The 115,343-nt window shown below is 64.0% G+C and carries 100 protein-coding genes and 2 tRNA genes (1 of these 102 running past the window's edge); 54 read left to right on the forward strand and 48 right to left on the reverse strand.

Features of this window, described 5'->3' with window-relative positions:
- Positions 1–259: 259 nt before the first annotated feature.
- The 6 genes from guaB to groES all read right to left on the reverse strand — a co-directional run bounded on the left by guaB (position 260) and on the right by groES (position 6,197).
- A complete protein-coding gene (gene guaB / locus NBW56_RS09170) occupies positions 260–1,756 on the reverse strand; it encodes an IMP dehydrogenase (protein ID WP_250258922.1) in 1,497 nt (498 codons plus the stop codon).
- A 9-nt stretch (positions 1,757–1,765) separates the two neighbouring features.
- A complete protein-coding gene (locus tag NBW56_RS09175) occupies positions 1,766–2,407 on the reverse strand; it encodes a hypothetical protein (RefSeq protein WP_250258923.1) in 642 nt (213 codons plus the stop codon).
- Positions 2,400–3,377 carry a pseudouridine synthase gene (locus NBW56_RS09180; protein ID WP_250258924.1) on the reverse strand — a complete coding sequence of 326 codons (978 nt, stop codon included), beginning with the start codon at positions 3,375–3,377 and terminating at the stop codon, positions 2,400–2,402. Before NBW56_RS09180 ends, NBW56_RS09175 begins: the two co-directional genes overlap by 8 nt.
- Positions 3,378–3,406: 29 nt before the next feature.
- Complete coding sequence (locus NBW56_RS09185; RefSeq protein ID WP_250258925.1) at positions 3,407–4,084, reverse strand: hypothetical protein; 678 nt, start codon at positions 4,082–4,084, stop codon at positions 3,407–3,409.
- Between the two features lie 219 nt (positions 4,085–4,303).
- Entirely contained in the window at positions 4,304–5,890 is a 1,587-nt protein-coding gene (groL, locus tag NBW56_RS09190) for a chaperonin GroEL (protein WP_250258926.1), read from the reverse strand.
- A gap of 10 nt (positions 5,891–5,900) precedes the next feature.
- Positions 5,901–6,197: a co-chaperone GroES gene (gene groES / locus NBW56_RS09195; protein WP_016663894.1), complete on the reverse strand. Its 297-nt coding sequence runs from the start codon at positions 6,195–6,197 to the stop codon at positions 5,901–5,903.
- Positions 6,198–6,658: 461 nt separating this feature from the next.
- Here groES and NBW56_RS09200 point away from each other — a divergent pair, with 461 nt between their 5' ends.
- On the forward strand, positions 6,659–6,832 hold the full coding sequence (locus tag NBW56_RS09200) for a hypothetical protein (RefSeq protein WP_153246517.1): 174 nt from the start codon (positions 6,659–6,661) through the stop codon (positions 6,830–6,832).
- A gap of 101 nt (positions 6,833–6,933) precedes the next feature.
- Here the strand turns inward: NBW56_RS09200 and NBW56_RS09205 are convergent, their stop codons facing one another.
- From NBW56_RS09205 to NBW56_RS09220, 4 genes are read right to left on the reverse strand one after another with little or no spacing between them, the layout of a single operon-like run.
- On the reverse strand, positions 6,934–7,416 hold the full coding sequence (locus NBW56_RS09205) for a molybdenum cofactor biosynthesis protein MoaE (protein WP_284346108.1): 483 nt from the start codon (positions 7,414–7,416) through the stop codon (positions 6,934–6,936).
- On the reverse strand, positions 7,413–7,907 hold the full coding sequence (locus tag NBW56_RS09210) for a MogA/MoaB family molybdenum cofactor biosynthesis protein (protein WP_250258927.1): 495 nt from the start codon (positions 7,905–7,907) through the stop codon (positions 7,413–7,415). The genes NBW56_RS09205 and NBW56_RS09210 overlap by 4 nt, the downstream gene beginning before the upstream one ends.
- Positions 7,904–8,431, reverse strand: a complete 528-nt coding sequence (gene moaC, locus NBW56_RS09215) for a cyclic pyranopterin monophosphate synthase MoaC (RefSeq protein WP_250258928.1) — start codon at positions 8,429–8,431, stop codon at positions 7,904–7,906. Before moaC ends, NBW56_RS09210 begins: the two co-directional genes overlap by 4 nt.
- A complete protein-coding gene (locus NBW56_RS09220) occupies positions 8,428–9,750 on the reverse strand; it encodes a molybdopterin molybdotransferase MoeA (RefSeq protein ID WP_250258929.1) in 1,323 nt (440 codons plus the stop codon). The genes moaC and NBW56_RS09220 overlap by 4 nt, the downstream gene beginning before the upstream one ends.
- A gap of 98 nt (positions 9,751–9,848) precedes the next feature.
- On the opposite strand from NBW56_RS09220, the gene NBW56_RS09225 reads away from it, so the two are divergent.
- Both NBW56_RS09225 and NBW56_RS09230 read left to right on the forward strand, forming a co-directional pair.
- Complete coding sequence (locus NBW56_RS09225) at positions 9,849–11,078, forward strand: GTP 3',8-cyclase MoaA (protein ID WP_065247253.1); 1,230 nt, start codon at positions 9,849–9,851, stop codon at positions 11,076–11,078.
- 4 nt (positions 11,079–11,082) lie between these two features.
- Complete coding sequence (locus NBW56_RS09230) at positions 11,083–11,379, forward strand: MoaD/ThiS family protein (protein WP_250258930.1); 297 nt, start codon at positions 11,083–11,085, stop codon at positions 11,377–11,379.
- On the opposite strand, the gene moeB is transcribed toward NBW56_RS09230, so the two are convergent.
- Positions 11,376–12,548, reverse strand: a complete 1,173-nt coding sequence (gene moeB / locus NBW56_RS09235; RefSeq protein WP_250258931.1) for a molybdopterin-synthase adenylyltransferase MoeB — start codon at positions 12,546–12,548, stop codon at positions 11,376–11,378. The two genes, NBW56_RS09230 and moeB, sit on opposite strands and share 4 nt — an antisense overlap.
- Before the next feature lie 367 nt (positions 12,549–12,915).
- On the opposite strand from moeB, the gene NBW56_RS09240 reads away from it, so the two are divergent.
- The 5 genes from NBW56_RS09240 to NBW56_RS09260 all read left to right on the forward strand — a co-directional run bounded on the left by NBW56_RS09240 (position 12,916) and on the right by NBW56_RS09260 (position 20,711).
- Positions 12,916–13,911 carry an ABC transporter permease gene (locus tag NBW56_RS09240; protein ID WP_250258932.1) on the forward strand — a complete coding sequence of 332 codons (996 nt, stop codon included), beginning with the start codon at positions 12,916–12,918 and terminating at the stop codon, positions 13,909–13,911.
- A gap of 4 nt (positions 13,912–13,915) precedes the next feature.
- Positions 13,916–14,914 carry an ABC transporter permease gene (locus tag NBW56_RS09245; RefSeq protein ID WP_250258933.1) on the forward strand — a complete coding sequence of 333 codons (999 nt, stop codon included), beginning with the start codon at positions 13,916–13,918 and terminating at the stop codon, positions 14,912–14,914.
- On the forward strand, positions 14,907–16,982 hold the full coding sequence (locus NBW56_RS09250; RefSeq protein WP_250258934.1) for a dipeptide ABC transporter ATP-binding protein: 2,076 nt from the start codon (positions 14,907–14,909) through the stop codon (positions 16,980–16,982). Before NBW56_RS09245 ends, NBW56_RS09250 begins: the two co-directional genes overlap by 8 nt.
- A 77-nt stretch (positions 16,983–17,059) precedes the next feature.
- Positions 17,060–18,787: an ABC transporter family substrate-binding protein gene (locus tag NBW56_RS09255; RefSeq protein WP_250258935.1), complete on the forward strand. Its 1,728-nt coding sequence runs from the start codon at positions 17,060–17,062 to the stop codon at positions 18,785–18,787.
- Positions 18,788–19,004: 217 nt separating this feature from the next.
- Positions 19,005–20,711, forward strand: a complete 1,707-nt coding sequence (locus NBW56_RS09260; protein WP_250258936.1) for an ABC transporter family substrate-binding protein — start codon at positions 19,005–19,007, stop codon at positions 20,709–20,711.
- A 98-nt stretch (positions 20,712–20,809) separates the two neighbouring features.
- On the opposite strand, the gene NBW56_RS09265 is transcribed toward NBW56_RS09260, so the two are convergent.
- Genes NBW56_RS09265 through NBW56_RS09275 form a run of 3 tightly spaced genes read right to left on the reverse strand, consistent with a single transcriptional unit; the run spans position 20,810 to position 23,074 of the window.
- Positions 20,810–21,457, reverse strand: coding sequence for a hypothetical protein (locus tag NBW56_RS09265; protein WP_250258937.1), 648 nt, complete (start codon positions 21,455–21,457; stop codon positions 20,810–20,812).
- Entirely contained in the window at positions 21,454–21,747 is a 294-nt protein-coding gene (locus tag NBW56_RS09270) for a DUF6457 domain-containing protein (RefSeq protein WP_065247245.1), read from the reverse strand. The genes NBW56_RS09265 and NBW56_RS09270 overlap by 4 nt, the downstream gene beginning before the upstream one ends.
- A gap of 40 nt (positions 21,748–21,787) precedes the next feature.
- Positions 21,788–23,074, reverse strand: a complete 1,287-nt coding sequence (locus NBW56_RS09275) for a molybdopterin molybdotransferase MoeA (protein ID WP_250258938.1) — start codon at positions 23,072–23,074, stop codon at positions 21,788–21,790.
- Between the two features lie 182 nt (positions 23,075–23,256).
- Between NBW56_RS09275 and NBW56_RS09280 the strand changes: the two genes are divergently transcribed.
- The 4 genes from NBW56_RS09280 to NBW56_RS09295 all read left to right on the forward strand — a co-directional run bounded on the left by NBW56_RS09280 (position 23,257) and on the right by NBW56_RS09295 (position 27,888).
- Positions 23,257–24,564, forward strand: coding sequence for an ABC transporter substrate-binding protein (locus NBW56_RS09280; protein WP_250258939.1), 1,308 nt, complete (start codon positions 23,257–23,259; stop codon positions 24,562–24,564).
- Between the two features lie 87 nt (positions 24,565–24,651).
- Positions 24,652–25,635 carry a carbohydrate ABC transporter permease gene (locus NBW56_RS09285; protein ID WP_250258941.1) on the forward strand — a complete coding sequence of 328 codons (984 nt, stop codon included), beginning with the start codon at positions 24,652–24,654 and terminating at the stop codon, positions 25,633–25,635.
- Entirely contained in the window at positions 25,632–26,555 is a 924-nt protein-coding gene (locus NBW56_RS09290; RefSeq protein WP_250258943.1) for a carbohydrate ABC transporter permease, read from the forward strand. Before NBW56_RS09285 ends, NBW56_RS09290 begins: the two co-directional genes overlap by 4 nt.
- Positions 26,556–26,577: 22 nt before the next feature.
- Positions 26,578–27,888, forward strand: coding sequence for a THUMP-like domain-containing protein (locus tag NBW56_RS09295; RefSeq protein ID WP_250258946.1), 1,311 nt, complete (start codon positions 26,578–26,580; stop codon positions 27,886–27,888).
- A gap of 25 nt (positions 27,889–27,913) precedes the next feature.
- Here the strand turns inward: NBW56_RS09295 and NBW56_RS09300 are convergent, their stop codons facing one another.
- Genes NBW56_RS09300 through NBW56_RS09310 form a run of 3 tightly spaced genes read right to left on the reverse strand, consistent with a single transcriptional unit; the run spans position 27,914 to position 31,793 of the window.
- The gene (locus tag NBW56_RS09300) at positions 27,914–29,317 is read right to left on the reverse strand and encodes a mannitol dehydrogenase family protein (protein ID WP_250258948.1); all 1,404 of its coding nucleotides are present in this window, start codon (positions 29,315–29,317) and stop codon (positions 27,914–27,916) included.
- A complete protein-coding gene (gene uxaC, locus NBW56_RS09305; protein WP_250259202.1) occupies positions 29,317–30,753 on the reverse strand; it encodes a glucuronate isomerase in 1,437 nt (478 codons plus the stop codon). The genes NBW56_RS09300 and uxaC overlap by 1 nt, the downstream gene beginning before the upstream one ends.
- Positions 30,754–30,755: 2 nt before the next feature.
- A complete protein-coding gene (locus NBW56_RS09310; protein WP_250258950.1) occupies positions 30,756–31,793 on the reverse strand; it encodes a LacI family DNA-binding transcriptional regulator in 1,038 nt (345 codons plus the stop codon).
- A gap of 152 nt (positions 31,794–31,945) precedes the next feature.
- On the opposite strand from NBW56_RS09310, the gene NBW56_RS09315 reads away from it, so the two are divergent.
- From NBW56_RS09315 to NBW56_RS09345, 7 genes are read left to right on the forward strand one after another with little or no spacing between them, the layout of a single operon-like run.
- Entirely contained in the window at positions 31,946–34,459 is a 2,514-nt protein-coding gene (locus tag NBW56_RS09315; protein ID WP_250258952.1) for a glycoside hydrolase family 31 protein, read from the forward strand.
- A 34-nt stretch (positions 34,460–34,493) separates the two neighbouring features.
- A complete protein-coding gene (locus NBW56_RS09320) occupies positions 34,494–35,519 on the forward strand; it encodes a TRAP transporter substrate-binding protein (protein ID WP_250258953.1) in 1,026 nt (341 codons plus the stop codon).
- A gap of 4 nt (positions 35,520–35,523) precedes the next feature.
- The gene (locus NBW56_RS09325; RefSeq protein ID WP_250258955.1) at positions 35,524–36,105 is read left to right on the forward strand and encodes a TRAP transporter small permease; all 582 of its coding nucleotides are present in this window, start codon (positions 35,524–35,526) and stop codon (positions 36,103–36,105) included.
- A complete protein-coding gene (locus tag NBW56_RS09330) occupies positions 36,102–37,403 on the forward strand; it encodes a TRAP transporter large permease (protein WP_250258957.1) in 1,302 nt (433 codons plus the stop codon). Before NBW56_RS09325 ends, NBW56_RS09330 begins: the two co-directional genes overlap by 4 nt.
- Positions 37,404–37,450: 47 nt before the next feature.
- A complete protein-coding gene (gene dctP / locus NBW56_RS09335; protein ID WP_250258959.1) occupies positions 37,451–38,533 on the forward strand; it encodes a TRAP transporter substrate-binding protein DctP in 1,083 nt (360 codons plus the stop codon).
- A complete protein-coding gene (locus NBW56_RS09340) occupies positions 38,530–39,165 on the forward strand; it encodes a TRAP transporter small permease (RefSeq protein WP_250258960.1) in 636 nt (211 codons plus the stop codon). Before dctP ends, NBW56_RS09340 begins: the two co-directional genes overlap by 4 nt.
- Positions 39,166–39,168: 3 nt before the next feature.
- Positions 39,169–40,479, forward strand: coding sequence for a TRAP transporter large permease (locus NBW56_RS09345; protein WP_250258961.1), 1,311 nt, complete (start codon positions 39,169–39,171; stop codon positions 40,477–40,479).
- A gap of 17 nt (positions 40,480–40,496) precedes the next feature.
- Here NBW56_RS09345 and larB read toward each other — a convergent pair whose 3' ends face one another.
- Genes larB through NBW56_RS09360 form a run of 3 tightly spaced genes read right to left on the reverse strand, consistent with a single transcriptional unit; the run spans position 40,497 to position 43,413 of the window.
- Positions 40,497–41,216 (reverse strand): nickel pincer cofactor biosynthesis protein LarB, encoded by a 720-nt coding sequence (larB, locus tag NBW56_RS09350; protein ID WP_250258962.1) that lies wholly within the window; start codon positions 41,214–41,216, stop codon positions 40,497–40,499.
- Positions 41,213–42,082, reverse strand: a complete 870-nt coding sequence (larE, locus tag NBW56_RS09355; RefSeq protein WP_250258963.1) for an ATP-dependent sacrificial sulfur transferase LarE — start codon at positions 42,080–42,082, stop codon at positions 41,213–41,215. The genes larB and larE overlap by 4 nt, the downstream gene beginning before the upstream one ends.
- Positions 42,079–43,413, reverse strand: a complete 1,335-nt coding sequence (locus NBW56_RS09360) for a lactate racemase domain-containing protein (protein ID WP_502799334.1) — start codon at positions 43,411–43,413, stop codon at positions 42,079–42,081. The genes larE and NBW56_RS09360 overlap by 4 nt, the downstream gene beginning before the upstream one ends.
- Positions 43,414–43,439: 26 nt before the next feature.
- On the opposite strand from NBW56_RS09360, the gene larC reads away from it, so the two are divergent.
- Both larC and larC2 read left to right on the forward strand, forming a co-directional pair.
- The gene (gene larC, locus NBW56_RS10155; protein ID WP_284346109.1) at positions 43,440–44,393 is read left to right on the forward strand and encodes a nickel pincer cofactor biosynthesis protein LarC; all 954 of its coding nucleotides are present in this window, start codon (positions 43,440–43,442) and stop codon (positions 44,391–44,393) included.
- Complete coding sequence (larC2, locus tag NBW56_RS10160; RefSeq protein WP_284346110.1) at positions 44,386–44,844, forward strand: nickel pincer cofactor biosynthesis protein LarC2; 459 nt, start codon at positions 44,386–44,388, stop codon at positions 44,842–44,844. Before larC ends, larC2 begins: the two co-directional genes overlap by 8 nt.
- On the opposite strand, the gene msrA is transcribed toward larC2, so the two are convergent.
- The 3 genes from msrA to NBW56_RS09380 all read right to left on the reverse strand — a co-directional run bounded on the left by msrA (position 44,841) and on the right by NBW56_RS09380 (position 48,047).
- On the reverse strand, positions 44,841–45,521 hold the full coding sequence (gene msrA / locus NBW56_RS09370; RefSeq protein WP_250258965.1) for a peptide-methionine (S)-S-oxide reductase MsrA: 681 nt from the start codon (positions 45,519–45,521) through the stop codon (positions 44,841–44,843). The two genes, larC2 and msrA, sit on opposite strands and share 4 nt — an antisense overlap.
- A 65-nt stretch (positions 45,522–45,586) precedes the next feature.
- Positions 45,587–47,158 (reverse strand): aspartate:alanine exchanger family transporter, encoded by a 1,572-nt coding sequence (locus NBW56_RS09375; protein WP_250258966.1) that lies wholly within the window; start codon positions 47,156–47,158, stop codon positions 45,587–45,589.
- Between the two features lie 310 nt (positions 47,159–47,468).
- Complete coding sequence (locus NBW56_RS09380; RefSeq protein WP_250258968.1) at positions 47,469–48,047, reverse strand: CueP family metal-binding protein; 579 nt, start codon at positions 48,045–48,047, stop codon at positions 47,469–47,471.
- A 404-nt stretch (positions 48,048–48,451) separates the two neighbouring features.
- On the opposite strand from NBW56_RS09380, the gene copR reads away from it, so the two are divergent.
- The 3 genes from copR to NBW56_RS09395 all read left to right on the forward strand — a co-directional run bounded on the left by copR (position 48,452) and on the right by NBW56_RS09395 (position 50,742).
- On the forward strand, positions 48,452–49,174 hold the full coding sequence (gene copR / locus NBW56_RS09385; RefSeq protein ID WP_250258969.1) for a two-component system response regulator CopR: 723 nt from the start codon (positions 48,452–48,454) through the stop codon (positions 49,172–49,174).
- Positions 49,171–50,301, forward strand: a complete 1,131-nt coding sequence (gene copS / locus NBW56_RS09390; RefSeq protein WP_250258971.1) for a two-component system sensor histidine kinase CopS — start codon at positions 49,171–49,173, stop codon at positions 50,299–50,301. Before copR ends, copS begins: the two co-directional genes overlap by 4 nt.
- A 114-nt stretch (positions 50,302–50,415) precedes the next feature.
- Entirely contained in the window at positions 50,416–50,742 is a 327-nt protein-coding gene (locus NBW56_RS09395) for a heavy-metal-associated domain-containing protein (RefSeq protein ID WP_250258973.1), read from the forward strand.
- Here NBW56_RS09395 and NBW56_RS09400 read toward each other — a convergent pair.
- The gene (locus tag NBW56_RS09400) at positions 50,724–50,993 is read right to left on the reverse strand and encodes a hypothetical protein (RefSeq protein WP_250258975.1); all 270 of its coding nucleotides are present in this window, start codon (positions 50,991–50,993) and stop codon (positions 50,724–50,726) included. The two genes, NBW56_RS09395 and NBW56_RS09400, sit on opposite strands and share 19 nt — an antisense overlap.
- A 9-nt stretch (positions 50,994–51,002) precedes the next feature.
- Here NBW56_RS09400 and NBW56_RS09405 point away from each other — a divergent pair, with 9 nt between their 5' ends.
- The gene (locus tag NBW56_RS09405) at positions 51,003–53,027 is read left to right on the forward strand and encodes a copper-translocating P-type ATPase (RefSeq protein WP_250258977.1); all 2,025 of its coding nucleotides are present in this window, start codon (positions 51,003–51,005) and stop codon (positions 53,025–53,027) included.
- A 418-nt stretch (positions 53,028–53,445) separates the two neighbouring features.
- On the forward strand, positions 53,446–55,125 hold the full coding sequence (locus NBW56_RS09410) for a DUF2079 domain-containing protein (RefSeq protein WP_250258978.1): 1,680 nt from the start codon (positions 53,446–53,448) through the stop codon (positions 55,123–55,125).
- Here the strand turns inward: NBW56_RS09410 and NBW56_RS09415 are convergent.
- The 6 genes from NBW56_RS09415 to thiM are packed head-to-tail and all read right to left on the reverse strand — an operon-like array spanning position 55,112 to position 61,747.
- On the reverse strand, positions 55,112–56,449 hold the full coding sequence (locus NBW56_RS09415) for an alpha/beta fold hydrolase (RefSeq protein ID WP_250258979.1): 1,338 nt from the start codon (positions 56,447–56,449) through the stop codon (positions 55,112–55,114). The two genes, NBW56_RS09410 and NBW56_RS09415, sit on opposite strands and share 14 nt — an antisense overlap.
- A gap of 9 nt (positions 56,450–56,458) precedes the next feature.
- A complete protein-coding gene (locus NBW56_RS09420) occupies positions 56,459–58,528 on the reverse strand; it encodes a prolyl oligopeptidase family serine peptidase (RefSeq protein WP_250258982.1) in 2,070 nt (689 codons plus the stop codon).
- Positions 58,529–58,586: 58 nt separating this feature from the next.
- Positions 58,587–59,285, reverse strand: a complete 699-nt coding sequence (locus tag NBW56_RS09425; RefSeq protein ID WP_250258984.1) for a TenA family protein — start codon at positions 59,283–59,285, stop codon at positions 58,587–58,589.
- 2 nt (positions 59,286–59,287) lie between these two features.
- Complete coding sequence (gene thiD, locus NBW56_RS09430; protein ID WP_250258986.1) at positions 59,288–60,130, reverse strand: bifunctional hydroxymethylpyrimidine kinase/phosphomethylpyrimidine kinase; 843 nt, start codon at positions 60,128–60,130, stop codon at positions 59,288–59,290.
- A 46-nt stretch (positions 60,131–60,176) separates the two neighbouring features.
- On the reverse strand, positions 60,177–60,872 hold the full coding sequence (thiE, locus tag NBW56_RS09435; RefSeq protein ID WP_250258988.1) for a thiamine phosphate synthase: 696 nt from the start codon (positions 60,870–60,872) through the stop codon (positions 60,177–60,179).
- On the reverse strand, positions 60,869–61,747 hold the full coding sequence (gene thiM, locus NBW56_RS09440; protein ID WP_502799335.1) for a hydroxyethylthiazole kinase: 879 nt from the start codon (positions 61,745–61,747) through the stop codon (positions 60,869–60,871). The genes thiE and thiM overlap by 4 nt, the downstream gene beginning before the upstream one ends.
- A 202-nt stretch (positions 61,748–61,949) precedes the next feature.
- Here thiM and NBW56_RS09445 point away from each other — a divergent pair, with 202 nt between their 5' ends.
- Entirely contained in the window at positions 61,950–62,945 is a 996-nt protein-coding gene (locus NBW56_RS09445; RefSeq protein ID WP_250258992.1) for a hypothetical protein, read from the forward strand.
- Positions 62,946–63,024: 79 nt separating this feature from the next.
- On the opposite strand, the gene NBW56_RS09450 is transcribed toward NBW56_RS09445, so the two are convergent.
- The 4 genes from NBW56_RS09450 to NBW56_RS09465 form a co-directional block, all read right to left on the reverse strand.
- Positions 63,025–63,948 (reverse strand): Bax inhibitor-1/YccA family protein, encoded by a 924-nt coding sequence (locus tag NBW56_RS09450; protein ID WP_250258994.1) that lies wholly within the window; start codon positions 63,946–63,948, stop codon positions 63,025–63,027.
- Positions 63,949–64,025: 77 nt separating this feature from the next.
- Positions 64,026–65,405 (reverse strand): MFS transporter, encoded by a 1,380-nt coding sequence (locus NBW56_RS09455; protein ID WP_250258996.1) that lies wholly within the window; start codon positions 65,403–65,405, stop codon positions 64,026–64,028.
- 63 nt (positions 65,406–65,468) lie between these two features.
- Positions 65,469–66,176 (reverse strand): YggS family pyridoxal phosphate-dependent enzyme, encoded by a 708-nt coding sequence (locus tag NBW56_RS09460; RefSeq protein ID WP_250258998.1) that lies wholly within the window; start codon positions 66,174–66,176, stop codon positions 65,469–65,471.
- 110 nt (positions 66,177–66,286) lie between these two features.
- Positions 66,287–66,362 (reverse strand) — tRNA-Leu (locus tag NBW56_RS09465).
- Positions 66,363–66,404: 42 nt separating this feature from the next.
- Between NBW56_RS09465 and NBW56_RS09470 the strand changes: the two genes are divergently transcribed.
- A complete protein-coding gene (locus NBW56_RS09470) occupies positions 66,405–68,627 on the forward strand; it encodes a helicase-associated domain-containing protein (protein ID WP_250259000.1) in 2,223 nt (740 codons plus the stop codon).
- A gap of 99 nt (positions 68,628–68,726) precedes the next feature.
- On the opposite strand, the gene gnd is transcribed toward NBW56_RS09470, so the two are convergent.
- The gene (gene gnd, locus NBW56_RS09475; RefSeq protein ID WP_250259002.1) at positions 68,727–70,187 is read right to left on the reverse strand and encodes an NADP-dependent phosphogluconate dehydrogenase; all 1,461 of its coding nucleotides are present in this window, start codon (positions 70,185–70,187) and stop codon (positions 68,727–68,729) included.
- Between the two features lie 147 nt (positions 70,188–70,334).
- Here gnd and NBW56_RS09480 point away from each other — a divergent pair, with 147 nt between their 5' ends.
- The 5 genes from NBW56_RS09480 (at position 70,335) to NBW56_RS09500 (ending at position 75,862) form a co-directional block, all read left to right on the forward strand.
- Positions 70,335–71,183, forward strand: a complete 849-nt coding sequence (locus NBW56_RS09480) for a hypothetical protein (RefSeq protein ID WP_250259004.1) — start codon at positions 70,335–70,337, stop codon at positions 71,181–71,183.
- Positions 71,176–72,849 carry a DNA repair helicase XPB gene (locus NBW56_RS09485; protein ID WP_250259005.1) on the forward strand — a complete coding sequence of 558 codons (1,674 nt, stop codon included), beginning with the start codon at positions 71,176–71,178 and terminating at the stop codon, positions 72,847–72,849. The genes NBW56_RS09480 and NBW56_RS09485 overlap by 8 nt, the downstream gene beginning before the upstream one ends.
- A gap of 119 nt (positions 72,850–72,968) precedes the next feature.
- The gene (locus NBW56_RS09490; protein WP_349815710.1) at positions 72,969–73,550 is read left to right on the forward strand and encodes a LapA family protein; all 582 of its coding nucleotides are present in this window, start codon (positions 72,969–72,971) and stop codon (positions 73,548–73,550) included.
- Between the two features lie 75 nt (positions 73,551–73,625).
- On the forward strand, positions 73,626–74,345 hold the full coding sequence (locus NBW56_RS09495) for a response regulator transcription factor (RefSeq protein WP_016663830.1): 720 nt from the start codon (positions 73,626–73,628) through the stop codon (positions 74,343–74,345).
- A gap of 2 nt (positions 74,346–74,347) precedes the next feature.
- Positions 74,348–75,862, forward strand: coding sequence for a HAMP domain-containing sensor histidine kinase (locus NBW56_RS09500; RefSeq protein ID WP_250259006.1), 1,515 nt, complete (start codon positions 74,348–74,350; stop codon positions 75,860–75,862).
- Here the strand turns inward: NBW56_RS09500 and NBW56_RS09505 are convergent.
- Positions 75,855–76,670 carry an RNase H family protein gene (locus NBW56_RS09505; RefSeq protein ID WP_250259007.1) on the reverse strand — a complete coding sequence of 272 codons (816 nt, stop codon included), beginning with the start codon at positions 76,668–76,670 and terminating at the stop codon, positions 75,855–75,857. The genes NBW56_RS09500 and NBW56_RS09505 overlap by 8 nt on opposite strands.
- A gap of 128 nt (positions 76,671–76,798) precedes the next feature.
- Here NBW56_RS09505 and NBW56_RS09510 point away from each other — a divergent pair, with 128 nt between their 5' ends.
- The 4 genes from NBW56_RS09510 (at position 76,799) to NBW56_RS09525 (ending at position 82,223) form a co-directional block, all read left to right on the forward strand.
- The gene (locus NBW56_RS09510; RefSeq protein WP_250259008.1) at positions 76,799–77,800 is read left to right on the forward strand and encodes an LLM class flavin-dependent oxidoreductase; all 1,002 of its coding nucleotides are present in this window, start codon (positions 76,799–76,801) and stop codon (positions 77,798–77,800) included.
- Between the two features lie 743 nt (positions 77,801–78,543).
- Positions 78,544–81,285, forward strand: a complete 2,742-nt coding sequence (locus NBW56_RS09515; protein WP_250259009.1) for a Rib/alpha-like domain-containing protein — start codon at positions 78,544–78,546, stop codon at positions 81,283–81,285.
- A gap of 88 nt (positions 81,286–81,373) precedes the next feature.
- Complete coding sequence (locus NBW56_RS09520) at positions 81,374–81,862, forward strand: GNAT family N-acetyltransferase (protein WP_250259011.1); 489 nt, start codon at positions 81,374–81,376, stop codon at positions 81,860–81,862.
- Between the two features lie 4 nt (positions 81,863–81,866).
- A complete protein-coding gene (locus NBW56_RS09525) occupies positions 81,867–82,223 on the forward strand; it encodes a DUF4298 domain-containing protein (protein ID WP_250259013.1) in 357 nt (118 codons plus the stop codon).
- Positions 82,224–82,294: 71 nt separating this feature from the next.
- Here NBW56_RS09525 and groL (NBW56_RS09530) read toward each other — a convergent pair whose 3' ends face one another.
- The 3 genes from groL (NBW56_RS09530) to NBW56_RS09540 form a co-directional block, all read right to left on the reverse strand.
- On the reverse strand, positions 82,295–83,929 hold the full coding sequence (groL, locus tag NBW56_RS09530) for a chaperonin GroEL (protein WP_250259015.1): 1,635 nt from the start codon (positions 83,927–83,929) through the stop codon (positions 82,295–82,297).
- Between the two features lie 297 nt (positions 83,930–84,226).
- A complete protein-coding gene (locus tag NBW56_RS09535; RefSeq protein WP_250259017.1) occupies positions 84,227–84,886 on the reverse strand; it encodes a LytR C-terminal domain-containing protein in 660 nt (219 codons plus the stop codon).
- 70 nt (positions 84,887–84,956) lie between these two features.
- Positions 84,957–85,178: a DUF3263 domain-containing protein gene (locus tag NBW56_RS09540; protein ID WP_250259019.1), complete on the reverse strand. Its 222-nt coding sequence runs from the start codon at positions 85,176–85,178 to the stop codon at positions 84,957–84,959.
- Between the two features lie 36 nt (positions 85,179–85,214).
- Here NBW56_RS09540 and NBW56_RS09545 point away from each other — a divergent pair, with 36 nt between their 5' ends.
- Together NBW56_RS09545 and NBW56_RS09550 are read left to right on the forward strand one after the other, a co-directional pair.
- Positions 85,215–85,907, forward strand: a complete 693-nt coding sequence (locus tag NBW56_RS09545) for a uracil-DNA glycosylase (protein ID WP_250259021.1) — start codon at positions 85,215–85,217, stop codon at positions 85,905–85,907.
- 254 nt (positions 85,908–86,161) lie between these two features.
- On the forward strand, positions 86,162–86,881 hold the full coding sequence (locus NBW56_RS09550; protein WP_250259023.1) for a TetR/AcrR family transcriptional regulator: 720 nt from the start codon (positions 86,162–86,164) through the stop codon (positions 86,879–86,881).
- Between the two features lie 227 nt (positions 86,882–87,108).
- On the opposite strand, the gene NBW56_RS09555 is transcribed toward NBW56_RS09550, so the two are convergent.
- The 4 genes from NBW56_RS09555 to NBW56_RS09570 form a co-directional block, all read right to left on the reverse strand.
- On the reverse strand, positions 87,109–89,073 hold the full coding sequence (locus NBW56_RS09555) for an NAD(P)/FAD-dependent oxidoreductase (protein ID WP_250259025.1): 1,965 nt from the start codon (positions 89,071–89,073) through the stop codon (positions 87,109–87,111).
- A 198-nt stretch (positions 89,074–89,271) separates the two neighbouring features.
- Positions 89,272–89,347: transfer RNA gene (locus tag NBW56_RS09560), tRNA-Thr, on the reverse strand.
- Between the two features lie 38 nt (positions 89,348–89,385).
- A complete protein-coding gene (locus NBW56_RS09565; RefSeq protein ID WP_250259027.1) occupies positions 89,386–90,216 on the reverse strand; it encodes a DsbA family protein in 831 nt (276 codons plus the stop codon).
- 81 nt (positions 90,217–90,297) lie between these two features.
- A complete protein-coding gene (locus tag NBW56_RS09570; RefSeq protein ID WP_250259029.1) occupies positions 90,298–92,391 on the reverse strand; it encodes a protein kinase domain-containing protein in 2,094 nt (697 codons plus the stop codon).
- Between the two features lie 146 nt (positions 92,392–92,537).
- Here NBW56_RS09570 and NBW56_RS09575 point away from each other — a divergent pair, with 146 nt between their 5' ends.
- The 4 genes from NBW56_RS09575 to NBW56_RS09590 all read left to right on the forward strand — a co-directional run bounded on the left by NBW56_RS09575 (position 92,538) and on the right by NBW56_RS09590 (position 97,575).
- Complete coding sequence (locus NBW56_RS09575; RefSeq protein ID WP_016663815.1) at positions 92,538–92,759, forward strand: heavy-metal-associated domain-containing protein; 222 nt, start codon at positions 92,538–92,540, stop codon at positions 92,757–92,759.
- A gap of 47 nt (positions 92,760–92,806) precedes the next feature.
- Complete coding sequence (locus tag NBW56_RS09580) at positions 92,807–95,140, forward strand: heavy metal translocating P-type ATPase (RefSeq protein ID WP_250259031.1); 2,334 nt, start codon at positions 92,807–92,809, stop codon at positions 95,138–95,140.
- 61 nt (positions 95,141–95,201) lie between these two features.
- Entirely contained in the window at positions 95,202–95,867 is a 666-nt protein-coding gene (locus NBW56_RS09585) for an AIM24 family protein (RefSeq protein WP_126848216.1), read from the forward strand.
- Positions 95,868–96,123: 256 nt separating this feature from the next.
- The gene (locus NBW56_RS09590; protein WP_250259033.1) at positions 96,124–97,575 is read left to right on the forward strand and encodes an FAD-dependent oxidoreductase; all 1,452 of its coding nucleotides are present in this window, start codon (positions 96,124–96,126) and stop codon (positions 97,573–97,575) included.
- Between the two features lie 26 nt (positions 97,576–97,601).
- Here NBW56_RS09590 and NBW56_RS09595 read toward each other — a convergent pair whose 3' ends face one another.
- Positions 97,602–98,813, reverse strand: coding sequence for a pyridoxal phosphate-dependent aminotransferase (locus NBW56_RS09595; RefSeq protein WP_250259036.1), 1,212 nt, complete (start codon positions 98,811–98,813; stop codon positions 97,602–97,604).
- Between the two features lie 211 nt (positions 98,814–99,024).
- Between NBW56_RS09595 and NBW56_RS09600 the strand changes: the two genes are divergently transcribed.
- Both NBW56_RS09600 and NBW56_RS09605 read left to right on the forward strand, forming a co-directional pair.
- Positions 99,025–101,343 carry an alpha-galactosidase gene (locus tag NBW56_RS09600; protein WP_250259038.1) on the forward strand — a complete coding sequence of 773 codons (2,319 nt, stop codon included), beginning with the start codon at positions 99,025–99,027 and terminating at the stop codon, positions 101,341–101,343.
- Positions 101,344–101,464: 121 nt separating this feature from the next.
- A complete protein-coding gene (locus NBW56_RS09605; RefSeq protein ID WP_250259040.1) occupies positions 101,465–103,510 on the forward strand; it encodes a M3 family metallopeptidase in 2,046 nt (681 codons plus the stop codon).
- A 3-nt stretch (positions 103,511–103,513) separates the two neighbouring features.
- Here NBW56_RS09605 and NBW56_RS09610 read toward each other — a convergent pair whose 3' ends face one another.
- Positions 103,514–104,122, reverse strand: a complete 609-nt coding sequence (locus NBW56_RS09610; RefSeq protein WP_239379305.1) for a DUF4126 domain-containing protein — start codon at positions 104,120–104,122, stop codon at positions 103,514–103,516.
- A gap of 112 nt (positions 104,123–104,234) precedes the next feature.
- Here NBW56_RS09610 and NBW56_RS09615 point away from each other — a divergent pair, with 112 nt between their 5' ends.
- The 6 genes from NBW56_RS09615 (at position 104,235) to NBW56_RS09640 (ending at position 110,964) form a co-directional block, all read left to right on the forward strand.
- Complete coding sequence (locus tag NBW56_RS09615) at positions 104,235–104,882, forward strand: hypothetical protein (RefSeq protein ID WP_074298878.1); 648 nt, start codon at positions 104,235–104,237, stop codon at positions 104,880–104,882.
- A 247-nt stretch (positions 104,883–105,129) separates the two neighbouring features.
- On the forward strand, positions 105,130–105,759 hold the full coding sequence (locus NBW56_RS09620; RefSeq protein WP_074298880.1) for a DUF47 domain-containing protein: 630 nt from the start codon (positions 105,130–105,132) through the stop codon (positions 105,757–105,759).
- Positions 105,759–106,826, forward strand: a complete 1,068-nt coding sequence (locus tag NBW56_RS09625; RefSeq protein ID WP_065247185.1) for an inorganic phosphate transporter — start codon at positions 105,759–105,761, stop codon at positions 106,824–106,826. Before NBW56_RS09620 ends, NBW56_RS09625 begins: the two co-directional genes overlap by 1 nt.
- 118 nt (positions 106,827–106,944) lie before the next feature.
- Positions 106,945–107,790 carry a hypothetical protein gene (locus NBW56_RS09630; RefSeq protein ID WP_250259042.1) on the forward strand — a complete coding sequence of 282 codons (846 nt, stop codon included), beginning with the start codon at positions 106,945–106,947 and terminating at the stop codon, positions 107,788–107,790.
- A 38-nt stretch (positions 107,791–107,828) separates the two neighbouring features.
- Positions 107,829–109,469 carry a phosphoglucomutase (alpha-D-glucose-1,6-bisphosphate-dependent) gene (gene pgm / locus NBW56_RS09635; RefSeq protein ID WP_250259044.1) on the forward strand — a complete coding sequence of 547 codons (1,641 nt, stop codon included), beginning with the start codon at positions 107,829–107,831 and terminating at the stop codon, positions 109,467–109,469.
- A gap of 229 nt (positions 109,470–109,698) precedes the next feature.
- Positions 109,699–110,964: a hypothetical protein gene (locus NBW56_RS09640; RefSeq protein WP_250259046.1), complete on the forward strand. Its 1,266-nt coding sequence runs from the start codon at positions 109,699–109,701 to the stop codon at positions 110,962–110,964.
- A 17-nt stretch (positions 110,965–110,981) separates the two neighbouring features.
- Here the strand turns inward: NBW56_RS09640 and NBW56_RS09645 are convergent, their stop codons facing one another.
- A complete protein-coding gene (locus NBW56_RS09645) occupies positions 110,982–111,509 on the reverse strand; it encodes an arsenate reductase/protein-tyrosine-phosphatase family protein (RefSeq protein WP_223845720.1) in 528 nt (175 codons plus the stop codon).
- Positions 111,510–111,628: 119 nt separating this feature from the next.
- Here NBW56_RS09645 and NBW56_RS09650 point away from each other — a divergent pair, with 119 nt between their 5' ends.
- From NBW56_RS09650 to NBW56_RS09660, 3 genes are all read left to right on the forward strand, one after another.
- Positions 111,629–112,900, forward strand: a complete 1,272-nt coding sequence (locus tag NBW56_RS09650) for an App1 family protein phosphatidate phosphatase (RefSeq protein WP_250259048.1) — start codon at positions 111,629–111,631, stop codon at positions 112,898–112,900.
- A 119-nt stretch (positions 112,901–113,019) separates the two neighbouring features.
- Positions 113,020–113,619 carry a hypothetical protein gene (locus NBW56_RS09655; protein ID WP_250259050.1) on the forward strand — a complete coding sequence of 200 codons (600 nt, stop codon included), beginning with the start codon at positions 113,020–113,022 and terminating at the stop codon, positions 113,617–113,619.
- Positions 113,620–113,714: 95 nt separating this feature from the next.
- On the forward strand, positions 113,715–114,500 hold the full coding sequence (locus NBW56_RS09660; protein WP_250259052.1) for a hypothetical protein: 786 nt from the start codon (positions 113,715–113,717) through the stop codon (positions 114,498–114,500).
- Here NBW56_RS09660 and NBW56_RS09665 read toward each other — a convergent pair.
- Together NBW56_RS09665 and NBW56_RS09670 are read right to left on the reverse strand one after the other, a co-directional pair.
- Positions 114,497–115,279, reverse strand: coding sequence for an amino acid ABC transporter ATP-binding protein (locus NBW56_RS09665; RefSeq protein WP_284346114.1), 783 nt, complete (start codon positions 115,277–115,279; stop codon positions 114,497–114,499). The genes NBW56_RS09660 and NBW56_RS09665 overlap by 4 nt on opposite strands.
- 50 nt (positions 115,280–115,329) lie before the next feature.
- Positions 115,330–115,343, reverse strand: the final stretch of a protein-coding gene (locus tag NBW56_RS09670; protein ID WP_250259054.1) for an amino acid ABC transporter permease. 940 nt of this gene lie beyond the right edge of the window; the window shows 14 of its 954 coding nt (coding positions 941–954); its start codon lies beyond the right edge, outside the window; its stop codon occupies positions 115,330–115,332.

The following is a 115,343-nucleotide window of genomic DNA, read 5'->3' on the forward strand; positions in this document are numbered from 1 at the left end:
CGGCAGCGTCAGATGTGTAAAAGAGCACGGCTTCGACCTGCCATCCCCCGCCTTCAACCTGCCATCCCCCCGGTATCCACCTGTCACCCCAGCCGATCCTGGAAGTGGTGAAAAACGGCGTTAGACCCTGGAATTTCTCCGTGTGGCGGCGATCTTTCACCACTTCAGAGAAACAGCTTCACCACTTTAGGGTCGCAGCGGGAGAAAAATCAGAAGGGGCGAAGGCACCACAAGCCTTCGCCCCCGCAACACCGAAGCCCTAGCGGGCGCGGTAGTTCGGCGCCTCCACGATCTGCGCCATATCGTGCGGGTGCGACTCCTTGAGGCCCGCCGCCGTGATGCGCACAAACTTGCCGCGCTCCTTGAGCTCCGGAATCGTGTGCGCACCCACGTAGAACATCGACTGCGCGAGGCCGCCCGTCAGCTGGTGCACGACGGTGCCGAGCGCGCCCTTGTAGGCGACCGTGCCTTCGATGCCCTCGGGCACGATCTTGTCGTCGGTCTCCACATCGGCCTGGAAGTAGCGGTCCTTCGAGAAGGACTTCTTGCCGCGCGAGGCCATCGCCCCGAGTGAGCCCATTCCGCGGTAGCTCTTGAACTGCTTGCCGTTCATAAGGATCACTTCGCCGGGCGACTCGGCGGTGCCCGCGAGGAGCGAGCCGAGCATCACGGTATCGGCGCCAGCCACAAGGGCCTTCGCGATGTCGCCCGAGTACTGCAGGCCACCATCGCCAATGAGGGGAACACCCGCGCTCTTGCATGCCTTCGAGGCTTCAGAAATGGCCGTGACCTGCGGAACGCCCACGCCGGCCACGACGCGCGTTGTGCAGATCGAGCCGGGGCCCACGCCCACCTTGACGGCGTCAACGCCGGCATCGATGAGCGCCTGGGCGCCCTCGCGCGTCGCCACGTTGCCGCCGATGATCTGCACGCCGTCGAAGGCCTTATCAGCCTTGAGCCGGCGAATCATGTCAAGGGCGAGGCGCGCGTGGCCGTTCGCGGTGTCCACCACGAGCACGTCCACACCCGCATCGCGCAGTGCACCCGCACGTTCGTAGGAATCTCCAAAGAAGCCCACGCCCGCACCGATCAGGAGGCGCCCCTCGGCGTCCTTCGAGGCGTTCGGGAACTGCTCGCTCTTGACGAAGTCCTTCACGGTGATGAGGCCCGTGAGCTTGCCGTTTTCGTCCACGAGGGGCAAGCGCTCACGCTTGTGCTTGCGCAGCAGCGCCGTTGCGTCTTCACGGCTCACGTCGGTAGGCGCGGTGTACACCTCGCGCGTCATGACGTCCGAAACCTTCGTGCTGGCCCACTCGGCAACGGGGATGAAGCGCAGGTCGCGGTTTGTGCAGATGCCGAGAAGCGTACCGGCCTCATCCACAACGGGCAGGCCCGAAACGCGGTAGTTGCCGCACGTCGCATCGAAGTCCTCGAGCGTCGCGTCCGGCCCGATCGTCACGGGGTTCGGCACGCGACCCGTCTGGGTGCGCTTGACGAGGTCGACCTGGTGGGCCTGATCCTCGATCGAAAGGTTGCGGTGAAGAATGCCAATGCCGCCGAGGCGCGCCATGGCGATCGCCATGCGAGCTTCGGTCACGGTGTCCATCGCAGCGGAAGCGAGGGGCACCCTCAAGTTGATCTCGCGCGTCAGCCGCGCGGTCGTGTCTACGTCGCTCGGGATGACGTCCGTCTCCCCGGGAAGAAGCAGCACGTCGTCATAGGTCAGGCCAACAAAACCGAAGGGATCATTCGTCATGCTCCAACTTTAGCGCCGTCGCCTTGCCAGTTCCTTCCTGCGCGCATCAAATGCTTCAAGAAACACGTGCGGATCCTCAAACTCTTCGCGCCACGTCATCGCGTACCGTTTCGCGAGGGCGCGATTTTGCCAAGACTTTCGGGCGGCACGATCGCGTGCAAGTAACTCCCGCCGCGAGGGGCTCGCCGCACCGCACACATGCCGCTCAAACTCGGCGATCCCCTCGTAACTGCGATCGTCCCAGCCGCTATAGGGGATAAGCAGGCGTCGGCCTTCCTCCCCCGCTTCGAGCACCGTGACACCTTGGGGGCGAAAATCCGGGACCACAGCCCGCACGTGCGCGGCGTCACACCACTGCCGCCCCCTGTGCACGCGCCCCGACTCCCTATTCCACCAGGTCGTGCGGTGCGTGAGAAGAAGCACCGCAAGCATGAGAAGCGCGAGCAGCACCCACCCCGCGGCCCACGCCGCAGGCAGAGCAGTCCACCACGGCCACCACAACTGGCGATGCACATACAGCCCCGTGACCGGCAAGAACACCGCGGAAAGCAGCGGCGCGCCCCACCTGAGCCACGGTACGAGGCGCGCGGCAAAAGTGGGCCCAAGCGCCACGTCAGTACCCCTCACACGCGCGGTGATCTGCTCACTCATCACTCTCCGCCTCCCGCGGCCACCACTCGAAGCGCCGCTCCGCCCCCGTCACCGGATCCTGAAACGCCATGAGCACACTCCACAGCGCGAGCGGCTCACTCACCTCCCTGCGGTAACGCTCCCCCGTGAGCGGATCGGGTGCAGGTGCGGGATACAGCTCATCCCCCACGATGGGCAGGCCCACGTGGGCGAGGTGCACACGCAACTGGTGGGTGCGGCCCGTGTGCGGAGTCAGGCTCAGCAAAGTCCGACGGCTGCCAGCCTCCCGCCGCAGCATTCGCACGCTCGTCCACGCCTCTTTCCCCTCCGGATCGATGTGCGCCCAAAGATCACCGTGCCTCTTCAGGATGGGCTCACGAATCTCAAGCGGGCCGCGCTCGAGGCTGGCAGGCGTCGGAAAATCCCCCTCCACCCACGCCACGTAACGCTTTTGGACCTCCCCGCGCGCAAAAAGCTGCTGGTAGGCGCCACGCTCCTCGGGAATCTTCGACAGCACAAGGATCCCGCCAGTCTGTTTATCGAGCCGGTGAATCGGCGATAGATCAGGGAGAGCATGCGCCACCCTCAGCCGCACAAGGGCACTGCGGCGCACATGCTCGCCGCGCGGAATACTCGCCATGTCGCGCGGCTTCGCGACCACAAGCAGATGATCATCTTCGAACACCACGGGAATCTCGCGCGGCTCAACCTCCTCGGGGGCAAGCTCCCTGTGGAAGAACACCTCGCGCGCACGCGTCACCGCCTCGGTCTCGCCCCACGGCTCACCGAGCTGATCCACGAACTCCCCCGCGGCGAAACGCTCACCCAGGTCACGCGCCTCCACCGAACCGAGCGCCGGGAATCGCTCGAGCAAAACCTCCCCCACGGGCCGACCTACTTCACGCGGCGTTGCCACCACCCGCACGGCATCAAGCCCACCCCGTTGCGGCAGGGGCGGGCGAGTAAAACGCTTGGTACGGCGGGCAGGCATGGTTCCATTGTGCCAAGGAACCGGTGGCCTCAGATCCCCCAGATCATGAACGTCAAAACATTGTGTACCGCATAAAACGCGACGATCGCGAGCACAGAAAGGTTCGGGTGGCGATCGATGAATGAGAGCGAGCCCGGCATCATACGCGCGAGTTCCCCCGGCCGTGCGTGGTCGATGTTTTCGACCTTCACGCCGCGCTCCTCCGCTTCCCGCACGAGAATCGACTGCGCGCGCGTGCCATAGAACGCGCCTGAAAGGTTCGCCACGCGGCTCGTGTGTGAACGCATGATGAGGGCGGCATCGAAAGCATCAACCTCGGTTTCCACGGGGTCGCGAGGTTCTTTCCCACGGTAGATATCTCGCACGAGCCAAATCCCGGAAAGCGCACTCCACTTCGCCGAACGAGGAATGCGGAAAAGACCGCGCACCTTAAGGCGATCCTCGTAGAGCACAACGCATTGCGTGAGGATCCGGAGCAGGGCAACGATGGCAAGAGCCACGACCGCGAACCACCCGTACAGCGGAAGGGTGAACCAGTGGTCGTGGAAGAGGCGCGGATCGCTCCACAAGCTCTGCCCGATGAAACTAATGCCCACGAGGAACTCGAGCAGCACCGTAAACACGACCGCTGCGAGGAGGGCGGCACTCATGGCCGCGGGGCTCGGCCGCATCACGATTTTGTGGGGCTTCCCACCTTTGCGAGTCATCGGCTCCTCGGCCGATGGCACGCGATTCGACGTGCTTCGCGAGGGTGATTGAGACACGGCGCTCATGCAGTCCCCTCTCCCTCTCGCAAGTATCGGCAGGTCAGGCTTTGGCGTGCGCGGGCGCGCTCGGCACACTTCGAGTGCGCTTCGCCAAGAATACGCCCCGCTCCTCGAAAAAGCTCAAGAAGCGGGGCGAGTGAGATGAGGTCCGACGGTTGCTTACTCCTCGTCGTCCTCACGCTTGTCAACGACAAGGGTCTCGGTCGTGAGAACGAGGCCAGCAATCGAGGCGGCGTGGCGCAGGGCGCTGCGCGTCACCTTGACCGGGTCGATGATGCCTGCGTCAACGAGGTCGACGTATTCGCCGGTTGCGGCGTTGAGGCCGGTGCCCACCGGGGACTCCTTGACCTTCTCGACCACAACGTAGCCTTCTTCGCCGGCGTTCTCGGCGATCCAGCGCAGCGGCTCGGCAACGGCCTTGGCGACGGCGCGAACACCGACTGCCTCGTCGCCCTCGAGCCCGAGATCATCGGCGAGAACGGTCGCAGCCTGGACGATGGCCGAGCCACCGCCAGCAACGATGCCCTCGTCGATCGCGGCGCGCGTTGCGGCGACCGCGTCCTCGATACGCATCTTCTTTTCCTTGAGCTCAACCTCGGTGTGAGCGCCAACCTTGATCACGGACACGCCACCCGAGAGCTTCGCGAGGCGCTCCTGGAGCTTCTCGCGATCCCACTCGGAATCGGTGTTCTCGATCTCGGCCTTGATCTGCTGAACGCGATCGGAGACGGCTTCCACGTCACCGGCGCCGCCCACGATGGTCGTGTTGTCCTTCGTGATGACGACGCGCTGAGCGGTGCCGAGCTGGCTGAGCTCGGTCGTCTTGAGGTCGAGGCCCAGATCGGGCGTAATGACCTCGGCGCCCGTGAGGATCGCGATGTCCTGCATCATGGCCTTGCGGCGGTCGCCGAAGGCGGGAGCCTTGACGGCGGCACCCTTGAAGGAACCGCGCAGCTTCGAGACCACGAGCGTCGCGAGGGCCTCGCCCTCGACGTCCTCAGCGATCACGAAGAGGGGCTTACCCGATTCGACAACCTTCTCGAGCACGGGCAGGAACTCCTGCACGTTCGAGATCTTGCCCTGGTTAATGAGCACGTAGGCGTCTTCGAGAACGACTTCCTGGCGGTCAGCGTCGGTCACGAAGTGCGGGGAAATGAAGCCCTTATCGAACTGCATACCCTCGGTGAAGTCGAGCTCGAGCGCCGTGGTCGAGGACTCCTCGACCGTGATGACGCCATCCTTGCCGACCTTGCCGAAAGCCTCCGCGAGGAGTTCGCCGATCTCTGCATCCTGCGAGGAAACGGTCGCGACAGACGCGGTCTGTTCCTTCGAGTCAATGTCGATTGCGATCTCGCCGAGCTTTTCGCTGAGTGCCTCGACGGCCTTCTCCATACCGCGCTTGAGCGCTGCGGGAGCCGCGCCCGAGGCGACGTTGCGCAGGCCCTCGTGCACGAGGGCCTGAGCGAGAACCGTCGCGGTGGTCGTGCCGTCGCCGGCAACGTCGTTGGTCTTGGTCGCCACTTCCTTCGCGAGCTGGGCACCGAGATCCTCGTACGGATCCTCGAGCTCAACCTCGCGGGCGATTGTCACGCCGTCGTTGGTGATGGTGGGGGCGCCCCATTTCTTGTCGAGGACGACATTGCGGCCCTTGGGGCCAAGCGTCACCTTGACGGTGTCCGCGAGCTTGTCGACGCCGCGCTCAAGGGCGCGGCGCGCATCCTCGTCGTAAATAATTTCTTTAGCCACGATGAGCCTTTCAGCCTTCGATGATTGCGAGAACGTCGCGCTGGCTCAGAACGAGGTACTCCTCGGAGCCGTACTTGAGTTCGGTGCCGCCGTACTTCGAGAAGACGACCTTGTCACCGACCTTGACGTCCATGGGGATACGTGCACCCTTGTCGTCGAAACGGCCTTCGCCCACGGCGACGACCTCGCCCTCCTGGGGCTTTTCTTTAGCGGTATCGGGGATGATCAGGCCCGAAGCAGTCACCTGCTCGGCTTCGAGCGGGCGGACGACGACACGGTCCTCGAGGGGCTTAATGGAGACCGACATGCGACCTCACTCCTTCTTTTATCAATGTGAAGTTGACGGGTGTGCCACGGTGGGGTGTTCGTCGTCGCGGTGCCGAACAACCCGGCGCACCATTTGGCACTCTCACGCTGAGACTGCCAACGAATTCCACACTAGTGTGCCGGTTAGCACTCGTCAAAGCTGAGTGCCAGCTTGATGCGCGCCCAAACCCCCATAACCCCTATGCAATCGAGGAGGGGGCGCAACCCAAACCCCCACAACCCCTATGCAATCCAGGAGGGGCGTTGGTCCCGAACGTCTGTGTCCCGCGCGTCACATATCCGGCATATCGGAATCGACGTTCCATATCACACGTATCGCCCTAGCGCGAGCGCGCGTCCACTTCATAAGATTGAAGCACGTGAGAAAGCAGCGGTGGAGCGCCCTCTACCGCCACTTTTCGCGCCTAATTCCAAACAAACGGTAGTGAGGAACACACAAAAATGACCATCATCCGCTCGATCTTCAAGACCTTCGAAAACCTCGCTGATCACATGGTGGGGCAAGACGTCGAACGTCACAACACTGTGGACAAGAACCGACTCGGTGGCGACTTCGCCGCCATCGCCCAGGCCCGAAGCGCCCAAGGCCTCACCACTCTCGGCCTCGGTCGCTAAAAACTTCAGCCTCATCTACCGAACGCCCCGCGCGCCGCTCACCCGAGCGATGCAGCGCAGGGCGTTTTTTCATACCCCGAAGCAGGCGTCAAGCACGGTGCTCAGCCAATCGCGGCAACCCACTCGTGGGAACCGTCGGAAAAGTACTGATCCTTCCAGATCGGCACGCGCGCCTTCACCTCATCCACGAGATCCGCACACGCCTCGAAGGCACGGGCTCGATGCGGGGCCGCAACCGCCGCCACAAGCGCGGAATCGCCCACCTCGAGAGCGCCGTGGCGGTGGCTCGCGGCGACGAGAACATCGGGGTAGCGCTCACCGATCGTGCGCACGACGTCCATCATGACGTCGCCTGCACTCGGGTGCGCCTCATAGGCGAGGCGCTCCACCCCACGCCCCTCGTCATGGTCACGCACGAGACCGTCGAAAGTCACGAGGGCACCGCAGCGCCTGTCCTCCACAAGCCGAACCATCTCGGCGACCGCAATCGGCTCGCCGCTCACACTCGCGTGACGCACGCGTTCCTCGACACCACCGAGGTGCGGATCGCGCTCATCCTGCGCGGGCTTCGCACCTTCACTCATTCATGCCCTCCTCCATCGCGCTGGCGAAGCACATGCTCGAGAATTGGCTCGAGCACAGCCATGCCATCTTTCACGCCGCCGCGTGAGCCCGGAAGATTCACCACGAGCGTGCGACCAGCAAAACCGGCAAGCCCCCTACTGACAACCGCGTACGGCGTCGATTCACAGCCCTTAAGGCGCAGCGCCTCAGCAATTCCGGGGATCTCCCGCGTGAGATGCGGGCGAGTTTCTTCCGGCGTGACGTCGCTCGGCGTGAGGCCCGTGCCGCCCGTCGTGATCGCAAGATCCACCCCGGACGAAATAGCCTCGCCGAGGGCACGGCCAACGTCGGAACCATCCGGGACCACCGTGACACCGCACCCGCGAAACCCGCACCGCTCAAGCCAAGCCGAAAGCTCTGGCCCCGTGAGGTCCTCGTATTCGCCGCGGGCCGCGCGCGTTGAAGCAACGATCACGCATGCCGACCATCCATGCTCCCCCACGAGGCTCACGCCGCGCCGCCTTTCTCGCCGCTCGCGACCTCGCGGTCCCAATCGCCGCTCTTCCCGCCCGACTTCGCAAGCACCTTGACATCGCCGATGACCGCGAGGTGGTCAACAGCCTTAATCATGTCGTAGACCGTAAGTGCGGCGACGCTCGCAGCCGTGAGTGCCTCCATCTCGACCCCCGTTTTGCCTTCGGTTTTCACACGCGTGTTCACCTCGAGAATCTCGGGCGCGCGGCGCGAAAAATCGATCGTCACCTTCGTGATCGGCAGCGGGTGGCACAGCGGGATGAGCTCGTGCGTGCGCTTTGCCGCCATGATGCCCGCGACGCGCGCGACGCTGAGTGCCTCCCCCTTCGGAAGGTCGCCCGTGAGGATGCGATCGATCACGTCGCTGCGGCTCGTGAGAGTCGCGCTCGCGCTCGCCTCTCGGGTCGTCACGGCCTTGCCGGAAACATCGACCATGTGGCTCGAACCGTCGGTGCGCACGTGCGTGAGATCCGCATTGGCGTCGGTGTTGTTGTGTGTCATCGAAGAATCATCACCTCGTGAATATCGCCGTCGGCCACGTGCGTGACCTCCGCAGGAATGAGCACGAGCGCGTCGCTCAGGGCAAGCGCGCCCAGAAGATGCGAGCTCGCTCCGCCCACGAGCTTCACGGTTGAATCGGTGTTGAGGCGCGCTCGGCGCACTTGCACGAGGCCCTCGGGGGACGGCTCCGTCTCGCCGGTTTGCGTGCGCACGGGCAGCGACATGCGAGGGCGGGCCGGGGCACCGAGAGCATCGCGCACGAACATCTCAAGGCTCACGAACGCCGAAACGGGATTGCCGGGAAGCGCGATCCATGCCACCTCACCACGCTCCGCCGCGAGAATACCGAGTCCCTGAGGGCCGCCCGGCTGCATCGCCACTTTGTCGAAGGCGAGGCGCAGCGGCGAACGGGGCGTCTCGGCGGCCTGCCTGATCGGCTCGAGAGCGCCGGCACTCACGCCACCGGTCGACACAACGAGGTGCGCCTTCGCGGCCTCACACGCCGCGCGTACCTCGTCGAGAAGCGCTCGCGGATCATCCGGTACGCGCAGCCTGGCGCACACCTCGATTCCGGCTTCCTCGAGCGCAGCGCCGATGAGCGGCGAATTCGCATCGAAAATACGCCACTGATCGGCAGCGTCATCGCCTCGATCGCGCAGTTCACTCCCGGTTGACACAACGACGGCGCGCAGGGGCTCGCGCACCTCCACTTCGGCCACACCCACCGATGCCAGGTGACCGATGAGACGCGGCGTGAGGAGCTGACCTGCGCGCGCCACCACATCACCGCACTCGGTATCACTTCCAGCGTGCCGCACGAAACGCCCCTCGGTGCGGTGCTCGGGAGCAAGGCGGAAAATGAGGTCCGACGGTAGCCGGCAAGCGTCGGACCCCTCGCGTGTGAGCTGTGAAAAACGCCGAACATCCGTGGCCTCAACCGGGATCACGGCGTTCGCGCCCGCGGGGATCGGGGCGCCCGTCATGATGGGGCGCGCCGTGCCTGGCTCGAGGCGTGAGGGCGCTTCGCCCGCCGCGATGAGCGGACCGAGCGGAAGACTGATCGAGGCCCCATCCGGGGCGTTCGCGAGGCTCGCAACGTGCAGCGCGAAGCCATCCATCTGCGAATTCGCCACGGGTGGGACGTTCACGGGCGAGGTCACGTCGCGCGCGAGGACTCGGTCGCGGGCGCTCTCGATTCCGACGGTTGCCACGCCCGGCGCATTCGGGGAATCCAGCACCGCGCCCACGAGCTCACGAAGGCTCCGCCGATGTTCGGCGAGCGGGATGCGACCAGGCGCGAGGCGCGACTCGTGCTCCACTGTGCTGTTCCTTCCTCGTGTGGCCAGGGCCTCTAGGGTAGCGTGCGAAAGTCCCCTAAGCTGGTGTGACACCTCTTTCGCGAGACCCAAAGGAGAGCATGTCGATCGACCTCGGGATGCCGAAGCCCCGCGCCATGGACCCCGTCGAGGAAGTCCCCTCGACCGAGGGCCGCCCCGCGACGGGCGCGCTCATCGACACCTACGGCCGCACGGCGAGCGACCTTCGCATCTCGCTGACCGATTTTTGCAACCTCCGCTGCACGTACTGCATGCCCGAGGCCGGTCTGCAGTTCCTAAAGAAACCACAGCTCATGAGCGTTGACGAGGTCGCACGGTTTGTGCGCATCGGCGTGGAGAAGCTCGGCATCCGCGAGGTACGTTTCACGGGCGGCGAGCCGCTCACGCGCGCCGATCTCCCCGACATCATCGAGTCGGTGGCAGGGCTTTCGCCACGACCAGACATCTCCCTTACAACAAACGCCATTGGTCTCGAGAAGCGAGCCGAAACACTCGTGGCCGCCGGCTTGGACCGCCTCAACATTTCCCTCGATTCGGCGCACTCCGAAACGTTTGAAGCAATGACCCGCCGCCCGTTCCTCCACCGCGTTTTGCAGGGCATCGATGCCGCACGCGACGCAGGGCTGAGCCCCATCAAGATCAACGCGGTTCTCCAGCCCGGTGCCAATGAACACGAAGCCGCCGAGCTCCTCGCGTGGTGCCTCGAGCGGGGACTCGAGCTTCGATTCATCGAATACATGCCTCTCGATGGCGCGGGTCGCTGGACCCGCGAACGCATGGTCACGGCGAGCGATGTGTGGCAGCTTCTCAGCCCCTACTACGTGATGCACCCCGTGCGCGAAGCACGCGGCGGCGCCCCCGCCGAGAAATTCGACGTGTGGCCTAGGCCCGCCGTTGCGGCCCCCGGTGCTCCGGGCACGATCGCGGGAGAGCTCAAGGCACGCGGCATCGATCCTGCGAACACGGATGCGGTGCGCAGCATTCTGCCCCCTGCCCCAGGTAAACCATTTGCGGAAGCCGGCGAAAGGCCGCACGAGCAGGCGCTGGGAACCGTCGGAATCATTGCCTCCGTGACGAGGCCCTTCTGTGCGGATTGCACCCGCACCCGCCTCACCGCTGAGGGTCGCGTGCGCACGTGCCTGTTCTCGCACAGCGAGACCGACCTGCTTGGCCTCATGCGCCAAGGCGCGAGCGACGAGGCCATCGCCGAGCGGTGGCGCGCCGCCCAATGGGGCAAACAGGCAGGCCACGGTATGGATCGCAGCGATTTCGTGCAGCCCGAGCGGCCCATGAGCGCCATCGGAGGATAGAAACATGAGTGAAAGGAGCGGCGCGATGACGAGTGCCAACGTTCGCTTTTTTGCCGGCGCGGCCCACGCTTTTGGCACGAGCCAGCACACGGTCGAATTCGAGGGGACAACTCTCGGAGACTTGCTCGAGGCCTTGAGCGCGGGAGCCGTCGAATCGGCAGGGCCCGATTCCGCTACGGTGCTCAGGCGATGCAGTTTCCTCGTGAACACGGTGAGCGAGAACGACCCCTCGGCAGTGCTTGCGCCTGGAGAGGACGGCACGCTGCGCGTCGACGTGCTGCCGCCCTTCGCGGGAGGCTAAGGGCGAAGCGTTACCGAAGCCGCCATGTAACCGCCCGCCATATTCGCCACGCTAATTCCAAGGGCCGCGAGCTCTGCCTGCGCCGCCGCCGATCGGGCCCCACCCGCGCAGTGCACGATCGCGCCACGCAACTCGTTCACGGAGCTGAGGGGCCCGACGGTTGCCCGCTCCCCTCTCGCAAACTCCATGAGCTGACCCTTCGGGACATTAACGGCGTGAGGCAGCATGCCCTCCGCAGCCTCCGACTCTTCGCGGATGTCAATGAGGAGTCGGCCGGCCGCTGCCTCTCGTCTTGCCTCCGCTGGCGAAAGAACCTCCGCCCGCACCGGCGCGGCCCCGGAGGCTTCTACTGCGGGGAAGCCGCACGTCTCAACGAGGTCCTCGATTTCGGTGACGGGCGCACGGCCCGCGCGCCGAGAGACATCAAGCCGCGTCCAGTCACCGGTCAGGGCACTATAGAGCTGGATTCGCCCATAGAGCGGGGACCCGAGTCCCGTAAGCACCTTGAGGGCTTCCATCGCCATCGTCGAGCCAATCACGCCCACGAGCGGGCCGAGCACCCCGGCCTCACTGCAACTTGGAACCTCGCCGGGCTCCGGCGGTCGCGGGTGCACGTCACGGTAGGTCACGCCGCGACCTTCGTCGCCAAAGAACACGGCGACCTGCCCGTCAAAGGCAAGGATGGAACCCCAGATCAGGGGCACATTAAGGATCTCGCACGCGTCGGACACAAGGTAACGCGTAGGGAAATTATCGGTGCCATCAAGCACGAGATCATGCCCGGCAAGGGTCGCGAGTGCATTGGCCGGTGTGAGCACCTCGGGCACCTCGCGCACGTGGACGGCCTGATTGAGTGCGTGCACAGCTCTGGCGGCGGAGGCGACTTTTGGGGTTCCGACGGCCGCTTCGGAATGAATAACTTGCCGCTGAAGGTTGGAACTATCCACTAAATCGGCATCGATAACCGTGAGGGTTCCAACGCCGGCAGCGGCAAGATATTGGAGGATTGGCGAACCAAGCCCACCTGCGCCCACGACAGCAACCTTGGCTGACCTGAGCTTTTGCTGACTTTCGGGCGTAAAGCCGGGCAGGAGAAGATGTCGCGAGTAGCGCTGATACTCGACTCCGCTCAGCCCTCTCTCCATCTCACCTGATGCATAATTAACCATAGTTTGTAGTCTCACAGTTTGACCTGAACCCAGGCGCCGTAGAAAAATTCTTCACAATAGGGCGGTGAACCACCTCACATGGGGTACAGTTCAACCGTTCCATGAATAGTTCATGACCTTTCCGTGACGCCACTGTTCACGATACGTTCAGCGGCCCAACGAATTGCGGATTGGACTACCCTGGGGCATCACGCGTCCAACCGGGCGCACCCGACCCCGCCGCCTTCGGGCGCCGAACCACTATAAGGACAGCGCACGTGACCCTTATGACCACTCCCCTTAGCGATCCTCGCGCCGCCTACGCGTGCCGCGTTCAGGATCCTTGGGATGTCAACGAGCGTTTCACCGCTCTGATCGGAGCACTCTCGTGACAAAGTATCTTCTTCGCCGCTTCGCGAACTACGCGATCCTCACCGTCGTGGCGACCGTCTTCGCCTACATTGCGGCTGGCAGCTTCTTCTATCCGCGCCGCCGTTGGCTCGGGCAGAACCCTCCGATCCCCGAGGCCTCGATCGACGCGGCCCTCAACGAACTCAACATGAACGACAAGGTGCCGATCCTCCAGCGCACCTGGACGTGGCTCTCCAACATCGTCGTCAAGCCGTGGAGCCAGAAGCTTGGCAAGGATATTTCTGGCCAGTGGGTCATCGATCAGATGACGATGCGTGCCGGGGTGTCGCTGCGGCTGCTCATTGCCGGTGCGCTCCTCGGCGCACTCATCGGCGTCGCTCTTGGCGTGTGGGGTGCGGTTCGCCAGTACAAGCTTTCGGATCAGGTCGTCTCTTACGCTTCGTACATTCTTATTTCGACCCCGACCTTCGTGGGTGGCCTCCTTCTGATGGTTGTCGCCACGAAACTCAACCAGGCCCTCGGAACGCAGCTCATTCGCTTCAGCGGCTCGTATTCGCCGACCTATCACGCTCAAGGCGGCATGACGGCCTTCCTCGATAGCGTCAATCACTTGATTTTGCCGACCATCGTTCTCGCGGCTTTCGGTGCGGCGAGCTACTCGCGCTACCAGCGCTCGATCATGCTCGATGTTCTTGGCAGCGACTTCATTCGCACCGCTCGCGCGAAGGGCGCCACCCGTAACCACGCTCTCGTAAAGCACGGTGTGCGCGTCGCGCTCATCCCCATGTCCACATACTTCGCGTACTCCTTCGGCACGCTCGTCGCTGGCGCGGCGTTCCTCGAGATGATCTTCTCGTGGGCCGGCATGGGTGAGTACGGCATTAGGGCGGTTCAGCAATCCGACGTCAACGCCCTCGCAGGCAACGTGTGCTTCACGTCGATCGTGATTCTGTTCTCCTCGATGCTTTCCGAAGTTCTTTACGCGGCGCTTGATCCGCGAGTGAGGGTGTGACGCCATGAGCTCCAGTAACCCGATTCCCCCGACCAACGACGCCACGGAGCTGCCGGAGGCTGTGCCCGCAACCGAAGAGCTCGCGGAAACCACCTCGAGCGCCCCGAATGGTAAGCGACAGCGCAAGGCCGAAAAGAAGCGCAAGAAGCCTCTGTCCCGTTGGGCGCTCGTGTGGCGCCGCCTCAAGCGCAAGCCGAACTTCTGGATCGGCGCGATCGTTCTTGGCGCCATCGTGCTCTTCGCGATTTTTGGCAACATTCCGAACGTGTATCAGCTCGGCGAGACCGACTCGTACAGCTACAACTCGCCCCCGAGCGGCCAGCACTGGTTTGGTACCGATGCGATCGGCGTGGATCTCTACGCTTCGATGGTCGAGGCCCTTCGAAAGTCGCTTCTCATTGGCCTTCTGGCCGCGCCCGCGGCAACGCTTATTGCAGCCTTCGTGGGTTCGCTCGCCGGCTACATCGGTGGCAAGCTCGAGACCTTCGTGAACTGGGTCATCAACCTTTTGCTCGTGCTGCCCGTGTTCTACGTGCTCATGATCATTTCGCCGCTTCTGTCCAACGTGAGCTGGATCGTCATCGTCGTGGCGATCGCAGGTTTCGGCTGGATGGTCATGGCGCAGATCGTGAAGAACCAGACCAAGTCCCTCAAAGACCGCGAATACGTGAAGGCCGCGCGCTACATGGGCGTGGGCACGACCACGATCCTCGCGCGCCACATCATCCCGAACGTGGCGTCGCTGCTCATCATCGACGCGGCGCTCGGCGTGAGCGGTGCGATCCTGGCCGAAACCTCGTTGAGCTTCTTCGGTCTCGGTATTCAGCCGCCCGACGTCTCGCTGGGAACTCTCATCGCGAACGGCCAGAACGCGGTTCTTACCCGCTGGTGGCTCTTTGTGATTCCCGCAGCCTTCCTTGTCGCCCTGCTTACCGCCGTGAACCTTCTTGGCGACGCTCTTCGCGACGCAATCGATCCCACGAGCGAGGTCAACCGTGCCTGAACCACTTCTTTCCGTCAAAGACCTCACGGTCACCTTCCCGAACGCCGCCGGCGATGTTCGCGCCGTGCGTGGCGTGAACTATGACGTCAACGAGGGCGAGTTCCTCGGTATCGTTGGTGAATCCGGCTCGGGTAAGTCCGTGAGCTCGATGGCCGTCATGGGCCTTTTGCCCTCCTCGGCGAAAATTACGGGCGAGATCACCTATCGCGGTGAGTCGCTCCTGCGTAAGTCCGATCGCCAGCTCTCCGACCTTCGCGGTCGCGAGATTTCGATGATCTTCCAGGACCCGTTGAGTGCCCTCACGCCCGTGTACACGATCGGGCAGCAAATCGAGGAAGCACTCACGCTTCACCACTCGAATATGAGTTCGCAGGCACTGCGTGCGCGCTCGATCGAGCTTCTGAAGATCGTGGGTATCCCCGCCGCCGAGCGACGCGTCAAGGCGTTCCCCCATGAGTTCTCGGGCGGTATGCGCCAGCGCGCCATGATCGCGATCGCGATGGCGAACGACCCGAAGCTCATCATCGCCGACGAGCCGACGACCGCTCTCGACGTGACCATCCAGGCGCAGATTCTCGAGGTTCTTCAAAAGGCCAAGGAAGTCACGGGTGCTGCCGTCGTGCTCATTACGCACGACCTTGGCGTTGTGGCGGGCAATGTTGATCGCGTCGCGGTCATGTACGCCGGCAAGCTCGTGGAAAAAGGCGGCGTCGACGAGATCTTCGCCGAGCCCCACATGCCCTACACGATGGGCTTGCTCCGCTCGGTTCCGAACATGCTCACGGCCGGCAAGGATCGCCTTGTGCCGCTCGAAGGCCGCCCGCCGAGCCTCGCCAACCTCAAGCCTGGCTGCCCGTTCGCGGATCGCTGCCCCGCGGCCATCGACATCTGCCGCACCGAAGAGCCCGAACTTACGACCCACGTGGGCGACGCCCAGCGTGAGGTCGCCTGCCACCGCGCGAAGGAAATCGCAGCGGGCACCTTGAAGCCGTCGGACATTTTCCCCCGCCCCCCGCACGTCGAGCGTGCGATCAAGGATCACTCGGCCGAAAAGCCGATTGTCAAGGCGACCGAGATCCAGCGCCACTTCCCCCTCTTCAAGGGTTCGGTGTTCCGCCGCCAGGTGGGCGTCGTGAAGGCCGTGGACAACGTGTCCTTCGAGATCAAGCCGGGCCAGACCCTCGGCCTCGTGGGCGAATCCGGTTCGGGCAAGTCCACCACGAGCCTCGAAATCCTCGAGCTCGTTGCGCCGCAGCACGGCACGCTTGAGGTAAGCGGCGTCGACGTGTCGACCCTCAAGAACAAGAAGGAACGCCTCGCCCTGCGTAAGGACGTCCAGATCGTCTTCCAGGATCCGATGGCCGCGGTCGACCCGCGCATGCCCGTGGGCGACATCATCGCCGAGCCCCTCACCGTTCACAAGGTGCCGAAGGATGAACGCTACAAGCGCGTCTACGAGCTCCTTGAGCGCGTTGGGCTCGACCCGGAGATGGCTGACCGCTATCCCCACGAATTTTCCGGTGGCCAGCGCCAGCGCATTGGTATTGCGCGTGCGCTCATCACCGAACCTAAGCTTCTCGTGCTCGATGAGCCCGTCTCGGCGCTGGACGTGTCCGTCCAGGCCGGCGTGATCAACCTGCTCGAGGATCTCCGCGATGAACTCGGTTTGAGCTATCTGTTTGTGGCTCACGACCTCGCGATTGTGCGCGAGATCGCCGACCAGATCGCGGTCATGTATTTGGGTCGCATCGTTGAATACGGCCCCGTCCAGGATGTCTTTGAGAACCCGAAGCATCCCTACACGCGTGCTCTCATGTCCGCGGTTCCCGTTCCGGATCCGAAGCTTGAGCGCGCCCGTACGCGAGTTCTTCTTGAAGGGGACCAACCAAGCCCCACTGAAGAGATCATCGGCTGCAATTTTGCTTCGCGCTGCCCCCTGATCGGGATGCTGAGCGAAGAGCAGCAGAACCTGTGCCGAACTGCGGACCCCGAGGGCACGCAGCTCGGAACCTCCCGCGTGGAATGCCATCATGCCGAGGAGACCTGGCGTCTGGTGGACGACCAGTAAAAAACCCTTTGCCGCGAGCCTCAAACCCCCTTTTCCCTTAAAACGGGCCGCGGCTTCCCACAGGAAGTGAGAGAACCATGAAGATCACGAGTACTCGCCGACTTTTCCTCCAAGGCACGGCTATCACCGGTGTGGCCGCGGCCGTGGCCGGTTGCTCGCAGAAGAGCGCCGAGGAGCAGAAGGACGCCAACAAGAAAAAGAATGACGCCGCTGCGAAGGAAGCAGAGAAGCTTCCCTCGACGGCATGGGAGGCTGTTGACTACGACCAGGTCGAAGACGGCGGCACGCTCATGATCGGGATCGCTCAGATGCCCGCGAACTGGAACCCCAGCCACATCGACGGCAACGAAGTTTCGTTGACCCAGATCTCCAACTGGAAGGGCTACAGCATCGCTACGAAGTCGGATGAAACGGGTGAGATTTCCCCGAACCCCGATTACGTGGAATCGGCTGAAATCACGAGCGAGGATCCTCAGGTCGTTACCGTGAAATTCAATAAGAAGGCCGTGTGGGACAACGACGGCTCCCCCGTGACCGTCAACGACCTCATTGCCGAATGGAAGGCCTGCAACGGCGAGAACGAAGAGTTCGCTACTGTGACGACCCAGGGCTGGGATTCGATTAAGGAGATCCGCGCGAAGGACGACTTCACGGCGGAAATCGAATACAAAAATGCGTTCCCTGACTGGATCGGCTTCGTGTACCCAAGCTCCCCGAAGGCCGTATTCGAGTCGCCGGCCTCATTCAACGCTGGCTACGTGAGCGAGCCCATCCCGGGCTGCGGTCCGTTCAAGATCGCCAGTGTTGATCAAAACGGCGGCGTTGTGACGCTCGAACGTAACGACAAGTGGTGGGGCCGCGCCCCGAAGCTCGAGAAGATCATCTTCAAGGTCACGACCCAGCAGAATATGCCGCAGGCCTTTGCCAACGGCGAAATCGACATGATCGACATCGGCGATGGCGACACGCTCGGTCAGGCGAAGGGCCGCAAGGGTGCCCAGATCCAGCGTTCGAATGGTCTCACCTGGACCCACCTCACGATGAACGTCAACGGTGGTGACGGCGTGCTTCAGGACGTCGAGGTGCGCAAGGCAATCTTCGCCGCCGTGGACCGCAACGCCGTGGGCCGTTCAGTTGTGGAGCCTCTCGAGGCACCCGTTGTTCTCAAGAGCAACTACGTCTACATGCCCGGCCAGGAAGGCTACGAGGATTCGTTCGACGGCGACCTTTCGGGCGATGCTGAGATCGACAAGGCGAAGAAGATCCTCGAGGACGCCGGTTACGAGCTCAAGGGCGACGTATACGAGAAGGACGGCAAGCAGCTTAAGTTCTCGGTCGTCATTCCCGCAGAGACGAAGTCGAACGAGGATCGCGCACGCCAGGTCATGACGAACCTCAACCAGGCCGGCTTTAAGGTTGATCTCAAGACGGTTCCGAGCGATAAGTACTTCACGGACTACGTTCTCAAGCAGAACTTCGACTTCGTGACGTTCAGCTGGCAGGGCACCCTCCTCGCGGAGCTTTCGAGCTCGAACACTTACCTGCCGGATTCGCAGCAGAACTACACGGGCTTCAAGGATGAGAAGCTCACGGAGATCAACCAGCGCCTCCAGTCGGAGCTCGATCCCGAGAAGCGCCGCGAGATCGCGAACGAGTTCTCGAAGAAGGTGGCGGAGAGCTACACGGTTCTGCCGTTCTATGCGACGCCGAACATCATGGGCCTCAAGGGCGGCCTCGTGAACATTGGTGCTTCGCAGTTCGAGTCGGTGGATTACACCGCCGTTGGCTACAAGAAGGGCGCCTAACCCTCTTTGCGATGCTTAAGCCGTTGCGCGTGAGCGCTCGCGCGTAATCCACATCAGACCCCGTTTTCCCGCCTCGCGCGGGAGGGCGGGGTCATTTTTGTTCACAACGGGTGTTCGTTGCCCCACAAAAACCCGTCTCAACAGGCATTATGTCCGAAATACCGATGAAACGCGGATAACATTAACGCGAAATTACCCCCTCTCGAGAAAGGCCATCATGGCTTTCACTAGCACCCGTCGTCTCTTCCTCCAGGGCACCGCGCTCACCGGCGCTGCCGCAGCCCTCACGGCGTGCTCGCAAAAGAGCGTGGAGGAACAGGCGCAGCAGGCCAACGCCGCTAACGACAAGGCTGTCGAGGAGCAGATGAAGCTGCCCTCGACCGCGTGGGAGCGCGTTGACTACGATCAGGTCGCCGATGGCGGCACCTTCACGATCGCCATCTCGCAGGTTCCCGCGAACTGGAACCAAAGCCACATCGACGGCAACGAGGTTTCTCTCTCCGCGATCATGGAGACCGTCTGCCCGGAAACCCCGCTCAAGGCTTCGGAAAACGGCGAAGCCAAGCCTGATCCCGACTACATTAAGTCGGCTGAGCTCACGAGTGAGGATCCGCAGATCATCACCGTGAAGTTCAATGAGAAGGCCGTGTGGAGCGACGGCACGCCCGTGACGGTCGATGACCTGATTTCTCAGCAGAAGGCCCAGAACGGGGAAAACGACAAGTACCAGACCGCTTCGACGACCGGCTGGAGCTCGATCAAGGAGATCCGCAAGATCAGCGATTTCGAGGCGGAGATCGAGTACGCGGAGACGTTCCCGTTCTGGAACATCTACCTCTACCCGAGCCTGCCGAAGGCAATCACAGCAACGCCCGAGGCGTTTAACGGCCTGTCGACCGAACCGACTCTCACGCGCGGCCCGTTCGCGATTGACAACATCGACGCGACCGGCGGCGTGATCACCGTCAAGCGCAATGACAAGTGGTGGGGCCGCGCACCGAAGCTCGAGTCGATCGTCTTTAAGGTGACGACCCAGCAGAACCAGGCGCAGGCGTTCGTGAACGGCGAGCTCGACTACATCGATATTTCCGATGGCGATACCTACGGTCAGGCGAAGGGCCGTAAGGATGCCGTGATTCAGAAGTCGAACGGCCTTGCGTGGTCGCACCTCACGCTCAACGTGGGTGGCGCTGAAGGCGCGCTCGGTGACGCGAAGGTTCGCGAGGCGATTTTCCGCGGCATCGACCGCAACGCCGTGGCTCGTGCGGTCATGGAGCCGCTCGAGTCGCCCGTGATTCTCGTGAACAACTTCATCTACATGCCGGGCCAGGAGGGTTACGAAGATTCCTTCGGCGACCTGAAGTTTGATCCGGAGGCGTCCGCGAAGCTCCTCGAGGAAGCCGGCTACAAGAAGAACGGCGATGTGTTCGAGAAGGACGGCAAGCCGCTCGCGTTCTCGATCATCATTCCGGCGGAGACGAAGTCGAGCGAGGACCGTGCACGCCAGATCATGACGAACCTCAACGCCGTAGGCTTCAAGGTTGACCTTCAGACCGTTCCGGCGGACAAGTACTTTGACGACTACGTGATCCCGGGCCGCTTCGCTGCGGTCTCGTTCGGGTGGCGCGGCACGCTCTTTGCAGAGCAGTCGGGAACGAACGTGTTCCTCAAGGATTCGGGGCAGAACTTCACGGGCTTCGCGCCGGAGAGCCTCGAGGAGCTCAACAAGGAGCTTCACTCGGAGCTTGACCCGAGCAAGCGCGTGGAGATCGCCAACAAGTTCTCGAAGGAGCAGTTTGGCGCGTTTACGGTGCTTCCGTTCTACGCAACTCCGACGATCATCGGCCTCACCGAGGGCTTCGTGAACGTTGGCGCTGCGCAGTTCGAGACGACTGACTGGACTGCCGTGGGCAAGAAGGCCTGATCGGTTTTCCGGCTTCGGGCCGGGCTCCGCTCTCCCCCGAGTGTTGGGGTGGGGTGGGGCCCGGCCCGTTTTGTGTGTGCGGGGTTTGGGGTCCGACGCTAGAGGGCCGCCGTCAGTATCCCGAGAATGAGGAACGCGGCTGGGATGGCGAGGGCGGTGATCCTCGGTTTGGTGTGGAGCACGCCGGTTCCCGGGCCGGCGTCGGAATCTTTTTCGTGCTGAGCCTGCCACGCCCCCCACGCGTGGACGAGCACGCGTGACGGCGAGCGTTCTCGGTCATTGCGGAGGCGTTCGGCGGGGCCTACGTGTCCGCGGTCGGCATAGCGGTCGCGGCCCGAGATGCGTACGTGCGCGTCAGCGGGTTTGTCGCGGCCAATGCCCGGGGCGTTCCATGCGGTGACCGTGCGGGTGGTGCCGCTTTCGGTGCGCGCGCGAATCGAGACCATGGCGCCGAGGCCGATGTGCTCGATCGCGGCGTAGGGGGCGCTGTATTCGTGAAAAACGTTGCGCACGACCACGCCGGCCGGGTACACGAGGGTGGCGGGTGAGAAGAGGACGAGCCACACGAGGGAGGCGGCGAGGCCGAGCCACGGACCGAACTGGAGCACGGTGTCCCAGCGGTTCTTGATGATCGCATCGACGAGGAGAAAAGCGATTACTGCCCACGTCACCGTGGGGATCCACAGCGCGCTTGCGGGCCGAAGTGTGAGTGGTTTTTCGCCGTTCGTGTCGAATCCGGGGGTCACTTGTCACCTTCGACGGGATCGCCGATGTACTCGCGCACGAAACGCTTGACCTGATCGTGAGCGTCGGCCCAGCTTTCAGCCTTGCCGGAACCCACGAGGTAGCCCACCACCATCGAGGCGAATGGGCCCGCGGGGCGCACGACGGTGTGGGCGGCGACGCCCGTAAGGGAGAGGATGAGGTCACGGTCAGCTTCGGTAAAGGGCGGTTCGAAGCCCGCGTCGTTCGCGGAGGCGTCAATGAAGCGCTGGAGGGCTTCGATCATTTTCGGGTCATCGGCCTTGGGGCTCATGAGTGTCTCTCCTTTACAACGGTTTTGCGCCCATTATTGCCTATCGGGCGCGGAGGCTCCCGGCGAGCGAAAGGACGCGCACACGGTCTTTTTCGAGGATGAGGAGGGCATTGGCCTCGGCAAAGGGGCGAAGGCGCGATCCCTCGCATTCGGTCGCGATGAGGCTTCCGTTTTCGATGGCGAGGTGGGCGGGTTTCACGGTTGCGCCAGTCTTGAGGGGTTGTGCTTCACGGCGCACGTTCCTCTCCGGGAGAGTGAGGGGACGCGAGGGGGAGCCGAGAAGCGGCGCGATGAACAGGTGGAACGCCGTGAAGGCTCCCACCGGTGTTCCTGGCAGGTGCACCATGGGGGTCGTGTCGCCGCCTTCGGCATGATCGACGGGAAGTCGCCCCACGCCCTGCGGCCCACCGGGGCGCATCGCGAGGTGTTCGAACCGCGAACAGTTGAGGCCCGGCGTATCGCCGAAGCCCTCACCGAAAGCGGCCTTCACGACATCGCGGGCCCCGGAGCCCACCCCTCCCGTCGTCACGATGAGATCGTGGCGAGGGGCGATTGAACGCGCGAGAGCGATGAGTTCTGCGGGATCATCCCCCACGTGGTGGATGCTCGCCTCTGCGCCAAGCCTTGCGCACGAGGCCTGGAGCATGGGCCCGTTCGATTCGAGCACGGCGCCCGGGCGTGCGCCCGCGCCTGTCTGCAGGTCGGTCACGAGTTCATCGCCCGTCATGACAATCGCGACTTTGCGTGGTCTCGTGAGCTTCACGTGCGTCACGCCCACCGAAAGCGCGATGCCGATGATCTGGGGCGTCACAAAATCCCCCTTGCGTGCGAGGAGGTCCCCCGCGGGAATCTCCTCGCCGACCTTGCGCACGTGCCGCCCGGGCGTGAGAGCCTTCGCTTCCTCGACTTCGGGGATCATAAGGGCGATGCGGGCGGGAGCTTCGGCAGCGGTGGGGTCGGCGTCAGTGAACTCGACCGGGATCACGGTGTCGAGATCATCGGGCATAAGCCCGCCCGTCATGATGCGTGCGGCAGTTCCCGGGCGGCGGTTGCCGACGGCTGCTCGGCCCGCAGAAATGTCACACGTGACCTCGAGGTGCGCGGGGCATGCGTCGGAATCCCCCTCCCCGAGACCGAGTTCTCGCGTGCTCACCGCGAAACCATCCATCGCGCTCATGCGGAAGTCCGGCGCGGGGAGGCGGGCGGTGAGAGGCTCGGCGAGCCTTCGGCCTAGAGCCCTCTCGAGTGGGGCTTCTTCCGTGCGGTCGGGGCCAAGCGCGGCGAGGCCAAGAACCGTGGCGCGCCATTCGTCGAGGCTTACATGCATAACCGGGGCTTTCCTCTTGAGGCAGTCATTGGTCACCAACGTACACGCCCGCGACACGCCACGCACTTACCACCCCACGTGTGAGGTGAGCCGCACGTACCCTACAATGAGGGCAACACCCGGAGTAACGAAGCCCGGGCCCGAATGCATCGATGCTTTCGGAACGCAGTGGAAGGATTCCCATGTTTAAACCCACCCGTCGTTCAGTTCTCGCTGCCTCCGCGGTTGGTGCCGCCGCCGCGGGGCTCGCTGCATGTTCCAATGATTCCTCCGGCGGCACCGGTGGCGCGGCGAAGGCCGATTTTGAGGAGCGCGGCCCGATCAGCGTCGTGCGCGGCAAGGACAACACCGGTAAGTTCCAGGAATTCATCAAGCAGTGGAACGACAAGCACCCCGACGAAAAAGTCACGCTCATCGAGCTTCCCGAATCGGCAGACGAGCAGCGCTCGCAGCTCATCAACAACGCCCAGGCGAAGTCGGATGCCTACACGGTTCTGGGCCTCGACGTTGTGTGGACGGCCGAGTTCGCGGCCCAGCAGTGGGTCGTCGAGCTTCCCGAAGATAAGTTCGACCTCGATAAGCTCCTCCCCTCGACCGTCGAGACCGGCAAGTATTTCGATAAGCTCTACGCCGTTCCTTACACGACGAACGCCGAGCTGCTCTACTACCGCAAGGACCTCCTCGAGGCCGCCGGCTCGAACGAGCCGCCCAAGTCCTTCGAAGAGATGTACCAGTTGATCGAGTCGATGCGCGGCACCGAAGAGGGCAAGGACACGCTCGGTTTTGGCTCGCAGTACTCGAAGTACGAAGGTCTCACCGTGCAGCTCACGGGTCTTGCGAAGTCCGCGGGCAAGGACCTATTTGGGGCGAACGGCAAGCCGCAGGCAAACTCCAACGAGGCGAAGGCCGGCCTCCAGGCGGTCAAGGATGGTTTCGACAAGAACTACATCCCGAAGGAAGCCCTCACCTACAAGGAAGAAGAAAGCCGCCAGGCCTTCCAGGATGGCCGCCTCGCCTTCCTTCAGAACTGGCCTTACGTGTGGAACCTGGCGAACGCGGAAGATGGCTCTTCCTCGGTCAACGGCAAGTTCGACGTGTGCCCGGTCCCCGGTGTCGGCGGGAGCGAAGGCGCGACTGCGCTTGGCGGTCTCAACTACGGCATCTCGGCGTTCGCGAAGAACAAGGGCACGGCGATCGACTTCATCGCGTTCCTCGCCAGCGAGGAGCAGCAGAAGGCCCAAGCACTCGCAACCGGCGAAGCGCCCGCGCACTCCGCCGTTTACGACGACCCCGAAGTGCTCGAGATGTACCCGTACTACCAGACCCTCAAGGCGGCCGTCGATGCCGGCACCGCCCGCCCGCAGGTCGTCAAGTACGGTGATGTAACCCAGGCGATCCAGGAAGCAGCCTACGACGTGTTGTCCGGATCCAAGGAGGTCGACGCTTCGCTCGACGCCCTCCAAAAGACCCTCGAGGAACTCCAGGCCTAACGCCTCTCCACGAACCGGGTCCGCAGCGGCCGCCACGCGCTCGCTGCGGACCCGGCATTCTTTTCAGCCACAGGACGGAATATCCGCATGTCACGCTCAAGGACCTCGAAGGGCGAGGGCCGCCTCGCCTATGTGCTTCTGTTACCCACTCTGCTTCTTCTCGCGATCGTCGTCGGCTTTCCGCTCGTGCTGTCCGTGTGGCAGTCGTTCTTCGTCGCAGGCGGCGGCATCGATCCCGAAACGGGCTTCATCAAGCAGGGCGACACATTCGTGGGACTGCAAAATTACATGGATGCCTTCACGTCAGTTGGCGCGGGCGCGGGTTTTTGGAATGCCTTTTGGAACACCACGCTGTTCACGATCATTGGCGTCAGCATCGAGACCGTCCTCGGCGTCGCGATGGCACTCATCATGGCGCGCGCCATGCGCGCGACGGGCCTCATTCGCGCCTCAATTCTCGTGCCGTGGGCAATCCCCACGGTGGTGTCGGCGCTCATGTGGCAGCTCATTTTCGATGCGAACGGTATCGCGAACAAACTCATTCAGCATCAGGTGTTGTGGACGACCGAAGGGTGGCAAGCAAAAGCTGCGGTGCTCATCGCCGATATTTGGAAAACAGCTCCCTACATTGGTCTTTTGACCCTCGCGGGCCTCCAAACGATCGATGAGCAAGTTTACGAGGCAGCGAAAGTCGATGGCGCGAATCGCTGGCAGACCTTCTGGCGGATCACGCTTCCCATGATTCGCCCCGTGCTCGTGGTGGCCGTGCTGTTCCGCATGCTCGATGCGATGCGCATGTTCGACCTCCCCTACGTGCTTCTCGGCAGGCTCGAATCCGGGCAAACTCTCTCGATGCTCGCGCAGGATGCCGCAACGAAAACGAACTACGGTATGGCGTCCTCGTATTCGATCGTGCTGTTCTGCTACATCTGCCTCGTGGCCTTCGTGTTCATCAAGCTCCTCGGCGCGGATGTGCTCGGTGAGAGCGCCGAGAAAAAACCCAAAAAGAAGAAACGAGCGAGCTTGCTCGCCAGTAAGAACGCCACCGTGACCGAGGGGAGCATGCCGTGAGCACTGCCGCCACCCACACTGCATCAACGACCACCGCCGAAACACCGCGCACGCCCGTCACGCCCAAGAAAAAGAAGGGCAATGTGTGGGCGAAGATCACCGTGGGGCTCGGCGTCGCCTTCATCCTCGTGTACTGCCTCGCGCCGTTCTACTGGATGCTCGTGAGCTCGCTGCGCCTTCCCACAATGGGCCGCTCGACCGACCTCATCCCGAACCCGATCTCGTTCGAGAACTTTGCGGCGGTGTTCGACCCGGCGAATAATTTCGGTAGGGCGCTCCTCAACTCCCTCATCGTCGCGGGCGGCACGACTCTGCTCGTGCTCGTGCTCGGCACCGCGGGTGCCTACGCCCTCGCACGCCTCAATTTCTGGGGCAAGGTACTCGTGATGTTCGCGATCGTCTCGACCTCGATGTTCCCGGTGATTACGCTCATCGTGCCGCTCCTGAAGCTGTTCAGCGGCGGCTACGATTGGGCGCCGATCAACTGGATCAACTCGTACCAGGCAATGATCCTCCCAACGATCAGCTTCGCGCTCCCGCTCGCCGTGTGGAACCTCAACGCGTTTTTCCGCCAGCTCCCCGTGGAACTCGAACAGGCCGCAATGGTCGATGGCACGACCCGCCTCGGGGCGTTTACGCGCATCATCCTCCCGCTTGCCGCGCCGGGCATTTTCACAACGGCGATCATCACGTTCATCGCCGCGTGGAACGAGTTCCTCATCGCCCTCACGATGGTGAACGATCCCGCGATGCAAACTGCGAACGTCGCCATTTCGAAGTTCTCGGGCATCTCGCAGTTCGACACCCCGTATGGCACGAAGATGGCAGCGGGCGTGATTGTGACGGTTCCGCTCATCATCATGGTGCTCGTGTTCCAGCGTCGCATCGTGGGCGGCCTCAGCGCGGGTTCGCTCAAGTAGTCCGTCGCGTAGCCTGGAGGGCATGAGTTCTTCCGGTCTTTCGCAGCTCCTCACGCCCGAGGGCATGGCCCTCCTCGATACTCTTCCCGAGTACACCGAGGAGGGCTCTCTTGCGCTCTCCGAGCGCTTGCGCGGCGAGGGACACTCCCCCGACCTTGTCGCAGCGGTCCTCACCCAATCTCGGCTCCGCGCGAAGGCTCGCGACAAGTTTGGCGATTTCGCCTCGCGCATGCTGTTCACGGCGCATGGACTCGAGCAGGCCACGCGTCTCGAGGTTGCCGCGCATCACGCCGCGCGTTTTCGCGACGCGGGCCTCGAGAGCGTGGCGGATCTGGGCTGCGGCCTGGGAGGGGACACGATCGCGAAGGCTGGGCTCGGCCTCACCGTTGTTGGCCTCGAGTGCGACGAAGAAACGGCGGCCCTCGCGACCGTGAATGTGCGCCCCTTCCCGAACGCGCGCATCGACCTCGGTCGCGCCGAGGACTTCGATTTCTCGCGCGTGGATGGCGCGTGGTTCGACCCAGCTCGCCGAGAAACCCGCCGCGGCCGTACGGCCCGAGTCCACGATCCAGAGGAGGCACTGCCGCCACTGTCCTTCATTCGCACCGCCGCCGCGAAGCTCGGCGCGGTGGGCGCGAAACTCGCTCCTGCGATCGATCACGAGCATCTTGTGGAGGGCACCGAGACTCAGTGGGTGAGTTGGCACGGCCAGGTTCTCGAGGCGTGCATGTACTTCGGCCCGCTCGCGCGGCGCGTCGGGAATGGGAAGCTCGCGGTGCCGGGCGAGGCCACCGTCGGACCTTCGGGCGCCCTCCCCGAGGGCGCCGTCATCGCCCGCTCCGCCCTCGTGCTCGGTTCCGACGCTCGCCCGGCCCAACTCGTCCCCGATTCTCTTGACGAGGCCGAGCTGCGCAACCCGCCCGCGGGCGAGATCGGAGAGTACGTGTGGGAGCCCGACGGCGCCGTGATCCGCGCGGGGCTGCTCGGAACTCTCGCGCGGAAGCTCGGCGCGCACACGATCGAGGAGTCGATTGCCTACCTCAGCAGCGATGAGGCTGCCGAGCCGGCACTTGCCTCACCCCTCGCACGCGCGTTTCGAGTGCGCGAGGTCATGCCGTTCACGGTCAAGAAGATCGCGGCGCGACTGCGCGAACTCGAGGTGGGCACTCTCGAGGTGAAAAAGCGCGGCATGGATATCGATCCGGCGCGCCTGAGGAAGGACCTCAAGCTCGACCGACGTGCTCCGGGCTCGGCGACGCTCATCGCCACGCGTGCCGGGGAAAGCCGCGTGGCGATCATCGCCACGCCCTGCTCATCCCCGACAAGAGCCTGAGGCGCGCCACCGGACCGGGCAGACCTTAGACCGCCCGGAGCACCCGTTCCACGAACTCTGCGTCGTTCATGAGCTCGGGTTCGAGGAGCTCGAGAAGGGCGCGCTCCACGCCGGCGTCGCCAGCGTTCGCCACGGCCTCATCGATCGCGCTTTGCTGCGCATCGGGTGAGGCGACACCATCGCGCTGACGGCGAACCCAACCGGCGATCGCAGGCACGGCTCCTTTAGCGTCGCGCCCCGCCTCAAGTTCCTTGAGGGCGATCGGCAGGATGCGGATGCGCAGCTTCGCGAGCGAGTCGTTGCCGATCTGCGAGAGCAAGTGCTTGATGTTGGGGTTCTCAAACCGCTCGAGGAGCGCCTCCCGATACGCGCTCGCCTCCACAAAATCGGGCAGGTAACGCGAGGCCTCGTCCCACAGTGCCTCCACTTCGGCGCGCACCTCACTGTCGCCAATCGCCTCGGCAACGGTCTCATAGCCGCGGTTCACGGCAGCGTTCGCGAGGAGCGTGTGAGCGCCGTTGAGGAGCCACAGCTTGCGATTCTCGTACGGCTCGAGATCGTCCGTGAAGATCGCCCCGGCCTTTTCCCACTCGGGGCGCCCGCTCACGAACTCCCCTTCGATGATCCACGAGGCGAACGGTTCGGTCACCACCGGCGAGGCGTCTTCGAAGCCCGTGAGTTTCTCGGCTGCCTCGCGGTCGTCGTCGGTGGCCTTAGGCGTGATGCGATCGATCGAGGTCGAGGTCACCGACACGTTCTCTTTGATCCACGCCGCGGCCTCACTCCCGAGGCACGCGGCATATTCATCGATCACGCCGCGCGTAAGCGGACCATTGCCGGGGAGGTTGTCACACGGCACGATCGTGATCGCTCCGGCGCCCGCGCGGCGGCGCGCCTCGAGGCCGAATACGAGACGTGCAAGTGCGGTTTCGAGCTGGGGAAGGCAAGCGTCGGACTCCCCCTCCCCCGCACCCGAGGCCTCGCCCACCTGCGCGAGTGCCTTCACATCTGCCTGCACGGCGCTGTTCGAGCGGTCGAGCGATCCTTTCGCATCCGTGCCGTAGCCGGCCTCGGTGACGGTGAGCGTCACGAGCGACACGTCGGGGGAACGAAGATCATTGCACAGTGCTTCGAGGTCGCCGGCTGCATGCGCCTCGGAGATCACCGACATAACCTCGGCGTCATCCCCCTCGGCACCGCGCACGACGAGCGTGTACAGGCAGTCCTGGGCCGAGAGTTCCTCTGCGGCGCGGGGGCTGCGGCCCGTATAGGCGGAGATCCCCCACGCCCCTTCGGGATCCACTTCGCTCGTGTACCACGCCTGGTGGGCGCGGAAGAACGCGCCAAGGCCCAGGTGGACGATGCGCACGGGGCGCGGATCAAGACCACCCTTCGCACAGATGTCAGCGTCGCGGCTGAGAACAGTCATCACTTCTCTCCCTTCGAAAGCACGCTCTCGAGCTTGAACACGCGCGTCGGCTGATCGATCGTGAGTTCCCGAATGATCCGAAGCGCGCTCGCCTTCGAAAGCCGCCCCTCCATGATGTATCGGGCAAGGAACGCCGAGTCGCAGCGGCGCGCCATATCGTGGCGCGTGGGAATCGAGAGGAACGCGCGCGTATCGTCAATGAAGCCCGAGCCGCGCGTGAAGCCTGCGGTCTCGGTGATCGCCGAGCGGAAACGCATGATCGCGTCGGGCGCGTCGATGAACCACCACGGCGCACCGATGAACACGCTCGGGTAGAAACCGGCGAGCGGGGCAACCTCGCGCGAGTACATCGTCTCGTCAATCCCGAAAAGCACGAGGTGGAAGCCCTCCTCAAGCCCCACCTTTTCGAGAAGCGGGCGAATGTTGCGCGTGTATTCGATTCCTTCGGGAATGTCGTGGCCCGTATCGGGACCGAAGCGGTCGAACGTCGCCGATGAGTGGTTACGGAACACACTCGGGTGGAGGGTCATCACCAGTCCATCCTCGGCGCTCATTTCGGCGCAGCGCACGAGCATCGCGCCCGTAAAATCGCGCTTTTCGGCATCGGTCGCGGTGCCATCAACAGTCTTGACGAGGAGCGCCTCGAGCGCGTCGTCGTCGAGGTCGATCGTGTAGGGAGTGGGCACGCCGTGATCGGCGGAAATCGCGCCCGCGTTGATGAAGCGCTCGCGCGAAGCTTTGAGGGCGCGCAGGTAATCCGCGAGGGAGCGTGGATCGCCACCCACGCTGTCCGCGAGCGCGGTCGCGGCCTCGGTGAAGCCGGGTTTGTTCGGGTCGAGGAAGCGGTCGGGGCGCCACGTGGGAACGACACGCCCGTACAGCTCGCCCGCTTCGTGGAGCCGCGCGAGTTCGGCGTGGGCCTCGAGGTCGTCGAGCGGGTCGTCGGTCGTCGCGAGGAAGCTGATCTTGAAGCGCTCGAAAAGGGCGCGCGGGCGGAATTCTTCGGTCGCGAGCTTCGCGGCGATCTGGTCGTAGAGCCGATCGGCGCTTTCCTCGCTCGGTTCCTCGCTGATGCCAAAGAGGGACACGAATTCGTCGGTGAGCCAGTACCCGCTCGCGGTGCCCTCGAGCACGTGCCAGTTGGCGCAGAGGATTCGCCAGGCCTCGCGCGGGTCAACGGGCTCGGCGGTGCCCACGCCCACGGTCGCAAGGTCCACGCCGTTCGCGTGAAGCATGCGAAACACGTAGTGGTCAAACGTGAGGAAGAGGTTCGTGGGGTCGGGGAACGGTTCGTTGTCGAGGAGAAGCCGCGGATCCACGTGCCCGTGCGGCGAGAGGATCGGAAGGTCCTTGACCTCGCCGTAGATTTCGCGCGCGAGGGCGCGCGTTTCGGGATCGGCGGGAAAGAGGCGGTCCGGGTTGAGGTCGAGTGTCACGGTCACTTTTTCCCTTTCGTTCGAGGTGCGGGGCCGACGGAGCCTCGCATGACTAGCTGCGTGGGGTAGGTATCGATTCCAGGTTCACGCTCGCCGCTGAGTGCGGCGTGAACGTGGCGGACGGCGGCGGCGCCCATGTCTTCGAGCGGCGCGGCGATGGTGGTGAGAGGTGGGGCCGTAAAGTCGGAGCCGAAAATGTCGTCGATTCCGGTGATCGAGAGGTCGCCCGGAACGCTGAGGCGAGCGTCGCGCGCGGCGGTGAGCAGACCGATCGCCATGATGTCGTTGTAGGCGAGTACGGCACTCGCGCCGGTGGCACGCACGGCTTCGAGCGCGGCGGAGCCGGCTTTGCGGGTGGGGCGGTGCGGGCCGAGCCTCACGGCCTCGACGCCCCGATCGCCTGCGGCGGCTTCGATGACGCTCCAGCGCCTCGCGTCCGTCCACGAACTCTCGGGACCGGCGAGATAGCAAAGGCGGTCATGTCCCTCGGCGGCGAGGGTCCGCACGAGCTCTCGCAGGGCCGGCTCATGATCGGCAAGGACCGAAAAGGCCGACGGTGACTCGCGATTGATCGTGACCACGGGATTGAGAGCCGCGATTTTTGCGATCGCTCCGTCGTCGAGGCGGGAGCTCGCGAGCACGAAGGCGTCCACCGACGGAGCGAGAGAATGGGCGCGTGAAGCTTCCTTCACGTGGTCCTCGCGAAATTCTGAGGTCACGAGCACATAGCCATGCTTTTCTGCTTCGCGTTCGGCGCCACGGACGATCTCAAACGAGACGGGGTTCGTAATGTCGGCAACGAGGAGGGCAATCGTGCCGGTGCGCCCCGTGGGCAGGGCACGCGCGGCGGGGTTCGCACGGTAGCCGAGTTCCGCGGCGGCGTGCTTGATGCGTTCTTCTGTCGCTTTACTGACCCGGCCGGGCTTGTGAAGGGCGCGCGAGGCGGTCGAGGGGCTCACGCCCACGTGTTTCGCGATGTCGTAGATCGTGACGCGGCGCGCGGGGGTGCGGGGCGGCGTTGCGGAGTGTTCGTTGGGCATTCTGGGCTTTCGGCGACGTCGTTGTCTTCTCTCGTCGTGTCGAGACTACCCCTGAGTTCACCGCGACGGCAACCGGTTGCACAATTCTCCGATGTGTGCGACCCTGATCACGTCAGGAATCAACGACGCCGCCGCGACAAGGGGTCCCGCAGATGCGACACGCCACCACTCTCCTCTCCTGTACACAGGAAGGAGTCACCGTCACCCTCCACACGGATGCCGCCCCCATCCGCCTCCTTGCCCTGACACCCGAGATTCTTCGCATCCGCGCGGGCTTCACCGATGACGGTGCGTTCCGCGAAGCGTCCTACAGCCTCGTGACCACGGCGTGGAGCGACGAGCTCGATGACTACATGGGTGATAAACGCACCCGAATCGAGCCCTCCCCCCTCACGCTCGATGACAACCCCGACTCCCCCACCGTCACGGTGCAAGGAGAACGCTTGCGGGTCGAAATCGACCGGGAACCCTTCCGCCTGAGGGTTTTCGATTCCGACGGCACCCTGCTTCACGCCGATCTGATCGATCGCGGGTACCGGCTGGACCGCAATCAACGGCGCATCCATACGAGCGAGATCGCCCCGGACGACCACTTCTACGGTTTCGGCGAAAAGACGGGCGAATTTAACAAGGCGAAGTCGTTCATGACGATGCGCGCCCAGGATTGCCTCGGCTACGACGCTGAGAGGGCCGATTCCCTCTATAAGCACATCCCGTTCTACATCAAGACGAACGAGGTAAGCGGGGCAGCCGTCGGATACTTCTACCACAACACGTTCGCGTGCGATTTTGACATGGGCCGCTCCCACTCGAACTATTGGCCCGCCCACTCTACGTACCGCGCGGACGGTGGGGACATTGACCTGTTCCTCATTGCCGGCCCGAGCGTGCGTGAGGTCGTCACGCGCTACACGCTCCTCACGGGCACCTCGGCCATGCTTCCCGCCGCCGCCCTCGGCTACCTCGGAAGCTCGATGTACTACCCCGAGCTGCCGAAGGATGCCGACGACGCAATCCTCAACTTCTACGAGCACGCCAAGCTCGAAAAGATCCCCATGGATGGTTTCCAGCTGTCCTCGGGCTATTGCCAACAGGACACTGAGGCGGGGCTCAAGCGCTGCGTGCTCACGTGGAACACCGAACGCTTCAAGGACCCGGCAAACTTTTTCGCCGAGTCGGAAAAGCGCGGCATCGTCGTTTCGCCCAACGTGAAGCCGGGCGTACTGTGTGTGCACCCGCGCATGCCCGAACTAATCGAGGACGGCGTTTTCGTGCGCGCCGCAGATTCCGATGACCCCGCGCCCGCTCGCTGGTGGGGCGGCCCCGGCCACATGGTCGACTTCACGAACCCCAAGGCCCGCGAGCGTTGGGAAAAAGACCTCACCGAGAACATGCTCGACTACGGCACGGCGTCGATTTGGAACGACAACTGTGAGTACGACTCGATCGTGGATGAGGACGCGCACTGCGACTTCGACGGTTACGGCGCGCCGCTCGCGGAAGCTCGCTCGATCATGGCAAACATCATGTGCTCGCTTACCGCGGACGCGATCGGGAAAACCCATCCGAACAAGCGACCCTTCATCGTGTGCCGCGCGGGCTACGCGGGTATTCAGCGCTTCGCGCAAACGTGGTCGGGCGATAACCACACGTGCTGGGAAACCCTCAAGGCGAACATCGCGACGATGCTCGGGATGAGCCTCTCGGGCGTCGCGAACCAGGGTGGTGACATCGGCGGCTTCCACGGCCCCGCCCCCGAGGGCGAGCTGTTCGTGCGCTGGGTTCAAAATGGCATCTTCCAGCCGCGCTTTTCGATCCATTCCGTGAACTCCGATAACTCGGTCACCGAGCCGTGGATGTACCCGAGCCTTACGCCGCTCGTGCGCGAGGCGATCCAGCTGCGCTACCGCCTCTTCCCGTACCTGTACTCGCTCATGGAGCGCGCACACCGCACGGGCCTGCCCATCGCGGAGCCGCTCGTGAGCGCCTTCCAACACGATCCCGCGGTGTGGGACGAAGACGTGAACTACATGCTCGGCGACTCGCTCTTCATTGCGAACGTCGTCGACAAGGGCGCCGAAACAAAGACCGTGACTCTCCCCAGGGGCGAGGTGTTCTACGACTTCGCCACCCGCGAGCGCTACGAAGGTGGGTGCACCTACGACATTCCCGTCACGCTCGCCTCGATCCCCACGTTCGTGCGCGAAGGCGGCATCATTGCGCTTTCGCGCGAGGACCACATGAGTGTCTCGAGGGAGCAGGTCGATTCCCTCACGCTCGTGACCGCGCCGGGCCGCGACGGCGAATTCACCCTGTACGAGGACGACGGCGCCACGATGGACTACACGCGCGGCGCCTTCTGCGCGACAACCGTGACCATGACCGCCGGTGACCGAGTGCTCTACACCTTCACGAAGGAAGGCGACCTCGACACCCGCATCACCACGCTCGAACTCCAGGCCATTTCCCCTGGCCAGGCACCCTTCTGGGTGAGCATCGACGGCGAGCATATCCCGCACGCCCTACATCCGAGCGACTTCGACTCGCAGGCCACCGTGTGGCTCTACGATCTCGAAACCTCCACCGTCCGCATCAAAACCCCATGGGACTCGAACGAGCACACGATCGTGATCTCGTTCGAGCAATTCGACATGATCGGCATGTAACTGCCCCTCCCCTACACCGTTGCAAGGAGGCAACATGACTCGTCGCGTCACACGACGATCGGCGCTCGGCCTCGGGGCCGCCGCGCTGTCCGCCGCTGCGTTTGCCGGATGCTCGTCCGGCAAGTTCACGAAGGACGGCAAGGTCAAACTGCGCATGGCCCACACGCTGGGCGACAAGCACCCCACCTCGAAGGCCCTCCAGATTTTTGTGGACGAGGTCGAGAGCCGTTCAAACGGCGAGATCAGCATCGAGGTTTTCGGCAACGGCGTTCTCGGCAGCGAGACCGAGTCGATCGAGCAGCTGAGCCGCGGTGTCGTGGACATCGTGCGCTGTGCGGCGCCGTCGATCGCCCCGTACTCCTCGGGCTACAACGCCTTCGGCTTGCCGTTCCTGTTCGACGACGAAGAGCACTACTATCGCGCGATGGATTCGGGCGACATGCGCTCCTTCTTCGATTCGAGCACCGAAGACGGCTTCCGCACCCTCACCTACTACACGTCGGGCGCACGCTCGTTCTACACGGTCGATACGGCGATTGAAACGCCCGACGACCTGCGCGGCTTCAAGATTCGCGTGCAGAACTTCCGCTCGCAAACGGAGCTCATTAGCAAGCTCGGTGGCACGCCGCTCATCCTCCCGTTCGGCGAAATCTACACGGGCCTCCAAACCGGCCTCGTGGACGGCGCCGAATCGAACGAGACCGCCCTCACCGACTCCGCCCACGGCGAGGTCGCCAAGGTATTCACGTACACCGAGCACACGATGATCCCCGACGTCCTCTCTTTCAGCGAGGCGACGTGGAAACTGCTCGAAGAGGATTACCACACCGTGCTCACCGAAGCGGCGGTCGCTTCCACCGAGCAACACAAAGCCATCTGGAGTGAGGCGATCACCCAGTCCATCACGGATGCGGAAGCCATGGGCGTCACGTTCGTGAAAGACGTGGACCGCGAGCCGTTCCGCGAACTCACCTCGGGGATCGTTCCCGAGTTCGTTGACCACTACGACGGCGTCAGCACCGTGCTCGACGCCATCGACAACGCACGCAAGGGGGCGTAAGGCCATGTACGACACCATGCTCAAGCTCAAAAAGGGCATCACCGTGTGCCTGTTCGTTATTGCGGGCATCCTGCTTGCCGCGATGGCGCTCCTCGTGATCATCCAGGTGTTCACGCGCTACGTTCTCTCCGATCCCGCTGACTGGACCGAGGAACTCGTCACCGTTTCGCTCATGTGGGCGTGCTTCCTGTGCGGCGCCTACGCATTCGTCAACCGCAAGCACATGGCCCTCGTGTTCTTCCGCGACCGCCTCGGCGCAAGTGGCAAGCGCATCGTCATGATCCTCGTCGACGCGCTCGCTCTCGCCTTCGCGGCAATCGTGATCGTGTGGGGCGGCACGCAGCTCACGCTCGTCTCCCTCGATGCGCCATCCGCGATCCTCCAGATCCCCCGTGGCCTCTCCTATGGCGCGGCCCCCGTCGGCGGCATTTTCATGGTGCTCGCCCAGATCATCAACCTGTGGGAGGACTTCACGGGAAACACCCTCCCCGATACCGACTTCGGCGCCGATGACGAGACCCTCGTGGCCGAAGCCGCCGCCGACATCCCCACCGAGACCATCGAAACTAAGGAGGCCCGCGCATGAGCACCATGACGGTCACCCTGCTCCTGTTTGGCACCTTCTTCGTTCTGCTCGCCGTTGGCGTGCCGATCGCGATCGGCATTTCCGTTGCCGCTTTCGCGAGCATCCTCATGATCCTCCCGCCCGATCAGGCCATCTTCGTCGTCATGCAGAAGATGAACACGGGCCTCGAATCCTTCACCCTGCTCGCGATCCCCCTGTTTATTCTCGCGGGCAACATCATGAACAACGGCGGCATCGCGAAGCGCCTGATTGCGCTCGCGGAACTTGTCACGGGCCGCGTGCCCGGCTCGCTCGTGCACACGAACATCGTGGGCAACATGCTCTTTGGTGCGCTCTCCGGCTCGGCGGTTGCCGCGGCGGCGGCGATTGGCGGCACCATGAGTAAGCAGCAGCGCGAGCGCGGCTACGACCCGGCCTTCACCGCAGCAGCGAACATTGCTTCGGCCCCCTCGGGTCTCCTCATTCCGCCGACCACGGCGTTCATCGTGTACTCGATGATCGCGGGCGGCACGTCGATCGCGGCGCTGTTCATGGCGGGCGCGGTTCCCGGCATTCTCATGGGCCTCACCGTGATCGCGGTCGCGCTCGTGCACGCGATCCGCAAGAAGTACCCAACCTCGGGCGCCGTGAGCCTCTCGCAGGCCGGCAAGACGATCCTCGACGCGATCCCGGCGCTCCTGCTCATCATCGTCGTCGTGGGCGGCATCGTTGCGGGTATCTTCACCGCGACCGAGGGCGCGGGCATCGCCGTCGCGTACTGCCTCATCCTCGCACTCCTCTACCGCAGCCTCACGTGGAGCGACGTCAAGGCCATCATGGGCCGCACGATCGCGACGACCGGCGTGATCCTCCTGCTTATCGCGGCGAGCTCCGCAATGAGCTGGGTCATGGCTTACACGGGCATGCCGCAGGCGATCAGCGATCTTCTCCTCGGCGTTTCCGATAACCCGATCGTGATTCTCCTGCTCATCAACGTCGTGCTCATTGTGGTCGGGACGTTCATGGACATCACGCCCGCGATCCTCATCTTCACGCCGATCTTCCTCCCCATCGCGGAGGGCATCGGCATGGACCCGGTCCACTTCGGCGTGGTGCTCGTGTTCAACATGTGCATCGGCACGATGACCCCGCCCGTTGGCTCCGTGCTCTTCATCGGTACGAGCCTTGCGGGCACGACGATCGAGAAGGTCATCCCGAGGCTCCTGCCGTACCTCGCGGCGTTGTTCCTCATGCTGCTCGTCGTCACGTTCGTGCCCACGCTGTCCCTGTGGCTGCCGGGCGCGATGGGGCTTTTGTAAGCTGCCGGCCAGTCGGCAGCGTGTGAAATCAAAGGAGATTGATCGTCATGGCACCAGTGCACCCTTTTGCAGGGGTGGATGGGCGTCACCGCTTCCCTTCCCGCGTCCTATCGCGACGGTCCGTTCTCGGCCTTGCCACGGCAACCGGCGCGGCCACCGTTCTCGCGGCGTGTGGAGGGGCGGAGGGCAGCGTGAGCACCGATCACGTCTTGTCCGTGTCCCTCAACCAAACGGAAACACACCCGAGCTACATCGCACTCGCGAAATTTGGTGAGCTTCTCAGAGAGGCCACGAACGGCCGTTGGGGCGCGCGCGTGTACCCAAATGAAAGTCTCGGTGCGCAGCAGGAAGTAATCCAGCTCGTCGCGGATGGCGCCGTCGACATGGCAGTCATTTCGAGTCCACAAATGGAGAACCTCTCACTGCGCTTCCGCCCTCTGAACCTTCCGGGTGTCTTCACCGATAGCGACCACCAGGCAGCGGTGCTCAAGGACGAGTCAATTGTGGGTGAGCTTTTCGAGTCACTCGTCGAATCGAAGAACCTGAGGGTTATCGGCGGGTTGACGCAGGGCTCACGGCACATGTACACGAAGGCACCCGTGTCTTCACCCGACGATCTCGCGGGGAAGAAGATCCGCGTGCAGGAGTCGGATGTGTTCATTTCACTCATGCGCGCGATGAGTGCCTCTCCCACGCCTATGGCCTACGGCGAGGTGTACACCGCTCTTCAGGCTGGCGTACTCGATGGCGCGGAGAACAACGAGATTAGCTACGTGACGCAGCGGCACTACGAGGTCGCGAAGCATTTCACTCTCACGAACCACCTCGTCGGCCTCGACTACGTCGTCGCGGGTGAGAACACGCTCAAGAAAATGAGCGCGAACGATCGCGAAGCGTTCCACGACTGTTTTACGAAGGCGCAGGACTACTTCGTTGAGTTGTGGAAATCGGAGACCGATAAGGCGATCGACGCGATGAAGGAGGCCGGCTCGACGATTCACGAGATTGACCCGTCGGTATTCGGCCCAGCCATCGACGCGGTCGCCGAGCAGTTCCTCACGACTCCCGAAGACGAGGAGCTTTACACGAAAGTCCGCGAACACGAATCGGCGAAGGGAGATTCAAAGTGAGTACCGCATCCGTCTCTACGCAGGTCACCGCGCAGGTGTCCTCACTTCGTCGCGGCATCATCGAGACCCTCAAATGGGTCAGCGTCGTAATTTTCGCTGTTCTCGTTCTCGTCGTGTTGTGGCAGGTGTTCGCACGCCAGGTCCTCAGCCAGCCCTCAACCTGGTCCACGACCGTCGCACAGTACATGCTCGTGTGGCTCACGCTGTTCTCAATGGCGTTCGTGTTCGCGGAGCGTGGCCACGTCGCCGTCGATATCGTGTCGCGTCTCGCGCCCCCAGCGGTGCAGAAGATTCTCGCGATCCTCGTTGAGCTCGCCGTCGCGCTGTTCGCAGGTCTCGGTCTCGTGTGGGGCGGCATCCGCGGTGTTGCGCTCACGTGGGGCCAATCGATCCCGGGCCTGTCCCTCACGATCGGCCACATGTACCTTGCGCTTCCCGTGTGCGGCGCGATCGTGCTCGTAGTGGCAGCCTTGGACCTGATCGAGGCGGCGAGGTACGGCGTTCTCACTTCCCTCGAGCCTCAAGCTTCCGACGCTATCCCCGCCCCCGCCATTCCTCGCCAGAGCGCGGATGCTGGCCCTCATTTACCTCACCGAACGACCGGTGACATGACAGACTCGACGGAGGTGTAGGCCGTGGATCCCGCAATGCTCGCCGGTTCCATTCTTGTCATCGGCATTGCTCTACTCATTCTCATTGGTGCTCCGATCGCTGTCGCGATTGGCCTGCCCTCGGTCATCGCGCTCATCGCCGTTCTTGACGCGGATTCCGCGGTGTTCGTCGCGGCCCAGCGAATATTCACGGGGTCGAGCTCCTTCACGCTTCTCGCGATTCCCTTCTTCGTGCTCGCGGGCAACCTCATGAACAGTGGTGGCATCGCGACGCGCCTCATTGACGCGGCGAAAGTGCTCGTGGGACGCCTCCCGGGTTCACTCGCGCACACGAATGTCGTGGCGAACGCACTTTTCGGTTCGGTGTCGGGCGCTGCAGTCGCCTCGGCAGCAGCCGTTGGCACAACGATGAACCCGCGTCAGCGTCGCGAGGGCTACGACCCTGCGTTCGCTGCGGCCGTCAATGTGGCCTCGGCGCCGTCGGGCATGCTGATCCCGCCATCGAACACGCTCATCGTGTACTCGCTCGTGTCCTCAACGTCCGTTGCCGCACTATTCGTCGCGGGCTACGGGCCTGGCCTCGTGTGGGTGCTCGCGTGTATAGCAGTCATCCTGCTCGCGGCGCGCAGGCGCACCGAGCTTCGCGGCACCACCGAGCGCATCCCTCTCTCGGTAGCCGCGATGACGCTTGTGAAGGCCGTACCGGCAATCCTCATGATCGTCATCGTCGTGGGCGGTCTTCTCGCGGGGATGTTTACGGCAACGGAATCAGCCGTGATTGCTGTCGCGTATTGCTTCATCCTTGGTCTCGTATACCGCGAGCTACACCTCAAAGACATGCCCGGTATCCTCGCGGCCTCGGCGCGCACGACCGCCGTAGTCATGCTCCTTGTCTCGGTGTCCTCAGCTCTTGGTTGGGCCCTCAGCTACGCGACGATCCCGGAAACGGTTGCCCACGCACTCTTGTCGCTCGCCGATTCGAAGATTCTCATTCTTCTCATCATGATGGCGGTTCTTCTCGTGGTGGGGACCTTCATGGACCCCACTCCCGCGATTTTGATCTTCACGCCGATCTTCCTTCCCATCGCGGAGCAGCTCGGTGTGGATCCGGTTCACTTCGGTCTCATGATCACGTTTAACCTGTGCATCGGCACGATTACGCCGCCCGTGGGAAACGTGCTGTTCGTGGGCGCGAAGGTGGGCGAAGTACGCGTGGAGCCCGTGATTCGCGCACTCGTGCCATTCCTGATTGCACTCATGATCGGGCTTTTGCTCGTGATGTTCATTCCGCAGATCACGATGTTCCTGCCCGGCGTGTTCGGCGTGCTCTCGTAAAGTTCCAACGACGATTTCTACTCGGTTTCTCGGGGCGCCCACCGTGCAATTTGCGCGGCGAGGTGCCCCGCGCCGTATCCGTTGTCGATATTGACCACGCCGATGCCTGGCGCGCACGCCGAGAGCATTGTGAGGGCCGCACTCACTCCCCCGGCTGCGACGCCGTAGCCAACCGACGTGGGCAGCGCGACAACGGGGCACGGTACCTGCCCGGCAATCACCGTGGGGAGCGCACCGTCCATGCCCGCGACGGCAACGATGCACGCGGATTTCCGCAGCTCGGGCAGGCGCTCGAGCAGCCGGTGCAGTCCCGCGATCCCAATATCGGGGATGAGTCGGGTGGGGCGGCCCAGGTAGCGCGCTGTCAGTTCTGCCTCGCGCGCGACGGGCAGGTCGCTCGTGCCGGCACACGCCACGGTCACGAGCCCGCCCGTGGGATCCGGTTCCGACGCTGGCCACGCCCCGAGCGATGCTTCTTCCTCATGGAAGAAGCCCGGCAGCTCCTCTCCGATAGCGGCGGCTTTTTCGGTGTCGAGGCGGGTAAAGAGTGTGGGCAGCGCGGGCTCGCCACCGTCGGTCTCCGCGCGTTCGCGGATCGCGCGGGCGATTCGCACAAGCTGCTCCACGCTTTTCGCGTCGCACAGGATCGCCTCGGGGGCGCCCCGCCTTGCGGCACGATCAAAGTCGAGGTCGGCGATGGTGGCGAGGGAGGCGTCGGGCCCCTTGTGCGCGCTCACAACGTTCCCTTCGCGTTCATGATGCTGAGCGTGAACGCCCCCGATTGGAGGCCGGCGAGGTCGAGGGTGACGTTGCGGAACCCTGCCTTCCTTCCGGCGTTCACGAGCGCCGCGCGGATTTCCGGCTCGACGGCGCGCGGAAGCTCGTCCTGAGGTACTTCGATGCGCGCGATGCGGCCGTGGTGGCGCACGCGGCAGTCGCTAAAGCCCAGGTCAAACACGGCATCCTCGAGATCTTCGACCTGGCGAAGCTTCTCGGGCGTGACCTCCTCGCCATGCGGGATACGTGAGGCGAGGCACGGCGCGGCCGGTTTATCAGCAACGGGAACGCCGAGGGCTCGCGCAACCTCGCGCACATCGCTCTTCGTGAGGCCCGCGCTCGCGAGGGGGCGGAGCACCGCGTGGTTCGTCGCGGCGCCCGCACCGGGGCGATCGGGGCGCTTCGCATCGTCGGCATTCTCACCGTAGGCCACGGCATCGAGGTCAAGTTCGTCAAGCACCTCGTCCTCGATGCGCGTGAAAAGCTCGTCCTTGCAGAAGAAGCAGCGGTCCACGCCGTTCGCGATGTATTCGGGGCGCTCGCCTTCGTGGGTCTCGATCTCGTGAACGGGCACGCCGATCGCTTTCGCGACCTCGTGGGCGGTTTGCCGTTCGCGCCGCGCAAGCGAGGGCGACACCCCGAGGAGGGCTACGACGCGCTCGGCGCCGAGCGCCCGCACCGCGAGCGCCGCGAGGGTCGCCGAGTCCACCCCACCCGAGTAAGCGATTCCCACGCGCTCGTGTTCGGTGAGCTCGCGCATGGCGGCATCCGCGCGCGCGGCGAGGTCTCCGGTCAGCTGAGGCACGGTTGTGAGCGGTGCGCTCACAGCGGCTGCCGTTCGCTCTCGAGGCGGTGCAAAACCTCACCCGCGTGGTCGACGACAAGCGTATCGGGATCGTTCCGCAGGGCCTCGAGGTCAAGCGAGGCGGGATCCACGTACTCGACGTTGTATTCCGCGCACACCTCCGGCGAGATCTGCGTGGCGAACGCGCGGCGCACGCGGTTGTGTTCTTCGCCGGTCTCGGGATCGTACGTGCCGAGGCCCGTGACGTGGGTGGAGTGGGCGAGCTCGCCCCACGGGTGGTTCTTGAAGCGGTCCCACTGCTTCGTGAAGTACTCGATGTTGTGATAGCCGATGTCGCGAAGACCTGAATGCATGGCGGCGACCTCCGTGATGTGCGGGGCGTAGATGATGACCTGGCCACCGTCGGCACACACGGGCTCGAGCTTGTAAAAGCCCTTCGCGCCCGTCCAAATGTCTTCGTACATCTCCGGCATGATCGCGACGATCCGCTTGTACGGTTTTTCGACGTAGCGAATGTGCGTGTGGGCCGAGATTTGCGCGCACGCCGCCCATGCACTCTCAGGGCTACCGAAGCTCATCGCGTGCAGGTCGCTGCTCGCGGAGCGCACGACCATCGCGAGGCAGTACTTTTCGGTCTCGATGCGCGCGCTCGCCGCATCGATCAGCTCGCGTACGGGCGTGATGCCGAGCGCCCCGATGATGCGGCTCGCCGTGATGAGCGCCCCCACCCAGTGGGAGATGTCGATGACGTCGTGCACGGAGCAGCCGGGGAAGAAGTACTTGTTGCCACCCGAAAAGCCCACCACCTCATGGGGGAATACTGGCCCGACGATAAGGTTCACGTCGGCCTCAACCACATGGCGGTTGATGTGCACGCGCATGGGCACATCATCGAGAAGACCGCCCGTGAGCTCGGCGATGGTCTCGGCACTGATCTCACCGAGGTCCGCGATCTCCGCCTCGTTGTCCCATTCGTGGTTGCGGATCTCGAAAGCCGGGTAAGTCTCGCGGAGTTTGCCGGGGCCCGTGCCGAGCATCCGCTCGATGTGCTCGTCGCTCATCGCGGCGTGCGTGCCAAGCGCGATGAGCACTGTCACGTGGGAGGCGCGATCCTTGAGCGCGTCGTGAACGGCGGGCATCACGCGCGGGAGCGGTACTGACCGGGTGCCGTCGGGAATAATCACGCACACGCGCTTGCCGTCGAGGTCGGTGTTCGCGAGCTGTTCCCCCACAAAATTCGCGATCTGCTCGTCGGTGAGGGTGTCGTTGGGGCCACCAATGCGAGCGGCGGCGCTCACTAGCGAGGCGGGAATGGGCTTCACGTGACTTACTCGTTCGCTCATGGTGCCCATTATCGCGCGGATTACAATCGGTTGCCATGGGACACAGTGAGCACTTCAGCAATAGCGCCCCCTCTCCTACGATCGCGTGGATCGACGCAACTGCGGGTATCGCGGGCGACATGCTTCTCGGGGCCCTCGTGGATGCGGGTGCCGACCTCGATGCCGTTCAGTCCGTGATCGATTCGCTCATCCCTGACGCCGTGAAACTCTCCTCTCGTGTCGTGGACCGCTGCGGGCAGCGGAGCGTCAAGGTCGACGTCGAGATGCGCGTGGAGAACCCGCCCCACCGTACGTGGACCTCGATCCGCGACATGCTCGAGGGTGCGCGAGGGGCGATCCCCGAACGCACGATTGACCTCGGTTTACGCGTTTTCGCTCTGCTCGCCCACGCTGAGGGCCGCGCCCACGGCATCGACCCCGAGGATGTCCATTTCCACGAGGTGGGTGCGCTCGATTCGATCGCCGACGTGATCGGCGCGTGCGAGGCGTGGCGTCAGCTCGGGATCGCTTCAGCCACGGGCAGCACGATCGCGGTCGGCTCGGGTCGTATTCGTGCCGCTCACGGGGATATTCCGGTGCCGGTTCCGGCAACGGCATATTTGGCGGAAGGATGGCCGACGGTTGCCGGCGACCTGCTGCCCCCACGACCGCACGGCGACGACCATGCGCATGAGCATTCGCACGAGCATTCGCACGGCCACGACCATTCCCACGACCATTCCCACGACCACCAGCACGAGCCGCCGCTTCCCGCGCACGCCGCGGGCGGCCCGCACGCCGCGGCCCTTCCCCCGGCAGGCGTCGCCCCAGGCATTGGTGAACTCGCCACCCCCACGGGCGTTGCCCTCATGCGCGGCCTCGCGGAAAGCTACGGCCCCATGCCGGGAATGGTGACGCGAGCGGTTGGTATTGGGGCGGGCACGAAAGACACACCCGGTCGACCGAATGTTGTGCGCATCTTCCTCGGGGAGCGCTACCCCCATGCATGACGCCCACGACACTCCCGAGCAGGTCATCCAACTCGAGACGAATGTTGACGACGCCGATCCGCGCCTGTGGCCCGGCATCATCGACGCGATGCTCGAGGCCGGCGCACTCGACTGCTGGCTCACCCCGATCATCATGAAGCACGGCCGCCCCGCCGTGACCGTTCACGCCCTCGCACGATTGGGCGAGGAAATCCGCCTCGCCGATCGGCTCCTCGATCTCACTGGCTCGCTCGGTGTGCGCTACGCGCCTCTCCACAGGCGAATCCTCACCAGGCGGTTCGAAAAGATCGAGGTTGAGGGCGTGGAGGTGGCCTTCAAGATCGCTATGCGTTCCGACGGTTCCGTGGCAACCGTCGGACCTGAATTTCGAGACGTGCAGGCCCTCGCCCAAAAATTGGGCATCACCGAACGCGAAGCGCTGCGGCGCGCCCGGGACGCCTACTCCTCTTAGAGTGCGCCTTCAAGGGAACACGCGACGCCGTTGAAGCCGTGATTGCAGTAGCCACCCGGGTTCTTCGCGAGGTACTGCTGATGCTCAGGCTCTGCGTAGTAGTACTTGCCCGCCCCAGCCTCACTCAGCGGCGCCACCACCGTGGTGATGCTGCCGCGGCCGGCCGCCGTGAGAGCCTCCTGATATGTCTCGAGGGACGCACGCACGATTCGCTCTTGAGCGGGATCAGTCCAAAAGATCGCGCTTCGGTACTGCGTGCCAATGTCATTGCCCTGCTGATTCTCCGTCGTGGGATCGTGCTGCTGCCAGAACTCGGTGAGAACGCGCGCGAGCGCTGCCTCATCCTCGTAGATGACCTTCACGGCTTCGGCGTGGCCCGTCTTCGCCGAGCACACTTCCTCATACGTGGGGTGGGGTGTGTAGCCTCCCGCATACACCGCCGCCGTGGTCCACACGCCGGGAATTTGCCACATGAGGCGCTCGATGCCCCAGAAGCAGCCGCCCGCAAGGATCAATTCGTGCGAGCCCTCCGGCGCGCCCTCGCCGAGCATGTCCGTGCCGAGCACGAGATGCTCATGCGAAAGCGGAAAGGGGTAGTCATCACGGCCGGCGAGCGCCTCTTCGGGCGTCACCATGATCTTTTTGTGCGCGTTCATGAACTCGAGAAAAGGAAGCATGAGGTGAACCTACGCGCCTGGACTGGACGACCCATGGGCGGGGCGCTTTCTCCGTTCTCCCTCCCCTAGAGCAGCACGATGGCCTGTGCGAAAAGGATCTTCGCGATCATTCCCGCCGCAAACATCGCCGAATAGCCGGGGTCGGTTCGCTCATCGTCAACGAAGGTTTTCACGTGATTGAGCAGTACGGGCTGGCCCACGAATCCCGCGACGGCACCCGCGGTGCGTGCCGCGCTGAGTCCGAGCGCGGCTCCGACTCCCCACAGCGCAAGTAGGGCAATTCCAAGGGTGAGCAGGGTCGCGATACCCACGAGCAGGCCCGTCACGGAGAAGGCAGTTCCGGCGAAGGCTTGGCCGCTTTTCAGTCCGACGGTGGTCAGGAACATAAAGAGGCCAAATTGCCTGATGGTGAGGTTCGCATTAGTGGGGAGGGTCCACACAATTGGACCGGTGCGGCCCATATATCCGAGTACGAGGCCCACCACAAGGGGGCCCGCGGCGCTTCCGAGAGCGAGGCTCGCCCCACCCACCGAAAGGGACACGAAGCCTACGATGATGCCGATCGCGACGCCGAGGCCGAGGCTCAAGAAATCAACCTCGGTAATGCGCATTTCGGAGTCGCCGAAGAACTCCGTGAGCTCCTTGCGGCGATCCTGAGGCATCACCACGCGCACGCGGTCACCAAGTTGGAGCGTCATTTCGGCGTGAGCGAGCATATCGGTGTCGCCGCGGCGCACACGCGTGATGATCGATTCGAAGCGCGTGGGAATGTGCAGGTCCGCAACGGTACGGCCCGCAAGCTGCGGATTCGAGACCACGAAGCGGCGAAAGTTCACCTTCGTGCGGTCATTCGCGAGGTGCGTTTCGCTTTCACGGCCGAGAAGGGCGGCGGCCTTATGAACGGCATCGGGCACGCCCACCATGAGCACGCGGTCGCCCTCGTGCAGGGTTTCCGAAGGATGCGCGACGCGGATTTCCTCGCCCCTTTGCAGGTAAGAGACGCGCAGGTCGCCACCAGCCTTCCCGGGAACGGAGGCGATCCCGGGAATCATGCTGATCTTCATCGTGTTCTCAACATCAACGGTGATGTCGAGAAGGTCCGTTGCCGAAATGGACGAAGGGTCGTTCTTGCCGCTCATCTTCGAGCGCACGATCGTAGGGATGAGCAGCATGCCGAGAATGACAGCGAGCGGGTAGGCGATCGCGAAGCCCACGGACGGGTTGGTGTCGCCAGGCACGATCTGGTTGGCGCTGCTGAGCGCGGGCGTCGCTGCACCCGAGCCCGCGAACATGCCGGCGGCCATGGGGCTACCAAACCCGAAGAGGTAACCGGTGAGGAGCGAAAGCGCGGCCTGAACCCCGAGGAGAAGAATGCCGCCCACGAGGAGGGAACCCTGCGCGCGCATTTGCCGGAAGAAGGAAGCGCCCGAGGCGATACCGATCGTGTACACGAACAGCGCAAGACCAAGTGATTCGACAAGGTCGAGGCCGCTGCCGAGACGCGGGTCGAGAGCGCCGATCGCGAGCCCCACAAAGAGCGCACCGGCTGGACCGAAGCGGAGGGGACCGAAGGGAATCGCACCCACGAGGGTGCCAAGCGCCATCGTGACAACGAGTGTCAGAAGGGGGGAGCTCACGAGCAGGTCGATCATATTTCCCACAATAGGCACTGCTGGCCGTGTGCGCCCGCTCTTGCCCTTCTCCCCCACCCTCAAGGTATAGACAACCACGTTATCCAGCCTGATTCGGTGGTGCCTTTGCGGTTTTCTTCACCTTCGGTTGCGCACATACGTGCACGTGCATGGTCCGACGGTTGCCTGGGTAGCGTCGGAGCCGGATGCGCTCATGACGCACCAGGGGGTGTCCACTACTCGGGGGACACCCCCTGACCCACCGTGCCGCCCTCGGCGGCGTCGACGAACTGCTGGCCGATCGCGAACTGCGCCATCACGTCAGGCGCAGGTCTGTGACACAGGTGGCACCGTCGTCGGTGGTGGAAAACTCCGTGGTGCCGGTATGCCCCTGGTGACTGACCTCAATCAGGCCGGTGACATCATCGGGAAGCCAGAAGCCAATAAACCCGTTGTCGAAGGTGGTTGTCGCCTCGTCCACCAGCACCTCACCGGTCGCCTCATCGGTGATCTTGACCTGGATATCCTCATTGGCGAGTTCCCCCTGGCAGGTCGTGAGGCTGTGGTAGAAGCAGTCGTGGGTGGAGGTCAGATAGGGTGCGATCGAGACATACGTCTGATTGTCGGGAAGATCGACCACGACTTCCTGGTCATCGCTCGAGAGCAGCAGTTCATCGGCACGCACTGAGGCGATCAGATCCGTGGGACGCTCATTGACCTTCTGCCGGTCGAGGTGATCAATGATCTCCACCCCGTCCATGGCGGCCAGGCCATGGGTAGCCAGGAATGCATCCTGGGACACCGTCCCGTCGGCGGTGGGTTCCGGGTCGGCGGCCGAACACCCCGCGAGGGCGAGGGCAAGGGCGACGGTTGCGATCGCTGCTCGTTTTTTCACGTCAATCTCCTTGGATCGTGGTAAGACCGTGAGAAGACACCGCCTCAAGGCCGATGCCATACCTTTATCTTGCACGGGTGCCTGACGAACTAGAAATCAAAAACCCTGCTCACAGCCTTATAACAGGGCGAAAAGGGGGTGAATTCGGTGGGCTGGGTCACCACCGAGACACCACCCCACAGCCGTGGGCGATGTCCTTCTACCCACCCCGGGTATGCGATGCAGGCAGTGAAATCCCTGGTGGCGCCTGCTGAACCGACCAGGGGAGGCGATTCCGACGGCCCGGGGTGGGGCACAGGGGTGACGGCGGCCAAAGGGTGATGTTTGAAGATTTGATGAAGATTTCCCCGCCGGGCACTGAGCGAGGGTGGCATTCCCCCCTGGCCGGAGCGATGCTGGGATCTATGGCTGACCGCATACCGACCACCGCCACGCCCCCGAGGCGGGTGCTGGTCGTCGATGATGAACAACCCCTGGCTCAGATGGTGGCCTCCTACCTCATCCGGGCCGGTTTCGATACCCGCCAGGCGCACACCGGCACCCAGGCCGTGGACGAGGCCCGTCGCTTTTCCCCCGATGTTGTGGTGCTGGATCTGGGGCTGCCCGAACTCGACGGCCTGGAGGTGTGCCGACGGATCCGCACCTTCTCGGACTGCTACATCCTCATGCTCACCGCGCGTGGCAGCGAGGACGACAAGATCAACGGTTTGACCCTGGGGGCGGATGACTACATCACCAAACCTTTTAGCATCCGGGAACTGGTGACCCGGGTGCATGCGGTGCTGCGCCGCCCGCGCACCAGCACCACCCCACCGCAGGTGACCACCCCCTTGATCGTTGGTGACCTCATCCTTGACCCCGTCGCCCATCGGGTGCGGGTGGGGGAGACAACCGTGGAGCTCACCCGCACGGAGTTCGAGCTGCTGGTTGCCCTGGCCCTGCGCCCCGGCCAGGTGCTGACCCGCCGCGACCTGGTCACCGAGGTCTGGGACACCACGTGGGTCGGCGATGAACGCATCGTCGATGTCCATATCGGCAACTTGCGTCGCAAGCTCGGCACCGACACCCGGGGCCGGGGGTTTATCGACACCGTGCGTGGCGTGGGCTACCGGGTGGGGCAGTCATGAATCACGGACCCGGCCTAACCTTCCGCTTCCTGGCCGCCCAGGTGTTGGTCGTGGTGATTGGCCTGCTGGTGGCCGCGGCCGTTGCCTCGATGGTGGGCCCGAACCTGTTCCATGATCATATGTTGATGACCGGCACGGAGGACCCCTCGCTGGAGCTGCTCCATGCCGAGCAGGCCTACCGGGACGCCAACCTGATCACCCTGGCCGTCGCCCTGCCCACCGCCTTGATCAGCGCTCTGCTGGCCAGCCAGTGGTTGTCGAGTCGCCTGCGCACCCCCCTGCAGAATCTCACCCGCGCCGCTACCAGCCTGACGGCCGGCAACTCCCGTATCCGCGTGCCCGTTGGAGAAGCAGGCGGCCCCGAGGTCACCACCCTGGCGCATGCCTTCAACACCATGGCCGACCGGCTGGAACACACCGAACAGGTCCGCCGCCAGATGCTCTCTGATCTGGCCCACGAAATGGGCACCCCCTTATCGGTGCTCACGGTCTACCTCGATGGTCTCCAGGACGGGGTCGTGGACTGGAATAATGCCACCCACACGATCATGGCTGACCAACTCACCCGCCTGACCCGGTTGATGGAAGACATCGACGATGTCTCCCGGGCCCAGGAACACCGGATCGATTTGGACCTGGCGGAGGTAGAGCTCGGGGATCTGCTCCATACCGCCGCTGCTGCCGCGGGAGAAGCTTATGCTGACAAAGGCGTCGATTTACAGGTCGAGACCATTACGGACACCGCCCGGGTGCTCGTGGACCGGCAACGCTTCGGTCAGGTGATGAGCAATCTCCTGTCGAACGCGCTACGGCACACCCCGACCGGCGGGCAGGTCCGGATCAGCGTCCACCGACAGGAGGCGTCCACCGCGCTCATCCACGTCGCCGATGACGGCGAGGGCATCCCATCTGACCAGCTCGGACACATCTTCGAACGCTTCTACCGGGGGGATGCCGCCCGCAGCCGGGACGACGGCGGGGCCGGCATCGGTCTGACCATCTCCAAGGCATTGATCGAGGCCCACGGCGGCACTCTCACCGCCACCTCCCCCGGACCCGGTTGCGGAGCGGTGTTTGCCCTCCGCCTCCCGCTGTCCCCTCTCGACAGTGAGGAGGCTGCGCGGTGACCACACCCTGCCTCGCGTGAGGGCCGTGCCCTCCACCCCTTGAAAATATACCCCCGGGGGGTATACGCTCGAGAGCAGCATCGCCGCATCCCACCGACCCGAAGGAGCCTTCCCATGATCACCTCCCCGCCCCGCCTCTTGCCGATGGCCTCCCACGGCTGCAGCTGTTGCGGACCTGCCTCACGTGCCGACACCGCCTCCATCCCTGCCGCCAGCGACTCGTCAGCAGGAGAGTCCTCCCCTAGCTACCAGGTCACCGGCCTGACCTGCGGGCACTGCGCGAAAAGCGTGACCCAGGCCCTTCAGGCCCTCCCCCAGGTCGACGACGTCCAGATTAATCTCGCTGCTGGTGGTGTTTCCACCGTCACGGTCACCGGTGTCGCACCTCCGGAGATGGTTCGCCGGGCCATCGAGGAGGCCGGCTACACCGTCTTATCCTGATCAGTTTTACCCATCATCTCGACCCGACCGGGTTGAGCGGAAGGAACGTCATGAGCACGCCCCACCATTCCAGCGATCACCATGGTGATCACCCCGCTCCGGAAACAGACCACACCTACCACCCGGATCACGCCAGCCACGAACACCACGCAGATGCCGACACCCACGGCCAGGCGATGCCCCACGATCACCCACACTCCGCCATGGACGAAGACCACCACGTTCATGGTCACGGCGAACACGCCGGACACAGCACCGCAATGTTTCGCGACCGCTTCTGGTGGTCGCTGATTCTGTCCATTCCCGTCGTTATTTTCAGCCCCATGGTCGCCCACCTGCTCGGCTACCACCTCCCGGCATTCCCCGGATCCACCTGGATCCCCCCGGTGCTGGGCACGATCATCTTCGTCTACGGCGGAACGCCTTTCCTCAAGGGCGGATGGAAAGAACTGAAATCCCGCCAACCCGGGATGATGCTCTTGATCGCCATGGCCATCACCGTGGCGTTTGTCGCCTCCTGGATCACCACTCTGGGGCTGGGCGGTTTTGAGCTGGACTTCTGGTGGGAGCTGGCCCTGCTGGTGACCATCATGCTGCTGGGCCACTGGCTGGAGATGCGCGCTCTCGGGGCCGCATCCTCCGCACTTGACGCGCTGGCTGCCCTGCTGCCGGATGAGGCCGAGAAAGTCATCGACGGGACCACCCGCACCGTGGCCATCTCCGAGCTGGTCGTCGACGACGTCGTGCTGGTGAGGGCCGGTGCCCGGGTGCCGGCCGACGGAACCATCGTCGACGGCGCCGCCGAATTCGATGAGGCGATGATCACCGGCGAATCCCGTCCCGTCTTCCGCGACACCGGTGACAAGGTGGTCGCCGGTACCGTGGCCACCGACAACACCGTCCGCATCCGGGTGGAGGCTACCGGCGGGGACACCGCCCTGGCCGGGATCCAACGCATGGTTGCCGACGCCCAGGAGTCCTCCTCCCGGGCCCAGGCCCTGGCGGATCGGGCAGCGGCGTTGTTGTTCTGGTTCGCGCTGATCTCCGCTCTAATCACCGCGGTGGTGTGGACCATCATCGGCAGCCCGGACGATGCCGTGGTGCGCACGGTCACGGTGCTGGTCATCGCCTGCCCGCACGCCCTGGGCCTGGCAATTCCGCTGGTCATTGCGATCTCCAGCGAGCGGGCCGCGAAATCCGGGGTGCTCATCAAGGACCGGATGGCGCTCGAACGGATGCGCACCATCGACGTGGTGCTCTTCGACAAAACCGGCACCCTGACCGAGGGTGCGCACGCGGTCACCGGTGTCGCGGCAGCTGTCGGCGTCACCGAGGGTGAGCTGCTGGCCCTGGCCGCCGCCGCGGAGGCCGACAGCGAGCACCCCGTGGCCCGCGCGATCGTGGCGGCCGCGGCCGCCCATCCCGAGGCCTCCCGTCGGCACATCCGTGCAACTGGTTTCAGCGCCGCCTCCGGCCGGGGGGTCCGGGCCACTGTCGATGGCACTGAGATTCTCGTGGGCGGGCCGAACATGCTGCGCGAGTTCAACCTCACCACCCCGGCCGAGCTCACCGATACCACCAGCACCTGGACCGGGCGTGGGGCCGGTGTGCTCCATATTGTCCGCGACGGTCAGATCATCGGTGCGGTGGCAGTCGAGGACAAGATCCGCCCCGAATCCCGCGCCGCCGTGAAAGCCCTGCAGGACCGCGGGGTGAAGGTCGCGATGATCACCGGCGACGCCCAGCAGGTGGCCCACGCTGTCGGTCAGGACTTAGGCATTGATGAGGTCTTCGCCGAGGTCCTGCCCCAGGACAAAGACGCCAAGGTCACTCAGCTGCAGGACCGGGGTTTGAGCGTGGCTATGGTCGGTGACGGTGTCAATGACGCCCCCGCTCTGACCCGCGCGGAGGTCGGTATCGCCATCGGTGCCGGCACGGATGTGGCCATGGAATCTGCCGGGGTGGTCCTCGCCAGTGATGACCCGCGGGCAGTGCTGTCGATGATTGAGCTGTCCCAGGCCAGCTACCGCAAGATGATCCAGAACCTGATCTGGGCCTCTGGCTACAACATCCTCGCCGTGCCGCTGGCCGCTGGAGTGCTCGCCCCGATCGGATTCGTGCTGTCCCCGGCCGTGGGCGCGATCTTGATGTCTGCCTCGACCATCGTGGTGGCCCTGAACGCCCAGCTATTGCGTCGCATTGATCTGGATCCGGCTCACCTGGCTCCGACCGAGTCGAAGGAGGAACGCACCGCGCCTACTCCGGCATCCACCGCCGTCCACTGATCCACCGCTTCTCTCCACTGCCTCCATCTGCCCCTGAAAGGCTCCACCATGAAGCGCCCCCTTGTTCTTTCCGCCCTCGCCAAAGAGGGATAACCGTGACGATTGCCACCTGCTGCGGGCGATGGGTCGTTATCACCGCAGCGGGTGCACCGGGGTAGATGTTCCTTCTCCCTCTGGTCGCACCACTGAGGAAAGGGGAAAGCCCCTGACAGGAATCCGTTATAGCGCCGCAACCGGTCGCGAGGACTGTCCGAAGAGCGAAAAGCGCCGCTTGAACTAGAGCAAAAAGCGGGGCAAGGGGGCGGAAAAGAAACGAGGCGCTCCCAACGCTAAGAACCGACCACCACGAGCCGGGTCTAGCCGCATGCGCATCGTGAAAACGGTCCCGTCGAAGCGCATGCCTGGCACAATGGGGCGCGTGACACCTTCGCAGCCTGATGCCATGAGCGCGAACTCGAACGCGAACAGCACCACAACCGATAACGCACGTACACGCGAAAAGGACACCCCAAGCGCAACTCCACGCGTGTCCGAGCAACGTTCCCGCACCGATACATTCCTCGACGCGGTTCTCGATCCACGCCGCCTCGCCCCACTCGGCCTCGCCCTTGCAGCAACGACACTGTATGGGTGGCTCTCGATGCTCCAGTGGGACTCCTTCTTCTTCCCCAGCTGGGACCTCGGCATTTTCGCCGAAGCGGTCAAGGAATACGCCCACTTCAACGCCCCTATCGTGCCGATCAAGGGCGACAACTTCAATCTTCTCGGCGATCACTTCCACCCCGTTCTCGCACTCCTCGCGCCCCTGTGGTGGCTGTGGCCGTCACCTGCAATGCTGTTGTGGGCACAAGCCGCCATGTTCGGAGCGAGCGCCTACCCGCTCACGCGCGTCGCGATGGCAAAACTCGGCCCGAGGCTCGGCATGCTCGCGGGCGCCAGCTACGCCTTCTCCTTCGGTCTTCAGGGCAGCCAAAACGTCCAATTCCATGAATACGCGTTCGCGGTGCTGTTCGTGTCGTTCGGTCTTGCGGCCTTCCTTGAGGACCGCCCCAAAGCTGCACTCCTCTGGATCGGCGCGCTCGTATTCGTGAAGGAAGATTTGGGCCTTACCGTCATGATGCTCGGCCTCGCGATGGCGTGGATGTGGTGCACTCCGGGGCCGAAGGCGGGAAGCTCATCCGAAAAGGTCCGCAGGTCGGTGGCGAAGCTAGCGTCGGAAAAGAAACCCCGCTCCGCGCTGCTGCTTGCCGCGTGGGGTCTCGTGTGGTTTGGCCTCGCCACGTGGGTGATTCTGCCGGCGCTGAGCCCCGCGAGCGCGTACGTGTACACCGAGAATTTCGCCCCGATCACGCAGGTGCTAACGCCGCTCGTGAAGTGGCAAACGGTGCTCATGTTTGTGATGTTTATGGGGCTCGTGGGGGTGAAAAGCCCGCTTGCGCTCGGTCTTCTTCCGACGCTTGCCTGGCGCTTCCTTGGCTCCGTGGAGCACTATTGGACCTGGCAGTGGCACTACAACTCGTTCCTCATGGCGATCGCATTCGCGGCGCTCCTTGCGACCTTGCCGCACGTGAACGGCACACTGCTCACCCAACTCGGTGAGCTGCGCGAACGCCCCATCGCCCCGAACACCGCGAAGTTGTGGACGAAACGGCTCGGCGTTGCCGCCTCACTCGCCTCGACCGCGTATCTCATGACAGCGCTGCCCCTCACGTGGGTCGTGACCGGCGGCCTCGACCCGAATTCCGAGTTTGCGAACGCCGCGCGGGAGGCGCAAGCCCACGTGCCTGAAGGGGTCACAGTCGCCACCGATATCCGTTTCATGGCGCCGCTCATTCCCACGAACGACGTGCAGTGGATGCACGGCGAGACGAAGCGGGCACCCGAATGCATCGCGGGCGTGTATGGCAAAAACGAGCAGGAGCAGTTCCCCGGCGGCTGGGCCGAGTGGGCGAACGAGAAGTGGCCCGCGAATGCAAGCGCAAAACCTGAGCACCTCAACGGCGCATCCGTCATCACGAGCGCGCGCAAGCCCTACGATCTCGTGTTTGCGAACGCGTACGTGCAGGTTGCATGCCAGGGCGGCGCTAGCGGCGAGTGAGACCTCGCGGACCGCGCGCGTCGGCTGACGCAAGCGGCCCCGCGGCGAGCGAGCGCACCGACCAAAGCTTCAGTGGCGAGTACTGCTCGGCGAGGAGCGCCGTGCGGATGCCCCGGCCGTAAGCCTCGTTGCGCACGCTGCGATTAAGGGAGCTGATGTCGCGGTCGAGGAGCGGATCGATCGCGCCAGCGGCCGCCCAGCGCATCGCGACAACCGAAAGTTCAATGTGCGAGTCGATGAGCGCGTGGCCCACGTTGTGCGCGGAGATGAACCGCAAGCGCGGGTTCGCGGGATCGGAGCCGACGTGCGCACCGGGAATTTCCGCTGCCGCGAGATGCGAACGCCACAGCGGAACGATGACATCGCGCGCCCCGCCCACCACGAGCGTGGGAGTCGTGATCGAACGCCGCGCCGTTTCCAGGTCGAAGCTCTCCCCCGTGAACGGCGGGAACTGCGCGGCGCGACGCGCGTAGACGGTGAGAGGGTCGAGCGGCTTGCCGTCGCTGGCCTCGGCGAATCCGAGTTCGGTCGCGGAAATGCGGCCAGCCAGGTCGTTTTCGTACACGTAGGGCGTGGTGTTGAACCACTCGCGGCCCGCGATGATTTGGTGAATCGATGCCCAGGCGAGCTGACCGCGCCCCTGAACGAGAAGATCCACGAGGTCCCGAACGGAGTTCACGCCCCCGTATTCGTGAACGGCGGCCAGTACCGCACCGGTTTCTTCGGCGGGCACGATTCGCTGCTCGACGAGCATCCGCACAGCGCGGGCGATCGATTCGGTCGCGTCGAATGTGCCGCGCCAATACAAATCTCGCATAAGCTCGCGCAGGGCGCGCCCGTCGCGCACGCCCGTAAACGGTGAATCGAGCACCATGGAAAACACGCGCTCCGGGTGACGCAGCGCGAATCGTTGCGCAATGTAGGCACCGTACCCGGTTCCGTACAGCACCACGCGCGGCACTTGCGCGTGATCGAGCACGGCACGCACATCGTCGAGCACGTTCTCCACACTCATCACACCAACGGGAAGGTCATTGCCCTGCGCATCCGCGCGGCTCATGCCCACGCCGCGATGCTCCATCATGATGACGTCGAGTCCCTTTTTGACCATGTCCCGCCGCAGAATCTCGTACGGGAACACGCTCGCCACGCCCGGCCCGTCGGGAAGCACCATGATCGTGGGAAGCTCCGACTGATAGCCGGCCCGCACATACCTGAGCGGGAAGAGGCGCCCTTCGGAGTTCTCGAACTCCCGGTAGACGGTCATCACGTCATTGCGGGAGGCGAGAAGCTCGTTCGCGGCGGGGCGGTCGTAAAGGTCCATGCGCTCGGTTTATTTCTTTCCGACGGTTGCCCACAAAAAGGCGTGGACCAGTGCGTTCATGCGTGCCGCTTGCGCGTTGGATGCGGCGCCGCCGTGCCCGCCTTCGATGTTTTCCCAATACTTGACGGGAGCGCCGAGCTCCTCGAGCGCGGCCGTGAATTTGCGGGCGTGGCCGGGGTGTACGCGGTCGTCGCGGGTCGAGGTGAGCACGAAGGTGGGCGGGTACTCGACGTCATCGCGCAGCAGGTGGTACGGGCTGAAGGTCTTGATGAAGTCCCAGTCGTCGGTGTCGGGGTCGCCGTATTCGGCCATCCAGCTCGCGCCCGCGAGAAGGTGCGAGTAGCGCTTCATGTCCAAAAGCGGCACCTGGATTACGACGGCGCCGAACAGCTCGGGGTACTGCGTGAGCATGTTGCCGGTGAGCAGGCCGCCGTTGGAGCCGCCGCGCACGGCGAGGTGCTTCGCGTCGGTCACACCACGATCGATGAGGTCGCGCGCCACGCTCGAGAAGTCTTCATAGACCCGGTGGCGGTTGTCTTTGAGTCCCGCTTGGTGCCATGCGGGCCCGTATTCGCCGCCACCTCGAATGTTCGCGAGCACGTACACGCCGCCGCGTTCGATCCACGCCTTACCTGTCGCGCCGAGGTAGACCGGGGTCAGCGATATTTCGAAACCGCCGTAGCCATACAGCAGGGTGGGGCGAGGGCCGACGGTGGCCTCAGCCTTCGCGATCTCAAAGTACGGGATGCGCGTGCCGTCTGCACTGTCAACGAAATGCTGGGTAACGGTGACGTCGCTCGCGTCGAAGCGTTCGGGCGTCGTTTTGATCGTCTCGATCTCGCCCGCGCCGCTGCCCTCTCGGATCCCGTCAAGGCTCGCGAGGCAGAGGGTTGCGGGCAGGTGGAAGTCGTTGCGGGTGATCCACACGTCGTTGTTCTCGTCGGAATCGACGGCGGCCACGTAGAGCGAGCCCGTGAGTTCCGGGTAGAGGTCCTCGCGCACCCACGTGCCGTCGCCGGTTCGGTAGTGAACGTCGAGGCGATGTTTGACGTCGTCGAGGACGGTCACAACGAGGTAGTCCTTCGTAATGGTGAGGCCATCGAGCGACGTCGTTGGGGTGGGATCGAAAAGCACGTCGAAGTCACGGCTTCCCGCCATGAACGCGTCGAAGTCGCACGCGAGCAGGCTGCCCGCGGCGTAGGTGCGCTCCCCCGTATCCCAATCGTTGCGAGGCCTCAGAATCGCGAGATCGCGATGGGCATTGACGTCGATGTCGCTAGGGACGTCAACCTTGAGGAGCTGAAACTCGTCGCCTTCGCGACTCACGGCGTACGTAGTCGACGTGTAGAAGGTGTGCATGACCGTGACCCAGTCACGCTCAAACCCAGGCGTTTGGTCGTGCGAAGCGTAGACGACCATGTCACTAGGCTCGCCCGAGAAGACAAGTTCGGCATCAGAAAGGGCAGTTCCACGATGCCAGATACGCGCCTGGAGCGGATGGCCGGCATTGCTCGTTGTCCCTTCACCGAAGTCCGTGCCGACCCACAGCGTGTTCTCGTCGATCCATGAGACGAAGCCGCGCGCTTCGGGCCGCACGAAGCCGCCTTCGCTTTCCGGCACGAAACTGCGGGTCTCGAGATCCCACTCGCGGGTGACGTCGGCATCACTTCCCCCGTGCGAGAGGCTCACGAGGAAGCGGCGATACGGCTCTCCCTCGGCGGGACGCAGCGCGTGGGCGCCGTGCCACACCCAGTCCTCCCCCTCGGCGTCGTTGAGCGCATCAACGTCAATAAGGGTTTCCCATTCGGGGTTCTCGGTTCGGTAAGACTCGAGAGTTGTGCGGCGCCACACACCGCGCTCATGCTCGGCGTCTGTCCAAAAGTTGTAGAGGAAGTCGCCGCGCTTAGAAACGCTGGGAATGCGATCGCTCGCGTTGAGAATCTCGAGGATCTCCGCTTCGAGTTCGGCGGTGAGTGGATCGGCGTCGAGCTCGGCCTCGGTGCGGGCGTTGCGTTCACGCACCCACGCGAGCTGCTTCTCGCCGGTGATGTCTTCGAGCCACAGATGCGGGTCACTCATGGAGTCTCCTCTTTCCCACGGCGGTGTTCAGTTCTGGATCAAGCCTAAACGCCGCGCCTCAAATGAGAATGCGATCTGCCGGATCGTCCATGGGCTGCGTCCAGAACAGTTCCTCGAAGCGGGTGGCCTGGCGGAACGCTTCGATGGCGCGTTCGCGTTCGGCCACGCCCGAGGCCTCGCACGCTTCTTCCACGATCTGCACGGCTTTGCGCGCGATTCTCGTGAAGGAGTCGTCTGCATACGCCTCGACCCACGTGCCGTAGGGGTGCCCCTCGAGCGCGCCCTTACTCGCCTCGAGCACGGCCACGCCCGCTTCGGCATAGATCCAGTAACACGGAAGCACGGCCGCGGCGGCCACCGCGTACGTGTCGTAGGTGGCGCTTGCGAGCAGGAAGTTGCTGTAGGCAGCGGTATGGAGGCTCATGCCGAGTCCTTCAACGCGATGCGCGGCGAGCGTGTCGTTCGTGAACAGCTCTTCTTGCATCGCCTTTTCTTCGGCAACGGCGCCGACGGCTGACTGCGCCCAAAAGCGAAGCTCATCCGCACCGGGTGCTTTGCCCGCGAGGGTCGTCATCGACTTTTGGTAGGCCACGAGGTATTGCGCGTCCTGCTGGATGTAGAACGTGAATTTTTCCGGGTCAAGCGTGCCGGCGCCGAGTTCAGTGAGAAACGGCAGGGCGTCGATGCGCGCGCGGATATCGGCGGTAGCCTCCCACATTCGGGCGGTGTGAGCGCCTGCGGGTTCGATGAGCGCCATGGTTAAACTCCCTGAACGGTAATGAGATGGTTCGTGGGGCCGTGGCCACTTTCGGGCGACTTCGAGATCTCCCACTCCTTCGCGTGGAGGATCGCGCTCTGGAGGAATTCGCGTGCACTCGCCACAACGCCGATGTCCGTTGCGTCAGCACCGCCCGCGACGCGTGCGTATTGTGCGGCGATCGCGGAAGAGAGCGTGCAGCCCGTGCCGTGAGTGTTGCGGGTGTTGATCATGTCGCCTGTGAGCACGTCCACGACATTGCCGAGCTGCACAAACACATCCACGAGTGCGGAGCCGCGAAGGTGGCCTCCCTTGACGAGCACGGATTTCGGGCCGCGGTTAATGAGCTTGAGGCCCTGCTCCTTCATTTCGGCCTCGTCGGTTGCCGGATTTTCACCAAGCAGGAGGGCCGCTTCGGGAATATTGGGAGTGAGCACGTCGGCGAGCGGAAGCAAGCGATCATGGAGAATCGACATTGCATCCTCGCCCATGAGCATGTCACCCGAGGTCGCAACCATGACAGGGTCGAGAACGATCTTGCCGAAATCGCTCCGCCGTTCCTCGATGACATCGGCGATCACCCCGGCGATCTCCGCGTTCGGGATCATGCCGATTTTCGTCGCGTCAACGTACACATCGTCGAGCAGGGTCGTGAGCTGATCGCGCACAAACGACGCGGGCGGCGTGAACACACCGTCGACGCCCTGCGTATTTTGCGCGGTGAGTGACGTGATAACGGCGCAGCCATAGGTTCCAAGTGCCGTGAAGGTCTTGAGATCGGCCTGGATGCCTGCGCCACCGCTGGGGTCGCTTCCGGCAATCGTGAGGGCAATGGGTGGGCGCATGGGATTTTCCTCCTCGAAAAAGCTCGCTGTTTAGAGCGATATGAAACTACAGTGGCTGGTTCATCACGAATTCGCGGCGAAGGAAGGTCGCCGAAGTCGCTGGATCGTCAGAGGCGGCGATCGCCGAGACGACGCAAATGCCGTCGCAACCCGTCGCCGCAACCTCGCCAGCATTGCGGATCGAAATGCCACCGATCGCGACCGCCACGATACCGGCTTCATGTGCACGCGCGGTGAGAGCGGCGAGGCCCTCGAGCCCCACGGCCGGGTCGGTATCGGTCTTCGTCGCGGTATTCCAGATCGGGCCGATCCCCACGACATCGGCGAAGCCCTCGGCGATCACGCTCTCGAGCTGTTCGGCGTTCGACACGCTCACGCCAATGATCGCCTCGGCGCCGAGGAGCCCACGCACCTGAGAGGCCGGCATGTCGCCCTGTCCCACGTGAACGTCGAGGCCAAGCTCGCGTGCCGCCTCCACACGGTCATTCGCGATGACGATGATGTCGCGGCCGTGCTGCTCACCCACCTCGCGGGCAACATCGCGCACCCGGCGCGCGAGCTCGAGGTAAGCGGCATCATCGAGGTTCTTATCGCGCACCTGGATCACGTGGGCGCCGCCCTCGATCGCCTCGGATACCTGGGCGGGAACCTTCTCGGCACCGCCCGCCATCGCCGAATCTGTCACGAAGTAGAGCGCCCAATCGGCTTTCGCCGCGCGCTCGCGCGAAGCGGAAACACTCACGCCGACGCCTCTGTCACGTTCACGCGCGAGGCTATGTCGGCGCCGCTGAGCTCATCAAGGGCATCGATCCAGGCGACCGCGAACGAGCCGGGGCGCTCCGCGCGCTCACCTGCAAGCTGACCGGCCGCGCCGAAGTGTGCATGGGCAGTCAGCACCGCGAGAGCCTTCGCATCGATGGGGGCGAAGGCGGCGTCGGAAAAAAGAGACTCGAGTGCGGGAGCGATGCTGACATAACCAGCCATCGTGGCGCCGAGCGCGCAGCCCGTACCGATCACGCGCGGCATAAGGTCGTGGCCCGATTCGAGCCAGAGCGCACGCGTCTCGCCATCGCGATCCCACACGATCAGGTCGCGCTTGCCCGACACGGCGACAACCGCGCCCGTGCGCTCCGCAAGGGACGCGGCAGCCGGCAAGGATTCCTCGACGGAGTCGGTCGCATCCACGCCTCGCCCACCGGCGCCGAGGCCCGCGAGCGCGGAAATTTCCGAGGCGTTACCGCGGATCGCCGTAGGGGCGAGCTCGAGGAGGCGATGCGCGAGAGCGGTGCGCACTTCCAGGGCGCCGATCGCGACCGGGTCGAGAACCCACGGAACACCGGCCTTTACCGCAGCTTCGGCGGCAAGTGGCATCGACTCAACCTGGTGCGGCGCGACCGTTCCTGTATTGAGAAGCACGCCACTCGCAATTTGCGCGAACGTCGCGGCCTCTCCGGGATGATCGACCATCGCGGGGGCCTGGCCCGCTGCGAGCAGCACGTTCGCGGTGATGTTTTGAACGACCGTATTGGTCATGCAGTGCACGAGCGGCGTGGTCTCGCGCGCGGCGCTCACGGCTTTTTCGATTCCAGCAGAGTACGGCTGTGTCACGAGTGACATCCCTTCGCAGGTAGGTTTCCAGAGCAGGTTCGACGGGTTTGATCTCAGCCCTCGCGGCCCACGATTGGGCCCGGGGCACCCCGAGTCACATTGCTCAACCCTATCGCGACCTGGGTCGACGCCTTCTGAATGTTCCTATGGGCGCGGGGTGTGAGAATAAGGGCACACACGACAACGCTCGGCGAAAAGGAAAGGGACGCGCGTGAGCACACCCGATCACGAGGGCCCCGGCTCAGAAGGCTCCGCGGAGCCCCGGCTCCCCGATTTTTCCGCAGGCTCGGCCGGCATGGGCGGGCAGGGGTCCGACGCCTCTGGCGCTCCCGGCGAATCATCATTCGGCGCCGAATCTGGCGCTGCACTCAATGCGCAGATGCACGACGGCGATGAGGGAAGCAACTCTCGCAAGGTCGTCATCGGTGTGGTGATTGGCGGCATCGCACTCATTGCCGCACTCGGTTTGTTCGTTTCACAAGTCGCCATGCGCAGCATCGAACAAGAACCCCTCGCGGGGCACGACTCCACGGTTGGCGTCAACACCACGGGCGACCCGAACAAAAAGGAAGAGCAGCCAACGCCGGCAGCCCCGAACGAGCCGCCACCCGAGATCTTCACCGAGGCACCCACCAGCCAGTGCCTCATGTCCACGAAACCAACGGTGTCACGCGACCAACGTGGCAGCAGGATCAAGGGCGGCGGGCTTCAATTCACGACGCCCAAAGGATGGGACGCGCCGTGGTACCAGAACGAGAACGTGCCCTACCTCTATGACACGGGCGCTTACGCGAAGCAGGTCGAGTCGTTTTGGTACAGCGTTGTGACCGTTGGTCGCGTTCAATGGCAGGAAGATATCGAGGGCGCATACCCCGGCACCGAGCAGATGGCCGTCACGATGTTCCAGTGCTACGCGACCCACTTTAATGTCGTTGAGCAGTTCGGCAAGAACCCCACCGTGACCAACTACAAGAGCGAGTCGCTCACGGTCGATGGCTACCCCGCGTGGATCGTCCAAGCCACCTACGGCTTCGACGAGAACAGCCAGAGTATGCCTCTTGAAACGACGGACGCGTCAATCGTCACGGCGATTGTCGTGGAAACCCCGAAGGGGCCGAGCGCCCTCGTGTCCGACGTTGCCGCCGATCACCCCGACCACGTGAAAGGTCTCGAGGAAGCAATCGCCTCGCTCGAGGTCACCGAGTAGGCGTCGGATCCTCGACACTCCAAAAATGATGTCGGCCCGAGCCCCTCGCGGGGCCCGGGCCGTTTCCTGTTGTGCGCGGTCAGTTGTCGCGCAGGATCGCGAGGATGCGGAGGATCTCCGTGTACATCCACACGACCGTCACGGCGAGGCCGAGCGCCGCCGTCCAGGCGAACGCCTTCGGGGCACCGTTGTCGATCCCGTTCTTGACCTGCTCAAGATCCATCACGAGGCTGTAGCTCGCGAGGGCCACGGCGACGAGGCCAATGACGATTCCGAGCATGCCCGTGCGCATATTCGTGACGCCGAGAAGAACCAGCACGAGGTTCACGAGCGTGAAGACGAAATAGGCGCCGAACGCGACGAAGAAGATCTTCGTGAGCTTCGGGCTCGTGCGCAGCTTACCCATGCGGAACAGCACAGCAATCGCGCCGGCGACGGCCAGCGTCGCGATCACGGCCTGGAACACAATGCCGGGGTACACGCTCTCGAAGTACACGCTGATGCCACCGAGCAGAAGACCTTCAAAGAAGGCGTAGGCAAGCGTGACGATCATGCTCGGCTGCTTCTTAAACGCATTCACAATGACGGCCACGAACGAGCCGATCGCGCCCACGATCGCAAGGATCGACGAGAGGGCGAAGCCAATCTGGCGGCCTTCTTCCGTGCCGATCACGAGAGAGGCAACGGTGGGGAGCATCATGACCACAAACGCCACGGCGATGATCACGCCGAAGGTCGCCGTAATCGCGTTCATCGTGTTGCGCCACGTCATACGGCCCGTGTCAAAGCCTGTGGCGGCCGGGCGGTTGTACATCGCCTCGAGGTCAGCCTGGCTGTAGTTCTCCTGCTGATACTGGGGTGCCTGGTACTGCGGAGCCTGCTGCTGGGGCTGGCCCCACTGCTGCTGGGCGCCCGGTGCCTGGTTGTACTCGGGAGCGGGAGCGTATCCGCCCGAATTGCTGAAAGCCGGGCTGTTCTTCAAAATTCCGTTGTTTCTCGCCACGGGGTGTCCTTTTCTCGAGGGCATCACTACGAGCCCACAGTCTAGTTACACCTCTTTCAACGACTTTCAGGGACGCGCTATTCCTTGCGGTGGTGCGATTCCAGATAGGAGTCGTCGGCCTCGAGCGCAACGCTCTCGCCGCCCGCACCCGCCGCGATCGCGAGCATCTCCCCCGTTTCCGTGCGCAGAATGCTCACTCCGAAAGTCTGATCCTCGCTCTCCTCATTGAGCGCATTGATGTCGTGCACACCGTCGCGGTCGATCCACAGGCCCGCGAACGTGACCACCATGCCGAACAGGGCGAGGCCACCGGCGAGGGAGAGCACCGAGGAAAAGCCAAGGCCGGCACTTAAAACGAAACCGCCGAACATCACGCCGAGGGAGTTTGCGACGTTGAACGCACCGTGGTGCGAGGCAGCGGCGAGGGTGACGGATTTGCCGGCATTCGTCATGAGCCAGGCCTGCATGAGAGGGCTCGTGATCGAGCTCGTGGCGCTCACGAGGAACACGCCGATGCCGAAGCCCACGGGATTCTCGCGGAGTGCAATGAGCACGATGAACATCACGATGAAAATCGGGAGCACAATGAACAGGCTCGCGCGATACGACCAGTCAGTGAGATGGCCCGCAATCCAATTGCCGAGGGTCATCCCGGCGCCCGCGAGCGCAAGAATCACGGGAATGAGGTGCTTATCGATACCCGCCACGCTCACCGTGACGTCGGCGATGTAGCCATACATCGCGAAGAAGCTCGTGAATCCCACGCATTCAATCACGATGACCATCCACATGCGTGGCTGCTTGAACGCGGCGAGCTCATCCTTCGCGCTGCGGCCCTTCGGAGCCTCTTGCGGCGGGATCGCGAGGAACAGGAGGAGGATCGACAGGGCAAACACTCCCGCGACGATCCAGTAAGCCGTGCGCCAGCCAAGCTGCTGACCGAATGCCGTGAGCAGCGGCACGCCCATAAGGTTCGCGACCGTGAGGCCCATGAGGGCGAGCGCAATGCCCTTGCCCTGATTACCGGGGCCCATGACATCGGCAGCGAGCAGGGCGGCCACGCCGAAAAATGCGCCATGCGGAAGACCCGCGAGGAAACGCGCGGGCACAAGCAGGCCAAAGACCGGCATCGTTGCGGAAAGAACCGACCCCACGAGCAGCCCGAGCGCGAGCAGCATGATGAGTTTTGGCCGCGCGATCTTCACCCCGAGAAGCGACACCGTGGGGGCACCCACGACAACGCCGAACGCATAGGCGCTCACTGCCCAACCGGCCTGCGCGATCGCGTGCTCGGGATTCGCCGCCATCTGCTCTGGCAGCAGCGAGTGGGCGATGTCGGGCAGGATGCCCATCGACACGAACTCGCTCGAGCCGATACCGAAGCCGCCGATCGCAATGGCGAAAAGCGCGAAGGCACGCTGGAAGGGCGTCAGTGTGTCATAGGAGGTAGGGCGCACGAGGATCCTTCTTCGGGAGTGGCGGGTGGGCCAATCCGCTGCGCGCCCTCGGGCCCGGATGTACTAGTGAGAATAGTCCCTCGGGCCGAAGACCGCCGAACCAACGCGAACAATAGTGGCGCCTTCCTCGATCGCGATCTCGAGGTCGTTGCTCATGCCCATCGACAGCTCCTTGACGGCCTCGATGCCGAGCCCATCGCGAAGCTCCCTCAACTGACGCAGCGAGCGGCGAATCTCCACTTCGTCGTCCGTGTTGGTCCCGATCGTCATGAGGCCTTCGAGGGCGAGCGACTCGCTCTCCTCACAGCGCTGCGCAATCTCCGTGAGCAGGCCGAGATCCGGGTCGTAGCCGCCCTTCGAATCCTCGCCCGAGGTGTTCACCTGGATGAGGACTCGCTGCACTTTTCCATCGTTCTTCGCGCGCTTCTCGATGCTTGTGAGGGCGCTCTCGCGATCGATCGAATGCACAAGATCCGCAAAGCGCGAAATGTCGCGTGCCTTATTCGACTGGATCGTGCCGATGTAGTGGCGCATCACGCCCGCGTCGTGCAGATCCTCGAGCTCGGCGTGCTTCGCGAATTCCTGCTGGCGGTTCTCGCCCACATCCACCTTGACGCCCCGCTTCTCGAAAAGCTCCACAGCCTCGCGAATCTCTTGCGCGGTGCGCGTCTTAGTCGCGAGCAAAATGAGGAGGTCGTCCATCGACCGCCCGCCTCGCGCGAGCGCCGCCTCGATCCGAGGAAGAAGCTCGTCGATCTTTTCGCTCATCATGACCGTTCACGTCCCTTTCACCGTTGCTTAGTGCGTGGGTCAACGACCGTGATAAACCCACGCCTCCGTCATATCACGCGAGCGCATGCACGGGGCGGGACCTGCATGCGTGGCACCCCCAGTGGGACTCGAACCCACACTGAAAAGATTTTAAGTCTTCTGCCTCTGCCATTGGGCTATGGGGGCGTGCCCGAAGGGCCCCTCCATCCTAGGGGATAGGCTGAAGGCATGGCCCGCACTCTTGCCGATGCCCTGAGAGAGTTCGATGATGCACGGCTCATCGAGCTTCTGCGTGCGCGCCAAGATCTCACCTCCCCGATCCCCCACGGGATCGGCCCACTTGCCGCGCGAGCCGCGCAGCCCGGGAGCGTCCACAAAGCGATCGGCAGTCTCGTTCTTCCCGAACTTCAGCTTGCCGAAGTCTTTGCCGCGTACGCGGGACCCGTTGCCCCGGAACAGCTCGCGCATGCCGTGAACGCCTCGACCGAGCAGATCGCGCCTCACGTGTACCGGCTTGCGACCCTTGCCCTCGTGTACACGGACGAAAGCGGCCGAACCCTGATCCCCGTTCGGGCACTCTCCGAAGCTCTCCCCCACCCGGCAGGCCTCGCCCCTCGCCTCTCGAGCGACCCCACACCGAACGACGCGCGTGAAATAGTCGAGAGCCTCCCCGCTGAACTTCGCGAGATCGCCGACTCTCTCGCGTTCGCCCCCGCGCGTCTCACGGGCTCTCCCGATTCCTCGCTCGCACGGCAGCTCACCAAAGCACGCCTCGTCACCAAGGTCAACGGGCCCGAAGGCCCGCGCCTCCTCATTCCCCGCACTGTTCACCTCGCCCTTCGCAGCGGCGTCGTTCACCGCTCTTTCGCCCACGCCCCAACCCCGGGCCCCGAAGCTACACCCGAACGATTCGAGGGCGCTCGCGACGCCCAAGCGCTCGAGGCCGCACTCGAGGCAAGCCGCATCGCCGCAACGATCGCCACGTGGCACACCGACCCCCCGTCGGTGCTCAAGCGCGGCGGCATCCCCCTGCGAGAGGCGCGCCGCCTTGCCGCCGCCGCACACGCGAGCCACGAAACGTGGACGAGCATCATTCACGCCGCGTGGGTGGGCGGGCTCATTGGCAACGACGGCGAGAAATGGCAGGTCACGCGCGAATTCGAGGAGTTTTCCGACGCCTCCCCGGCACGCCGCTGGGCCGACCTTTGCCTGGCGTATCTGCGCTCCAACTACCTCGGCTCCCTCGCCGGTACGCGCTTCGGAGACGTGAGCCTCGATGGTCTTCATGAGGGAGAGGCTCGCACGGGCGAAAGTCCGCGCGCTGCGCTCTCGGCAAGCGTCGGAAGAAAAGGGGTGAAGGTGAGGCGGCGCCACATGCTGCGCCACCTCGCGGACTATCCCGAGCGGGAGGCGAGGGCGGCGAGCCTTGCGGAGTCGCTCGCGTGGGCGTTTCCCACGGTGCAGCGCGCGGCGATCGTTGAGGAAGCCTATGCCTTCACACGGGAGACGGAGGCCTTCGGGCTGCTCGTGGATGGTGTGCCGAGCGCCCTCGCTCCCGCGGCGCTCGAGGCTCTCGCGTGCGAGGAAGTCGAGGCTCTCGAGTATCTCGAATCTGTTCTTGCCGAGCGACTGCCGGAGCCCGTTGAGCACGTGCTCCTCGATTCTGACCTCACCGTGACCGTTCCGGGGCTTCCCGGCCCGCGAGTGGCAGCAGTGCTCGAGTGGACTGACGTGACCTCGCGCGGGGCGGGAGTCGTGGCTCGCGTGACGGGCGAGTCCATCGCGCGGGGACTCAGCGCTGGCGGCTCCGCCGATGCTCTTCTCGACGAGCTCGCGGCGCTTTCACTCACAGGCGTTCCCGATGTGCTGGCCTACCTCGTTCGGGATGAGGCCCGCAAGCGTGGCCAGGTCACCGTCGGACCCGCGACCTCGTTCATTACAGGTGAGGAAGAGCACCTGGATCGGCTCATGGCGTCGAGGGAGGCGAGCCGGCTGGGCCTCAAGCGGCTCGCCCCGACCGTCGTGATTTCGAGCGGCGATCCGGGGTTCGTGATGGGCTCGGCGCGTGCGGCGGGTCTCGCGCCTCTTGCGGCGGGGGCGAGCGGCGCGGCGGCTCATGAGCGCACGCTCGGTACCGTGCGTGGTGGCCCGGTGGGGCTCGAGCTTGAGTCTGATGCGCGCGAGCAGGCCCTCGACGTGGAGCCTTCCGAGGCACTCACGAGGATTCGCGCCGCTGAGGCAGGTCGTCTCGACGAGGTGAGTGTCCCGCAGCGTTTACTCGCGGCGATCGCGGACGAGCGCGAAATACAGATCGGGATCGTCGACGGGCGCGGAGGTACGCGCGTGCTGCACGTGGTGCCGCTCGCGCTCGAGGGCGGAAGGCTGCGCGCGAGGGACGCGGAAGCGGGTGAGGAGTTCACGGTGCTGATTCACCGGGTGCTCCTCCCCTAGCCCACCTTCTTCTTGAATTGCATAGGGGTTGTGGGGGTTTCGTTGCGGCGAATAACCCCCACAACCCCTATGCAATTCGGGGAGGGAGGGAGAGAGAAGTCAGTCCTGGCGGGTCTCCGTGCGATCGCCCGTCCACTCCACGTGGTACGTGCCCTCGGCATCCACGCGCCGGTAGGTGTGCGCGCCAAAGTAGTCACGCTGCGCCTGCACGAGGGCCGCGGGGAGGCGCTCGGCCCGCACCGCGTCGTAATACGCGAGGGTCGAGGAGAAAACGGGGGCCGGGATTCCGACGGCTGCCGCAAACGCGACGATGCGACGCCACGCGGGGATGCACTTCGTAATTTCGGCAGTGAAGTACTCATCGGCAAGCAGAAGCGGGAGCTCGGGATTGCGTTCGTAAGCCTCGGTAATGCGGTTGAGGAAGCCTGCGCGGATGATGCAGCCGCCGCGCCAGATGCGCGCCATGTCGCCAAGCTTGATGTCCCACTCGTATTCCTTCGCGCCGGCCTTGATCTCGTCAAAGCCCTGCGAGTAGCTCACGAGCTTCGCGGCGTACAGCGCCTGCTGGAGGTCGCTGATGAACTGCTCAGCGTCGTCGATCTGAATCGTCTGCGTCTCGCCCTTGAGCACAGCGCGGCCAGCTTCGCGCTGCTCCGCACCGCCCGAGGTCGAGCGCGCGAAGGTCGCCTCGGCGATGCCAGTGACGGGGATGCCGAGGTCGAGAGCCGTCTTCGAGGTCCACGCGCCCGTGCCCTTCTGGCCTGCCTGGTCGAGGATGATGTCCACGAACGGCTTGCCGGTCACGTTGTCGGTGTGGGTGAGCACGGCCGCCGTGATCTCGATGAGGAAGGAGTTGAGGTTGCCCTCGTTCCATTTCTCGAAGACTTTGCCGATTTCGGGGGCGCTCATGCCGAGCGCCTTGCTCATGAGGTCGTAGGCTTCGGCGATGACCTGCATGTCGGCGTACTCGATGCCGTTGTGGACCATCTTGACGAAGTGGCCGGCGCCGTTCTCGCCCACGTGGGTGCAGCAGGGAACGCCGTCCACGTGCGCGGAGATCTTCTCGAACATGGGGCCGAGGCGGTCGTAGCTTGCCTTCGAGCCGCCGGGCATGATCGAGGGGCCGTTGAGGGCGCCCTCTTCGCCGCCGGAGACGCCCGAGCCCACGAAGTGAAGGCCGCGTGCACGAAGCTCCTGCTCGCGGCGCAGGGTGTCGGTGAACAGGGCGTTGCCGCAGTCCACGATGATGTCGCCCTCGTCCATGCGACTTGCGAGCTCTTCGATCACGGCGTCGGTGGCCTTGCCGGCCTTGACCATGATGATCGCGACGCGCGGCCGCTGGAGCGACGCGACGAATTCGTCCATCGTTTCCGCGGGTACAAACTCGCCGTCTTGGCCATGCTCAGCGATCACGCGCTCGGTCTTTTCCACGGAGCGGTTGTGGATCGCCACTTTGAATCCGTTGCGGGCGAGGTTGCGGGCGAGGTTCGAGCCCATGACCGCCATGCCGGTCACGCCGATGTCGGCAACAGAGTGGGGGGCGGGATCAAAGTTGGCCATGCTCGTGCGGCTCCTTCGGTATGTGGTGAGTGTGGCGCATGGTGGCGCTCGTTCAAGAACAGTCTAAGAGTCCGTGCTGTGTACAGCCCCTATACGCAATAATGAGGGCCAACGGTCCCGGCACCTAAGCCGAATAGAGGAGAGATCATGACCGATCCGTATGAACCGGCCCCCGGCACGTTTCGTTACTCGGCGCCTGGAGAGCAGAATTTCGAACAGCCCCAGTTCCAGGCACAGGCTCAGCAGCCGAATGCGGGATACGCCTCGGGCGACGCTTATGATGGCCCGCCTCCCGGAACCGACGTGGGCAATGACATCTCGAAGTCGTTCTCGTGGGCGTGGCAGGCGTTCACCAAGAACTGGGTCGCGCTCGTTGTTCCAGGCATCATCTGGGCAGTCGTGTACGCGGCCTTGCTGGCCATTTTCTTTGTGGGCTATTTCGCGTCGATCATCGCACTCGCCAATGGCGCCGAATCGGGTAATAACGACGGCGCGGAAGCTGTGGCGGTGCTCGTTTTCGTGCTCATCGTCGTCCTCGTCATGTTCCTGATTCAACTCCCGCTGGCCGCGTGGATAAGCGGGGCGTACAGGGCGGCCGGCCTCGTAGCGAGGGGCGAGAAGCCTACGATCGGCAGTGGTCTCTTCCACTGGAAGACGTTCCTCACCTCCATTCTGTACGGAGTCATCTCGATCTTCTCGATCATCATCCCGTTCCTCGGCCAGCTCGCGTGCCTGTTCTTCTTCTCGCTCGCGCCGTATCTTTCCGCGGGACGCGATGCGGGGCCCATCACTGCATTCAAGGAAGCAGCGAATAAAGCTCTCGCGAAGCCCGCACACGTGATCCTCGCCCCGCTCGTGTCCTTCGCGGTGATGTTCGTGCTCGCGATCACGGGCATCGGGCTGATCCTGCTCCCCGCGGCATTGCCGTTTGTGGCGCTCTTTTACATGTCGATGTTGGCGCGCATCGAGGGCACACGCCCGACCCCCGTTGTCTAGCGCCGGCAGCCCAGGCTCGGGCGCCCTCATCGTTCAGTCGGATAAGTCGATCCTCCTCGAGGTCGCTCACCCTTCGGCCGAGCAGGCGCGCGCCGCGATAGCGCCGTTCGCTGAACTCGAGAAGTCACCCGAGCATGTCCACACCTACCGACTCACGAACCTAGGGCTGTGGAACGCGAAGGCTGCGGGGTTCGATGCGGAGTGGGTCGTCGATGCCCTCCTCACGCATTCGCGATTTCCCGTTCCCCACGCGCTACTCGTGGACGTCGCGGACACGATAGACCGCTACGGTGTTCTGAGCCTCCAGAGCTCGCCCGCGCACGGCCTCGTGCTCCTCGCGAAGGATCCGGCGATCCTCACGGAGGTGCTTCGCTCAAAGCGCATTGCGCCGCTCGTGGGGGAACGCATCGATGAGACCACCTCGCTCGTACACCCGAGCGAGCGCGGCGCCCTCAAGCAGCAGCTCCTCAAGCTCGGCTGGCCGGTCGAGGATCTCGCGGGGTTTGTGGACGGTGAGAGCCACCCGATTGCGCTCACGGATTCCCCGGGCACGTGGCAGCTTCGCCCGTATCAGCGCGAGGCGGTCGAGCATTTCACGACGGGTGGTAGCGGCGTCGTTGTGCTCCCGTGCGGGGCGGGGAAGACGACCGTGGGGGCGGGCGCGATGGCGGCGCTCGAGCGCACGTGTCTCGTGCTCGTGACGAACACGGTTTCCGCCCGCCAGTGGCGCCGCGAGCTTCTCGAGCGCACGTCGCTCACGGAGAGCGAAATCGGCGAGTACAGCGGCGCAAAGAAGGAGATTCGCCCGGTCACGATCGCCACGTATCAGGTGCTCACGTCCAAGCGCCGCGGCATCCATCCCCATCTCGAGCTCGTGAGCGCCCGCGATTGGGGCCTCATCATTTACGACGAGGTGCATCTTCTTCCCGCCCCAGTGTTCCGCATGACCGCCGACCTGCAGGCCCGCCGCAGGCTTGGCCTCACGGCGACCCTCGTGCGCGAGGATGGCCGCGAGGGCGAAGTGTTCTCGCTTATTGGCCCGAAGCGTTACGACGCGCCGTGGAAGTCGATCGAGGCTCAAGGGTGGATCGCCCCTGCGGAGATGACGGAGGTGCGCGTCACGATGTCGAGCACTGAGCGGAAGGTGTATGCCTCGGCGGAGGCGAGGGATCGGCAGCGCCTCGCGGCGGCGAGCCCCGAAAAACTTCCCGTTGTTGAGCACCTTGTCGTGCGTCATCGGGGCGAGGGGATCCTCGTGATCGGCCAATATCTTGATCAGCTCGAGGAGATCGCGAATCGGCTCGATGCGCCGGTCGTCACGGGCGACACTTCCCTCAAGGACCGCGAAAAACTCTTTGCCGCGTTCCGCGAGGGCGAGATCGATCTGCTTGTCGTCTCAAAGGTCGCGAACTTCTCGCTCGATCTTCCCGAAGCAAGCGTGCTCATCCAGGTGAGCGGCGCTTTCGGCTCGCGTCAGGAGGAGGCACAGCGGCTCGGCAGGATCGTGCGGCCGAAGCGCGATGGGCGAACGGCACACTTCTACACGGTGGTCACGCGCGATACGCAGGACCAGGATTTCGCGCAGAATCGGCAGCGCTTCCTCGCGGAGCAGGGGTACGGGTACCGGATCCTCGATGCGCGCGATGTGGAGCCGGGAAACGTCTAACCACCCGTTCGGCCCCAAGCGCTTAAGTGAGGGGTCCGACGCTAGCCGGGCCCCATTGCTGCACTCGTTCTTTGCACGGCGGTCACCACGCGTTTGGTCAAGGCGAGTACGCTTGACGTATGAACTCTAAGGAATACGACGGTTTCTCCGATTCTTTTCGCGACGCGAAGGCTGAAGAAGTCACGCGTGCAAATCCGGCCGCTGCGGGCGTGAACAGCGCTGGCACCGCTTCCTCTTCGGCGCAGGCAGCGCCGGAGGCACCGAGCTTCGGTGGAGCCGGGCAGGCGTCGGAACCCAAGAGCGCCCCGAGTGCCCCCGCCGCGCAAGCGAAGCCGGCCACGCCCAGCGCCGCACCCACGCGCCAGCGCACCTCGCAGGCCCAGCAAGCGCCGAAGGCCGCTCCCTCGGCTGCGCCTCAGAATGATCAGCACGCTGCCCAGCCCGCGCCGAAGTCACGCATGGGCGTCGTGTGGGCGTCGCTCATCGTGGGCGCGCTCCTTTTGATTCTGCTGCTCGTGTTCGTGATTCAGAACAACGTGTCCACGCAGTTTGAGTACTTCACGTGGCAGTTCAACCTTCCGCTTGGCGTGGCGATGCTGCTCGCGGCGATCGCGGGCGCGCTCATCATGGCGCTCGCCGGTTCTGTGCGCATGATTCAGATGGGCTGGGAGCTCCGCAAGTATCGCCGCGATCAGAAGTAGCTGATTCGCCACACCTGCCCGCAAGTCACAGGCAACGTTCAGCCAAACTTCACCTTCGGGTTACACCATTGACCCATGAACACGGAGCAGGAGCAGGACTACGAGGCACGCCTCCTCGTGGTCGACGATGAACCGAACATTCGCGACCTTCTCGCCACGAGCCTGCGTTTCGCGGGCTTCGAGGTGTTTGCGGCCTCCAATGGTGCCGAGGCCATCAAGCTGGCGACTGAGAACGAACCGGATCTGATCGTTCTCGACGTCATGCTGCCCGACATCGACGGTTTCACGGTGACCCGCCGCCTCCGCGACAAGGGCCACCACTACCCGATTCTTTTCCTCACGGCACGTGACGAAACGAAGGATAAGGTCGCTGGCCTCACGGTCGGTGGCGATGACTACGTGACGAAGCCGTTCAGCCTCGAAGAGGTCGTGGCTCGCATTCGCGCGGTACTGCGCCGCACTCACGTGGGCGTCGCCGAGCCGAGCGAAAGCGCGCTCGTGGTGGGCGATCTTCGCCTCGATGAGGATTCGCACGAGGTGACGCGCGCCGATTCGCCGATCGACCTCTCCCCCACCGAGTTCAAGCTGCTGCGTTACCTCATGCTGAACGCGGGTCGCGTGGTGTCAAAAACCCAAATCCTCGATCACGTGTGGGATTACGACTGGTCGGGCGAAGTGGGCATCGTCGAGAGCTACATTTCGTATCTTCGCCGCAAGATCGACGTGGTTGGTGAACCCATGATTCATACGAAGAGGGGCATCGGCTACGTGCTGCGCCCGGCGGATCCGCGCTGACCTTGACCGACGCCCCCAAGAAGGACCGCGCTTCGCGGGCCAATCGCCCGGTGTCCCTATGGACCCGGATTGTCGCGCTCATCGCGCTCGTTCTCGTGTCGGGAACGATCGTGACGGGCGCGCTTTCACTGTTCCTCCTCAAGCGCACCCTCATCGAAAGCGTGGACGCTGATCTCGCCGCGGCGGTCAGCCCAAGCGCGATCGCCAATCCACGCCGCAACATTTCACTCATCACCACGGGGTCACCGAGCGCGCAGTACACGCCCGTGGATTACGTGGTGGAGTGGCAGGATCAGTCCGGTGGGGTTTTGCAGCGCGTGGTGCAGGATTCCGACGGCGACCCGTCTCTCGACTTCCCTCCGCTGACGCGCGAAGAGGTTGTGTCTCTCCAGGGAAAGCCTTTCACTCTGGTCGCGGAGGATCGCGAGTCGTGGCGTGTGCGCGCGGTTGCGTCGAACGATCCGGATGGTCCCTCGGTTTTCGTGGCTCTCCCGCTTCGTGGCGTGGAGAACACGATGAATGAGATGGCGCTCATCATCGTGCTCGTGGGCACGATGGTGGTGCTCGTTGGCGTGGGGCTTGGCGGCTACGTGCTCCACTATGCTCTCGAGCCTTTGCGCGATGTGGAGAAGGCCGCCAAGAACGTTGCGGCCGGCACTCTCGGCACGCGCATCCCCGTGAGTTACTCCTCGCAAGAGGTGCATTCGTTAAGTGTGGCCCTCAACGAAATGCTCATTCGCCTCGAGAAGGGTTTTCAAGCCCAGGCCGAGTCGCAGGCGGAGGCGCTCGCGAGCCAGTCGCGCATGCGTCGCTTCGTTGCGGATGCCTCGCACGAGCTTCGCACTCCCCTCGCGGCGATCCGCGGCAATGGCGAGTTGTATCGCATGGGTGCGATGCCGCGCGACGAGGATGTCGCGCAGGCGATGCGCCGCATCGAGGATGAGGCGAAGCGCATGGGGTCCCTCGTCGAATCGCTTTTGAAGCTCGCGAGGCTCGATGAGCAGCGTTCTTTCGATCTCGTGCCGCTCGATGCGTCGGGGATCGTGAAGGACGTGGTGCAGGATTTGCGGGCGCTCGATCCCACGCGAGAAGTCGCGATCGTTGACCTCGCGGGTGCGGTTCTCACGCCCGAGGCCGTTCCGCCGCTCGGGGTGCTTGGCGACGAAGCCGCGCTCCGGCAAGTCATTGTGAACCTCGTGGGTAACGCGAACAGACACACGCCGAAGGGTTCACCCGTGGAGGTCGCGCTCGGCAATGGCCGCGACGGTCAGGCGATCATCGAGGTGCGCGACCATGGTGAGGGTATTCCGGCAGACATCCGCGAGAGGGTTTTCGAGCGGTTCTTCCGCACCGACGAGTCCCGCCAACGCCAGCAGACTCAAGGCGGCGGTGCCGGTCTTGGCCTCTCGATTGCGGCCACAATCATGCAGCATCACGACGGCACGATCTCGATCCATCAAACAGATGGCGGCGGTGCGACGTTCCGCGTGGAGTTGCCGGCGGCCGAGCTCAGCTAAGTGCGCTCCACTGCTGGTGGAGAATCCGGGGGGTCTCGCCGCCCCATAGGGTCACGATGCGAAAGTTCCGGCCGGCAGCTTCGAGCACGGTGTCGGTCAGGTGAAGGTTCGGGCCGACCTCGCGCGAGATGGCATCGCCTCTGATCGTCACGTCGCGGCTGCGCAGCGCCTCCACGCCCTTCGTCCATTCTTCGGGACTCATCTGGCGTGCCCGCGTGTCGATGAGGTGGGGGCTCTCCCCCAGACTTTCGCGCGGGGGCGCGCTCTCACACCAGAGGGAACGCTCGAGGCTGGCAGGCGTCGGACTCTTCTCCTCCCCTTGTGCGGTGCGGCCCGCACCCGCGAAGCCCGGCCCTTCGTTCGGCGCCGTGCCCTTCTGGTAGGCGGTTGCTGCGGCCCGGGCGCGCTCGTCGGCGGCCTCGTTCATGTCGTGGCCCGCGTGGCCCTTGACCCACTCGAAGCGCACGTTTCGGCCCTGCATCTCGCGGTCAATCGCTTGCATGAGCTCGACGTTGAGCACGGGCTTGCCGTCTTTTTTCTTCCAACCCTTCTTTTTCCAGCCGGGCATCCATTTCGTGACGGAGTTAATGACGTACTGCGAGTCGCACAGAATCACGAGGTCCTCGCCCTCGTGCCCGGCCTCGCGGCTCTGGCTGAGCAGCTCGCGCACCGCTGTAAGTTCGCCGATGTTGTTCGTGCCGTGGGCGCTTCCGCCGGCGCTCCAGCAGTCTTCGCTCACGTACCAGGCCCAGCCGGTGGGCCCGGGATTGCCGAGTGCGGAGCCGTCTGCTGCTGCGGTGATGGTCATGGGCACATTTTTTCATAGGACCCCGATTGCGCGACGAGTCGAGGGAATAGCGGCGCGCTCGAAAGGCGTTGAGTGAGAGTCCGACGGTTTCGCGCACCTCATCAAGCGCACTTTTGTGGAGGTTTCCTATGTCTAAGCGTCCTGACCTCGCGATTCTTGACCTCGTGGGGGTGAGCGAGGGCCAGTCATTCGCCGAGGCGATCGAGGCCTCGATGCGGGCGGTCGAGCTCGCCGACGAGGAAGGCTATACACGGTACTGGTTCGCGGAGCACCACAACACGTTGAACCTCGCCTCGAATGCGACGTCCCTCCTCATTGATCGAGCGGCCTCGCGCACGAAACGCATTCGCGTGGGCTCAGGCGGGATCATGCTTCCAAACCATGCGCCGCTCCAGGTGATCGAGCAGTTTGGCACGCTCACGCAGTTCCACGGCCCGAGGATCGACCTGGGCCTCGGCCGCGCTCCCGGCACGGATCCGCTGACGGCGCAGCTCCTTGGCCGCACGAGCGCTGAGCCGGAGGATTTCGCGCGGGCTGTTGCCGATATGCAGGCGTGGGCGAGCGACGATACGCTCTCGCGGTACCGAATCGGCGCGTACGTTGCGCAAGGCACGAACGTGCCGATGTGGGTGCTGGGCAGTTCTCTCGCAGGGGCGGGCATTGCGGCGCAGCTCGGTTTGCCGTTCGCTGTGGCAAGCCACTTCGCACCGTTCCAGTACAAGGAGGCGATCGCGCTTTATCGCCGCGAGTTCAATGCCGAGGCGCCCACGGCGCAGATCGAGAAGCCGCGCGTGATGGTGGGAGTGAACGTGTACGTGGCCGAGACGGATCAGGAAGCCGAGCGTCAGTTCTCGACCTTGCAGCAGGCGTTTGCGGCGCTCGGTTCGGGCAAGCGCCAGCTGATTCAGCCGCCCGCCGAGTTTTCGGCGCTTCTGCCCGCGCCCGTGCTCGAGCGCGTGAACGGGGCGCTCGCGGTACGCGCGGTGGGCTCCCCCACGAAGGTCGAGGCGGAACTTTCGCGCCTCGCGGAAGAGACCCACGCCGATGAGTTCATCGTGTCGAACTACTTCCACGACCCCGCGGCGCGGTATGAGAGCCAGCGCCTCCTGGCGGAAGCGTGGCTCGACTGAAGGACGGACTTTAGTCCCCCGTCATTCTTTGTCACGATAACGATTTCGTTATCAACGCCGACCGGCGGCACCCACGAGGTTCCCGGTCGGCGTTTTCTTTCCCCCAAGTAATTTTTGAAACGGTAAACCATTGGTGAATATGTGTGAATGTTTTACTTCGTTCCTTTCTTTCTTATTCGTTTCCGCTCAATCGCTTTTCCATTCTTAGCGACCGACCATTCCACTAAGAACTAAGGGTGGAGCAACGCTTCTACGTGCAGTTTTGCGTGACCTCCCCACCGGCACCGCTCGCTCGCGCACCTCGCTCATCCGCAACAAATCTGCAACACTTGCTATACCGATGTTTTTCCACTCGAGAGCTATACGCGAATCCCCTCCCACCAGTCAGCGCTGCCTCCACCGTGACCACCCGCCGGGTGCCTCGCGCCTGCCTGCACGAGGCGCGGCCCCTCCAGAAAAATTTCCCACTTCACAAATGGACCAAAAGCGATTAGCGTCGAGTTTGGACGTCTGCAACAGGTGTTGTATGGCGAATCCTTTTACTCCCCCATACACAGAAAGTTGGAGAACTCATGGTCTTCGATGCTTTCCGGAAGCGGAACAGCCACCGCGCGGAATCCTCAGTTACCCCCATGTGGCGCCGCGGTGCTGCAGCCCTCGCTGTCGGCGCCGTCCTCGGCACCTCCGGCGTTGTTGGCACTTCCGCCCTCGCCGCTACGAACGCATGTGCTACCGAAGGTGGCATGACTACGGGCCAGCCCACTGCGGAAGAGGCTCAGGCCGCTGCTGACCAGGCGAAGGCCGCAGCTGATCAGGCGCAGGCCACCGCAGACGAAGCTGCTGCCGCAGCCGACGCCGCCGCAGCCGACGCCAAGAAGCTCCAGGACGCCGCCGACCAGGCGAAGGCCGAAGCCGACCAGGCACAGGCCACCGCAGACGAAGCTGCAGCCGCAGCCGACGCCGCCGCAGCCGACGCCAAGAAGCTCCAGGACGCCGCCGACCAGGCGAAGGCCGAAGCCGACCAGGCACAGGCCACCGCAGACGAAGCTGCTGCTGCCGCCAAGACCCTCGCCGCAGAAGCTGCCAAACTCCAGACCGCAGCTGAGACTAAGCAGGCCACAGCCGACGACGCCGCCACTGCTGCTCAGCAGTCGCAGGAGCGCGCCACCGAAGCGGCCCAAGCCGCTGCACAGGCGAAGAACGACGCCATCGAGGCCGCACAAGAAGCCGAGATGAAGGAAAAAGCGGCGGAGGACGCAACGGCTGCCGCCGAAGAGGCACCGGCCAAACTTGAGGAGGCACAGACCGCCTACAATGACGCACGGGCCAAGTTTGACGAGGCAAAGAACGGCGTAGAAGATGCAAAGGCCGATTATCAGGAGGCAAGGGCCCCCTTTGATGAAGCAAGGGCCGAGTACGAGAAGGCAAAGACCGCCGCAGATGATGCACGGACCAAATTCGATGCGGCAAAGACCGCATTGAATGATGCAAAGGACAAGTTTGAGGCGGTAAAGGCTGACCCTGAGGCAGCACAAGAAGACCGTGACAAGGCCCGAGCCGACGTTCAGACTGCTAAGGAAGCCCTTGACAAGGCCCACAGCGACTATATGCCGACAAAGGAAGCCCTTGAAAAGGCTTACAGCGCGCTTAAAGAGGCCGAGAAACCCCTTGACGAAGCACGGACCAAGGTTCAAGAGGCTCAGAAAGCCCTTGACGAGGCTGACGACAGCCGTGTAACGGCTAAGGAAGCCCTTGAAAAGGCAGAGGAAAACGTTGCGACGACGAAGGCCGCCGCTGAACAGGCACGGAAGGAGGCCGCCGAGGCACGTAACAAGGCTGAACAGGCAAAGAGCGACTACGAGAACGCGCAGGCCGAAGCCGATAAACTGCAGGCCTACGCCGATGAAGACGCTGCCACCGCTAAGCAAGAACAGGCCGAAGCCGATAAGGCGAAGGCTGCCGCCGACCAGGCCCAGGCCACAGCCGACGAGGCTGCTGCTGCCGCCAAGACCCTCGCCGCAGAAGCCGCCAAGCTCCAAGCCGCAGCCGACGAAGCACGAGCCAAAGCCGACCAGGCCCAGGCCACAGCCGACGAGGCTGCTGCTGCCGCCAAGACCCTCGCCGCAGAAGCTGCCAAGCTCCAGGCCGCAGCTGAGGAAGCACAGAGGATCGCCGACGAGATCGCCTCTGCCCCCAAAGCGAAGGACACGTGTCAGCCTGTGTACGCAGAGGTGACCGTCACCCAGGGTGACGTCGCCGAGGTCGCAGCCCCCGTCTTCACCGACGAGGAAACCGGCGAAGAGCGCGACATGCCCGAAGGCACCAAGTTCGCCCTCAAGGACGGTGACATCGAAGGTGTCTGGATCGACGAGGAAACCGGCGAAATCAAGTCGTCGGCAACCCACGCCGCACCTGCCACCAACGTCTACGAGGTCCTCGTGACCTACCCCGACGGCTCGAAGGAAACTGTCGTCGCCACCATCAAGGTCGTCGCTCCCGAACAGGCCACCCTCTACCAGCCGGTCTACACCGAGGTCACCGTCACCCAGGGTGACGTCGCCGAGGTCGCAGCCCCCGTCTTCACCGACGAGGAGACCGGCGAAGAGCGCGACATGCCTGAAGGCACCAAGTTCGCCCTCAAGGACGGTGACATCGAAGGTGTCTGGATCGACGAGGAAACCGGCGAAATCAAGTCGTCGGCAACCTACGCCGCACCTGCCACCAACGTCTACGAGGTTGAGGTGACCTACCCCGACGGCTCGAAGGAAACTGTCGTCGCCACCATCAAGGTTGTCGCTCCCGAACAGGCCACCCTCTACCAGCCGGTGTACGCCCCGGCCGAGGTTGAGCGCGGCCAGGTTGGCACCATCGAGGCTCCGAAGTTCACGGACGAGGAGACCGGCGAAAAGCGCGACATGCCTGAAGACACCAAGTTCGCACTGAACGATGGTGAGATCGAGGGCGTGACGATCGATCCGGAGACCGGCGCGATCACCGTTGAGGCGACCTACGCCGCGGTTGAGAACGTCTACGAGGTTCTCGTGACCTACCCCGACGGTTCGAGCGAGGTCGTTGTTGCAACGATCAACGTCATCGACACCCCGGTCGATGGACCCGAAGACGGCACTGAGGAGCCCGGCGACGGCACTGACGAGCCTGGCGAAGGCACGGAGGAGCCTGGCGACGGCACCGAGGAGCCTGGCGAAGGCACTGACGAGCCCGGCGACGATGCAGGCGAGCAGCCTGGCGACGACGCTGAGCAGCCTGGTGACGACGCAGGCGAGCAGCCCGGCGACGACGCTGACGAGCCTGGCGATGCTGGCACCGACCGCCCGACCAAGCCGGTCAAGGTGGTCCCCGCTAAGGGTGGCAGGCACGCCCTCCCGCGTACCGGTGCTGAGACCGGCGGCCTCCTTGCCGCTGCAGCCTCGCTCCTCGCTGGTGGTGCGGCCCTCGTGACCCGCCGCCGCAAGAACGAGCAGTGAGCTAACACCTCACGACCCGTTCAGTAGCTAAAAACGGGGTGGCCCCCGCTCCTTCGGGAGTGGGGGCCACCCCCGTTAACATCGAGATATGAGCGAGAAACCACGCATCATCCGGGCCCGCTACGACGACCCACGCGTCACGGCGCTCCACGCCGAGAAAGACGCCGAACTCGAGCCCCGCTACAGCGCCTACTACGCCGCCCACCCCGAATACCAGGGCCGTAGCGACGAAACCCTCGACCCGGAAACGATCCTCACCATCCTCCTCGCTGTCCACGGCAACACTGCCATCGGTACAGTCATGCTTCGCGCACTACCCGACCGCCTCGAGGTCAAACGACTTATCGTCGGAAAAAAATACCGAAGCCAAGGCATCGCGACACAGCTCATGCAGCACATCGAACGGGACGCCGCCGCCCGTGGCGCCACCGAGCTCTACCTCCACACCGGCAGCCTCCAACACGACGCCATCGCCCTCTACGAAAAAACCGGATGGCTCCGCCTCCCCCACCTCTTCGCGCCCTACACCGAGGACGGAGTTTCCCAGTGCTACGTCAAACAGCTCGTGCCACACTAAGGCCATGAACATTAACGCCGCTCCCGAAGAGCACACCCCCGAACAAAAAGCCGCCCTCGAACGCCTTTCCGTGGCTCAAGAAAACCTCGTGAAGTCCCGCGAAGCCTACGAAAAGGCCGTCGAAGGACTCGAAGCCATCAAGGCGTACAACGAGGCTATGAAGCCCCTCATGGCGTACTACGACAACGGCTGGCTCGCCGACGTCACCACAACCGACTCGATCTACGAGCGCCCCGAAGCAGCCGGCGAAGACGAAATCTGGGACATGCACGGCGGCCAGTATGAGCTCATGCGCGAACTCCTCGCCGTCTCCTCACGGTTCTTCGTGCGCGTCCCCGGCGAAGAGGAGCAAGAAGACTAACGGCCTCCCCAAGGCATAAAGAAACCCTCGCACCACAAATGGTGCGAGGGTTCCCTATTGTTAGCGGGCGATCACATCATGCCGCCCATGCCTCCCATGGCGTCCATGTCGCCGCCAGCGGGAGCCTTCACCGGCTCCGGCTTATCGGCAACAACGGCCTCCGTGGTGAGGAACAGGCCCGCGATCGACGCGGCGTTCTGAAGGGCCGAACGGGTCACCTTGACCGGGTCGAGCACGCCAGCCTCGATGAGGTTCTGGTACTCACCGCTCGCAGCGTTGAGGCCCTCGCCCACGGGGAGCTGCTTGACCTTCGATGCCACAACGCCGCCTTCGAGGCCAGCGTTCGAGGCGATCTGCTTGAGCGGAGCCTCAATCGCGACCTGCACGATCGATGCGCCGGTCGCCTCGTCGCCCTCGAGGGAGAGCGACGCGAACGCGTCCTTGCCGGCCTGGATCAGAGCCACGCCGCCACCGGCGACGATACCCTCTTCGACGGCAGCCTTCGCGTTGCGCACGGCATCCTCGATGCGGTGCTTGCGCTCGTTGAGCTCAACCTCGGTTGCGGCACCCGCCTTGATGACGGCCACGCCGCCTGCGAGCTTCGCGAGGCGCTCCTGGAGCTTCTCGCGGTCGTAATCCGAATCCGAAACTTCGATTTCGCTGCGGATCTGCTTGACGCGACCGGCGATCTGGTCGCCGTCGCCAGCGCCCTCAACGATGGTCGTCTCATCCTTCGTGACAACAACCTTGCGGGCACGGCCGAGCACGTTGAGGTCAGCGGTCTCGAGCGACAGGCCAACCTCTTCCGAGATCACGGTGCCGCCGGTGAGGATCGCCATGTCCTGGAGCATGGCCTTGCGGCGATCGCCGAAGCCGGGGGCCTTCACGGCAACCGACTTGAAAACGCCACGCAGCTTGTTGACGACGAGCGCGGGAAGCGCCTCACCGTCGACGTCCTCGGCGATGATCACGAGCGGCTTGTTGGCCTGGATGACCTTGTCGAGAAGCGGAAGGAGGTCCTTGAGCTGCGAAATCTTCGACGAGGTGAGCAGGATGTACGGATCCTCGAGAACGGTTTCCTGGCGCTCCGGATCGGTCACGAAGTAGGGCGAGATGAAGCCCTTATCGAAACGCATGCCCTCGGTGAGCTCAAGCTCGAGGCCAGTCGTGTTCGACTCCTCAACCGTGATGACGCCTTCCTTGCCGACCTTGTCGAGAGCCTCGGCGATGAGTTCGCCGATTGCCGGGTCGGCAGCGGAAATCGCGGCGGTGTTCGAGATCTGTTCCTTCGACTCGATCTCAACGGCCTGCGCGATGAGCTTCTCGCTCACGGCGGCAACGGCCTTGTCGATGCCGCGCTTGAGAGCGATCGGGTTGGCGCCCGCGGCAACGTTGCGGAGGCCTTCCTTCACGAGGGCCTGCGCGAGAACGGTTGCGGTCGTCGTACCGTCACCGGCAACGTCGTCCGTCTTCTTCGCGACCTCCTTGACGAGTTCCGCACCGATCTTCTCGTACGGATCCTCGAGGTCAATTTCCTTCGCGATCGACACGCCATCGTTGGTGATGGTCGGTGCGCCCCAGGACTTTTCAAGGACGACATTGCGCCCCTTCGGCCCAAGGGTGACCTTCACGGCGTCAGCGAGCTGGTTCATGCCCCGCTCGAGGCCGCGGCGTGCTTCTTCGTCAAATGCGATGAGCTTTGCCATGAGTGGTAACTCCCAAAGTGTGTGAGTGTGCTCCAGCCAGGTGCCCGCGACGGACGAGCCTTGCCCTTCCCTTCACGTCTGGGTTGGTGGGGCTCTCACCTCACTGGAATGCTCGCGGCGGCGCGGGTGGCGGTGGAGTCCGACGGCTGCCGGGAACCCGTTGTCACTCACGCCGTGCGAGTGCTAATCCATCATAAGCACTCTGAGGCAAAGAGTGCTAACGCTCGCTGGGAATTTCTCTGGGAGCGTGACGGTGTTCGGGGCGGTTGCCCGCTGCGAACGGTGCCGCGGAGGGCACTATTCGCCGTCGTCGCCCTCGTGATCCTCGCCTTCAACCTCGGCAAGGTCGCCCGGCTCATCGATGATGACCACCGTGATGTTCGCCCGGTATTTGTCAGTCTTTTCAGCCTCGACACCCACGTACTTGGCGAGAGCCTCGGCTGTCGCCGCATCCTCGTCTCGCTTGTAGTACACGCCGGCGTTCTTCGAGCGCTTACCGGTGTCGGTGTCGATCTTCGTCCAGCCCTGCTCTTCGAGGGCCTTCTGCCAGCGGCCAGCCATGCCCTGCACGCGCTTACCGTTAAGCACGAGTACGGGGGCTTCTTTATTGACTTCAGGGGCGGGCTCCTCGGAGGGCTCCTCGCTCGCTTCTTCGGTAGGCTGTTCGGTTTCGTCGGCACTCTCACTACTCTGAGCAGGAGCGCTTTCACTGGAATCTGCCGGCGCAGAAGTGGAGGATTCTGCCGGGGCGGGGCCGTTCTCGCTCCCCTTACCAAGGCCCGAAATAGCCCAGAGCACGAGCGCGAGCGCCACGAGTGCCGCGACGATCACGATGATCGTCGAAAGATTCCGCTTGAAGAACGGCTCCTCAGCGCGGTGCGCGCCGTGGGCGCCTACCTGATCGGCCTCGCGGTCAAACTGGTCTGGTTCGTACGGGTACGTGCTCTGATCTGCCACACGACCATGCTATCGGCACTCACGCGCCGAATGCGCGATTGCGGGCGCGGCGCGCCGAACGCCGGTCCCCTCAGGAACGCGTACGGCCCAGCAAGCGTCGGACCACATTTGGCGCATACCGCACCGCCGCCGGCTCCCGCATGAGCCGCACGAGCCGCGCGTGGTAACGGGCCGGTGTGAGGCCCGTGAGCCGCAGGATGTCGCGCTCCTTCGCGCCCGCACTGCGATACACGCGCGCCTCAAGGTCGAGGATCGCGCGATCCATCTCGCTCAACTCAGACTCGTCAGTCATGGGCACAAGTGTAGGCGCGCCCCGTACGCTGGTGACATGAACCAGAATGCGCAGCCCCCGCTCACCAACATCATGGCCGCCGACTGGGCCGAGGCGCTCGCAAGTGTCGAGCCGAACATCCGCGCAATGGGCACCTTCTTGCGCGACGAACTTGCGGCTGGCCGCCGATACCTCCCCTCGGGGGATCGGATTTTTCGCGCATTCGAAACGCCACTCGCCAACGTGCGCGTGCTCATCGTGGGTCAAGACCCCTACCCCACGCCGGGCCACCCCATCGGATTGAGCTTCGCGGTCGAGCGCGATGTGCGCCCGCTACCGCGATCACTCCAGAACATTTACCTCGAGCGCGAAGCCGATCTCGGCATCCCCCCGAGTGAGCACGGCGATCTTTCAGCGTGGCAGGAGCAGGGGGTCATGCTTCTCAACAGGGCCTTGACTGTCGCACCGGGGGCGCCGGCCTCACACCGAGGCAAGGGCTGGGAAGACATTACGATGCGCGCGATCGACGCACTCATTGAGCGCGGCGGCCCACTCGTCGCAATTTTATGGGGGCGCGACGCCCGCTCCCTCGCGCCGAAGCTCACCGCGCACGGCGTCGGCGTGATTGAGTCGGCGCACCCCTCGCCACTCTCAGCTCGACGCGGGTTCTTCGGGTCGAAGCCGTTCTCGCGCGCCAACGCTCTCCTCGAAGAGCGCGGCGCTAGTGGTGTGGACTGGACCACGCCCTAGCGCCAGCCCGGCCTCCATGAAGCTACTCAAAGTAAGTGATCTCGCCCACTCCTCGAACACCCTAGCCTTCTATATAACCGCACCAACCGTTAAAGTTTCGGCAAAATCCCTGGTAGTGGCCATTAAATGATCGCTTTACACGCGCGGCTACCTAGAAAATCACCAGCTTGCACCCATAGGATGAGGGCCTATAGTTACGAAGTCGTTACACACCGGACCTGCCACCTCGGCACACCTGATTGGAGTCCACGGGCATGAACACTCCCCGCCACCACGACGACGAGCTGCGCGCCGAACTCATCGCAGAGGCGTCGAAGGCGCTCGCCAAAGGCGGTCCAACAGCCGTTTCGCTTCGCGACATCTCCGCCGCGTGCAACACCTCCACCACCGCGGTCTACTCCCTCTTCGGCGGGAAGAAGCAGCTCCTCAACTCGGTCGTCGTCACGTCCGCCGGTGATCTCGCGAAGCACCTCACCGAAGTGGATCGCGACCAGGACCCAGAAAACTACCTCGTCGCCCTCGCGACCACACTCCACGACTGGGCAGTGCACAACCCCGAACTGTTCGACGTCATCTTCGCCCAGGCCAACCAGGTCCCCGGCCGGGCGGCTCAGGCCAACGGCGCGGCGGGCGCAGCCGGAACCACCGAGTCCGACGCCACCTCCGGCTCTCACGACTCCGGCCTCTCACGCCGCGACAACCGCCTGCTCGCGGCATTCCGCGACCTCGGCACCAACGTTGATGAATTCGAAGCGATCGCCAAGCACCTGTCAAAGGCCATGACCGAGGGCCGCACGAAGTACGGTGCGAACGGTGAGATCTCCCCCGAGGACGCCACAACCCTCCTGCGCGCCGTGTGGGCCAGTGCCCACGGCTGGACGCACCTCGAGATTCAGGGCTTCATCGACGCCGCGGGTTTCACCGACTTCGTGCGCGCGATGGTGAAGGCCGCGCTCAAGGCGAGCCGCGACTAACGAGGCCCAGCCTCGGCCACGCGCCCACCCCTACATCAGCCTCCGCCCCAGCCTTCTGACGGGGGTAGAAAACTGCTCGACCAACCCCGCAATCGGGGAGTGACGTCGTTTTTCTCCACCCTCATAAGGCGCGTCGAGCAAAAGGAGAGGGAGCGCCGCCTCAGCAGCGCCCCCTCATCACTGGATCAGTCTCCGGGAACAATCAACGAAGCCCCCGAACCAGCGGTTTAGGCCTCGAGGCCCACGCGGTAGCCCGTTGCCACCGCCTGCGCCACCTTCGCTACCTTCGACACGTCACCCGCTGTGCGGAAGTCAATGCCCGCCGCCTCGAGCTCAGTTGCGAGCGTGTTCTCGCTGCGCATACCGATCGCCAGCACCACGGTCTCAGCCTCGACGTTCACCGAGGAACCGTCGGCCTCAAACACGGCACCCGAGTCGTTCACTTCTACGAGGCGGTGCCCCGTGAGCATCGGAACCCCAGCCTTCTTGAGCTTCGAGGTCACCGAAATGACGTTCGTGTGGAACGCGCCCGCGCCGAGCTCCGGCGCCATCTCGTAGACGGCAACCTCGCCACCGTTTGCGGCAATGAGCTCTGCAGTTTCGAGGCCCGTCATGCCCGAGCCCACAACAATCGCACGACCGCGTACATCGCGCGTGCCACCGAGCACGTCGATCGCGTCGACCACAATCTCGCCGTCGATGCCGGGGATGGGCGGCACGACCGGAACGGCGCCCGTCGCCACGATGACCGCCTCAGCACCAAAGTCCCGCACCTCGTCGGCGCCGAAGCGCGTCGAGAGTCGCACTTCAACGCCAGCCTGCTCGAGGCGACGCTCGTAGCTCTCAACGAGCCAACCCATGGGATCCTTACCAGGGGGGTTGGTGCCGGGCACGACCTGGCCACCGAGAGTGTCCTCCGCCTCGACGAGCGTCACCTTCGCGCCTCGCTTCGCGAGCGTTTCCGCAGCTTCACAGCCCGCGGGGCCGCCACCAATCACGAGGGCCGTGCGGCCTTCGGCATTGCGCTCTGGTTCGATCGGGAACTCCGATTCGAAGCCACAGCGCGGGTTGACGGCGCATTCAACATGCCCGCCCGAGAAGAGTGCCTCGAAGCAGTACATGCAGCCGATGCAGCGAGTGATATCGGCGTCGCGGCCCTCGATGGCCTTGATGCCCCACTGCGGGTCAGCGAGCCACGAGCGGCCCATCGCGATGAGGTCCACGAGGCCGTCGTTCAGCATCTTTTCTGCCTGCTCCGGCTCACGAATAATCGACACACCCATGACCGGAATCTTCACGGCGTCGCGCACGGCGCGAATCATCGGGTCGCGCCAGTTGCGCGGAGTATTGACGGGCTCGATGACGGTCACACCGGTCTCGTACGTGCCCGACGACACCGAAATCAGGTCGGCACCGTGCTCCTCGCACACCTTGGCGATCCGCACGCCGTCGGCAACCTCGTTACCCACACCGGGCATGCCGATCAGGTCGTAGCACTGCGAGATCGAAAGTCGCACCGAGATCGGGAAGTCGGGGCCCACAACCTCGCGCACGCCATCGAGAATCTCCACGAGGAAACGGCAGCGATTCTCGAACGAACCGCCGTACTCATCCTCGCGCTTATTGGTGCGAGGCGAGAGGAACTCGTCGATAAGGTAACCGTGAGCGCCGTGGATCTCCACGCCGTCCGCACCGGCTTCCTTCGCGCGGCGCGCACCGTTGATGAAGTCCTGCACGAGGCTCTTCACTTCCTCGTTTTCGAGGGCACGCACGGGGGCCTTGGTGAGCTCGGATCGCACGGCGGAGGGTCCGACGGTGACCTGCCCCTTATTGAGCTGGGGAAGGCCCTGGTTGCCGGGGTGATGGAGCTGGAGAAAAATCTTTGAGCCTCGCGCGTGAACGGCCTCGATGGCCTCGGCGAGCTGTGGAACGAGCTCGTCGCGGGTCACGGAGAGCTGTTTCGGAGTGCCGGCGCCGTGCTCGTCATTCACGCGGGTGATCTCGGTGATGAGAAGGCCGCAACCGCCTTCGGCGCGCTCGAGCCAGTACTTGAGTAGGCGCGGGCCAACGGTACCGTCGGGATTTGCGAGGTCGCTGCCCATCGGGGTCATGACGAGACGGTTGGGAATTTCAACGGTGTTGATGGTGAAGGGGGTGGCGAGTGTGCGCTGGGTCTGCGCGGTCGCAGTCATCAGGGGTCCTTTTCGCGTGTCGGTTATCACTAGTCGCTTGTGACTCACACTACGCGCCTAACCCCTTAGACGGGGGGACTTTCGGCGCAATGCGCCTCACCCGCGCGCGTCTCCGGCGCTCTCACGCTCGCGGTTTCTCACACAACAAAAGAAAACCCAGGCCTTACGGCGTAATGCCGAATCGACCTGGGCTTTTATTGGAGCTGAAGATGGGGCTCGAACCCACGACCTGCTGTTTACAAGACAGCTGCTCTACCAACTGAGCTACTTCAGCATTGCGGCGCTCGCACCAGTGTAGCGTGCACCGCGAGTTTAGTTACCCGAATCGCTTGCGCCACCAGCATCGCTTGCGCCACCGGCGTCGCTCGCGCCGGGAGTACCCGAGGAGGCCACGGCTTCCTTCAGGGCACCGGGCTTCTGCCAGGCGCCGTCGGCCCCCCATTCCTTGCCGTTGATGAACACGGCGGGTGTGGCGGGCGAGAGTTTCGCGCCAACGGGCTCGAGCACGTCGACCGCGTAGCGGCGGAACTTTTGGTCCTTGATGCACGAGAGCGTTTCCTCACTCGCGCCTGCATCCTTCGCGTAGGTTTCGAGTTCTTTGTCGCTCAGGCCGGGGCCGCCCTCGGCCGGCTGGTTCGCGAAGAGCTGCTCGTGGAATTTGAGGAACACTTCGGGCGAATCCTCGTAGGTGCACACGGCGGCTCCGCCGGCGCGAGCCGAGTATTCCGTGGTGGACATCTTCGAGGAGAGGAAGGTGCGCACATGGAAGTTCACGGTCGCCTCGCCGTTGTCGATCATTTCGTGGATGTCTGCGCTATTGACCTGTTCGAAGGCACCGCAAAACGGGCACATGTAGTCGAACACGACGTCAACGACGGGCTTCGTGTCGTCGGCCTTGAAGGCGAGAGTGGGCTCTTCCTTGCTGATCGAAGCTGGCTGGTTCAGCTCAAGTTCCGGTTCGGGAGCATTCGCCTGATAGATGAGGTAGCCGAGTCCTGCCACCACCGCGAGCGCTACCACGACGATCGCCGCGATCACGGCGGTGCGCACGCGCTTTTGGCGGTTCAGCTCTTTTTCGCGTTGTTTGCGAAGCTCCACGCGCTGCGCTTCGCGCACGTCTTGAGCTGAGGGCTTCTCGGCCATGAATCCTCCGGAGGGGTCAAATATGAACGGTGAGCGGGGCTTTCGCCGCGTGCCATCCTAACGGATGCCTTCGCGGGCGCGTCAGCGTCGCCAGGGCGAGATGTCTTCGAGGCGGAACTCGCCCACGTACGGGAAGTAATCGATCGTGCCTCCGCGCGAGGCGAGAGTGAAGCCCACCGCGACGATGAGCAGGATGAGCAGCGCCGCGATGATCGCGGTCCATAGCCCGCTCGGGGCTGCCGCATGCACGAGCCTGTGGCCGCCGTAGCGTGTGGTGCGCGCGCCGATTCCCCACCACAGCGACAGGGTCGTGACACCCACGAGCACACCGGCGTAGATCGCGTAGTGCAGCTCGAAGTTGGTGAGCCACACGACCGCGGCATCGATCGCGAGGAGCACACCCGCCGTCACGATCACGGGGATGAGTGCCTGAAGAATTGCCTCGAGGAGCGCGAGTATCAAGCGCGGAACGGCGAGGAGCACCGCCGCGGTTGTGATGCTTCCTGAGCTTCTTCCCTTGTCAGTCCCCTTTTCCAACGCAATCCACGAGCGTTGCCACGTGCGTGCGAGCGCCGTCATCAGTACGAGCAAAATCAGCGCGGCGAGAGGCACGAGCGCGCCGAATGCTGTGAAGAGCACCATGCCAAGCAGCACGAGTACGGTACGACGCTCGGGCTCACGCAAGTGGTACGGCACGGGTGGCGGCATAAATCCCTGTGGCGGCATCCCATAGTTTTGCGCGCCGTAGGGCTGCGGTGCGAGGGGCGCTTGCTGATAGGGGCTTTGCGGAGCGGGTGTGGGGGCGGGCGGCTGCGGCATGTGGTCCGACGCTTGCCACCCCTGCGTCGCTCCCTCGTAGTGGGGAGCGGGCGGGGCCGCGGGGGTCGAGATGGGGGCGAATTTCGCGGTCGGTGTTTCGTCGAGGACGGGCATGACCTGGGTGGGATCTTCGTTGGAGACATCCCACTCATCGGTGTCGTCCAATTCATCAGTGGCGTCGCGCATTGCCCCCATGCTCTCCCCCTCTCCCCCTCCGGGACTCAGTGGGCTATGCGTCAGTGGGCTATGCGGAGGTATCGACGCAGTCGCCTCAGCTGCGCGAGCTGCTGCATCCGTAGATTCCGCGGCACCCAAACCCGACGCTCCGGCGCCGATTGGACCACCCGGTGTGCCGCGTTCACCCGCCTCAATCCGAGAGGTGGGGAGCTCGGCGGAGGTGGAAGGGGAAGACGGGGACGAGGAGGTTGGATCGTAGTTCCCATACACCCATGCATCCACATCGTGCTCGAGTGCCTCCATGAGCTTCTCCGGCGGGGTGCGATCGGCGGGCTCAGGGGCAAATGCCCCCTTGAACCATTCGACGCACGGCTCCGGCAACCCCTCGAGGTCGGGTCCGCCCATCGTGGCGAGGTTGTAGACCGTGCCGAGTCGCCCCTTACCGAAGGGCGGGAAGCCGGTCGCGGCGTGGGCGAGCATTGCGGCCCAGGCCCACCAGTCGGCAGCGGCGTCGACGATGTTGTTGCTGATCACCTCGGGGGCAAGATAGGAGATCGTGCCCATCATGAGCCCCGTCGAGGTCATGCGGGACTCTTCGGCGGCTTGGGCGATGCCGAAGTCGATAATGACCGGATCGACTGGATCGATGTCGAAGTCGAAGTGCGAGCCATGACCGGTGCGAAGCATGATGTTGCTTGGTTTGAGGTCGCGGTGCACGATCCCCTTCTCGTGAACGTCAAGAAGGGCCTTGCCGAGCGGCAAGCCGATTTCGCGTACGCATCGCAGCGGAAGGTGCCCCCAGTCGTCAATGACTTTCTGGAACGTGGGGCCCGAGATGTACTCGGTGACGAGGAAGGCAACGTCGAGGTCAAATTCGGCGTCGAGAACGCGGGAAACGTTCGGGTGGTTGACGCGCTGCAGGGCGCGCATCTCGCGGCTGAGGCGGGCACGGGCGCGCTCGTCGCCGGCAATTTCGGGGCGAAGCACCTTGAGGGCGACGTCGAGTCCGGCCGCATCGGTTGCGCGGTAGACGATCCCCATTCCCCCACTGCCGATGCGTTCATGAATGGCATAGCCCGAGTCGGCGAGCATTTCGCGAAGGTGCGATTCATAGAAACTGGGGCGGCGCTGGGGTGTGCGCGCGCCAACGTTGCCGCCTGGATTCGTGGGGGTACTCATGCGCCCCATGCTACCGATCCGCCTCCTCATTGCTCTGAAGTTGCCGCACCCCCTTGAAGTCGATACCCCTAGGGGGTATGTTGGATGCCGGGCCACCAACCGCGCCCACACGAACCAGGACCATCACAAACATCAAGGAGCACACCATGACCACCTCGACCTTCAAGATCACGGGCCTCACGTGCGGCCACTGCGTCAATGCCGTCAAGGAAGAAGTTGGCGAGCTCGCTGGCGTTGAGAGCGCCGAGGTCGAACTCGTCAAGGGCGGCGAATCGACCCTCACGATCCAGGCAGATCGCGCCCTCACCAAGGCCGACATCGCCCCCGCAATCGAGGAAGCCGGCGAAAGCTACGCCATCGTCGGATAACTCCTCCCCCATCCCGAACCCGGCCGCACCACACCCCGAAGGACCCCATGAGCAGCACTGAAACCCACACCGCACCGCGCACCGTCACCCTCGACGTCACCGGCATGACGTGCGCGAGCTGCGTCGCGCGCGTGGAGAAGAAGCTGCGGCGCGTGGGCGATGTCGACGCGGTCGTCAACCTCGCACTCGAACGCGCGAGCGTGCAGGTGAGCGACCCGTCGATCACCGATGCGCAGCTCGTCGAAGCCGTCGAAAAGGGCGGCTATGGGGCGCACGTGCGGGAGGCGGCAGCCGAAAGCACATCGATCCACGGCCCCGACACAAGCGCCGAGGAGCGCGCCGCGCGCGACAAGCGCGACACGCTAATCCGCATGGTCCTCGCAGCCATCCTCTCGGCGCCAATTTTCCTCATCTCAATGATTCCGGCGTTGCAGTTCCCCGGCTGGCAGTGGGCGATGCTCATTCTCGCGACGCCGGTCGTGTTCTACTGCGGCGCGCCCTTCCACCGTGCGACCTGGGTGAACATCAAGCACGGCGGCTTCACGATGGACACCCTCGTCACGATGGGAACGTTTGCCGCGTACCTGTGGTCGATCTGGGCGCTCCTCTTCGGCGGCGCAGGCGAAATCGGCATGACGATGGACATGAGCCTCGGCGCCGCTTTCAGCCGGAACCACCACGGTGCGCACGAAATCTACTTCGAATCGGCAGCGGTCATCACGACCCTCGTGCTCGCGGGGCGCTACGCGCAGGCCCGCGCCATCCACCAGTCGAGCGCAGCCATCCGTTCACTGCTTGACCTCGGCGCGAAGAATGCCACCATCGTGGAGCTTCAGTCCGACGGCAGCACCGCCGAAGTTGAGGTTCCCATCGGCGCGGTGCAGGTCGGCGATGTTTTCGTCGTGAGGCCCGGGGAGAAGGTCGCGACAGACGGCGTGGTCCTCGAGGGTACCTCCGCCATCGACCGCTCGATGCTCACGGGAGAAAGTATCCCCGAGGACGTCGCGCCCGGAAACGAGGTCACGGGCGCAACCGTCAACACCACGGGCCGGCTCCTTGTGCGTGCTACGCGCGTGGGCGCCGATACCGAGCTCGCCCACATCGCGAAAATGGTCGAGGATGCGCAAGCTTCCAAAGCTCCCGTGCAGCAGCTCGTTGACAAGGTCTCGAGCATCTTCGTACCCATCGTCATCGTGCTCGCAGTCCTCACGCTCGTGGTGTGGCTCGCACTCGGTGGCACCACGGAACAGGCGTTCACCGCGGCCGTCGCCGTTCTGATCATCGCGTGCCCGTGTGCGCTCGGCCTCGCAACCCCCACGGCCATCATGGTGGGCACGGGCCGTGGCGCCGAACTCGGTATCCTCATTCGCTCGGCAAGCACGCTCGAGAGCTCTCGCGACATCGCAACGATCGTTCTCGACAAGACCGGCACCCTCACGAGCGGTGCGATGCGTGTGCACTCCGTGACACCCGCCGAAGGCTGGAGCGAAGCAAACATCCGCGCGCTCGCGGGCGCCGCCGAATCCGGTTCGGAACACCCCATCGCGCGGGCCATCGTGGAAGCGGCCGGCGGCAGCAGCGATGCCCTCACACTCGAGGATGCGCGGGCTCACGTCGGCCGAGGCCTCACGGCGCACGTGAGCGGGTCGCTCGGGGGAATAACGGGGCCGTGGGAGGTGGAGATTACCGCGGCATCCGACGCTGGCCAGGCAAGCGTCGGAACCGAAAATCCCACCGTGCCCAGCCTGCCCGCCCCTCTCGCCGCTTCCCTCCGCGAAGCCGAGCAGGCAGGTCACACGACCTCCCTCGTGCGCGTCAACGGCGAGGTTGCGGGGCTCGTGCGCGTGAGCGACACCGTGAAGCCCGAAGCGACGAAGGTCGTTGAGGAGATTCGCGCGCTCGGCATCGAGCCCGTCATGGCGACCGGCGACAACCCTGCCGCGGCCGCGCACATTGCGCGCGAAGTCGGCATCGAGAAGGTTCACGCCTCGCTCACCCCCGCGGCAAAACTCGACCTCGTGAAGTCCCTTCGCGGCGAAGGCTCGAGCGTCGCGATGGTGGGCGATGGCATTAATGACACGGCAGCCCTCGCCGAAGCCGATCTTGGCTTCGCGATGGGCACCGGCACCGACGCCGCGATGAACTCGGGCGACATCGTGCTCACGGGCGGCGATATCGCACAGATTCCCACCGCGATCCGCCTCTCGCGGGCGAGCGTGCGCACGATCCGCTGGAACCTCTTCTGGGCATTCATCTACAACGTCATCGCGATCCCGCTCGCGATGCTCGGGCTTCTTGGCCCCGTGATCGCGGCCGCGGCGATGGCGTTTTCAAGCGTTTTCGTGGTGAGCAATTCGCTACGGCTCAAGCGGTTCCAATAACAATCGTTCTTTTCTCATGATCTCCAGGAAGATAGGAGCTAGCTCACTCTAGGGTGAAGCCATGAGATCTGAACTCTTTTCACCAGAACACCAGGAAGTCCAAACCAACGACCGCTGGGCCCTCCAGTCCAAGCGAATGCTGCGCTGCCGCCTCAATCCCGGCGCACCCGAGATCGTTTCCTCCTCCGGCGCGATGGTGGCCTACCAGGGCGAGATGAAATTCAAGTACCAGGGCTCAGGCGGCGGCATGAAGCTCGTCAAGAAGCTGGCCACAGGTGAGGGCGCCAACATGATGCGCACCACCGGCAACGGCGAAATCTTCTTCGCCAAAAATGGCTCGCAGATCTTCCTCATCCAGCTCGAAGGCGAAGCCCTCTCTCTCAACACCTCGAAAATGCTCGCTTTCGACTCGAGCATCGAGTGGGACATCAAGATGATCGGCGGCGGCCTCGGCGCGGGTCTCGTCGCGGGAGGTTTCACGAACCTGTTCCTCCAGGGGCACGGCATGGTCGCGATCACCTCGCACGGCGAGCCACTTCTGCTCGACTGCTCCCAGCAGCCCACGTACGTGGACCCGCAGGCCGTGGTGTGCTGGTCGGCGAACCTCCAGCCGCAAATCAAGAACGACTTCAACGCGGGCGCACTCATTGGCCGCGGTTCGGGCGAAGCTTTCCAGCTCGCTTTCCACGGCCCTGGCTTCGTGGTGGTGCAGCCGGCCGAGTACTAAACTCATTCCCCACTTACGAGGGTGGAGAAAAAGACCAAGAATGCCCCACATGAGGGGTGCGAGGTCGTTTTCTCCACCCTCAGCCATGTGCTCACAGCCAGGGTGGATGCCGGGTAGCCGGCTCGCCGCCCGCTACTCGTCTCTCCCTGCTCACACTCCCCTCGCCCGGTCCAACCTTTAACGCTAGGCTCGAGTATCGAAAAGCTGCGGCGCACTAGGCGCGCCGCACGCGTACCCGCCGAGCACAAGGACCTCCGTGAGCAGCACCTTCACTGACATCCCGTTCCGTATCGCCGTGATTGGTTCCGGCCCGGCCGGCGTGTATGCGGCGGAGACGTTCAACAAAACACCGCACGTCAAAAAGGGACGCCTGAAAATCGAGGTTGATATTTTCGACGCGCTCCCCACGCCGTTCGGCCTCATTCGCTACGGGGTCGCGCCCGACCACCCGCGCATTAAGGGCATCACCACTGCGCTCCACCGCATCCTCAACCGTCGCGACATGCGCTTCTTCGGCAACGTCGCCTTCGGGAAGGACCTGAGCCTCGAAGACCTGCGCGAGCGCTACGACGCGATCATCTTCGCCACCGGCGCACTCAAAGACGCCCAGCTCGACATCCCCGGGATCGACCTCGAAGGAAGTTACGGCGCTGCCGACTTCGTCGCGTGGTACGACTCAAACCCTGACTACCCGCGCGAGTGGAACCTCGACGCCGAATCCGTCGCGGTGATCGGCAACGGCAACGTTGCGCTCGACGTCTCACGTATGCTCGCCAAGAGTGCCGACGAGCTCCTTGCCACCGAGATCGCCGACAACGTCTACGAAGGGTTCGAGGCTTCGCGTATCACCGACGTGCACGTCTTTGGCCGCCGCGGCCCCGCCCAGGCGAAGTTCTCTCCGCTCGAAACGCGCGAGCTTGCCCACCCGAAAGGCGTGCAGGTCATCCTCGACGAGCGCGATTTCGCGCAGATCAGCGACGAGGAATGGGAGCGCATCCGCGCCGACAAGCGCATCGATCAGGTCGTGAGCACATTCGAGGGCTGGCTCGAGGAGCAGAAGGAACGCGAGGAGAGCGGCGCTGAGCCCACCGACCGCGACGGTGGCGAGGTCAAGCGTCGGCTCCACCTTCATTTCTGGCACCGTCCCGTGGAGGTGCTCGGTGAGGATGGCCGTGTGACCGGCATGAGGTTTGAGCGCACGCGCCTCGCGGAGGATGGCTCGCTCGAGGGCACGGGCGAGATGGTCGAGTACGACATTCAGCAGGTCTACCGCGCCGTCGGCTATTTCGGCTCGGAGTTGCCCGGGGTTCCCTACGACCCGGTGCGCGGCGTGATCCACAACGACGAAGGCCGCGTCACGACCGCCGAGGGCGAGGTCGTGCCCGCATGCTACGCAAATGGTTGGATCAAGCGCGGCCCCGTGGGCCTCATCGGTGCCACGAAATCCGACGCGATCGAAACCGTGACCCACATGATCGAGGACATCGAGGGCGGCGTGCTCGAACCGTGCCCGGACCGCGACCCCAACTCCATCGTGCGCCTTCTCAACGAGCGCGGCATCCGCTATGTCGACTGGGACGGGTGGATGCGCCTGCACGAGCACGAAATTCAGGAGGGGGCGAAGCGGCAGGATTCCGACGGCAGCCCCCGACCGTCGCTCAAGGAGATCGACCGCGAGCAGATGATTCGGATCGCACGAGGCGAATAACCCGCCGCCGGGTTCTTGCGGCGCACCTAGCGGCGGATTCCCTCGAGGTAGTCGGCGATACGGTCGATCGCGTTCTCGAGCACGTCCACGTCCGGCAGGGTCACGACGCGGAAGTGGTCGTGCGTGGGGATGTTAAATCCCGTGCCTTTCGTGATGAGGATCTTCTGCTGCCGAAGTAGACCAAGGGCAAACTGCTCGTCGTCCTCAATTTTGTACATGTCGAGGTCGAGCTTCGGGAACATGTATAGGGCGCCCTTGGCTTTATTCACGCTCACGCCGGGGATCCGTGCGAGGGATTCGTAGGCGACGTCGCGCTGCTCGCGCAGGCGCCCGCCCGGCGCGACGAGATCGTTGATCGTTTGGTAGCCGCCGAGCGCCGTGGGGATCACGTGCTGCGCGGGGGCGTTGGCGCAAAGGCGCATGTTCGAGAGCATGTCGAGCCCCTCGATGAAGCCTCGTGCGTGGTCTTTCGGTCCGTACAGCACCATCCAGCCCGCGCGGAAACCCGCGACGCGGTAGGCCTTGGAGAGGCCGTTGTAGGTGATCGTGAAGAGGTCGGGGGCGAGTGAGGCGATCGAAGTGTGGGTCGCGTCGTCGTAGAGGATCTTGTCGTAGATCTCGTCGGCGAGGATCATGAGCCCGTGCTTACGGGCGATGTCCACGATCCCCTGAAGGTTCTCTTTCGTGTACACCGCACCCGTGGGGTTATTCGGGTTGATCACGACGATGGCCTTCGTGCGCGGCGTGACCTTATCGGCAATGTCGGTAAGGTCGGGAAGCCACTCGTCGTCTTCATCGAGGCGGTAGTGCACGGGGGTGCCACCCGCGAGGGTGACGCATGCCGTCCACAGCGGGTAGTCGGGCATCGGGATGAGCACCTCGTCGCCGTCGTTCACGAGGGCCTGCGCGGTGAGCTGGATCAGCTCGCTCACGCCATTGCCGAGGTAGATGTCATCGAGCCTCAGCCCCGGAAGGCCCCGGGTTTGGTAGTGCTGGGCGACGGCGCGGCGGGCCGCAACGATGCCTTTGGAGTCGGTGTAGCCCTGGGAGACGTGCGCCTGGCGGATGAAGTCCACGAGGATTTCGTCGGGCGTGTCGAAGCCGAATGGTGCGGGGTTGCCGATGTTGAGCTTGAGGATGCGGTGCCCCTCGTTCTCCATGCGCGCGGCTTCGTCGAGAACCGGCCCGCGGATGTCGTAGAGGACGTTCTGAAGCTTGGCCGCCTGCGTGAATTCCATGGGCCGAGTGTAGCGCCTCCCCGGCCTTCGCGGTCGACGTGAGAAGGCCTTGGCACTCACGGTGGAGAAAACGGGCCGCTCATATCCGAGTCCGCCGCCTTACTTCGTTTCTCTCCCCCTTGAAGGAGAAGGTGGACGCTAATTTATTTTGGTGCAAAAATAAGTGGGTCACGGACGACCCCGAGCCCACACGAGCACAAAGGACTCCCTCATGTCTCTCGCCCGCACCGCCCACTCCCCCGCTGCCTCGCGCTCCTTCCGCGCGTTCCGCAACTGTGAAAACCGCGCCCTCGAAACCGAAAGCGCCCTCTACCTGAGCCGCGCGGGAGTCGGCATCGTCCTCGACCTCACCGAGGGGCGCATGCCCGCCGTCGCCTACTGGGGCTCCGACCTCGGCGAGCTCTCGAGCGACGAGCTGGACCTCATCCTCGAGGCCGCCACGGTCGCCCCCAACCAAAATGCCCTCGACATTCCACCCCGCACTGGCCTTCTTCCCCAGGAGGCCGACGGCTGGCTCGGCGAGCCAGGTCTCCTCGGCGGGCGCGATAACGGCGCCGGCTTCGCCCCACGGCTTGGCCTAACGGCACACACGCTCGAGCAGAACGCGTCCGACGGTTCCGGCGAAAAAGACTCTCTTACTCTCACGCTCGAAGACGCCACGCTCGGCCTCGAAGTCACGCTCACCCTCGAGCTTCTGAATTCGGGCCTCGTGCGCATGCACGGCACACTCACGAATCGAGGAGAGGGACACTATCGTCTGCAATCGTTCACGATGGCGCTCCCGGTGCCGTCGGAAGCAAACGAGATCCTTGACTTTGCCGGCCGCTGGACCCGCGAGCGCGAACCCCAGCGCCTGCCGGTGCGCGTAGGCCAGCACCTGCGCGAGAATCGCCGTGGGCGCACGGGTGCCGATTCGGCGTTCCTCATGCATGTGGGCGAGCGCGGGTTCACCTATTCCTCGGGCGAGGTATGGGCGCTACACACGGGTTTCTCCGGCCAACACCGACACCTCGTTGAGCGCACGAGCGCGGGCGAAACGATCCTCGCGGGCGGCGAAGGACTTTTCGCGGGCGAGGTCGTTCTCGCCGAGAACGAAAGCTATGAATCGCCGTTCGTGTACGCGAGTCACGGCGTGGGCCTCGACGAGGTCGCGCAGCGCTTCCACGCGTGGCTGCGCTCACGCGAGAACCACGTGGATACGCAGCGCCCCGTGACGCTCAATGTGTGGGAGGCCGTGTATTTCGATCACGATCTCGAGCGGCTCAAGGACCTCGCGGATCGTGCTGCCGAACTCGGTGTTGAGCGATACGTTCTCGACGATGGCTGGTTCGGCGATCGCCGCGATGACTACGCGGGCCTCGGCGATTGGGTCGTGAGCGAGGACGTGTGGCCGAATGGCCTCACGCCACTCATCGAGCATGTCAAGGACCTCGGCATGCAGTTTGGTCTGTGGTTCGAGCCCGAGATGGTGAATGAGGATTCGAACGTGGCGCGCGAGCATCCCGAGTGGATCATGGGCACCACGATGGAGCGTTTGCCCGAGCAGTCGCGCCACCAGCAGGTTCTCAATCTCGCGATTCCCGAGGCGTATGCGCACGTGCGCGATCAGATGGTCGAGGTTCTCGAGAACAACGACATCGACTACATCAAGTGGGATCACAATCGTGACCTCATCGAGGCAGGCTTCCGCGAGACCGGTCAGCCGGCGACTCACGCGCAAACCCTTGCCGCGTACCGCCTCTTCGACGAGCTCAAGGAGCGCTTCCCGGGCCTCGAAATCGAATCGTGTTCTTCGGGCGGCGCACGTGTGGACCTCGGTGTTCTCGAGCGCACGGATCGAGTGTGGGTATCGGACTGCATCGACCCGCTCGAGCGGCAATTGATGAACCGCTGGACGAATCAGCTCATCCCTCTTGAACTCATGGGCTCGCACGTGGCTTCCGGTGCCTCGCACACAACGGGCCGCCTCCACTCGATCGGCTACCGCGCCGCAACAGCCCTGTTCGGCCACCTCGGCATCGAATGGGATTTGCGCCTCGCAACCGCGGAGGAAATGGCGGAGCTACGCGAGTGGGTGCAGCTCTACAAGGACGTGCGCGAACTTCTCTTCACGGGCGATCGAGTGCGCGTGGACCTCGGAGACGACTCGGTTGCGCTTCACGGGGTCGTGGCGTCCGACGCTTCCCGGGCACTCTTCTCGTTCACCGCACTTTCGAGGAGCGACGCCAACCAGACGGGTCGCCTCTATTTCCCGGGACTCGACGACGAGGCGCGGTACAAGCTCGAGGTTCTCATGCCGGGAGCGAAGCCCTCGGGCTACGTGCCCTCGCCCGTCATCAGCAACGCTTCGGGCTTCCTCGCACCAACGCCAGGCAATGCGCGCGAGTACGAGCGCCTCAACGCCGAGCTTCACGAGCGTGGGATCACCGACCAGGTGCTGAGCGGTAGGGCGTGGGCAAGCGTCGGAATCACCACCCCGATCCTGAACCCCGAAAACACCGTGATTTTCCAGCTCACGCGCGTGAACTGACCCCGCAAGACCGCGCGTTCCAGGTCCGTCCCCCCGGGTTTTATCCGGCGGGGCGGACGTCAGGCGTTTTGGACTCTGGTACACCGGTGCGCACGGGATCGGCGTTCGGTACGGTTGCCGCATGAGTGAAGAAGTAACAGTGACGTCAAATCCGCTCCTTGAGGCCTCAGCCCTCCCCTACAACCTTCCCGACTTCGCCGCGATCCGCGACGAGCACTACCTGCCCGCGATCGAGCGCGGCATTCGTGAAGCACGCGAGGCCTACGCCTCGATTGCGAATGACACCTCGGAACCAACCTTCGAGAATGTCGTGGCCGTGCTTGACCAACCGAGCCGCACCCTGAACCGTGCCGCGACCGTGTTTTACAACGTCGCGAGCGCTGATGGCACCGAGCCTTTGCTTGAAATCGAGTCGAAGGTTTCCGAGCTGCTCACCGAGCTCGACAACGAGCTCCACCTCAACCCGCAGATTTTCGAGCGCCTCAATGCGGTGTACGAGAATCGCGATTCAGCCGGGCTCGATGCCGAGCAGGTGCGCCTCACCGAGAAGTTCCACCAGCGCTTCACACTCGCGGGCGCGGCCCTGAGCGAGGAGCAGCGCGAGGATCTCGCAAAACTCAACCTCAAGATCTCGAAGGCGCAAACGGAATTCAGCCAGCAGATCACGCGCGACATGAACGCCGCAGCCCTCCACCTCACGAACGAGGACGATCTCGCGGGTTTGAGCGACGATTCCAAGGCCGCCGCCGCCCGGGCCGCGAAGGAAGCCGGCCGCGAGGGGTGGCTGCTCACCTTCATCCTCCCCACGAACCAGCCGGCGCTCAGCTCACTCACGAACCGCGAGGTTCGCAAGCGCTTGTACGAGGCGAGCACCGAACGCGGCGATCGCACGTGGCAGATGGCCGCCGAAATCGCTGCTCTGCGCGCCCGCAAGGCGGCGATGCTCGGCTTCGAGGATTTCGCCTCGCTCGCCGTTGCCGATCGCACGGCCCGCACCCCCGCCGCGGTCGATGAGCTGTTCGCCAAAACCAGCGAGCCCGCCATGACGAACGCCGACCGCGAAGCTGAAAAAATCGCGGCCCGCGCGAAGCGCGACGGCATCGACACTCTCGAGCCGTGGGACTGGGCCTTCTACAGCGACAAGGTCAAGGCCGAGGAGTTCAGCGTGGACACCGCGGCTCTGCGCCCCTACTTCGCGCTTGATCGCGTGGTCGAGGACGGCGTGTTCTATGCCGCTGAGAAGCTCTATGGCATCACCTTTAAGCGCCGCGAGGATCTCGTGGGCTACCACCCCGAGGTCAAAGTGTGGGAGGTCTTTGACGCGAACGGTGAAGGCCTCGGCCTTTTCCTCGGCGACTACTTCACGCGCGACACGAAGCGCGGCGGCGCATGGATGAACAACATCGTCGATCAGTCGCTCGCGGAGGGCACGAAGCCGGTCGTGGTCAACAACCTCAATATCAGCGCTCCCGCCGATGGCGATGTCGCGCTCGTCTCGCTCGACGAGGTGAGCACTCTCTTCCACGAGTTCGGTCACGCTCTCCACGGCCTCTTCTCGAATGTCACGTACGAAACCCTCTCGGGTCTCAGCGTCGAACGCGACATCGTCGAGTACCCGAGCCAGGTCAACGAGATGTGGATGTTCCACCCGGAGATCCTGCCGAACTACGCGAAGCACGTTGAGACCGGTGAGGTCGTTCCGCAAAAACTCATCGATGCCGTGACCGCCTCGCAGCAGTGGGGCGAAGGCTTCGGCACCGTCGAGTACCTGCGGGCGGCAGCCCTCGACTGGGCGTGGCACCGCCTCCCCGCCTCTCTCGAGGCCGAGCCGATCGAGGATCCGGTCGTGTTCGAGCAGGCCTCGCTCGAAGACGCGGGACTCATGCACCCGCTCGTCGAGTCGCGCTACCGCACGAGCTATCTCAACCACACGTTCTCGGGTGGGTACGCGGCCGGCTACTACTCCTACCTGTGGGCCGAGGTCTTCGATGCCGACACGGTTGCGTGGTACGAGGAGAACGGCGGGCTGACGCGCGAAAACGGCGACAAGTTCCGCACACACGTGCTCTCGATCGGCGCAACGCGCCCGATCCCCGAGGCGTTCAAGGAGATGACGGGCCGCGAGGCACGCTACGAGCCGCTCCTCAAGCGACGCGGCCTCATCTAGTCCTTACTTCAATGGTGGGGCGGTGCCTTCGGGTACCGCCCCATTTTGCACGTCCCGCCGCGCGCGCCACTTTCGCACGAACCGCACGAGCACAACGATCGCCACGATCGCCGCAATCAAAATCAGCACTGCGGCGATACCCGCAAGGATCGGAAGCAGCACCGCGAGAATCGCGAGGACCACCGCGACGACGTCCTCAATCACGCTCACGAGCACATTTGAGACCGGCTCGGGCGAAACATTGACCGCCGCGCGGGTTGCGGCCTTCGCCCCGTGCGTGCCGAGTGCTGCGCCCGTGCCCACGATGGCGTAAATCACCGCCGTCGTCGTGTCCGTTTCGCCGCCGAGCAGGAAACCGATCGCGCCACCGGCCACGGGGCGCACAAACGTGTTAATGCCGTCCCACACCGAGTCCAGGAACTGGACTTTATCCGCGAGAAAATCAACGATCACGAGGACCGCGGTAATCACGAGCACGTCGGTGCGCTGCATGACCTGCGGAATCTCTTGAATTTCGAGAAGTCGCCCCGAAAGACCGAGCACGAACAGCATGAGGTACGGCCTCACGCCGCTCACGACACCCGAACTCAAGGTCATCATGAAAGCATCCACGGCGGTCTCCTTTGGGTGAGGGCGGGAAAACTGAAAGGCCGACGCTTGCCGGGCAACCGTCGGAACTACCGTACCCAAAGGCACTCGAGCCGTCACGAGTAGGGTTGTCAACATGGCACAGTTCAGGCGTCCAGCATCACTTTCTCCCCAGCGTCAAGAAGCGATTGAGGGAGGTGTCGATCCCGCTCTCAAGAATGAGGCGGCGCACGAGAGTGCCGCGGCGCTCCTTCGCGAGACGCGCGAGAATGCGCGACCCGAGGTTGTTGAGCGGGTGCTCAGACTCGTGGAACGCGAAGGGCTCGAGGACCTCGCGGCGCTGTGGTCGGGCGCGGAAGCAGCATCGCTTCCCGGTGCCCTGTGGCGGCTGTATGTGCTTCATACGTGGGTTCAGCGCGATACCGACGAGGTGCGGCGGCTCTTCGAACTCGGCCGCTCCACGGCGCCGGGGCTCACCTATCTCGTGGGCTTTAGCGACCCACCCACGATCGATTCGATGCGCGTGACACTCGATGCGATTCTCTCGGGCGCATTCACGGGCGATCTTTCGGTGGCGCTCTCGCGCGCGGGAGCCGTCGCGATGCTCGCCGCTTACGGCTCTGCCCACGCCGCTGACTCCCCTGAGGCTCGCGCGGAGCTCGCCACGACCCTTGGAAAACCCGCCACTCCCGAAGAGCTCACGGCGCGCGCCGAACGACTTCTCCGCACGGGCGAAGCACTCAGCGAGGCCGCCACCTCGGCCGCGGCGGGCACTCTCGCCTAACCACGAAGACCTGCGGATGCTGTTGATTTACTCACCCACCTGCGAGCTTGAAGCGCACACGCCGCGCACTGCTAGGCTTGAACGCGCGCCGGGCCGCGGTGGCCCCGGGCTCCAACATTTGCCGCTACGAGCGGCCTTCGCGCCGACAGGCGCCCCCGGTCCGGCGCCTCACTCTTCTTTTCTGCGCGTGAGATGATCGACGCTCCGCACGCCCGATTTGGTTACTTTCGGGCGGTACCCTGAGCGCATGCCGCTGTTTTCCCTACCTCGCGAAAAGTCCGTGTATCACATCTTCACGGACCTCGCGCAGTGCGTGCAGGCAAGCTCCGAGACCCTCGCGGAAGCTCTCGCGCTTGAGGGCCAGGCGCGACAAGCGGCGTTCGAGCGCCTCCAGGCGCACGCCATCGATGCCGCCGAACTCAATCACAGGATCGCGAACAGGCTCTCCACTAGCCTCATCACTCCGTTTCAGGCCGATGCCCTTCACGGTGTCGCCTCCGCCATGAAACTTTGCGTCACTGAAATGGAGCGCACGGCCGACCTCACCGTGCGGCTCAACCTCGGCATGCTCCCCAATCGCCTTCTCGAGATCCTCTCGGTCATCGAGCGCGCCGCGGAACTCGTGGTGCAGTGCGCGTGGAAACTCGAGAACCCGAAGCAGCTCTCGGCATTTGATGAGGACATGCGACGCCTCGCGACCCACGCCTCTGAGCATTCCCGCACGGCGATTGCCGAGCTGTGGGAGAACTACACGCAGCCGTCTGACTTCCCCGTTGCGGCCCGCACACGAGAGGTGATCGGTGCGCTTGAGTGTGTGCAGCTTGCTTTCCAGAACCTTTCGCGCTGCGTCGATCTGCTGCGCGTCAAGGACATCTGATGCTCGCGTGGAGCATCGTTGCTCTCGCGGTCGTGTGGGCCTTCGCGAACGGCGCCCAGGACGCCCCGAACGCGGTGACGACGACGATCGTCACACGCGTTCTCCCCGAGCGACTCGCCCTCACCTACGCGGCCATCATGAATGGTGCGGGCGCAATGTTCGGCCTCGTGAGCATGGTGTTTTTACATTTCTCACTCGTGCGGGTTGTGGGCGTTCCCGAGGCACTCCTTTCTGAACCTCGCGCCCTTGGCCTCGCGCTCGTGTGCGGCCTATCGACCGCGATCGCATGCCTATTCATAGGCTGGTGGCGGGGCGTTCCCCTCTCAGGTTGGGTGACGACGCTCGCGGCCTTCGCGGGGGCGTTCACTGGTGCCCTCGGCGACATACGCCAGCTTGGCGACATCGCTGTGCTGTTTCTCCTCGTCCTCATCGGCCCCCTCCTCGGCTTTGCCCTCAGCTTCGCTCTCACCCGGGCCGTAAGCCGCTCACAAGCCAAGCGCCGCCTCACAACCGAGACGGTGCGATGGACGCAGACCCTCACCGCGGGGCTCGTGGCCTTCGGGCATGGGCTTAGCAATATCCGCCTCCCGCTCGGGATCGTAGTTGTCGCGCTCGCAGCCCTCGGTGGGTCGGGCACGCGCGTTTCGCAGCTGCACGGATTGGAGTCCGACGGTCCCCTCGGCCACCTTCTTTCCGCGCATGCGGGAATGTCCACCCTGCCACTATGGATTGCGTTGCTTCTTGCGGGAGCGATGGCGCTCGGGACTTTCGTGGGGGGCCGCGAGATCGTGCGCACTCTTGGCCGGCGCCTCACCGACCTCACGGTGAGCCAGGGCCTAGCTGCGGAAACATCAACCGCGGTGCTCCTGTATGGCGCGAGTGTGTGGCTCGGCTTCCCCGTCTCGTCGTCGTTCACGATCGTCGGTTCAATCGTCGGCTCCTCCCTCGCGGTATCGAGGAAGTCGGTCGCGTGGAATCTGCTCGGGCGCATCGCCCTGTGGTGGGTGCTCACGCCGCTCGCGTGTGCGGGGATCGCGTGGGGTGCCGTTCTTCTTGTGCTCCCCTAGAGATCGGCGCGTGGAAACGGTACGCATTTTCACGCGGGCCTCAAGGGCAACCTTGTAGGCTTGGCGTGCAGAGCGTCACGCCCGTGATCGCGGTCCCCGAACTTTTATGGAGGCACACGTGTCCGATTCCTTCAACGGCAACGATCGCCCGCGCCCTACCTACGGCCAAAGCGCCAACGAAGCCCCCGGCCAGTACTCGCCTTATGGCCAGCCGAGCGCCCCTGAGGCAGCGGGTTCGAACCAGTATCAGGGCTCGCCGCAGTACTCGCAGGGCCAGCAATACCAGCAGCAGAATCAGCAGTACTCGCAGCCCCAGTACGCGCCCCAGGGCCAGCAGGGCGCTTTTGGCAACTACGGCACGCCGTACAACTACGGTGGCGCAGCGGTGAAGCCCAAGCAAAAGCCCATCGGCATCATCCTCACGCTCATTGGCGTGGTGCTCATGATCATTGCCGCGATTCTGTTCGGCATCGCCGCATGGCGCACCGGTGCCGGTTTCGTGGACGAGATGGGTGGTCTCGAAAACCTCGATAAGACCAACAGCAAGTTCGAGAGTGGCAAAGCCACGTATGACTTTGAGGTCGACGGCTTCGAGGTTCTGGCCCTCTACATCCCGGAAGCCGATAAAGACAACGCCACCTGTAAGGCCGTCCTCGAAGATGGCACTGAACTCAAAGCTCAGACAGATGCGTCGGATAGCAACTCCCTCGACATCAACGGCCAAAAGTACGTGCCGTACAAGGACTCGTTCCTCGCTAACAATGTCAGTGGCAAGGGCACGCTCACGTGCGAGAACGTCAGCGCCGCCGTCTCCGTCATCGGCCCGATCAACCCGATCAACATGGTTGGTGGCGGCATCGGCTGGGGTCTTGCCTCGCTCGTGTGCGGCCTCCTCGGCGGCTTCCTGTTCTTCGTGGGTGTGATCGTGATGATCGTCCGCGCAATCGGCCGCAGCAGGAACTAAAAGCGCCCGCGAGGGCACGAAGGATTGAGGAGTTTTCCATGGTTCACGAACGGGCGGGGAAGCTCCCGCTTCCTTCCGATTTGATCGACCCGTCCAAGGTCATCGACGCCTATTATTCGCTGCACCCTGATCCCGAGAACCCGGATCAGGCGGTGAGCTTCGGGACCTCGGGGCACCGCGGTAGCTCGCTCGATATGGCGTTCAACGAGGGCCATATTGCGGCCACAACGCAGGCAATCGTGGAGTATCGCGCGGGGCAGGGCATTCGTGGCCCGCTCTTCATGGGGCGCGATACGCACGTGCTGAGCAAGCCCGCCTTCGACACGGCTCTCGAGGTGCTCGTGGGCAACGGCGTTGCCGTCCTCATCGATTCGGGCGATGGGTACACTCCCACGCCCGCGGTCTCGCACGCGATCCTCGTCCACAATCGCGGCAAGGGCGCGAGCGATGATTCGCGTGCCGACGGCATTGTTGTCACGCCAAGCCACAACCCCCCGCGCGATGGCGGCTTCAAGTACAACCCCCCTCACGGCGGGCCTGCCGATACCGATGCGACCTCCTGGATCGCGAATCGTGCGAACGAGATCCTTGCTGGCGGGCTTCGCGAGGTGCGCCGCGTCAGCACCGCGAAAGCGGTCGAGGGCGCCGGGCGCTACGACTTCACGAAAACTTACGTCGAGGATCTTCCTTCCGTTATCAATATGGAGGCGATCGCGAAAGCCGGCGTGAAGATTGGCGCCGATCCTCTCGGCGGCGCCGCCGTCGAGTATTGGGGGCGCATCGCCGAGCGCCACGGACTCGACCTCACTGTCGTCAACCCCGAGGTTGATCCGACCTTCTCGTTCATGACTCTCGACGCCGACGGCATCATCCGCATGGACTGCTCGAGCCCGTGGGCGATGGCATCGGTTCTCGAGCAGCGCGAAAAGTTTGATATCGCCACGGGTAACGATACGGATTCAGATCGCCACGGCATCGTCACGCCACAGGGCGGTCTCATGAATCCCAACCACTACCTCGCGGTTGCCATCACCTACCTGTTCAATCACCGCCCCGAATGGCCGAGCAACGCCAAGATCGGTAAGACCCTCGTGTCGAGCTCACTCATCGACCGCGTCGGCGCAAAGATTGGCCGAGACGTTCTCGAAGTCCCCGTGGGCTTCAAGTGGTTCGTGCCAGGTCTCCTCGATTCTTCGGTGGGATTCGGCGGGGAGGAAAGCGCGGGAGCATCGTTCCTGCGCATGAACGGCGATGTGTGGACGACGGACAAGGACGGCATCATTCTCGCGCTGCTCGCGTCAGAAATCACCGCGGTCACGGGGAAGAATCCCCACGAGCATCTCGAGGATCTCGTTGGCGAGTTTGGGGCGAGTGCGTATGCGCGCATTTCCGCTCCCGCGGATCGCGAGGCCAAGGCGAAGCTCAAGAACCTCTCCCCCGAGTCCGTGACGGCCACGAGCGTTGCGGGTGAAGAAATCACGGCGATCATGACGAACGCCCCTTCGGGTGATCCGATCGGCGGCCTCAAGGTCACGACTAAGAACGCATGGTTCGCGGCGCGCCCTTCGGGGACCGAGGACATCTACAAGATCTACGCCGAATCGTTCAAGGGCGAAGATCACCTTACGAGCGTCCAGGCAGCCGCCAAGGATGTCGTAGATGCAGCCCTGAGCAAATAATCGCTGTTCACAGCCGCTTTCAACGCATCATCGGGGGTGTCCGCGCGAACGGATACCCCCGATTTCCTCTCCTGTCGGTGACGATTTGTGCACTAAACGGTACTGTTTTTATTACAAAACGATAACTGAGGTGACAGGCACGCTTACCCGCGCGTAGTCTTGACCCGTCGCGCCTTATCACTTTAAGAAAAATAGGCTTCTATAAATTTTCTTGGCCTCGGGAGACTGCATGTTCACTTCACACCCCGGCGTGCGCCATGCGGCGCATCACACGCCGGCACGCAGTCTGCCCTCACGACATCGCCCGCTCGCCAAACGCATTGGCGCCATCGCGCTCGCCTTCTCGATCCTTGGCGTGCCGGCGGCGCCTCTTGCTTTTGCCGCCGAAGAATCTACGCCGGCATTGCCCCAGGTCGCCGCAGCGCAGCCTGCGAACGACTCCCCGATCGAGGCCCATGAACCGTCGGCCCCAGAGACCCCCGATTGCGTGGTTCCCGGCGAGGAGTATTTCTTCATCGCGGGTTTCCGCTGGGTCAAGTGGTGGATCGAGCACCCGGGCGAAGAGCCGTGCCTCGGGGATCGGCCTGCCCCCGAACCTGACCCCACCGAGGAACCGGCACCCGAACCGGACCCCACCGAGGAACCGGCACCCGAACCGGAGCCCACCCTCGAGCCTGACCCCACCGTCGAACCCTCGCATGAGCCGCCGCCCACACCCGAACCTTCACCGGAACCCACGAACGAGCCGGCACCAGAGCCTACGGAAGAGCCCGAGCCGGCACCCGAACCTTCACCGGAGCCCGAGCCGGCACCCGAACCTTCACCGGAGCCCGAGCCGGCACCTGAACCTGCGCCCGAACCCGAACCAGCCCCCACGCCGTCTGAAGCACCACAACCCGCCCCTTCAGATGAGCCTTCACCCGAGGCCCCAGGCTCAGGCCCCATTCTCACCATCGGTGAGGGCGATTCACCGATTCCCGCAAAACCGGCCGCTGCCCCCGCACCTGAAAAGCGCCTCGAAACCCCGGAGCCAGAGCCGGAAGCGGAACCAGAGCCGGAAGCGGAGCCTTCGCGCGAAGCCCAGCCCTCACCCCAGGTAGAGCCCACGCCGGAGGCTCAGGCCGAGCCCGAACCCGAAGATGCCCCCCTTCCCCCCGTTCCCACTCCTGAAGCCGATCCCCTGGTGAACCCGGAGAATGACATCACCGACATTCCCGCACTCACCGTTCCTCAAGAAGAGCCGCAGACCGCTCCCCCGGGCGTTCGCCTGAACCCCACCGAGGCCCCCACGGATGGCTCAACACCTCCCGCGAATGAGATTCGCGGTGAAGAGGACGAGGAAAAGGTCGACACCATCCTTTCGGTGTGGACCAATCCCGATGGAAGTGCGCTCGGCACACTCAAAACCATCCTCGCGACTACGGTCGCGGTAGGCGTCGGTGTCGCCGGAGGTCTCGGTGCCCTGACGCTCAGGGCACGCGCGAAGAAGCCGTAAGCCGCCGCGCGCTACGGTTAGGCGATGTCGCCGCGATCTCGAAGGCGCGACTTGATGAACAGCAAGATCGACGGAACCGCGCGCTCCATCTTGAGCACGGTGCGATCAAAAAATTTCTGCCCCTCGTAGAACGGGTCGGGAACCTCGAGATCTTCGGGTTCGGCAACGGCTGGCTTCGCGGGATCGAACTCTCCCCACATGTGAAGCGTGGGCGGTTCCACGCCTTCGGGAATCGCCTCAAGTTTGCGGCTCATTTCCGCGAGGTGCTTGGTGCTCATCGTGAGAACGAGGTCCCATTCGCCGAGCTGGTGGACAAGAACGGTGCGTGCCGCGTGCGCCTCGGGGCTGTACCCGGCACGCTCGAGAGCGAGGACGATGCGGTCGTCCATGGGGAAACCCTCCGACTCGTACGTGGTTCCCGCACTCTCGACCTCGACGAGTTCCTCGAGCCCCGCCTGTTCGAGGCCGGTTTTGAGCATGACGGCGGCGGCAGGCGAACGGCAGATGTTCGCCGTGCACACGGTCAATACTCGATATTTGCTCACGCCACTATCTTGCCGCATTTTCAGCGCGCGCGTTAAGGCTCCCGTGCGGCGCGTCCACTAGGATAGATAAGCTCCCACCGGGGGCCTTTGCCGCGATCCGAGGTACAGGGAGGTGTGCGTTGGGCTCACATTCGTTTTCGCGCCCCGACCGACCCCATTGGTCGGCCCGCCTCGAGGATAAGAAAAACACGGCGACCGCCCGGCTCCTTCGAGCTCTCGGCTTCGAGGCCCGAATCCAGCCGTACACGGCGTATGGCTCGCGCACACGACTGCGTGTGCTCGGGCGGGTTCTTTTCGCGGGTGCCGGGACGAAGCCCGATCATTTCGATCAGCCCGTGTACGACATGCGTTCTCTCGCACGGCGCGGATTTCGTAATTTCACGTCGCAAATCGACCCGCACGTACGGGTCGAAGTCACGGTGAGCACTTCCGAGGGGCCGCGGGTTTTTGAGACGTACGCGGATCGCTCGGGCATCATCGACGACGTCATTGCCGTCGAACTCGAACCTGGACTTCACAGCATCACCCTCAGTACCGATGGCAGCAATACCGTCACGGCGAACGCCCACGTGTTTGATGATGAAGCGCAGGAAATCGCGGTCGTGAGCGACATCGACGATACGGTGCTCATCACGCTTTTGCCCCGGCCTCTCATCGCGGGATGGAACGCCTTCGTGATCTCGCAGGCCTCGCGCCGCATCGTTCCCGGCATGGCCGTGTTCTACCAGCAGCTTCGCCGCCACTACGGCGAGAATACGCCGTTCATTTACCTTTCAACGGGCGCGTGGAATGTGGCCCCGGTGCTCGAACGCTTCCTGTTCAAGAACGGCTACCCCGCCGGTCCTCTCCTCCTCACCGACTGGGGCCCCACGAACACGGGATTCTTCCGTTCGGGCACGCGCCACAAGCTCACGACCCTCGCCTCGCTGCGCGAGATGTTTCCGAACACGCGCTGGCTCCTCGTGGGCGACGATGGCCAGCACGACCCCTCGATCTACGGCAGTGTCGCGGAGGAGAATCCGGGATCGGTCACGGCGGTCGCGATTCGCGAACTCACCGATGACGAGCAGGATCTCGCCCACGGTGCCGAACGCCCACTCGCCTCCATTGGCGCGCTCGGGCGCGCACTTGTGGGGGCGGTGCCGAAGGTATGGCGAAGCACGATCGGAAGAAATGGGTCCGACGCCGGCGAGGCAACCGTCGGAACACCTTCGCACGGTGAAGCCCGCACCCCATCAGAGCTTGTCCACGAGCGTGCGCACGAAAGCGTGCATGAATATCACGGAGTGCCGTGGATGAGCGCTCCCGATGGCTTTGGGCTGATCAGAGCCGCGCGCGCGATTGGCATCCTCGGCCGCCACCCACGTGAGGGCGAAGAAAAACCCGAGTGAGGGTCTGGAAAAATCACGTGAGGGTGGAGAAAAAAGAGAGGCGAAGCTGAAACTGGGTCTATGACACAGTTATCTACACCCTGAACAGTTGGGACGGACGGGACGAGAGAGGGGCAGGCATGGACGAGAGCACCTCCACCGTGCGCTACAACGACGGCGGCCTCGCCGATGCCGCGAGCCCCCGCGAGGCGCGCGCACGCCGTCACGTGCAGGCCCTCGCCGAGTTCGGTAAGCGCCACGCAGGCACCATCATTCTCGTTGTGCTCGCGGGAATCCTCGCCGATATTTTCCTCAAGAAAGCCTTCGGCATCCACATTTTCGTCATCTCGTTCCTCGTCACGGGAACCGTGTTCACGCTGCTCGGTTACGCGTTCTACAAACGCGGTCGCGTGCTCTACGAACGCGCTTTCCTCGACCGGCGCAAAAACCCGCCAGCCGCTCCCCCAGCCGCCACGGGTGCCGACGCACTTGAATGGGGACGCTCGATCGACGGGGTCGGGCTGTGGCTGAGCCGGGACTTCCTCGGCCTCGTCCCGGATGCGGATCAATACGAGACCTACCCGTGGAGCGAGGTGCACCTCGAAGAGGCAAAGCTCGTGCGAATCGGCAAGCCCGACCTCGTCGTGCACTTGCCGCACCGACACTTGCGCTATAGCGGTGACAAACTTGGGCTGAGCGCAACGGAGATCATCGCACGCGCGGCGCACCTTCGCACCTAACCTAATTTCACTGTTACACCAGGTCATTCCGTGACTTTTCACGTCACGCTCGCGTAAAATCAAAGTGGAACCCACGGGAGCGAGAGGGGCTTCGCTTGGATCAGATGTGCGTCGGCTACGAGGACAACGGCCTCCCGGATACGCGAGAGAAGCTCGGGGCACTTGCGAAGATGCCCCTCGAGTCCCTCGGGGCTTCTCGCGTGGAGATGCCCGACTCCCTCCGCAAAGACGTCCCCCGTCTCATGAGTGAAGTTCTTCGCGTCGCGGGCGCCTTCCTTGCGATTGGGATCGCGGGGGGCGTGACCCTCGCGCTCCTCAATAGCGACGTTGTTCCGGCCAAACTAAAGTTCTTTGTTCCCCTCATTGTGGGGTTCGTGCTCCTTGTCGTCTTGCCGTTCATTCTTCGCATCGTGCAGCGCGCTCGTGTACGGCGGGAGCGGCGTCGTGCTGAAAGGGAAGCCGCGAGCGCGTATCACAACGCTCCCATCGAGGGTGTCTACACCCTCGATGAACGCGGATTCTCGGCGCCGAAAAAGGCACACTTCAGCGACGCGTTCACGTCAAGTTTTCAGGAGATCCGCGCCAGAGCGAGCAAGATCGTCGCGGCCCCCACGGATCGGACCATCACGTGGGGTCGCTCGAAAAACGGCAAGGGGCTGTGGCTCGACCGGGAAGGCCTCGCCCTCCTCGAAAAGGGAGGCGAGCGCAGAACTTACCCGTGGCACGATGTGAGCCTCTCGGTCACGAAGGCCTCACCGAGGGGCGATACGAATCTCGTGGTGTACCTTCCCCACACCAACGTGGTGTATTTCGGGTTTTACCTCGATGTTCCGCCAAGCGAGATTATCGCAGCGGCAGAACGGTTCCGATCCGGCCGCTAGAGCACACTCGCGAGGAACTCCTTGAGGCGGCCCGAGCGGGGATTATCGAGGATCTCGCTCGGCGGGCCGGCCTCGACCGCCTGACCTCCATCCATGAACACGACGTGGTCGGCGACCTCACGCGCGAAGGCGATCTCGTGGGTCACCACCACCATGGTTTGGCCCTCGACAGCAAGATCCTTGAGAACCTGGAGCACTTCCGCAACGAGTTCCGGATCGAGCGCTGATGTGGGCTCGTCGAAAAGCATGATCTCGGGTTCCATCGCGAGCGCACGCGCAATCGCGACGCGCTGCTGCTGACCGCCCGAAAGCTCGCTCGGGTAGTGATCCGCGCGATCACCGAGTCCCACGCGCTTGAGGAGCTCAAGCGCGTTTGAGCGGGCCTCGACCTTGGGCACACCACGCACGTGGATCGGTGCCTCGCACACGTTCTCAAGGGCGGTCATGTGCGGGAACAGGTTGAAGCGCTGGAACACCATTGAAATGCGCGAGCGCTGCGCCGCGATCTCCTTTTCGGAGAGCTTTTGCCAGCGACCGTCGGCGAGCGGTTCCGGGCTGTACCCCTGCAATTCGCCATCGATGAGGATCTTTCCGCCCGTGGGTTCCTCGAGCTGGTTGATGCAGCGAAGAAGTGTGGATTTTCCCGAGCCGGAGGGGCCGATGAGCACGCATACTTCGCCTTCACCGACCTCGAGGTCAACGCCGCGAAGGACATGCAGGTCCCCGAAGGCCTTATGAATGTTCTCGAGCTGCACTTTGGGAGCCGCCGTCATGGTCATGGTCGTGTCCTTGCCGTTCTCGTTTGTCGATGCCGCTTTCGATCCTGCGCTCACAGTTCCACCT

The sequence above is a fragment of the Dermabacter sp. Marseille-Q3180 genome (assembly GCF_940792985.1).
Taxonomy (GTDB): Bacteria; Actinomycetota; Actinomycetes; order Actinomycetales; family Dermabacteraceae; genus Dermabacter; species Dermabacter vaginalis.

Bases quoted from the DNA above. Each gene is read 5' to 3' on its own strand.
- NBW56_RS09515 (WP_250259009.1), top strand. From the start codon at position 78,544: ATGACTACGGGCCAGCCCACTGCGGAAGAGGCTCAGGCCGCTGCTGAC.
- dctP (WP_250258959.1), top strand. From the start codon at position 37,451: ATGGCACCAGTGCACCCTTTTGCAGGGGTGGATGGGCGTCACCGCTTC.
- NBW56_RS09615 (WP_074298878.1), top strand. From the start codon at position 104,235: ATGGCACAGTTCAGGCGTCCAGCATCACTTTCTCCCCAGCGTCAAGAA.
- NBW56_RS09625 (WP_065247185.1), top strand. From the start codon at position 105,759: ATGCTCGCGTGGAGCATCGTTGCTCTCGCGGTCGTGTGGGCCTTCGCG.
- larC (WP_284346109.1), top strand. From the start codon at position 43,440: ATGGGACACAGTGAGCACTTCAGCAATAGCGCCCCCTCTCCTACGATC.
- NBW56_RS09490 (WP_349815710.1), top strand. From the start codon at position 72,969: ATGAACTCTAAGGAATACGACGGTTTCTCCGATTCTTTTCGCGACGCG.
- NBW56_RS09665 (WP_284346114.1), bottom strand. From the start codon at position 115,279: ATGACCATGACGGCGGCTCCCAAAGTGCAGCTCGAGAACATTCATAAG.
- NBW56_RS09180 (WP_250258924.1), bottom strand. From the start codon at position 3,377: ATGCCTGCCCGCCGTACCAAGCGTTTTACTCGCCCGCCCCTGCCGCAA.
- groL (WP_250259015.1), bottom strand. From the start codon at position 83,929: ATGGCAAAGCTCATCGCATTTGACGAAGAAGCACGCCGCGGCCTCGAG.
- NBW56_RS09280 (WP_250258939.1), top strand. From the start codon at position 23,257: ATGTTTAAACCCACCCGTCGTTCAGTTCTCGCTGCCTCCGCGGTTGGT.
- NBW56_RS09405 (WP_250258977.1), top strand. From the start codon at position 51,003: ATGTTTCGCGACCGCTTCTGGTGGTCGCTGATTCTGTCCATTCCCGTC.
- NBW56_RS09550 (WP_250259023.1), top strand. From the start codon at position 86,162: ATGAACACTCCCCGCCACCACGACGACGAGCTGCGCGCCGAACTCATC.
- moeB (WP_250258931.1), bottom strand. From the start codon at position 12,548: ATGGTTAATTATGCATCAGGTGAGATGGAGAGAGGGCTGAGCGGAGTC.
- NBW56_RS09245 (WP_250258933.1), top strand. From the start codon at position 13,916: ATGAGCTCCAGTAACCCGATTCCCCCGACCAACGACGCCACGGAGCTG.
- NBW56_RS09295 (WP_250258946.1), top strand. From the start codon at position 26,578: ATGAGTTCTTCCGGTCTTTCGCAGCTCCTCACGCCCGAGGGCATGGCC.
- gnd (WP_250259002.1), bottom strand. From the start codon at position 70,187: ATGGCCAACTTTGATCCCGCCCCCCACTCTGTTGCCGACATCGGCGTG.
- NBW56_RS09200 (WP_153246517.1), top strand. From the start codon at position 6,659: ATGACCATCATCCGCTCGATCTTCAAGACCTTCGAAAACCTCGCTGAT.
- NBW56_RS09640 (WP_250259046.1), top strand. From the start codon at position 109,699: ATGTTCACTTCACACCCCGGCGTGCGCCATGCGGCGCATCACACGCCG.
- NBW56_RS09540 (WP_250259019.1), bottom strand. From the start codon at position 85,178: ATGACTGACGAGTCTGAGTTGAGCGAGATGGATCGCGCGATCCTCGAC.
- larC2 (WP_284346110.1), top strand. From the start codon at position 44,386: ATGCATGACGCCCACGACACTCCCGAGCAGGTCATCCAACTCGAGACG.
- NBW56_RS09270 (WP_065247245.1), bottom strand. From the start codon at position 21,747: ATGAGCCCCAAGGCCGATGACCCGAAAATGATCGAAGCCCTCCAGCGC.
- NBW56_RS09420 (WP_250258982.1), bottom strand. From the start codon at position 58,528: ATGAGTGACCCGCATCTGTGGCTCGAAGACATCACCGGCGAGAAGCAG.
- NBW56_RS09495 (WP_016663830.1), top strand. From the start codon at position 73,626: ATGAACACGGAGCAGGAGCAGGACTACGAGGCACGCCTCCTCGTGGTC.
- thiD (WP_250258986.1), bottom strand. From the start codon at position 60,130: ATGCGCCCACCCATTGCCCTCACGATTGCCGGAAGCGACCCCAGCGGT.
- NBW56_RS09325 (WP_250258955.1), top strand. From the start codon at position 35,524: ATGTACGACACCATGCTCAAGCTCAAAAAGGGCATCACCGTGTGCCTG.
- NBW56_RS09580 (WP_250259031.1), top strand. From the start codon at position 92,807: ATGAGCAGCACTGAAACCCACACCGCACCGCGCACCGTCACCCTCGAC.
- NBW56_RS09460 (WP_250258998.1), bottom strand. From the start codon at position 66,176: ATGATGAGCGAAAAGATCGACGAGCTTCTTCCTCGGATCGAGGCGGCG.
- NBW56_RS09555 (WP_250259025.1), bottom strand. From the start codon at position 89,073: ATGACTGCGACCGCGCAGACCCAGCGCACACTCGCCACCCCCTTCACC.
- NBW56_RS09510 (WP_250259008.1), top strand. From the start codon at position 76,799: ATGTCTAAGCGTCCTGACCTCGCGATTCTTGACCTCGTGGGGGTGAGC.
- NBW56_RS09395 (WP_250258973.1), top strand. From the start codon at position 50,416: ATGATCACCTCCCCGCCCCGCCTCTTGCCGATGGCCTCCCACGGCTGC.
- NBW56_RS09230 (WP_250258930.1), top strand. From the start codon at position 11,083: ATGAGTGAAAGGAGCGGCGCGATGACGAGTGCCAACGTTCGCTTTTTT.
- NBW56_RS09315 (WP_250258952.1), top strand. From the start codon at position 31,946: ATGCGACACGCCACCACTCTCCTCTCCTGTACACAGGAAGGAGTCACC.
- groES (WP_016663894.1), bottom strand. From the start codon at position 6,197: ATGTCGGTCTCCATTAAGCCCCTCGAGGACCGTGTCGTCGTCCGCCCG.
- NBW56_RS09470 (WP_250259000.1), top strand. From the start codon at position 66,405: ATGGCCCGCACTCTTGCCGATGCCCTGAGAGAGTTCGATGATGCACGG.
- NBW56_RS09570 (WP_250259029.1), bottom strand. From the start codon at position 92,391: ATGAGTACCCCCACGAATCCAGGCGGCAACGTTGGCGCGCGCACACCC.
- NBW56_RS09585 (WP_126848216.1), top strand. From the start codon at position 95,202: ATGAGATCTGAACTCTTTTCACCAGAACACCAGGAAGTCCAAACCAAC.
- NBW56_RS09285 (WP_250258941.1), top strand. From the start codon at position 24,652: ATGTCACGCTCAAGGACCTCGAAGGGCGAGGGCCGCCTCGCCTATGTG.
- NBW56_RS09205 (WP_284346108.1), bottom strand. From the start codon at position 7,416: ATGAGTGAAGGTGCGAAGCCCGCGCAGGATGAGCGCGATCCGCACCTC.
- copR (WP_250258969.1), top strand. From the start codon at position 48,452: ATGGCTGACCGCATACCGACCACCGCCACGCCCCCGAGGCGGGTGCTG.
- NBW56_RS09275 (WP_250258938.1), bottom strand. From the start codon at position 23,074: ATGCATGTAAGCCTCGACGAATGGCGCGCCACGGTTCTTGGCCTCGCC.
- moaC (WP_250258928.1), bottom strand. From the start codon at position 8,431: ATGACACACAACAACACCGACGCCAATGCGGATCTCACGCACGTGCGC.
- NBW56_RS09575 (WP_016663815.1), top strand. From the start codon at position 92,538: ATGACCACCTCGACCTTCAAGATCACGGGCCTCACGTGCGGCCACTGC.
- msrA (WP_250258965.1), bottom strand. From the start codon at position 45,521: ATGCTTCCTTTTCTCGAGTTCATGAACGCGCACAAAAAGATCATGGTG.
- NBW56_RS09425 (WP_250258984.1), bottom strand. From the start codon at position 59,285: ATGGCGCTCATCGAACCCGCAGGCGCTCACACCGCCCGAATGTGGGAG.
- NBW56_RS09480 (WP_250259004.1), top strand. From the start codon at position 70,335: ATGACCGATCCGTATGAACCGGCCCCCGGCACGTTTCGTTACTCGGCG.
- NBW56_RS09655 (WP_250259050.1), top strand. From the start codon at position 113,020: ATGGACGAGAGCACCTCCACCGTGCGCTACAACGACGGCGGCCTCGCC.
- NBW56_RS09545 (WP_250259021.1), top strand. From the start codon at position 85,215: ATGAACCAGAATGCGCAGCCCCCGCTCACCAACATCATGGCCGCCGAC.
- NBW56_RS09620 (WP_074298880.1), top strand. From the start codon at position 105,130: ATGCCGCTGTTTTCCCTACCTCGCGAAAAGTCCGTGTATCACATCTTC.
- NBW56_RS09260 (WP_250258936.1), top strand. From the start codon at position 19,005: ATGGCTTTCACTAGCACCCGTCGTCTCTTCCTCCAGGGCACCGCGCTC.
- NBW56_RS09565 (WP_250259027.1), bottom strand. From the start codon at position 90,216: ATGGCCGAGAAGCCCTCAGCTCAAGACGTGCGCGAAGCGCAGCGCGTG.
- NBW56_RS09300 (WP_250258948.1), bottom strand. From the start codon at position 29,317: ATGACTGTTCTCAGCCGCGACGCTGACATCTGTGCGAAGGGTGGTCTT.
- guaB (WP_250258922.1), bottom strand. From the start codon at position 1,756: ATGACGAATGATCCCTTCGGTTTTGTTGGCCTGACCTATGACGACGTG.
- NBW56_RS09255 (WP_250258935.1), top strand. From the start codon at position 17,060: ATGAAGATCACGAGTACTCGCCGACTTTTCCTCCAAGGCACGGCTATC.
- NBW56_RS09185 (WP_250258925.1), bottom strand. From the start codon at position 4,084: ATGACTCGCAAAGGTGGGAAGCCCCACAAAATCGTGATGCGGCCGAGC.
- NBW56_RS09595 (WP_250259036.1), bottom strand. From the start codon at position 98,813: ATGGAATTCACGCAGGCGGCCAAGCTTCAGAACGTCCTCTACGACATC.
- NBW56_RS09320 (WP_250258953.1), top strand. From the start codon at position 34,494: ATGACTCGTCGCGTCACACGACGATCGGCGCTCGGCCTCGGGGCCGCC.
- NBW56_RS09360 (WP_502799334.1), bottom strand. From the start codon at position 43,413: ATGGGCACCATGAGCGAACGAGTAAGTCACGTGAAGCCCATTCCCGCC.
- NBW56_RS09600 (WP_250259038.1), top strand. From the start codon at position 99,025: ATGTCTCTCGCCCGCACCGCCCACTCCCCCGCTGCCTCGCGCTCCTTC.
- NBW56_RS09505 (WP_250259007.1), bottom strand. From the start codon at position 76,670: ATGACCATCACCGCAGCAGCAGACGGCTCCGCACTCGGCAATCCCGGG.
- NBW56_RS09415 (WP_250258979.1), bottom strand. From the start codon at position 56,449: ATGGACCTTTACGACCGCCCCGCCGCGAACGAGCTTCTCGCCTCCCGC.
- pgm (WP_250259044.1), top strand. From the start codon at position 107,829: ATGGTTCACGAACGGGCGGGGAAGCTCCCGCTTCCTTCCGATTTGATC.
- NBW56_RS09330 (WP_250258957.1), top strand. From the start codon at position 36,102: ATGAGCACCATGACGGTCACCCTGCTCCTGTTTGGCACCTTCTTCGTT.
- NBW56_RS09525 (WP_250259013.1), top strand. From the start codon at position 81,867: ATGAACATTAACGCCGCTCCCGAAGAGCACACCCCCGAACAAAAAGCC.
- NBW56_RS09175 (WP_250258923.1), bottom strand. From the start codon at position 2,407: ATGAGTGAGCAGATCACCGCGCGTGTGAGGGGTACTGACGTGGCGCTT.
- NBW56_RS09605 (WP_250259040.1), top strand. From the start codon at position 101,465: ATGAGTGAAGAAGTAACAGTGACGTCAAATCCGCTCCTTGAGGCCTCA.
- NBW56_RS09310 (WP_250258950.1), bottom strand. From the start codon at position 31,793: ATGCCCAACGAACACTCCGCAACGCCGCCCCGCACCCCCGCGCGCCGC.
- copS (WP_250258971.1), top strand. From the start codon at position 49,171: ATGAATCACGGACCCGGCCTAACCTTCCGCTTCCTGGCCGCCCAGGTG.
- thiM (WP_502799335.1), bottom strand. From the start codon at position 61,747: ATGTCACTCGTGACACAGCCGTACTCTGCTGGAATCGAAAAAGCCGTG.
- NBW56_RS09225 (WP_065247253.1), top strand. From the start codon at position 9,849: ATGTCGATCGACCTCGGGATGCCGAAGCCCCGCGCCATGGACCCCGTC.
- NBW56_RS09520 (WP_250259011.1), top strand. From the start codon at position 81,374: ATGAGCGAGAAACCACGCATCATCCGGGCCCGCTACGACGACCCACGC.